This window comes from Microbispora rosea (assembly GCF_044460045.1).
Taxonomy (GTDB): domain Bacteria; phylum Actinomycetota; class Actinomycetes; order Streptosporangiales; family Streptosporangiaceae; genus Microbispora; species Microbispora rosea.
This window is the reverse complement of the sequence record NZ_JBITJO010000001.1, coordinates 1,365,110-1,475,332: the sequence shown is the minus strand read 5'-3', so window position 1 is coordinate 1,475,332 and position 110,223 is coordinate 1,365,110. Positions and strand designations below refer to the sequence as shown.

At 70.3% G+C, this 110,223-nt stretch carries 114 protein-coding genes, 2 tRNA genes and 1 pseudogene (2 of these 117 only partly in view); 60 read left to right on the top strand and 57 right to left on the bottom strand.

Annotation, left to right across the window (positions count from 1 at the left end; genetic code table 11):
• Both ACIBK1_RS07290 and ACIBK1_RS07285 read right to left on the bottom strand, forming a co-directional pair.
• Positions 1 to 103, bottom strand: partial view of a cobalamin B12-binding domain-containing protein gene (locus ACIBK1_RS07290; protein WP_051762294.1) — the 5' end (the start) only. Its footprint begins 917 nt before the window's first position; 103 of the gene's 1,020 nt are visible here — the first part of the coding sequence; its start codon is at positions 101 to 103; the stop codon falls past the left edge of the window.
• Positions 97 to 1,698: a PP2C family protein-serine/threonine phosphatase gene (locus ACIBK1_RS07285; protein ID WP_051762292.1), complete on the bottom strand. Its 1,602-nt coding sequence runs from the start codon at positions 1,696 to 1,698 to the stop codon at positions 97 to 99. Before ACIBK1_RS07285 ends, ACIBK1_RS07290 begins: the two co-directional genes overlap by 7 nt.
• 146 nt (positions 1,699 to 1,844) lie before the next feature.
• On the opposite strand from ACIBK1_RS07285, the gene ACIBK1_RS07280 reads away from it, so the two are divergent.
• Positions 1,845 to 2,804, top strand: coding sequence for a sulfite exporter TauE/SafE family protein (locus tag ACIBK1_RS07280; protein ID WP_239105321.1), 960 nt, complete (start codon positions 1,845 to 1,847; stop codon positions 2,802 to 2,804).
• Here ACIBK1_RS07280 and ACIBK1_RS07275 read toward each other — a convergent pair.
• The gene (locus ACIBK1_RS07275; RefSeq protein ID WP_396733066.1) at positions 2,786 to 3,499 is read right to left on the bottom strand and encodes a dienelactone hydrolase family protein; all 714 of its coding nucleotides are present in this window, start codon (positions 3,497 to 3,499) and stop codon (positions 2,786 to 2,788) included. The two genes, ACIBK1_RS07280 and ACIBK1_RS07275, sit on opposite strands and share 19 nt — an antisense overlap.
• Positions 3,500 to 3,558: 59 nt before the next feature.
• A complete protein-coding gene (locus ACIBK1_RS07270) occupies positions 3,559 to 4,524 on the bottom strand; it encodes an LLM class F420-dependent oxidoreductase (RefSeq protein ID WP_030510822.1) in 966 nt (321 codons plus the stop codon).
• Positions 4,525 to 4,720: 196 nt separating this feature from the next.
• On the opposite strand from ACIBK1_RS07270, the gene ACIBK1_RS07265 reads away from it, so the two are divergent.
• Complete coding sequence (locus ACIBK1_RS07265; RefSeq protein WP_156081127.1) at positions 4,721 to 4,885, top strand: hypothetical protein; 165 nt, start codon at positions 4,721 to 4,723, stop codon at positions 4,883 to 4,885.
• 36 nt (positions 4,886 to 4,921) lie between these two features.
• A complete protein-coding gene (locus tag ACIBK1_RS07260; protein WP_396733063.1) occupies positions 4,922 to 5,980 on the top strand; it encodes a sulfite oxidase in 1,059 nt (352 codons plus the stop codon).
• Here the strand turns inward: ACIBK1_RS07260 and ACIBK1_RS07255 are convergent.
• Positions 5,977 to 6,966 (bottom strand): zinc-binding dehydrogenase, encoded by a 990-nt coding sequence (locus ACIBK1_RS07255; protein WP_396733060.1) that lies wholly within the window; start codon positions 6,964 to 6,966, stop codon positions 5,977 to 5,979. The two genes, ACIBK1_RS07260 and ACIBK1_RS07255, sit on opposite strands and share 4 nt — an antisense overlap.
• Before the next feature lie 103 nt (positions 6,967 to 7,069).
• Here ACIBK1_RS07255 and ACIBK1_RS07250 point away from each other — a divergent pair, with 103 nt between their 5' ends.
• The 8 genes from ACIBK1_RS07250 (at position 7,070) to ACIBK1_RS07215 (ending at position 13,939) form a co-directional block, all read left to right on the top strand.
• Positions 7,070 to 7,675, top strand: a complete 606-nt coding sequence (locus tag ACIBK1_RS07250; protein ID WP_051762289.1) for an RNA polymerase sigma factor — start codon at positions 7,070 to 7,072, stop codon at positions 7,673 to 7,675.
• Positions 7,672 to 8,496: a zf-HC2 domain-containing protein gene (locus ACIBK1_RS07245; protein ID WP_396733057.1), complete on the top strand. Its 825-nt coding sequence runs from the start codon at positions 7,672 to 7,674 to the stop codon at positions 8,494 to 8,496. The genes ACIBK1_RS07250 and ACIBK1_RS07245 overlap by 4 nt, the downstream gene beginning before the upstream one ends.
• Positions 8,493 to 9,347: an ABC transporter ATP-binding protein gene (locus ACIBK1_RS07240; protein ID WP_396733054.1), complete on the top strand. Its 855-nt coding sequence runs from the start codon at positions 8,493 to 8,495 to the stop codon at positions 9,345 to 9,347. Before ACIBK1_RS07245 ends, ACIBK1_RS07240 begins: the two co-directional genes overlap by 4 nt.
• The gene (locus tag ACIBK1_RS07235; protein WP_396733051.1) at positions 9,344 to 10,804 is read left to right on the top strand and encodes a hypothetical protein; all 1,461 of its coding nucleotides are present in this window, start codon (positions 9,344 to 9,346) and stop codon (positions 10,802 to 10,804) included. The genes ACIBK1_RS07240 and ACIBK1_RS07235 overlap by 4 nt, the downstream gene beginning before the upstream one ends.
• A complete protein-coding gene (locus ACIBK1_RS07230) occupies positions 10,801 to 11,520 on the top strand; it encodes a hypothetical protein (RefSeq protein WP_396733048.1) in 720 nt (239 codons plus the stop codon). The genes ACIBK1_RS07235 and ACIBK1_RS07230 overlap by 4 nt, the downstream gene beginning before the upstream one ends.
• A gap of 15 nt (positions 11,521 to 11,535) precedes the next feature.
• Entirely contained in the window at positions 11,536 to 12,354 is an 819-nt protein-coding gene (locus tag ACIBK1_RS07225; RefSeq protein ID WP_363528651.1) for an SAM-dependent methyltransferase, read from the top strand.
• Positions 12,355 to 12,430: 76 nt separating this feature from the next.
• Positions 12,431 to 12,706, top strand: coding sequence for an isoamylase early set domain-containing protein (locus ACIBK1_RS07220; protein WP_030510813.1), 276 nt, complete (start codon positions 12,431 to 12,433; stop codon positions 12,704 to 12,706).
• A gap of 51 nt (positions 12,707 to 12,757) precedes the next feature.
• Complete coding sequence (locus ACIBK1_RS07215; RefSeq protein WP_396733045.1) at positions 12,758 to 13,939, top strand: zinc-dependent alcohol dehydrogenase; 1,182 nt, start codon at positions 12,758 to 12,760, stop codon at positions 13,937 to 13,939.
• Between the two features lie 3 nt (positions 13,940 to 13,942).
• On the opposite strand, the gene ACIBK1_RS07210 is transcribed toward ACIBK1_RS07215, so the two are convergent.
• The 5 genes from ACIBK1_RS07210 to glnII all read right to left on the bottom strand — a co-directional run bounded on the left by ACIBK1_RS07210 (position 13,943) and on the right by glnII (position 18,614).
• Entirely contained in the window at positions 13,943 to 14,770 is an 828-nt protein-coding gene (locus tag ACIBK1_RS07210; RefSeq protein ID WP_030510811.1) for a metal ABC transporter permease, read from the bottom strand.
• On the bottom strand, positions 14,767 to 15,648 hold the full coding sequence (locus ACIBK1_RS07205) for a metal ABC transporter permease (protein ID WP_030510810.1): 882 nt from the start codon (positions 15,646 to 15,648) through the stop codon (positions 14,767 to 14,769). Before ACIBK1_RS07205 ends, ACIBK1_RS07210 begins: the two co-directional genes overlap by 4 nt.
• Positions 15,645 to 16,406: a metal ABC transporter ATP-binding protein gene (locus ACIBK1_RS07200; RefSeq protein ID WP_030510809.1), complete on the bottom strand. Its 762-nt coding sequence runs from the start codon at positions 16,404 to 16,406 to the stop codon at positions 15,645 to 15,647. The genes ACIBK1_RS07205 and ACIBK1_RS07200 overlap by 4 nt, the downstream gene beginning before the upstream one ends.
• Positions 16,403 to 17,326, bottom strand: coding sequence for a metal ABC transporter substrate-binding protein (locus ACIBK1_RS07195; protein WP_036408241.1), 924 nt, complete (start codon positions 17,324 to 17,326; stop codon positions 16,403 to 16,405). The genes ACIBK1_RS07200 and ACIBK1_RS07195 overlap by 4 nt, the downstream gene beginning before the upstream one ends.
• 232 nt (positions 17,327 to 17,558) lie before the next feature.
• Positions 17,559 to 18,614, bottom strand: coding sequence for a glutamine synthetase (gene glnII / locus ACIBK1_RS07190; RefSeq protein ID WP_387077490.1), 1,056 nt, complete (start codon positions 18,612 to 18,614; stop codon positions 17,559 to 17,561).
• A gap of 168 nt (positions 18,615 to 18,782) precedes the next feature.
• On the opposite strand from glnII, the gene ACIBK1_RS07185 reads away from it, so the two are divergent.
• On the top strand, positions 18,783 to 19,301 hold the full coding sequence (locus tag ACIBK1_RS07185) for a hypothetical protein (RefSeq protein ID WP_156081125.1): 519 nt from the start codon (positions 18,783 to 18,785) through the stop codon (positions 19,299 to 19,301).
• Positions 19,302 to 19,335: 34 nt separating this feature from the next.
• On the opposite strand, the gene ACIBK1_RS07180 is transcribed toward ACIBK1_RS07185, so the two are convergent.
• Positions 19,336 to 20,118: a DUF72 domain-containing protein gene (locus tag ACIBK1_RS07180; RefSeq protein ID WP_076442807.1), complete on the bottom strand. Its 783-nt coding sequence runs from the start codon at positions 20,116 to 20,118 to the stop codon at positions 19,336 to 19,338.
• An 83-nt stretch (positions 20,119 to 20,201) separates the two neighbouring features.
• On the opposite strand from ACIBK1_RS07180, the gene ACIBK1_RS07175 reads away from it, so the two are divergent.
• Positions 20,202 to 20,747: a type 1 glutamine amidotransferase domain-containing protein gene (locus ACIBK1_RS07175; RefSeq protein WP_396733039.1), complete on the top strand. Its 546-nt coding sequence runs from the start codon at positions 20,202 to 20,204 to the stop codon at positions 20,745 to 20,747.
• Positions 20,748 to 20,814: 67 nt separating this feature from the next.
• Positions 20,815 to 21,693 carry a sugar kinase gene (locus ACIBK1_RS07170; protein ID WP_396733036.1) on the top strand — a complete coding sequence of 293 codons (879 nt, stop codon included), beginning with the start codon at positions 20,815 to 20,817 and terminating at the stop codon, positions 21,691 to 21,693.
• A gap of 19 nt (positions 21,694 to 21,712) precedes the next feature.
• Here the strand turns inward: ACIBK1_RS07170 and ACIBK1_RS07165 are convergent, their stop codons facing one another.
• Positions 21,713 to 24,151, bottom strand: a complete 2,439-nt coding sequence (locus tag ACIBK1_RS07165) for an FAD-dependent oxidoreductase (protein WP_396733033.1) — start codon at positions 24,149 to 24,151, stop codon at positions 21,713 to 21,715.
• A gap of 72 nt (positions 24,152 to 24,223) precedes the next feature.
• On the opposite strand from ACIBK1_RS07165, the gene ACIBK1_RS07160 reads away from it, so the two are divergent.
• Both ACIBK1_RS07160 and ACIBK1_RS07155 read left to right on the top strand, forming a co-directional pair.
• Positions 24,224 to 25,144 (top strand): phosphotransferase, encoded by a 921-nt coding sequence (locus tag ACIBK1_RS07160; protein ID WP_396733030.1) that lies wholly within the window; start codon positions 24,224 to 24,226, stop codon positions 25,142 to 25,144.
• A gap of 11 nt (positions 25,145 to 25,155) precedes the next feature.
• Entirely contained in the window at positions 25,156 to 26,703 is a 1,548-nt protein-coding gene (locus tag ACIBK1_RS07155; RefSeq protein ID WP_030510800.1) for an amino acid permease, read from the top strand.
• Between the two features lie 4 nt (positions 26,704 to 26,707).
• Here the strand turns inward: ACIBK1_RS07155 and lipB are convergent, their stop codons facing one another.
• From lipB to ACIBK1_RS07125, 6 genes are all read right to left on the bottom strand, one after another.
• Positions 26,708 to 27,343 carry a lipoyl(octanoyl) transferase LipB gene (gene lipB, locus ACIBK1_RS07150; RefSeq protein WP_197042829.1) on the bottom strand — a complete coding sequence of 212 codons (636 nt, stop codon included), beginning with the start codon at positions 27,341 to 27,343 and terminating at the stop codon, positions 26,708 to 26,710.
• Between the two features lie 54 nt (positions 27,344 to 27,397).
• Positions 27,398 to 27,613, bottom strand: a complete 216-nt coding sequence (locus ACIBK1_RS07145) for a PspC domain-containing protein (RefSeq protein ID WP_030510798.1) — start codon at positions 27,611 to 27,613, stop codon at positions 27,398 to 27,400.
• A gap of 117 nt (positions 27,614 to 27,730) precedes the next feature.
• Complete coding sequence (locus ACIBK1_RS07140; protein ID WP_030510797.1) at positions 27,731 to 28,543, bottom strand: ABC transporter ATP-binding protein; 813 nt, start codon at positions 28,541 to 28,543, stop codon at positions 27,731 to 27,733.
• Complete coding sequence (locus ACIBK1_RS07135) at positions 28,540 to 29,586, bottom strand: FecCD family ABC transporter permease (RefSeq protein ID WP_396733026.1); 1,047 nt, start codon at positions 29,584 to 29,586, stop codon at positions 28,540 to 28,542. The genes ACIBK1_RS07140 and ACIBK1_RS07135 overlap by 4 nt, the downstream gene beginning before the upstream one ends.
• Positions 29,583 to 30,605 carry a FecCD family ABC transporter permease gene (locus ACIBK1_RS07130; protein ID WP_030510795.1) on the bottom strand — a complete coding sequence of 341 codons (1,023 nt, stop codon included), beginning with the start codon at positions 30,603 to 30,605 and terminating at the stop codon, positions 29,583 to 29,585. Before ACIBK1_RS07130 ends, ACIBK1_RS07135 begins: the two co-directional genes overlap by 4 nt.
• A 33-nt stretch (positions 30,606 to 30,638) precedes the next feature.
• Positions 30,639 to 31,694, bottom strand: a complete 1,056-nt coding sequence (locus ACIBK1_RS07125; protein ID WP_396733022.1) for an ABC transporter substrate-binding protein — start codon at positions 31,692 to 31,694, stop codon at positions 30,639 to 30,641.
• 201 nt (positions 31,695 to 31,895) lie between these two features.
• Between ACIBK1_RS07125 and ACIBK1_RS07120 the strand changes: the two genes are divergently transcribed.
• Together ACIBK1_RS07120 and rho are read left to right on the top strand one after the other, a co-directional pair.
• The gene (locus ACIBK1_RS07120; protein ID WP_030510793.1) at positions 31,896 to 32,474 is read left to right on the top strand and encodes an LURP-one-related/scramblase family protein; all 579 of its coding nucleotides are present in this window, start codon (positions 31,896 to 31,898) and stop codon (positions 32,472 to 32,474) included.
• Between the two features lie 209 nt (positions 32,475 to 32,683).
• Positions 32,684 to 33,826 (top strand): transcription termination factor Rho, encoded by a 1,143-nt coding sequence (gene rho, locus ACIBK1_RS07115; protein WP_396733019.1) that lies wholly within the window; start codon positions 32,684 to 32,686, stop codon positions 33,824 to 33,826.
• Here rho and ACIBK1_RS07110 read toward each other — a convergent pair.
• The 3 genes from ACIBK1_RS07110 to deoC all read right to left on the bottom strand — a co-directional run bounded on the left by ACIBK1_RS07110 (position 33,823) and on the right by deoC (position 37,343).
• Positions 33,823 to 34,695: an aldehyde dehydrogenase family protein gene (locus ACIBK1_RS07110; protein ID WP_030510791.1), complete on the bottom strand. Its 873-nt coding sequence runs from the start codon at positions 34,693 to 34,695 to the stop codon at positions 33,823 to 33,825. The genes rho and ACIBK1_RS07110 overlap by 4 nt on opposite strands.
• Before the next feature lie 212 nt (positions 34,696 to 34,907).
• Positions 34,908 to 36,335 carry an aldehyde dehydrogenase family protein gene (locus tag ACIBK1_RS07105; protein ID WP_030510790.1) on the bottom strand — a complete coding sequence of 476 codons (1,428 nt, stop codon included), beginning with the start codon at positions 36,333 to 36,335 and terminating at the stop codon, positions 34,908 to 34,910.
• Positions 36,336 to 36,350: 15 nt separating this feature from the next.
• Positions 36,351 to 37,343 (bottom strand): 2-deoxyribose-5-phosphate aldolase, encoded by a 993-nt coding sequence (gene deoC / locus ACIBK1_RS07100; protein ID WP_030510789.1) that lies wholly within the window; start codon positions 37,341 to 37,343, stop codon positions 36,351 to 36,353.
• A gap of 207 nt (positions 37,344 to 37,550) precedes the next feature.
• Here deoC and ACIBK1_RS07095 point away from each other — a divergent pair, with 207 nt between their 5' ends.
• Positions 37,551 to 37,718: a hypothetical protein gene (locus ACIBK1_RS07095; protein ID WP_156081123.1), complete on the top strand. Its 168-nt coding sequence runs from the start codon at positions 37,551 to 37,553 to the stop codon at positions 37,716 to 37,718.
• Positions 37,719 to 37,834: 116 nt separating this feature from the next.
• The gene (locus ACIBK1_RS07090; RefSeq protein ID WP_396733016.1) at positions 37,835 to 40,699 is read left to right on the top strand and encodes an ATP-binding protein; all 2,865 of its coding nucleotides are present in this window, start codon (positions 37,835 to 37,837) and stop codon (positions 40,697 to 40,699) included.
• On the opposite strand, the gene ACIBK1_RS07085 is transcribed toward ACIBK1_RS07090, so the two are convergent.
• The 10 genes from ACIBK1_RS07085 to ACIBK1_RS07040 form a co-directional block, all read right to left on the bottom strand.
• Positions 40,696 to 41,265, bottom strand: a complete 570-nt coding sequence (locus tag ACIBK1_RS07085) for a TMEM165/GDT1 family protein (protein WP_363417178.1) — start codon at positions 41,263 to 41,265, stop codon at positions 40,696 to 40,698. The genes ACIBK1_RS07090 and ACIBK1_RS07085 overlap by 4 nt on opposite strands.
• A 213-nt stretch (positions 41,266 to 41,478) precedes the next feature.
• Positions 41,479 to 42,528: a UDP-N-acetylmuramate dehydrogenase gene (locus tag ACIBK1_RS07080; protein ID WP_030510786.1), complete on the bottom strand. Its 1,050-nt coding sequence runs from the start codon at positions 42,526 to 42,528 to the stop codon at positions 41,479 to 41,481.
• Positions 42,529 to 42,568: 40 nt separating this feature from the next.
• Positions 42,569 to 42,922 (bottom strand): hypothetical protein, encoded by a 354-nt coding sequence (locus ACIBK1_RS07075; protein ID WP_143734336.1) that lies wholly within the window; start codon positions 42,920 to 42,922, stop codon positions 42,569 to 42,571.
• Between the two features lie 57 nt (positions 42,923 to 42,979).
• A complete protein-coding gene (locus ACIBK1_RS07070) occupies positions 42,980 to 43,408 on the bottom strand; it encodes a MaoC family dehydratase (protein ID WP_030510784.1) in 429 nt (142 codons plus the stop codon).
• Positions 43,409 to 43,410: 2 nt separating this feature from the next.
• Complete coding sequence (locus tag ACIBK1_RS07065) at positions 43,411 to 43,860, bottom strand: MaoC family dehydratase N-terminal domain-containing protein (protein ID WP_030510783.1); 450 nt, start codon at positions 43,858 to 43,860, stop codon at positions 43,411 to 43,413.
• Between the two features lie 148 nt (positions 43,861 to 44,008).
• Positions 44,009 to 44,173, bottom strand: coding sequence for a 50S ribosomal protein L33 (gene rpmG, locus ACIBK1_RS07060; RefSeq protein ID WP_030510782.1), 165 nt, complete (start codon positions 44,171 to 44,173; stop codon positions 44,009 to 44,011).
• A 79-nt stretch (positions 44,174 to 44,252) separates the two neighbouring features.
• A tRNA-Met gene (locus ACIBK1_RS07055) sits at positions 44,253 to 44,326 on the bottom strand.
• A 178-nt stretch (positions 44,327 to 44,504) separates the two neighbouring features.
• Positions 44,505 to 44,577, bottom strand: a tRNA-Thr gene (locus ACIBK1_RS07050).
• Positions 44,578 to 44,669: 92 nt separating this feature from the next.
• On the bottom strand, positions 44,670 to 45,089 hold the full coding sequence (locus tag ACIBK1_RS07045; protein WP_396733013.1) for a hypothetical protein: 420 nt from the start codon (positions 45,087 to 45,089) through the stop codon (positions 44,670 to 44,672).
• A gap of 59 nt (positions 45,090 to 45,148) precedes the next feature.
• Entirely contained in the window at positions 45,149 to 45,358 is a 210-nt protein-coding gene (locus ACIBK1_RS07040) for a transposase (protein ID WP_363524805.1), read from the bottom strand.
• A gap of 105 nt (positions 45,359 to 45,463) precedes the next feature.
• Here ACIBK1_RS07040 and ACIBK1_RS07035 point away from each other — a divergent pair, with 105 nt between their 5' ends.
• Complete coding sequence (locus ACIBK1_RS07035) at positions 45,464 to 46,084, top strand: hemerythrin domain-containing protein (protein WP_030510779.1); 621 nt, start codon at positions 45,464 to 45,466, stop codon at positions 46,082 to 46,084.
• Here the strand turns inward: ACIBK1_RS07035 and ACIBK1_RS07030 are convergent.
• Positions 46,065 to 49,400 (bottom strand): BTAD domain-containing putative transcriptional regulator, encoded by a 3,336-nt coding sequence (locus tag ACIBK1_RS07030; RefSeq protein ID WP_396733010.1) that lies wholly within the window; start codon positions 49,398 to 49,400, stop codon positions 46,065 to 46,067. The two genes, ACIBK1_RS07035 and ACIBK1_RS07030, sit on opposite strands and share 20 nt — an antisense overlap.
• 19 nt (positions 49,401 to 49,419) lie before the next feature.
• A complete protein-coding gene (locus ACIBK1_RS07025) occupies positions 49,420 to 49,947 on the bottom strand; it encodes a C40 family peptidase (protein WP_363524814.1) in 528 nt (175 codons plus the stop codon).
• 226 nt (positions 49,948 to 50,173) lie between these two features.
• Between ACIBK1_RS07025 and ACIBK1_RS07020 the strand changes: the two genes are divergently transcribed.
• Positions 50,174 to 50,509, top strand: coding sequence for an STAS domain-containing protein (locus ACIBK1_RS07020; RefSeq protein WP_396733008.1), 336 nt, complete (start codon positions 50,174 to 50,176; stop codon positions 50,507 to 50,509).
• Here the strand turns inward: ACIBK1_RS07020 and ACIBK1_RS07015 are convergent.
• The 7 genes and pseudogenes from ACIBK1_RS07015 to ACIBK1_RS06985 form a co-directional block, all read right to left on the bottom strand.
• Complete coding sequence (locus tag ACIBK1_RS07015) at positions 50,506 to 52,656, bottom strand: transglycosylase domain-containing protein (RefSeq protein ID WP_396733005.1); 2,151 nt, start codon at positions 52,654 to 52,656, stop codon at positions 50,506 to 50,508. The two genes, ACIBK1_RS07020 and ACIBK1_RS07015, sit on opposite strands and share 4 nt — an antisense overlap.
• Positions 52,657 to 52,728: 72 nt before the next feature.
• Positions 52,729 to 53,685, bottom strand: coding sequence for a class A beta-lactamase (bla, locus tag ACIBK1_RS07010; protein ID WP_396733002.1), 957 nt, complete (start codon positions 53,683 to 53,685; stop codon positions 52,729 to 52,731).
• 134 nt (positions 53,686 to 53,819) lie between these two features.
• A complete protein-coding gene (locus tag ACIBK1_RS07005; RefSeq protein ID WP_051762279.1) occupies positions 53,820 to 54,218 on the bottom strand; it encodes a ribosomal maturation YjgA family protein in 399 nt (132 codons plus the stop codon).
• 37 nt (positions 54,219 to 54,255) lie between these two features.
• Positions 54,256 to 54,396: a hypothetical protein gene (locus ACIBK1_RS07000; protein WP_396733179.1), complete on the bottom strand. Its 141-nt coding sequence runs from the start codon at positions 54,394 to 54,396 to the stop codon at positions 54,256 to 54,258.
• 122 nt (positions 54,397 to 54,518) lie between these two features.
• Positions 54,519 to 54,665 (bottom strand): annotated as a pseudogene (locus tag ACIBK1_RS06995) (DUF1707 and DUF2154 domain-containing protein); the annotation flags it as partial.
• 212 nt (positions 54,666 to 54,877) lie between these two features.
• The gene (locus ACIBK1_RS06990; RefSeq protein ID WP_396732999.1) at positions 54,878 to 56,155 is read right to left on the bottom strand and encodes a prenyltransferase/squalene oxidase repeat-containing protein; all 1,278 of its coding nucleotides are present in this window, start codon (positions 56,153 to 56,155) and stop codon (positions 54,878 to 54,880) included.
• A gap of 15 nt (positions 56,156 to 56,170) precedes the next feature.
• Positions 56,171 to 56,851 (bottom strand): class I SAM-dependent methyltransferase, encoded by a 681-nt coding sequence (locus ACIBK1_RS06985; protein WP_396733170.1) that lies wholly within the window; start codon positions 56,849 to 56,851, stop codon positions 56,171 to 56,173.
• 296 nt (positions 56,852 to 57,147) lie between these two features.
• Between ACIBK1_RS06985 and ACIBK1_RS06980 the strand changes: the two genes are divergently transcribed.
• The 5 genes from ACIBK1_RS06980 (at position 57,148) to ACIBK1_RS06960 (ending at position 64,708) form a co-directional block, all read left to right on the top strand.
• Positions 57,148 to 58,362, top strand: coding sequence for an HIT family protein (locus ACIBK1_RS06980; protein ID WP_396732996.1), 1,215 nt, complete (start codon positions 57,148 to 57,150; stop codon positions 58,360 to 58,362).
• A gap of 7 nt (positions 58,363 to 58,369) precedes the next feature.
• Positions 58,370 to 59,476, top strand: coding sequence for a thiamine-phosphate kinase (gene thiL, locus ACIBK1_RS06975; protein WP_396732993.1), 1,107 nt, complete (start codon positions 58,370 to 58,372; stop codon positions 59,474 to 59,476).
• Entirely contained in the window at positions 59,473 to 60,489 is a 1,017-nt protein-coding gene (locus ACIBK1_RS06970) for a pyruvate kinase (RefSeq protein ID WP_396732990.1), read from the top strand. The genes thiL and ACIBK1_RS06970 overlap by 4 nt, the downstream gene beginning before the upstream one ends.
• 42 nt (positions 60,490 to 60,531) lie before the next feature.
• On the top strand, positions 60,532 to 61,074 hold the full coding sequence (locus tag ACIBK1_RS06965) for a hypothetical protein (RefSeq protein WP_396732987.1): 543 nt from the start codon (positions 60,532 to 60,534) through the stop codon (positions 61,072 to 61,074).
• A gap of 304 nt (positions 61,075 to 61,378) precedes the next feature.
• Entirely contained in the window at positions 61,379 to 64,708 is a 3,330-nt protein-coding gene (locus ACIBK1_RS06960) for a S8 family serine peptidase (protein ID WP_396732984.1), read from the top strand.
• A 93-nt stretch (positions 64,709 to 64,801) separates the two neighbouring features.
• Here the strand turns inward: ACIBK1_RS06960 and ACIBK1_RS06955 are convergent, their stop codons facing one another.
• Both ACIBK1_RS06955 and ACIBK1_RS06950 read right to left on the bottom strand, forming a co-directional pair.
• On the bottom strand, positions 64,802 to 66,157 hold the full coding sequence (locus ACIBK1_RS06955) for a protein kinase domain-containing protein (RefSeq protein WP_396732981.1): 1,356 nt from the start codon (positions 66,155 to 66,157) through the stop codon (positions 64,802 to 64,804).
• Positions 66,147 to 67,550 carry a DUF4407 domain-containing protein gene (locus ACIBK1_RS06950; RefSeq protein WP_396732978.1) on the bottom strand — a complete coding sequence of 468 codons (1,404 nt, stop codon included), beginning with the start codon at positions 67,548 to 67,550 and terminating at the stop codon, positions 66,147 to 66,149. Before ACIBK1_RS06950 ends, ACIBK1_RS06955 begins: the two co-directional genes overlap by 11 nt.
• Before the next feature lie 218 nt (positions 67,551 to 67,768).
• On the opposite strand from ACIBK1_RS06950, the gene ACIBK1_RS06945 reads away from it, so the two are divergent.
• Genes ACIBK1_RS06945 through ACIBK1_RS06930 form a run of 4 tightly spaced genes read left to right on the top strand, consistent with a single transcriptional unit; the run spans position 67,769 to position 73,719 of the window.
• Positions 67,769 to 69,193: a hypothetical protein gene (locus ACIBK1_RS06945; RefSeq protein WP_396732975.1), complete on the top strand. Its 1,425-nt coding sequence runs from the start codon at positions 67,769 to 67,771 to the stop codon at positions 69,191 to 69,193.
• Positions 69,194 to 69,201: 8 nt separating this feature from the next.
• Complete coding sequence (locus ACIBK1_RS06940; protein WP_030510766.1) at positions 69,202 to 70,188, top strand: DEAD/DEAH box helicase family protein; 987 nt, start codon at positions 69,202 to 69,204, stop codon at positions 70,186 to 70,188.
• Positions 70,185 to 72,482, top strand: coding sequence for a hypothetical protein (locus ACIBK1_RS06935; RefSeq protein WP_396732972.1), 2,298 nt, complete (start codon positions 70,185 to 70,187; stop codon positions 72,480 to 72,482). Before ACIBK1_RS06940 ends, ACIBK1_RS06935 begins: the two co-directional genes overlap by 4 nt.
• Positions 72,483 to 72,495: 13 nt before the next feature.
• Positions 72,496 to 73,719 (top strand): erythromycin esterase family protein, encoded by a 1,224-nt coding sequence (locus ACIBK1_RS06930; RefSeq protein ID WP_396732969.1) that lies wholly within the window; start codon positions 72,496 to 72,498, stop codon positions 73,717 to 73,719.
• A 23-nt stretch (positions 73,720 to 73,742) separates the two neighbouring features.
• On the opposite strand, the gene ACIBK1_RS06925 is transcribed toward ACIBK1_RS06930, so the two are convergent.
• Positions 73,743 to 75,164, bottom strand: coding sequence for a serine hydrolase domain-containing protein (locus ACIBK1_RS06925; RefSeq protein WP_396732966.1), 1,422 nt, complete (start codon positions 75,162 to 75,164; stop codon positions 73,743 to 73,745).
• A gap of 352 nt (positions 75,165 to 75,516) precedes the next feature.
• Positions 75,517 to 76,386, bottom strand: coding sequence for a hypothetical protein (locus ACIBK1_RS06920; RefSeq protein ID WP_030510761.1), 870 nt, complete (start codon positions 76,384 to 76,386; stop codon positions 75,517 to 75,519).
• A gap of 188 nt (positions 76,387 to 76,574) precedes the next feature.
• Here ACIBK1_RS06920 and ACIBK1_RS06915 point away from each other — a divergent pair, with 188 nt between their 5' ends.
• The 4 genes from ACIBK1_RS06915 (at position 76,575) to ACIBK1_RS06900 (ending at position 78,112) form a co-directional block, all read left to right on the top strand.
• Positions 76,575 to 77,420 carry a class I SAM-dependent methyltransferase gene (locus ACIBK1_RS06915; RefSeq protein ID WP_396732963.1) on the top strand — a complete coding sequence of 282 codons (846 nt, stop codon included), beginning with the start codon at positions 76,575 to 76,577 and terminating at the stop codon, positions 77,418 to 77,420.
• A 75-nt stretch (positions 77,421 to 77,495) separates the two neighbouring features.
• Complete coding sequence (locus ACIBK1_RS06910; protein ID WP_197042827.1) at positions 77,496 to 77,678, top strand: hypothetical protein; 183 nt, start codon at positions 77,496 to 77,498, stop codon at positions 77,676 to 77,678.
• A complete protein-coding gene (locus ACIBK1_RS06905; protein WP_396732960.1) occupies positions 77,635 to 77,865 on the top strand; it encodes a hypothetical protein in 231 nt (76 codons plus the stop codon). Before ACIBK1_RS06910 ends, ACIBK1_RS06905 begins: the two co-directional genes overlap by 44 nt.
• A gap of 7 nt (positions 77,866 to 77,872) precedes the next feature.
• Positions 77,873 to 78,112 carry a hypothetical protein gene (locus ACIBK1_RS06900; RefSeq protein ID WP_231514083.1) on the top strand — a complete coding sequence of 80 codons (240 nt, stop codon included), beginning with the start codon at positions 77,873 to 77,875 and terminating at the stop codon, positions 78,110 to 78,112.
• Here ACIBK1_RS06900 and ACIBK1_RS06895 read toward each other — a convergent pair.
• Positions 78,109 to 78,858 (bottom strand): isocitrate lyase/PEP mutase family protein, encoded by a 750-nt coding sequence (locus tag ACIBK1_RS06895; RefSeq protein ID WP_051762309.1) that lies wholly within the window; start codon positions 78,856 to 78,858, stop codon positions 78,109 to 78,111. The two genes, ACIBK1_RS06900 and ACIBK1_RS06895, sit on opposite strands and share 4 nt — an antisense overlap.
• Before the next feature lie 77 nt (positions 78,859 to 78,935).
• Here ACIBK1_RS06895 and pdxR point away from each other — a divergent pair, with 77 nt between their 5' ends.
• Positions 78,936 to 80,375 (top strand): MocR-like pyridoxine biosynthesis transcription factor PdxR, encoded by a 1,440-nt coding sequence (gene pdxR, locus ACIBK1_RS06890; RefSeq protein ID WP_030510758.1) that lies wholly within the window; start codon positions 78,936 to 78,938, stop codon positions 80,373 to 80,375.
• A 51-nt stretch (positions 80,376 to 80,426) separates the two neighbouring features.
• Here pdxR and ACIBK1_RS06885 read toward each other — a convergent pair whose 3' ends face one another.
• Positions 80,427 to 80,867, bottom strand: a complete 441-nt coding sequence (locus tag ACIBK1_RS06885; RefSeq protein ID WP_396732956.1) for a winged helix-turn-helix transcriptional regulator — start codon at positions 80,865 to 80,867, stop codon at positions 80,427 to 80,429.
• Between the two features lie 125 nt (positions 80,868 to 80,992).
• Between ACIBK1_RS06885 and ACIBK1_RS06880 the strand changes: the two genes are divergently transcribed.
• From ACIBK1_RS06880 to ACIBK1_RS06860, 5 genes are all read left to right on the top strand, one after another.
• Positions 80,993 to 81,718 (top strand): DsbA family protein, encoded by a 726-nt coding sequence (locus ACIBK1_RS06880; RefSeq protein WP_396732953.1) that lies wholly within the window; start codon positions 80,993 to 80,995, stop codon positions 81,716 to 81,718.
• A 40-nt stretch (positions 81,719 to 81,758) separates the two neighbouring features.
• Entirely contained in the window at positions 81,759 to 82,841 is a 1,083-nt protein-coding gene (locus tag ACIBK1_RS06875) for an alkene reductase (RefSeq protein WP_396732950.1), read from the top strand.
• A 149-nt stretch (positions 82,842 to 82,990) separates the two neighbouring features.
• Positions 82,991 to 83,581 (top strand): NAD-dependent epimerase/dehydratase family protein, encoded by a 591-nt coding sequence (locus tag ACIBK1_RS06870; protein WP_030510754.1) that lies wholly within the window; start codon positions 82,991 to 82,993, stop codon positions 83,579 to 83,581.
• 15 nt (positions 83,582 to 83,596) lie between these two features.
• Positions 83,597 to 84,094, top strand: a complete 498-nt coding sequence (locus ACIBK1_RS06865; RefSeq protein ID WP_030510753.1) for a winged helix-turn-helix transcriptional regulator — start codon at positions 83,597 to 83,599, stop codon at positions 84,092 to 84,094.
• Positions 84,095 to 84,207: 113 nt separating this feature from the next.
• The gene (locus ACIBK1_RS06860; RefSeq protein WP_396732947.1) at positions 84,208 to 84,918 is read left to right on the top strand and encodes an HAD family hydrolase; all 711 of its coding nucleotides are present in this window, start codon (positions 84,208 to 84,210) and stop codon (positions 84,916 to 84,918) included.
• 54 nt (positions 84,919 to 84,972) lie between these two features.
• On the opposite strand, the gene ACIBK1_RS06855 is transcribed toward ACIBK1_RS06860, so the two are convergent.
• On the bottom strand, positions 84,973 to 85,125 hold the full coding sequence (locus ACIBK1_RS06855) for a ferritin family protein (RefSeq protein WP_197042826.1): 153 nt from the start codon (positions 85,123 to 85,125) through the stop codon (positions 84,973 to 84,975).
• A gap of 109 nt (positions 85,126 to 85,234) precedes the next feature.
• Here ACIBK1_RS06855 and ACIBK1_RS06850 point away from each other — a divergent pair, with 109 nt between their 5' ends.
• Entirely contained in the window at positions 85,235 to 85,480 is a 246-nt protein-coding gene (locus tag ACIBK1_RS06850) for a GNAT family N-acetyltransferase (RefSeq protein WP_396732942.1), read from the top strand.
• Positions 85,481 to 85,578: 98 nt separating this feature from the next.
• On the opposite strand, the gene ACIBK1_RS06845 is transcribed toward ACIBK1_RS06850, so the two are convergent.
• The gene (locus ACIBK1_RS06845) at positions 85,579 to 87,915 is read right to left on the bottom strand and encodes a hypothetical protein (protein ID WP_396732939.1); all 2,337 of its coding nucleotides are present in this window, start codon (positions 87,913 to 87,915) and stop codon (positions 85,579 to 85,581) included.
• Positions 87,916 to 88,273: 358 nt separating this feature from the next.
• On the opposite strand from ACIBK1_RS06845, the gene ACIBK1_RS06840 reads away from it, so the two are divergent.
• On the top strand, positions 88,274 to 88,633 hold the full coding sequence (locus tag ACIBK1_RS06840) for a hypothetical protein (RefSeq protein ID WP_396723756.1): 360 nt from the start codon (positions 88,274 to 88,276) through the stop codon (positions 88,631 to 88,633).
• 57 nt (positions 88,634 to 88,690) lie between these two features.
• Here ACIBK1_RS06840 and ACIBK1_RS06835 read toward each other — a convergent pair whose 3' ends face one another.
• A complete protein-coding gene (locus ACIBK1_RS06835; RefSeq protein ID WP_396732936.1) occupies positions 88,691 to 89,299 on the bottom strand; it encodes a hypothetical protein in 609 nt (202 codons plus the stop codon).
• Between the two features lie 103 nt (positions 89,300 to 89,402).
• Here ACIBK1_RS06835 and ACIBK1_RS06830 point away from each other — a divergent pair, with 103 nt between their 5' ends.
• Both ACIBK1_RS06830 and ACIBK1_RS06825 read left to right on the top strand, forming a co-directional pair.
• Positions 89,403 to 90,122, top strand: coding sequence for a response regulator transcription factor (locus ACIBK1_RS06830; RefSeq protein WP_357328495.1), 720 nt, complete (start codon positions 89,403 to 89,405; stop codon positions 90,120 to 90,122).
• Positions 90,112 to 92,037: a HAMP domain-containing sensor histidine kinase gene (locus tag ACIBK1_RS06825; protein ID WP_396732933.1), complete on the top strand. Its 1,926-nt coding sequence runs from the start codon at positions 90,112 to 90,114 to the stop codon at positions 92,035 to 92,037. The genes ACIBK1_RS06830 and ACIBK1_RS06825 overlap by 11 nt, the downstream gene beginning before the upstream one ends.
• Here ACIBK1_RS06825 and ACIBK1_RS06820 read toward each other — a convergent pair.
• From ACIBK1_RS06820 to ACIBK1_RS06810, 3 genes are all read right to left on the bottom strand, one after another.
• Positions 92,015 to 93,610 (bottom strand): CocE/NonD family hydrolase, encoded by a 1,596-nt coding sequence (locus ACIBK1_RS06820; RefSeq protein WP_396732930.1) that lies wholly within the window; start codon positions 93,608 to 93,610, stop codon positions 92,015 to 92,017. The two genes, ACIBK1_RS06825 and ACIBK1_RS06820, sit on opposite strands and share 23 nt — an antisense overlap.
• A 155-nt stretch (positions 93,611 to 93,765) precedes the next feature.
• Positions 93,766 to 94,695 carry an NADP-dependent oxidoreductase gene (locus tag ACIBK1_RS06815; RefSeq protein ID WP_030510061.1) on the bottom strand — a complete coding sequence of 310 codons (930 nt, stop codon included), beginning with the start codon at positions 94,693 to 94,695 and terminating at the stop codon, positions 93,766 to 93,768.
• Between the two features lie 45 nt (positions 94,696 to 94,740).
• Positions 94,741 to 95,661: an NADP-dependent oxidoreductase gene (locus tag ACIBK1_RS06810; protein ID WP_396732926.1), complete on the bottom strand. Its 921-nt coding sequence runs from the start codon at positions 95,659 to 95,661 to the stop codon at positions 94,741 to 94,743.
• 86 nt (positions 95,662 to 95,747) lie between these two features.
• Here ACIBK1_RS06810 and ACIBK1_RS06805 point away from each other — a divergent pair, with 86 nt between their 5' ends.
• The gene (locus ACIBK1_RS06805) at positions 95,748 to 96,317 is read left to right on the top strand and encodes a TetR/AcrR family transcriptional regulator (RefSeq protein ID WP_357315600.1); all 570 of its coding nucleotides are present in this window, start codon (positions 95,748 to 95,750) and stop codon (positions 96,315 to 96,317) included.
• A gap of 110 nt (positions 96,318 to 96,427) precedes the next feature.
• On the opposite strand, the gene ACIBK1_RS06800 is transcribed toward ACIBK1_RS06805, so the two are convergent.
• A complete protein-coding gene (locus ACIBK1_RS06800) occupies positions 96,428 to 97,651 on the bottom strand; it encodes an FAD-dependent monooxygenase (protein ID WP_396732922.1) in 1,224 nt (407 codons plus the stop codon).
• A 303-nt stretch (positions 97,652 to 97,954) separates the two neighbouring features.
• Between ACIBK1_RS06800 and ACIBK1_RS06795 the strand changes: the two genes are divergently transcribed.
• Entirely contained in the window at positions 97,955 to 98,350 is a 396-nt protein-coding gene (locus ACIBK1_RS06795; RefSeq protein ID WP_396732919.1) for an SCO4402 family protein, read from the top strand.
• Between the two features lie 537 nt (positions 98,351 to 98,887).
• Here the strand turns inward: ACIBK1_RS06795 and ACIBK1_RS06790 are convergent.
• From ACIBK1_RS06790 to ACIBK1_RS06775, 4 genes are all read right to left on the bottom strand, one after another.
• On the bottom strand, positions 98,888 to 99,226 hold the full coding sequence (locus tag ACIBK1_RS06790) for a hypothetical protein (RefSeq protein WP_396732916.1): 339 nt from the start codon (positions 99,224 to 99,226) through the stop codon (positions 98,888 to 98,890).
• 264 nt (positions 99,227 to 99,490) lie between these two features.
• On the bottom strand, positions 99,491 to 100,066 hold the full coding sequence (locus ACIBK1_RS06785) for an isochorismatase family cysteine hydrolase (protein ID WP_396732913.1): 576 nt from the start codon (positions 100,064 to 100,066) through the stop codon (positions 99,491 to 99,493).
• Between the two features lie 5 nt (positions 100,067 to 100,071).
• Positions 100,072 to 101,241 carry a hypothetical protein gene (locus tag ACIBK1_RS06780; protein WP_396732911.1) on the bottom strand — a complete coding sequence of 390 codons (1,170 nt, stop codon included), beginning with the start codon at positions 101,239 to 101,241 and terminating at the stop codon, positions 100,072 to 100,074.
• Between the two features lie 92 nt (positions 101,242 to 101,333).
• Positions 101,334 to 101,675, bottom strand: a complete 342-nt coding sequence (locus tag ACIBK1_RS06775; RefSeq protein ID WP_396732908.1) for a helix-turn-helix domain-containing protein — start codon at positions 101,673 to 101,675, stop codon at positions 101,334 to 101,336.
• 150 nt (positions 101,676 to 101,825) lie between these two features.
• Between ACIBK1_RS06775 and ACIBK1_RS06770 the strand changes: the two genes are divergently transcribed.
• The 13 genes from ACIBK1_RS06770 to ACIBK1_RS06710 form a co-directional block, all read left to right on the top strand.
• Positions 101,826 to 101,993, top strand: coding sequence for a hypothetical protein (locus ACIBK1_RS06770; RefSeq protein WP_396732905.1), 168 nt, complete (start codon positions 101,826 to 101,828; stop codon positions 101,991 to 101,993).
• An 80-nt stretch (positions 101,994 to 102,073) separates the two neighbouring features.
• A complete protein-coding gene (locus tag ACIBK1_RS06765) occupies positions 102,074 to 102,205 on the top strand; it encodes a hypothetical protein (RefSeq protein WP_396732902.1) in 132 nt (43 codons plus the stop codon).
• Positions 102,202 to 102,528: a WhiB family transcriptional regulator gene (locus ACIBK1_RS06760; RefSeq protein ID WP_396732899.1), complete on the top strand. Its 327-nt coding sequence runs from the start codon at positions 102,202 to 102,204 to the stop codon at positions 102,526 to 102,528. Before ACIBK1_RS06765 ends, ACIBK1_RS06760 begins: the two co-directional genes overlap by 4 nt.
• 187 nt (positions 102,529 to 102,715) lie before the next feature.
• Positions 102,716 to 103,111, top strand: a complete 396-nt coding sequence (locus tag ACIBK1_RS06755) for an RRQRL motif-containing zinc-binding protein (protein WP_396732897.1) — start codon at positions 102,716 to 102,718, stop codon at positions 103,109 to 103,111.
• Positions 103,111 to 104,115: a hypothetical protein gene (locus ACIBK1_RS06750; RefSeq protein ID WP_396732895.1), complete on the top strand. Its 1,005-nt coding sequence runs from the start codon at positions 103,111 to 103,113 to the stop codon at positions 104,113 to 104,115. The genes ACIBK1_RS06755 and ACIBK1_RS06750 overlap by 1 nt, the downstream gene beginning before the upstream one ends.
• Before the next feature lie 18 nt (positions 104,116 to 104,133).
• Positions 104,134 to 104,319, top strand: a complete 186-nt coding sequence (locus tag ACIBK1_RS06745) for a hypothetical protein (protein ID WP_396732893.1) — start codon at positions 104,134 to 104,136, stop codon at positions 104,317 to 104,319.
• A gap of 77 nt (positions 104,320 to 104,396) precedes the next feature.
• A complete protein-coding gene (locus ACIBK1_RS06740; protein ID WP_396732890.1) occupies positions 104,397 to 104,600 on the top strand; it encodes a hypothetical protein in 204 nt (67 codons plus the stop codon).
• Positions 104,591 to 104,914: a hypothetical protein gene (locus ACIBK1_RS06735; RefSeq protein ID WP_396732887.1), complete on the top strand. Its 324-nt coding sequence runs from the start codon at positions 104,591 to 104,593 to the stop codon at positions 104,912 to 104,914. The genes ACIBK1_RS06740 and ACIBK1_RS06735 overlap by 10 nt, the downstream gene beginning before the upstream one ends.
• A 17-nt stretch (positions 104,915 to 104,931) precedes the next feature.
• Positions 104,932 to 105,312: a hypothetical protein gene (locus tag ACIBK1_RS06730; RefSeq protein ID WP_396732884.1), complete on the top strand. Its 381-nt coding sequence runs from the start codon at positions 104,932 to 104,934 to the stop codon at positions 105,310 to 105,312.
• A complete protein-coding gene (locus tag ACIBK1_RS06725; protein WP_396732881.1) occupies positions 105,312 to 107,606 on the top strand; it encodes a DNA translocase FtsK in 2,295 nt (764 codons plus the stop codon). The genes ACIBK1_RS06730 and ACIBK1_RS06725 overlap by 1 nt, the downstream gene beginning before the upstream one ends.
• 319 nt (positions 107,607 to 107,925) lie before the next feature.
• Positions 107,926 to 108,165 (top strand): hypothetical protein, encoded by a 240-nt coding sequence (locus tag ACIBK1_RS06720; RefSeq protein WP_396732878.1) that lies wholly within the window; start codon positions 107,926 to 107,928, stop codon positions 108,163 to 108,165.
• A complete protein-coding gene (locus ACIBK1_RS06715; protein ID WP_396732875.1) occupies positions 108,162 to 109,061 on the top strand; it encodes a bifunctional DNA primase/polymerase in 900 nt (299 codons plus the stop codon). Before ACIBK1_RS06720 ends, ACIBK1_RS06715 begins: the two co-directional genes overlap by 4 nt.
• A gap of 35 nt (positions 109,062 to 109,096) precedes the next feature.
• On the top strand, positions 109,097 to 110,223 hold the 5' portion of the coding sequence (locus tag ACIBK1_RS06710) for a DUF3631 domain-containing protein (RefSeq protein ID WP_396732872.1). It continues 52 nt past the right edge of the window; the window shows 1,127 of its 1,179 coding nt (coding positions 1–1,127); its start codon is at positions 109,097 to 109,099; its stop codon lies beyond the right edge, outside the window.

The following is a 110,223-nucleotide window of genomic DNA, read 5'->3' as shown; positions in this document are numbered from 1 at the left end:
CCTCGTCGATCAGGCCCAGGACCAGGTCGACCGCGCCGTGCTCGTCGGCCCGGCCGATCAGGTCCAGGTAGCGCCCGGCGGCGGCCTCCATAGTCATCACCATGACGTCTCCGTCCGTGCCGTCCCCGCGCGTACGGCGAGCAGGGCGCGGTCGTCCCGCCCGCCGCCCGGATCGGCGCCCGGACCGGCGCCCAGCCAATCGGTGCTGAGCTGCTCCAGCCGCTCCACCAGGGCCTCGACGGGCATTCCCACGCAGGTGGCGAGCGCCTCCTTCAGCCGTTCCTCGCCGAACATCTCCCGCCCGGTCGGGCCGCCGAACGCCTCGGTGATGCCGTCGCTGTACAGCAGGCACACCTCGCCGGGCGCCAGGTCGAGCGTGACGGGCCGCAGGGTGATCTTCTTCAACGCGCCGAGGAGGGAACCCCGGGCGGCGACCTCCTCCACCGTGCCGTCCCCGCGCAGGACCAGCGGCGGCGGGTGCCCGGCCACGGCCAGGTCCACCAGCACGTGATCGCCGGGTGCGGTCCGCAGCGCGGCCAGGATCATCGTCACGTAGGAGTTCGGCGACGGAGAGGCGAGCAGCGACCGGTTCAGCAGTTCGAGCAGCCGGTCGGTGCGGCTTTCCAGCAGCAGCAGCGTGCGCAGGCTGTGACGGACCTGACCGGCCAGGACCGCCGCGCGGGCGCCCTTGCCGCAGACGTCGCCGAGAATGATCAGCGGCGGCCGCTCCACGATCCCGGCGTCGGGAGCCTTGTCGGGCAGGTAGACGTCGTAGAAGTCGCCGCCGATGGCGCCCGCCTGCTGCGAGGCCCGCAGCCGGCCGGCCAGCCGCATGCCCTCGATCTCCGGCATGTCGGGCGGCAGCAGGTCGCCGGTCAGGATGGCGTTGATCGCGCTCTGCTCCCGGAACAGGGAGGCCGCGGAGATCGCGGCGCCGGCCCGGACAGCGAGGTCGCGCGCCATCCTCTGGTCGTCGTCGCCGAACGGCGACCGCCCGGCGCGGCGGGCGAGCACGATCGCCCCGGCGGGCACGCCGTTGCCGGGCAGCGGGAGCACCAGCAGGTGGCCCGCCGGGCCGAACCCCTCCGGCAGCAGCCAATCCGGCGCGCCGCCCGGGTCCTGCTGTCCGGCGGCGCCGTGCCGCAGGCCCGCGAGCGCGTCGATCAGGCCGGGCACCTCCGCCGCCGTGACGGCCGGCAGGGTGCCCTCCTCCGGGCCGTACCGGCCGGAGACGGCGCGCACCCACTCGATCCTGCGGCGGACGGTGGCCGGCAGCAGCACGATCGCCGCGTCGCACAGGAAGTCGGCGGCCAGCTCCGTCGCGGCCCTGGCACACCGGCGCGGGTTGAGCGAGGCGGACAGGCGGCGGCCGGCCTCCAGGAGGAACTCGGTCCGCGGCGCCGCGTTCAGGTCCGTGAGATACCAGGCGAGCCGGCAATCGCCGACCGCCTCGGTGCGAATCCGGATCGCCCGGCCGCCGTGGGTCATGATCCGGCCTTCGGGGGCGGGCGGGACGGAGTCGAGCGGCGCGGGCGCGGGCAGGCCCGGCTCGACCCCCGGCACCAGGCGGACCGCCGCCGCGTTGGCCAGCGTCACGACGCCGTCCGCGTCGCACACCACTATGCCCTCGCCGCTGCCTTCGAGCAGCGCCGCCAGGAGGTCGGGAGCCGGCCGTACCGCCCTGTGCGTTCCCGTCATGGCCGCATCCCCCGGTCCCTGTTCGTTACCCCACAGTACCTTCACCCCGATATCGGCAGGACGAGGGCGGGTGGCGCCGGAACAGCCCGGGGGTTCACCACGAGAGGGGGTATCCATAATTCCGATGGGTTAGGTAGGGTTAGTGGGTGCATTTCGACTACACCATGGCGATCGGCTCGTTCCTGGTCGCCGTCGTCGTCGGCCTGACCGGGATGGGCGGCGGCGCCCTGATGACGCCCATGCTCGTGACGTTCTTCGGCGTGCCGCCCCTCGCCGCCGTCTCCAGCGACCTCGTCGCCGCCGCCGTCATGAAACCGGTGGGCAGCCTCGTGCACCTACGCCGGGGGACGGTCAACCTGCGGCTCGTCGCCTGGCTGTGCGCGGGCTCGGTGCCCGCGGCGTTCTGCGGAGTGCTCATCGCCCGCGCGCTGGGCCGGGGCGAGGCCGTGCAGGAGGTGATCCAGAAGGGTCTCGGCATCGCCCTGCTCATCGCGGCGGGGGGCCTGGCCGTACGGGGTTACCTCGCGATGCGCGACCGCGCCGAGGGCCGCACCCCGGAGACCGGCCGCCGCACCGCCGCCCCCGGCGAACCGGCCTCGACCGAGATGCCCTCCGTCACCGTACGGCCGCTGCCGACCGCGCTGGTGGGGGCCGTCGGCGGGCTGGTGGTCGGCATCACCTCGGTCGGCTCCGGATCCCTGATCATCGTGGCCCTGCTCGCGCTCTACCCCGCGTTGAAGGCCAACCAGCTCGTCGGGACCGACCTGGTCCAGGCCGTGCCGCTCGTCATGTCGGCCGCGCTCGGGCACCTGCTGTTCGGCGAGTTCACGCTGTCGGTCACGGTCGCGCTGCTGGTGGGCTCCGTCCCCGGCGTCTACCTCGGCTCTCGGATCTCCTCGCGCGCCCCCGGCGGGCTGATCCGCCGCGTCCTGGCGTTCGTGCTGCTCGCCTCGGCGCTGAAGATGTTCGGCTTCGGCAACGCCCCGACCGTCTGGGTGCTGGTCGCCGTGCTGCTCCTCGCGCCGGCCTTCTGGATGGTCCTGCGCGTGCGGTGCGGCCTGCCCGCGCTCCCCTGGCGGCGGGAGGCTCAGACCGCCGGGAGGTGACGGCGCAGGAAGTCCATGGCCAGCCCCCACGCCGTACGGCCCGCCTCCGGGTTGTGGAACATCGGCGCGAAGAAGTTGTGGAAGGCGTGGCCGGCGTCCTCCTGCACGTGGACCTCCACGTTCGGCCGTCCGGCCGCCGCCTCCTCCACGACCGCCACCCTGTCGCGGGGGATGTAGGGGTCCCGGCCGCCGAAGTGGAACTGGATCGGGCCGCGGATGCCGTCCAGGAGCTGGGGCGCGTCCGGCACGTCCGCGCCGTAGAAGGACACCACGGCCGACAGGCCGCTCCCACCGGCGCCGGCGGCGACCGCGTAGGCCAGCGAGCCGCCGAGGCAGAAGCCGAGCGCGCCGGTTCCGCCCGTCACCTCGGGCCGCGCCGCGAGGGCGGCCAGCGCGGCGGCGCAGTCGTCCGCGGCCTTCTCGGCGTCCAGGTTCGCCGACAGCTCCAGCGAGGCGCGCAGCCCCTCCTCGTCGTGGGCGGCGGCCCAGCCGGGCCGCAGGCGCCAGAACAGGTCCGGCACGCCGACGACGTAACCGAGCCCGGCGAGGTCGGCGGCGACCGCCCTGATGTAGTCGCTCACGCCCCAGATCTCCGGGATCAGCAGAAGCCCCGGGCCGCTCCCCCGCTCCGGGATCCACAGGCGCAGGTCGAAGCCACCGTCCGTGACCGTCACCGTCTGCGTGCGCTCGGGCATCGTTCCTCCCATGGCGAGCTGACGGCGATCATCTCACGCCTATGGATCGCGCGACACGCCTATAGATCGCGCAGCGCGGGGAGGAGCTCCTTCTCGGACCACTCGAAGAACTCCCGCTGGCGTTCCCGTCCGACCTGCACGAGCGCGAGATGGGTGAAGCCCGCCTCGGTGTACTGCCGCACGGCCTCGACCACGGCGCCGGCGTCCGCGCCGCAGGGCACCTTCTCGGCCACGTCCTCCGGCCGTACGGTCTCGGTCGCGGCGGCGAAGTTGACCGGCGCGGGCAGCTCCGACATGACCTTCCAACCGGCCACCGACCAGCGCCACATGCGGTGCGCCCGCTCGACCGCGGCGTCCTTGTCGGGGTCGTAGCAGACGGCCAGCTGGCCGTAGACGGGCTTGCCCTCGCCTCCGGACGCGGCGAACTTCTCCACCAGCGAGCCGTCCGGGTCGGTCGCCACGAGGCCGTCGCCGAGCTCGGCCGCGATGTCCGCCGACTGCTCGCCGGACGCGGCGACCGCGATGGGGACCGGCCGCTCGGGCAGGTCGAACAGCCGGGCCGAGTCGATGTCGAAGTACTCGCCGCGGTAGTTGCGGTAACCGCCCTGGAAGAGCTCCTTGATGACCTCGATGGCCTCGCGGAACATGTCGTGCCGGGTGTTGACCGGCGGCCAGCCGTGCCCCACCACGTGCTCGTTCAGGTTCTCGCCCGCGCCCACGCCGAGGGTGAACCGGCCGTCGCTGAGCACTCCCATCGTGGCCGCCTTCTGCGCCACCACCGCCGGGTGGTAGCGCATGATCGGGCACGTCACGTACGTCATCAGCGGCAGCCGTTCGGTGGCCTGCGCCACCGCGCCCAGCACCGACCAGGCGTACGGGGAGTGGCCCATCTCCTCCAGCCACGGGAAGTAGTGGTCGGAGATGACGGCGTAGTCGAAACCGGTCCGTTCGGCCGCGACCGCGTCCGCCACCAGCTCCTTCGCGGGCGTCTGCTCGCACATAAGGGTGAAACCGATCTCTGCCATACGGCCACCCCTACCCACGTCCGTACCGGTCAGACGGCGCGGTGGCACTCCGGCACCGGGTGGCCCTCGTCGAACGGGATCGGGCGAAATCCGGCCACGTGACCGTCGAAATTCACTTGACCAGTTACGCTCCTTTGTCGTACCTTTGTAACTGCCTAAGAAAATTAAGACAGTTACAAAGGCGAGCTGGACGGTAATGATGTTCTACGACTACTCCCTGGCCACCGAGCGCGTCACCGAGTTGCACCGCGAGGCCGACAACGCCCGCGTCGCCAGCCGTCTGGTCTCGGCCAGGCGCTGGTCACGCCTCGCGTCCTGGGCCCAGCGTCAGGCCCGGAGGGCGAGCCGCGACCTGGGCTGACGGCCGTCACCGCGTCGGCCCGGAAGGGAAGGGCCGATGCACACGACACGCGACATCCGCACGCCGGTGGTGAAGCCGGCCATCGCCGCCCTCATGGAGGACGCGGGCACCGGCCTCGACTACGGCACCCGGCCCGACCGCCTGCCGGGCCTGCTCACCCCGCTCGACCGCTTCTTCGTCCGCAACCACGCACCGACCCCCCGCCTCGACGCGAGAACCTGGACGCTGCGCGTCGAGGGCGCCGGCGTACGCCGGACCGTCCGCTACACCTACGACGACCTCTGGCGCCGGTTCCCGCTCGTGTCCCTCATCCGCACCATGGAGTGCGCGGGCAACCGTCGCGCCCTGTTCGGCATCGAGCACGGCCGCCGCTTCGGCGGGGTGCAATGGGGCCGGGGCGCGATCGCGACCGCCGAGTGGACCGGGATCCCGCTGCGCGACCTGCTCGAACCCGCCGGCCTAACCGACGCCGCCGTCGAGGTGATGCCGGAGGGGCTCGACGAGGCGCGCGGGCGCCGCCCGATGCCCCTGGCCAAGGCCCTGGCCCCCGACACCCTGCTCGCGCTCGCCATGAACGGCGAGATCCTGCCGCCCGACCACGGCTTCCCCGCCCGCGTGCTCGTCTCCGGCTGGCTCGGCGCGGCGAGCATCAAGTGGGTGGGCCGGATCGAGGTGTCCGACCGGCCGCTGAGCGTGCCGTGGAACACCGAGGACTACGTGATCGTCAGCCCCGGACGTCCGGCCGTGCCGATCACCTCCACGCCGGTCGCGAGCCTGGTCGAGCTGCCCTGGCCCGCGCGGCTGCACTCCGGGCCGCAGACGATCCGCGGCCGGGCGTACGCCGGGGAGGACCGCGTGACCGCGGTGGACTACCGGATCGACGACGGCCCGTGGCTACCCGCCGACCTCGACGGGCCCGGCCTCGCGGGCGTCTGGACCCGCTGGCGGTTCCCCTGGGACCCCGCCCCCGGCGCCTACGTCGTGCGGGTGCGGGCCACCGACGAGCACGGCCGCTCCCAGCCCGACACCACGCCCTGGAACGACCTCGGCTACTGCCACACCTCGGTGCTCCCCCATCCCGTTGTGGTCACCTAGGGAACGAGCACCACCTTGCCCGTGGTCGCGCGGGTCTCCAGCGCGGCGTGCGCGGCGGCGGCGTCCTTGAGCGGGAAGCTCTGCACCAGCGGGACCAGCGCGCCCGACCCCGCGGCCGCCAGCGCACGCTCCTCGAGGCCCCGCAGGCCGCCCGGCCGCTTCAGCACCCGCGCGCCGACCGCCGCCGCCGCGGTGATGCCGCGCGCGAACAGGTCCTGCGTGGTCAGCGCGGTCGGGCCGCCCTGCGCGTCCGCCCAGCCGAACAGCACGATCCTGCCGCCGACGCCGAGCAGTTCCAGGGTGGCGCGCCCGAGGGCCCCGCCGACGCCGTCGAGCGCCAGCGTGACCTCCCGGTCGCCGAGGATCGCCCTCACCTGGTCGGGCCAGCCGGGCACGGCGTAGTCCACGGCGTGGTGCGCGCCCAGCTCCAGCACCCGGCCCACCTTGGCCGCTCCGCCGGCGAGCCCGACGACCGTGGCGCCTGCCCGCACCGCCGCCTGCACGAGCAGGTTGCCGATGCCTCCGGCCGCCGCCGTCACCAGGACGACGTCGTCCGCCCGGATCTCCGCGATGTCGAGGATGCCCATGGTCGTCCGGCCGCTGCCGATCATCGCCACCGCCTCGCCGTACCCGAGGCCGTCCGGGATCTCGTGGATCGCCGAGGCGTCCCGCACGGCCAGTTCGGCGTATCCGCCGGGAACCATCCCCAGATGGGTCACCACCCGCCTGCCGACCAGGCCAGGATCGGCCCCGGGACCGACGGCGTCGACGATCCCGGCGACCTCCCGGCCGGGGATCGTGGGCAGGTCGGGGACGGGGATCGGGCCGCCGGCGTACTTCCCGGCCCGCAACGTGGTGTCGACCAGGTGCACCCCCGCCGCCCGTACGGCCACGCGGACCTGGCCCGGCCCGGGCTCGGGATCCTCGACCTCCTCGTAGAGGAGATTCTCAGCGGGACCGAATGCATGCAATCTGATGGCGTACATGTGCCCGTTATAGATCTCCGAGCCGCTCCCCCACATCGGGCGATGGTCCTAGGACGTCCGTACCTCGTGAACCGATCGGCGCGCGCGCCGCGATAGACGAGACATGCGCCCCCTCTCCCTGCGGTTCCCCCGCAAGCGCCCGCATCCACCGCCCGTGAGCCCGTCCAGTGACGATCACGACCTGATGGCGGCCGTGGCGGCGGAACGCGTCGAGGCGCTCCGGCTGCTGCATGACCGGCACGCGCCCTGGCTGCGCGCCCGCCTGCTGCGCAGGTGCGCCGACCCCGACCTCGTGGACGACGCGATCCAGGACACGTTCGTCGCGATCTGGCGCGGGGCGCGCCGCTACTCGCCGCAGGGCGACGACGCCGCCGCCTGGATCTGGACGATCGCCGCGCGCCGCCTCGCCTCCGCCCTGAGACGTCCCGGCGGACGCTGGATCGCCGCCGCCGCGCTCGCCGACACCGCACTCGCGGAAACAGGCGCCCGCCTCGCCTCCGCGGAGGACAGCGTGCTGCTCGGGGTCGAGCACGGCGACCTCGGCGGCGCCCTGGCCCGCCTGTCACCGGAACTGCGCGCCGTGATCCAGGCGACCGTCCTCGACGGCCTGACCGTCCGCGAGGCGTCCCGGCTGCTCGGCATTCCCGAAGGCACCGTGAAAACCCGGCTCATGCGGGCCAAGGCCCGGCTGAGAGAGGAGCTGGCATGACGACCGGCGACTGGCACATCCCGCCCGGCCTGCTGGAACGCTACCTGGACGGCTCGCTCGATCCGGTGGGCGTCATGTCCGTCGAGGCCCACCTCGTCCGCTGCGCCCGGTGCCGTACGGCGGTTCCCGCCGACGGCGGGTGGCTGGCCACGTCGTGGGAGCGGATCGCGGCGGAGGTCGCCGCCCCCGCCCCGCCGCTGACGGAGCGGCTGCTGCGCGGCGCCGGAGTACCCGGGCACCTGGCCCGGCTGCTCGCCGCGACGCCCGCGCTGAGCCGCGCGTGGGCGGCGGCCGTCGCGGTCGCGCTCGGCTTCGCCGTGGCGGCCGCGCACCTGGCCGGCCATGGATTCCTCGCGTTCCTGACACTGGCCCCCGTGCTGCCGACGGCGGGCATCGCGCTCGCGTACGGCCGCCGGATCGACCCCGCCCACGAGACGTACGCGGCCACACCCATGGCGGGAGCGCCGCTGCTGCTGGTGCGCTCGACAGCCGTGCTCCTGACGGCGCTCGCGCTGACCGCTCTGGCCGTGCCGTTGCTGCCGGCCGCCACCATGCCGTCCGTCGCCTGGGCCTGGCTGCTCCCCGCGCTGACGATGACCTCGGGTTGCCTGGCACTGGCCACGCGAGTGCCGCTGCCTCTCGCCGCCGTGACCCTGGGCGGCGGCTGGGTCGCAGTCGTGACGGGGGTGGGAGCGGTGACGGGCGACCGCACGCTGCCGTTCCGGCCCGGCGCGCAGGTGCTCTACGGCTGCGCCGTAGCGCTGCTCACCCTCGTCCTGTACGTCCGGCGCCATCTCCTCGACCCCGCGGAGCCCCGATGACCCCCACCGTCACTGTGCGCGGCCTGCGCAAGCGGTACGGCCACACGGTCGTGCTCGACGGCCTCGACATCGCGTTCGGCGCCGGCGTGACGGGCCTGCTCGGTCCGAACGGCGCGGGCAAGACGACGCTGCTGCGCTGCCTGGCCACGACGCTCGCGCCCGACGCCGGGGAGTTGCGCGTCCTGGGCCTCGACCCGGCCACGGCGTCCGGGCGGACCGGCGTGCGCCGGCGACTCGGTTACCTGCCGCAGGACCCTGGCTTCTACCCCCACTTCACGGCCTTCGAGACGCTCGACTACGTCGCGATCCTGAAGGAGATGACGGACCGGCGCGAACGGCACCGGGAGGTCACGCGGGTGCTCGCCGAGGTCGGCCTCGCCGACCGGGCGCGCACGAAGGTGCGCAAGCTGTCGGGCGGCATGCGGCAACGGCTCGCGCTCGCCCAAGCCCTGCTGGACGGGCCCGACCTGCTCGTCCTGGACGAGCCGACGGTCGGCCTCGACCCCGAGCAGCGACTGCGGCTGCGCGCCCTGGTCTCCCGTCTGGGCGAGAGCCGTACGGTCCTGCTGTCCACCCACCAGACGGAGGACGTCGCGGCGCTGTGCGAGCGGGTGGTCGTGATGGACAGCGGGCGGATCCTGTTCGACGGCACCCCTTCCGGGCTCGCGGCCGTCGCCGCCGGCCGGGTGAGCCTCGGCGACCACCGTCCGGGGCCCGGCGCGCTTTTCTGGCGGACGGCCGACGGGCGCTACCGCACGATCGGCGATACCCCGGCGGACGCCGTCCCGGCCGAGCCGACGGTGGAGGACGGCTACCTGCTCCTCGTCGGCCGCACCCAGGAGGCGGCATGAGTCTGGTCAGGTTCGAGGCCGTCCGGCTGCTGCGCGACCCGCTGGTCTGGGGAGCCGCGGTGCTCATGGTCGCGCTGCGCGTCTGGCAGACGTGGACCCGCGCGCCCGCCTGGCCCGAGGTGACGATCGACACGGCGTACGGCTGCCTGCTCGTGGGGGCGGGCGCGCTGCTGGCGGCGAACCTCGCCGTGAACCGGGAGCGGCGTCACGGCATGCCGGAGACCATCCGGGCGCTGCCGGTCCGGGCCCAGGCCAGGACCCGGGCGCTGCTGGTCGCCGCTCCGGCGGTCGCCGCCGCGACGGCCTGCGCGGCCGCGGCGGTCCACCTGCTGAGCCTGCTGCCGGCGCACCCGGCAGGCCGGTTCGATCCGTGGGAGGCACTGACCGGGCCTGCCGGGGCTGCGCTCTGCGGCGTCCTCGGCGTCGCCGTGGGCCGGTGGCTCCCCGGACCGGCCACCGGGCCCGTCGTGCTCTTCGCGGTCGCGGCGCCCGCGGAGCTGTCCAGGTCGGGCGGTTCGTGGGCGGCGCTGCTTCCGGTGATCCTGCATCACGACCTGCCTGTGGAGATCAACCCTCGGCCGTCGGGCACCCACCTCGTCTACGTCCTGGCCCTGGTCCCGCTGGCGGCCGCCCTCGGCATGGCCCGGTACGGCCTGTGGCCCCGGCGCTCGCTCGCCGCGCTGGCCGGGCTGGCGGTCGCGGTGCCCACGGGGGCCGTCGCGATCGCCGGCCTGCGCGATGCTGTGCCTCAGGAGAGGCTGGCGCGATGGTCGGCGCCCGAGGCGCAGCGCTGCCGGGAGGCCGAGGGGGTGCGTTACTGCGCCTATCCGGGCTACGAGGCGTGGATCCCGCTCTGGGCGCGCGCGGTGCGGCCCGTGGTCGCCGCGGTTCCGCCCGCCCAGCGCGCCCGGGTGCCCGAGATCAGGCAGCGGATCGGCGACGTCTCCTTCGGCCAGGGGCGGGAGACGGTGACGAGGCCGGGGTGGCCGCACCCCACAGGACCGTTCTTCCTGTGGGGCAGGCACGGGACCGCGGAGCTCTCGGAAGCCTGGCTCGGCGGCCAGGCGGCGGCCCGGGTGGCCGGCGTGCCGGACCCCGAGTGGTGGCGCACGTCGATCACCGATCCGCTGTACGGCGCCTCCGGCATCTTCGTTCGTGTGGGCACGCCCGGATGCGCCGAGTGGGGACGGGCGCGCACGCTCGTCGCCCTGTGGCTGGGCGGCCAGGCCGGGCCGGTACGTGTCGCCGCCTCGTCCTGGGCACAGACGAAGGACTCCGAGCGGCCCGCCGCCGAGCGCCTCTACCGGTATGCCGAGCGCCTGGTCGCGCGCCCGGACGCCCGCGCACGTGTGTGGGCCCACTGGACGACCCTCCTGGACCCGGCGACCACGGTCGAGCAGGCGCTTCCGCTGCTCGGCCTCACCCCGGACCCCGACGATAGGAAGGACTGCTCGTGATCCGTACGGCACTGATCCTCGTCCGCCCGCTCCTGCGGGCCGTCGACTGGGCGCCGCTCGCCTGGACGTGGCTGGCGTCCGCGGCCGTGATCGTCGCCGCCGCCCTCACCCGCGGTGCTGTGGTGAGCTGCGATGCCGTGGTCCTGTCACGGCTGTCGGCCGGGGCGATGGGCGCCACGGCGGGGTTCGCTCTCGTCGATCCCCTGGCATACGGCACGCTCGCCACGCCTGTGCCGAGGTGGCTGCGCATGTGGCTGCGCACCGCTCTCGCCGCCGGGGCCGCCCTCGCGGCCTGGGGGACGACCCTCGCGCTGATCGTCGTCTTCCTGCCCCAGGGCTCTCCGTTGCTCGCCGGCGACCTGGCGCTGGAGGCCGCCGCGTGCGTACTCACCGGACTGTCCGGCGCCGCCGTCGCCGTACGGCTGCGCCCCCGGCACGGCCGGTCCGCGGCCCTCGCGGGCGCGGCGGCCCAGTTCGGGCTGCTCGCCGTCACGCTCTTCCTGACCGCCGAGCTCTGGCTATGGCCCCTGCAGGACGATCCGCAGTGGCCGGTCGCCCACCGGCTGTGGCTCTTCCTTCTGCCGCTGCCCGTGGCCTGCCTCTTATCGGCGAACGCAAATCCGGTGGGAAGGTGGAGTCACAGAGTTATGGCGTTCTTCGTTGGGTTTTTCCTCGGCGGCCCTTATGCTCGCATGAAGTCCTCTTTACTACCGTGAGTGAGGAGACCTTGCGTGGCCGATGACGCGCCGCCACCCGGCATCGATGCGCGCGTCCCCAATCCTGCGCGCATGTACAACTATTTCCTCGGCGGAAAGGACAACTTCGCGGCCGATCGGGAAGCCGCGGAGCGGGTCATGAGTGTCGCGCCCGAGGCCCCCTCGCTGGCCCGCCGCAACCGTGCCTTCCTGCGCCGGGCCGTACGCCATCTGGTGACCGAGGCCGGGATCCGGCAGTTCGTGGACATCGGCACCGGGCTGCCGACCGAGGGCAGCGTCCACGAGGTGGCGCACGAGCTGGACCCCGGTGTCCGGGTGGCGTACGTGGACAACGACCCGGTCGTGCTCGCACACGCCCGGGCGCTGCTGTCGGGCGCCACCGCCACCACCGTCACCGTGCACGGGGACCTGCGGCGCCCCGAGGAGATCCTGGCCGATCCGGAGCTGAGGTCGCTGATCGACCTGTCGGAGCCGGTCGCCGTCCTGCTCGTGGCCGTGCTGCACTTCCTCTCCGACGACGACAAGCCGGCCGAGCTCGTCACCCGCCTCGGGGAGTCCGTCGCCCCCGGAAGCCACCTCGTGCTGTCCCACGTCACCGACGAGGAACGGGCCGGCGACGCCCGCGAGGGGGCGGCCGTCTACCGGCAGGCCAGCAACGGCGTCACGCTGCGGAGCCGCGAGCAGATCCACGAGTTGTTCGGCGGCTTCCGGCTCATCGAGCCGGGCCTGGTCCCGCTCGACGACTGGCGGCCCGACGACGAGAACCTGCTCGCCCGGCAGGCCGGCCGCCACCTGCCCACGTGGTTCCTCTGCGGCGTCGGGCACACGCCCTGAAAAGGCCGTGAATATTGTGTTACGTCCTGCGTGTACTTGTTTCTTCCTTTAGGGGCAATACGCCAGGCTATGCGACATGCTCAAACGCACCAGGTTGTTCGGGCAGAAGACCCGCGTCACCTTCGCCCTGCCCGTTGACGAGCCCTCGGGAACGGTCAGCGTGGTGGGCGACTTCAACGACTGGCTGCCCGGCCGCCACGAACTGCTGCGGCGCAGGAACGGCACCCGCACCGTGTCGGTGATCCTCCCGCCCGGCGCGCACCGGTTCCGCTACCTCGCCACGGGAGGCGTGTGGTTCGACGACGACCACGCCGACCAGGTGGACGGGCAGGGCAGCGTGCTGCACCTCTGATCCGGATATAGAGCCCGTTTCCCCCGCCGTAAGCGGGGCAGGCGGGGAACCATGAAGGCAGTTACCTGGCACGGCAAGCGCGACGTCCGGGTGGAGGAGGTCCCCGACCCCGCCATCAAGGAACCCACCGACGCGATCATCCGGGTCACCACCACCGCGATCTGCGGCTCCGACCTGCACCTCTACGAGGTGCTCGGCCCGTTCATCGGCGAGGGCGACATCCTCGGCCACGAGCCGATGGGCATCGTGGAGGAGGTCGGCGCGGAGGTCACCCACATCTCGCCCGGCGACCGCGTGGTGATCCCGTTCAACATCTCGTGCGGCCACTGCTTCATGTGCGACCGCGCGCTGTACGCCCAGTGTGAGACCACCCAGGTCCGCGAGTACGACACCGGAGCCGCGCTCTTCGGCTACACGAAGCTGTACGGCGAGGTGCCCGGCGGCCAGGCGGAATACCTGCGCGTCCCGCAGGCGCACTTCGGGCCGATCAAGGTGCCGCACGGGCCGCCGGACGAGCGGTTCGTCTACCTCTCCGACGTGCTGCCCACCTCCTGGCAGGCCGTCGAGTGGGCCGAGGTGCCGGACGGCGGCAGCGTCACGGTCTTCGGCCTCGGCCCGATCGGGCAGATGTCCGCCCGCATCGCCCGCCACCGCGGCTACCGGGTGATCGGCGTGGACATCGTCCCCGAACGCCTGGAGATGGCCCGCCGGCACGGCATCGAGGTGATCGACGGGAACGAGACCGACGACGTGCCCGAGGCGATCCGGTCGATGACCGGGGGCCGGGGCACCGACTCGGTCATCGACGCCGTCGGCATGGAGGCGCACGGCTACACCGTGGGCAAGCTCGCCCAGACGGTCACCGGCATGCTGCCCGACAAGGCCGCCGCCGCCATGATGACCCGCGCCGGCCTCGACCGGCTCGCCGCCCTGCAGGACGCCATCGAGACCGTGCGCCGCGGCGGCACGATCTCGATCAGCGGCGTGTACGGCGGGATGACCGACCCCATGCCCATGCTGCAGCTGTTCGACAAGGGCGTCACGCTCAGGATGGGCCAGGCCCACGTCAAGCGGTGGGTGGACGATCTCATGCCGCTGCTGACCGGCGACGGCGATCCCCTGGGGGTCGAGGACCTGGCGACGCACCGCCTGCCGCTCGGCCAGGCCCCGCACGGCTACGAGATCTTCCAGAAGAAGGAGGACGGCGCGATCAAGGTGCTGCTCACGCCCTGATGATCAGACCCTGACGGCCGCGGCCCGTCCGGCCCGGCCGCGTACGGCGGTGCCGAGGAAGACCGCCCCGAACACCAGGCCCACGAACAGGGCGATGGAGGCCCCGGTCGCGACGTTCCATCGGGTGGAGACCCACACGCCCGCGAGGGCGCACGCGACCCCGATCCCGGCGGCGAGCGGGAACAGCGGCGCGAACCTGTCGGTGAGCAGGCGGGCCGTCGCGGCCGGGCCCACGATCAGCGCCACGGCGAGGATCGTGCCCAGCGCGGGCACGGTGGCGACGACGGTCACCTCGACGACCGCGAGCAGTGCGAAGTCCAGCAGCACGGTGGGCAGCCCGAGCGCCGCCGCCCCCACCGGGTCGAACGCCGCGAGCAGCAGTTCCTTGCCCACCAGGGCGAGCACGAGCAGCACGCCCGCGGCGACGGCGACGGTCGCCACCAGGTCGCCCGTGCCGACGGCGAGGACGTCGCCCACCGTGTAGGCCGCCAGGTCCTTGGTGAAGCCGTCCTGGGACGACACCAGCACCACACCGAGCGCGAAGCCGCCCGACAGCGCGATGCCGGTGGCCGTGGTGAAGTCCTGCCCGCGGCCCCGGCCGAACGCGAGGACGGCGGCGACCACCAGCAGCCCGAACAGCCCGCCGCCGAGGTAGATGTTCACCCCCAGCAGGGCGGCGACGACGATGCCGGGGAACGTCGCGTGCGTGAGGGCCATCGTGAAGAACGGCAGCCGCCGCGCGACCACGAAGACCCCGACCACCCCTCCCAGCGCGCCGACCAGGACGGCCTCGACGAGGGCCCGGTGGACGGTGGAGTCGAGCCAGTTCACGCCGCCTCCAGGACCGAGCGGCGGCGGGCCCGGCTCAGGCCCGCCTTCCTGCGGACGTACGCGGCGGCGTGGGCCAGGCCGTACATCGCCACCAGCGCGAGCACCACGGTCGCGCCGGAGGCGAGCCTGATGCCATGCCCGACCGACGCCTCGTAGCTCACGACCAGCCCCAGCCACCCGGCGGCCGCACCGACGAGACAGGCCAGCGGCACGATGACCGCGAGCCGGTCCGACAGGCTGCGCGCCGCCGCGGCCGGCACGATGAGCAACGCGATCACGAGGACCGTGCCGACCGCCTTCACGGCGGCCACGACCACCAGCGCGACCGCGACGTTCACCACGAGGTCGAGCAGGCCGACGCGCACGCCGGCCGCCTGGGCGCCCTCGGGGTCGAAGGCCCGCAACAGCAGCGGCCGCCGCAGCACCGCCAGCAGCGCCACGACCACGACCGTCACGACGGCGGTCTGCGCGAGCTGCGCCTCGGTGACCGTCAGCACCCGCCCGAACAGGAACGCCGTGAGGTCGGCGGTGAAGCCGGTCTGCCGCGACACGATGACGACGCCGACGGCGAACAGCGTGGTCAGCAGCATGGCGAGCGCGGCGTCCTCGCTCACCCTGCGGCGCTGGGTGAGCAGCGTGAGCAGGACGGCGGTGACGACCCCGGCGGCCAGCGCGCCCCAGAAGATGCCGCCGTTCCCGGCCATGAGGTGGCCGATGACCACGCCGGGAAAGACGGTGTGCGTCAGGGTGTCGCTGACGAAGGCGAGCCGGCGCAGCAGCACCAGCACGCCGACGGTGCCCGCGAGCGCGCCGAGGAGAACCAGTTCGACCAGCGCCCGCGCCATGAAGGGCATCTGGAAGGGCTCGAAGAAGATCATGTCTGGGTCACGATCACCCGGTCGCCGCGCAGTTCGAGCGCGTGCCCGCCGTACGTCGCGCGCAGCCGCTCGGGCGTCAGCACGTCGCCGGTCGGGCCGAACCCGAACTGGCTCCGGTTGAGCAGGCACACCTCGTCGCAGGCGAGGTGGGCGATGGCGAGGTCGTGGGTGCTGACGACGACGGAGGCGCCCTGCGCCTTGAGCGAGCCGATCGCCTCCAGCAACGCGTGCTGGCTGACCGCGTCCACGCCGTTGAACGGCTCGTCGAGCAGCAGCATCCGCGGCTTGGCGGCGATGGCCCTGGCCAGCAGCACCCGCTGGCGCTGCCCGCCCGACAGCGTGCCGAACCGGTCACGGGCCCGCCCGGCCAGCCCGACCCGCTCCAGGGCGTCGGCCACCTCGGCCCGGTCGCCGGCGGAGGGGCGGCGCAGCCAGCCGATCCGCCGGTAGCGGCCCATCATCACGACCTGCTCGACCGACACCGGGAAGTCCGGGTCGAGCGTGTCGGCCTGCGGCACGTAGGCGACGTCGCGGCGGGCCTGCGCCGGGGGCCTGCCCAGCACCTCGATCCGGCCGCGTACGACCGGCACCAGGCCGAGCAGCGCCTTGATGAACGTGGACTTTCCGGCGCCGTTCGGGCCGATCAGCGCCACGGCCTCGCCCTCGTGGACGACGCCGTTCAGTTCTTCCAGCACCGGGACGTCGCCGTAGGCCACGCTCGCCCGGTCGAGCACCAGGGTCGGCGCGCGCTCACTCATGCGACGGTCCCCCTCAACGCGTTGACGATGGTGTCGGTATTGTGCTCCTCCATCTGCAGGTAGGTCGCACCGGCCGACCCTTCGGGGCCCAGCGAGTCGCCGTACAGCGCGTCCTCTCCGGCCACGACCCGCACCCCGGCCTCGCGCCCGATCGCCTCGGCCGTCTTCGGCGGCAGCGACGCCTCCGAGAAGATCGCCGCCGCTCCGGTCGCCTTGATCTTGGCGACGAGGTCGGAGACCTGCTTGGCGGACAGCTCCGCCGAGGTGTCGAAGCTCGGGATGATCGAGCCGACGAACGTCAGCCCGTAACGGTCGAGGTAGTAGCCGAAGGCGTCGTGGTTGGTCACGAGCTTGCGCCGGTCCGCGGGGATGGACTCGACCTTCTTGGCGATCTCGCCGTCGAGCGCGTCCAGCTTCGCGTCGTACGCCACCCGGTTGGCCTGGTAGGCCGCGGCGTCGCGCGGGTCAGCGGCGGCGAACGCCTTCTCTATGGTGTCGACCATCGTCTTGGCGTTGAGGGGGTTGTGCCAGATGTGCGGATTGCCGTCGCGGATCTGCACGCCCTGGGAGGCGTCCACCACGGGCCCGTCGAAACCGGCGGCCGAGATCGTCTCGTCCAGCCATCTCTCCAGGTCCACGCCGTTCTTGACGAGCACGTCGGCCTCGGCGATGGCCTGCATGTCCGCCGGGGACGGCTCGTAGTCGTGGGGATCGACGTTCGGCCGGAGCAACTGGTGGACGCTGACCCGGTCACCGCCGACGTTGCGGGCGAAGTCGGCCACCTGTGTGGTGGTCGCCACCACCTTCAGCGGCTGGGCCGGGTCGGAAGGCGAAGAGGACGCGTTCCCTTCGCCGCACCCGGCGGCGAACAGCACGAGCAGGGCGGCGGACGACAGCGTACGGGCGAGAGGCGAGAGCACGACGAGTCCTCAAGTCGGCATATCAAAGCAGTGCGTCAAAGCAGTGCACCAAGCGATGCATCAGGGGAAACATCCCTTTCAAATGTCTCGCAAATGAAAATCATTGTCAACTCGGGACACTTCGACCGCCCGCCGGCCGCCGCACAGCCGCCGTAAAACGCGTACGGCTCCCGCGCCGGAACGCGGGAGCCGTAGGGAGATGAGGGAACCGTTCAGTTCCTCGTGAAGCCGATCAGATCTGGCCGGCCTTCTCCAGAGCGGTGCAGCAGGTGTCGACCATCAGGCGGGTGACGACGTAGGGGTCGACGTTGGCGTTGGGGCGCCGGTCCTCGATGTAGCCCTTCTTGTCCAGCTCGACCTGCCAGGGGATGCGGACGGACGCGCCGCGGTCGGAGACGCCGTAGCTGAACTTGTCCCACCGGGCGGTCTCGTGGTGGCCGGTGAGGCGGTCCTCGACGCCGTGGCCGTAGTTCTTGACGTGCTCCAGGGCGTTCTCAGCCAGGGCCTCGCAGGCCGTGATGATCGGCTCGTAGCCCTCGCGCATGGCCTTGGTCGAGAAGTTGGTGTGCGCACCCGCGCCGTTCCAGTCGCCCTTCACCGGCTTCGGGTCGAGCGTGGCGGCGACGTCGAACTCCTCGGCGGTGCGGTAGAGCAGCCAGCGGGCGACCCACATGTGGTCGCCGACCTCCAGCGGACCCGCCGGGCCCACCTGGAACTCCCACTGGCCGGGCATGACCTCGGCGTTGATGCCGGAGATCTTCAGGCCGGCGGCCAGGCAGCGGTCGAGGTGCAACTCGACGATGTCACGGCCGAACACCTCGTCGGCGCCGACACCGCAGTAGTAGCCGCCCTGCGGGGCGGGGAAGCCGCCCAGCGGGAAGCCGAGCGGGCGGCCCTCCTTGAAGAAGGTGTACTCCTGCTCGATGCCGAACCACGAGTCCTGCTCGGCGAACTTCTCGGCCACCTCGGCGAGCGGGGCGCGGGTGTTCGTCGCGTGCGGGGTCATGTCGGTGTGCAGGACCTCGCACATGACGAGCACGTTGTCACCGCCGCGGATCGGGTCGGGGCAGGTGAACACCGGCTTGAGCACCAGGTCGGAGGAGTGACCGGTGGCCTGGTTGGTGCTGGACCCGTCGAAGCCCCACAGCGGCGGCTCGGCGCCGTCGGCAAGGACCTTGGTCTTGGAGCGGAGCTTCGCGGTCGGCTCCGTGCCGTCGATCCAGATGTACTCGGCCTTGTAGGTCACGTCGATCCCTTCGAACGAGGCGGCCTGGCGTTCGTCCGCCACGCTCGACATTGCCGTTCTGGCATTTCGTATCTTTTGCCCGTTTGTAACCGCAGTGTTAACGCGCATTCTTTGCCTTGACGGTGTTGTGACCCGCGGCACATGAACGCCGCTCTCCTGGGCAGTCGGATAAGCGTCAACCAATCGCAACCGCACTGGGAGTGAGCGCAGATGGTCTTATTGGGCCTGCTTCTGGTTCTGATCGCGGCGGCGGCTGTGATCGAGGTGTCGGTGAACGACACCGCGAACACCATGCCGATCACGGTCCTGGACCGCACGTTCAACCTCAGCCCGTTCGAGCTGTTCATCGCCGGTGTCGTGACCGCCGCCGTATTCGTCGCCGGTCTGCTGCTCATCACCGGCGGCATGCGCCGCGCGGCCGTGAAGCGCCGCCGGCTGCGTGAGGCGCGCCTGGCGGAGCGGGACCGCGTGTCCCGCCTGGAGGCCGAGAAGCGCGACCTGGAGCGCCGTCTGGAGACGACCCCGACGGCCTCGACGACCCCGACGTCCACCCCGAAGGTCGACCGGGACGGCGACGGAGTCGACGACCGGACCGAGCGGGCCGAGCGCGCCGAGCAGGCGGAGCGTCCCACCGCGCCGCACAACCGCCTCTCCATACCCGCCCAGCAGTCGCCCTCGGACCAGCTGGTGGCGGGCGGGCGTCACGCGGCCGACGACCGCCGCGCCTGATCCGTCATGCCGGGGGTGACACTCGCCCGTCCGGTCACGACCGGACGGGCTCGGGGGTCCGCTTGGAGGTCGGCTCGGGGAGCCGCGCCCTGCTGACGTCCCGCCCCTGCGCGCACGCCAGCTCGGCGAAGGTGATCGCGTTGCGTACGGCGGCGCCACCGGGGTCGTTGTTGAAGTAGACGTAGGCGTCCGGCGCGTCCCCCAGACGGTCCACCCAGCTGCGCAGCGCACGCCGCCCATAGTTGGGCCAGGGCTCCGCCCCTCCCTCGTGGAAGCGCAGGTAGACCCAGTCGGCCGTACGCCACAGGGGTCCGGCCGGCCGGCCGAGCCGGTCCGCCCAGCACAGCGCGGCCCCGAACTCGGTCAGCAGAGCGCGGATCTCGTCGGTCCACCACGAGGCGTGCCGGGGCTCGACCGCGACCCGTACGGCGCGCGGGAACCGGGCCAGGCAGGCCCGCAGCCGCCCGGCGTCCACCTGGAGGGTCGGCGGCAGTTGCAGCAGGATGGGGCCCAGCTTCGGGCCGAGGCCCTCGGCCACGCCCATCAGCCGCTCGACCGGCTCCTCCGGGTCCTTCAGCCGCTTGATGTGCGTCAGGAAGCGGCTGGCCTTGACCGCCATGACGAAGCCGGGCGGCGTACGCTCCCGCCAGGACTCGAACGTCTCCCGCTTCGGCAGCCGATAGAAGGCGTTGTTGTTCTCGACCGTGGCGAAGATCTCGCCGTAGCGCTCCAGCCACAGCCTCTGCGGCACGCCCCCATAGACGAGGTCGCGCCAGTCGGCGTACTGCCATCCAGAGGTCCCCACCAGCACGGGCATGCCGATCCCCTACCCCGCAGACGGCATAGATCGCGGCCGGCGGGGCACGCGACGTCAAGAACGAGCAAAAGAGGGGAGCAACGATGATCCAGGGCAAGACGATCGCATTCCTCGTCGCACCCGAGGGGGTCGAGCAGGTCGAGCTCACCGAGCCGTGGAAGACCGTCCAGCAGGCGGGCGGCACTCCGAAGCTGGTCTCGGTGGAACGCGGCGAGATCCAGGCGTTCCACCACCTCGACAAGGCCGACACCTTCCCGGTGGACGCCGTGGCCGGAGAGGTCTCCGCCGCCGACTTCGACGCGCTGGTCCTCCCCGGCGGGGTCGCCAACCCCGACTTCCTGCGCACGCGGCCGGAGGCCGTACGGTTCGTCAAGGAGTTCTTCGAGGCGGGCAAGCCGGTCGCGGCGATCTGCCACGCGCCGTGGACCCTCGTGGAGGCCGACGTGGTGCGCGGGCGCACGCTGACCTCGTGGCCCAGCCTCCAGACCGACCTGCGGAACGCGGGGGCGACCTGGGTGGACCAGGAGGTCATGGTCTGCACGGGCGGTCCTAACACGCTGGTGACCAGCCGGAAGCCGGACGACCTGAAGGCCTTCTGCCAGGCCGCCGTGGACGCGTTCGGCGCCTGAGTCGGGGCTTTCCCGGGCGGATCAGGCTCTGTCATGCTTTCCGGGTGCGATCCCGCGGACTTACGGCATGACCGAGGTTTTCACGCTCGGAGAGGCATTGGGCGTCGTCTCCGGCGATCGGCTCCGGCACGACATGACGATTCGCCTCGACGTGGAGGGGCCCGAGCTGACGACGGCGGTCGGCCTGGCCCGGCTCGGCCACACGGTGAGCTGGCTGGGCCGGGTCAGCGCCGACGAACTGGGCATGCGCACGCTGACCGTGCTGCGCGGCGAGGGCGTGGAGGTCTCCCACGTACGGGTGGACGAGACGACGGCGACCGGGCTGATCCTCCGGCAGCGGCGCATCGGCCGTTCGTCGCACGCCGTCCACTACCGGGAGGGCTCGGCCGGGTCGCACCTGTCGACCGGCGACGTGCCCGGTGAGGCGGTCCAGTCGGCGCGGATCCTGCACGTCACCGGCGTCACCCTCGGGCTGAGCGGCCTCGCATGGAGCGCCGTCCACCACGCCGTCAAAATCGCCAGGGACGCCGGCGTGCTCGTCTCCGTGGACGTCAACCACCGCGCGAACCTGTGGGAGAGCTCGGAGGAGGCCCGGCAGGGACTCACCGAACTCGCCGCCTCGGCCGACGTGCTCTTCGCTACCCAGGACGAGCTCATGCTCGTGGAGCCCGTGCTCGCGTCCACGCCCGAACTGGTCGTGACCCGGGGCGCCAAGGGAGCCAGCGCCACCGTCGAGGGCCTGCGCTACGACACCCAGGCCGCCCCTGTGACCGCGGTCGACCCCTCCGAGGTCGGCGGCGCGTTCGTCGCGGGCTACCTCAGCGCGATCCTGGACGGCCTGCACCCGTCCGACCGCCTCAAGCGCGGCATCTCGGTGGCCGCCTTCGCGGTCGCCAGCCACAGCTCCTGGCAGGGCCTGCCCACCCGGGGCGAGCTGCCCCCATGACCAGCGACTCGACGCCCACCTACCGCCAGGGCTCGGCCTTGATCCAGAGGCCGTCCGGGTCGTAGAGCGGCTCCCGGACGACGGTGGCGCCCACGCGGCCGCCGTTGACGCCGATGTCCACACGCCCGCCGGGCTGCACGTCCAGCGGCAGGTACACGTACGCGATCGAGCGGCCGACCCGGTGGCCGAATCCGCCGCTGGTGACGCGGGAGACCGGACGGCCGTCCAGCCGGACGGGCTCGCCGCCCAGGCAGACGTCACGCCCGCCGTCACGCCCGCCGTCACGCCCGTCGTCACGCCCGTCGTCGAGCACCAGGCAGCGCAGCGCCGTACGGGGACGCGGCAGGGCGGCCCGGCGCTCCGGGCGGACGGCGAAGCCGAGCCCGGCCTCCAGCGGGGTGGTCTCGGGTGTGACGTCGAGCCCCCACACGCGGTAGCCCTTCTCCAGCCGCAGCGAGTCGAGCGCGCGGTAGCCCGCCGGCCGCATGCCGTGCGGCAGGCCCGCCGCCATGAGGGAGTCCCACAGCGTCAGCCCGTACTCGGACGGGCAGTAGAGCTCCCAGCCGAACTCGCCCACGAACGTGACCCGCTGGGCGAGCACCGGGACGTGCCCCACGCTGATCTCGGCGGCCCGCAGGTAGCCGAAGGTCAGATCGTCGTCCGTCAGCGACGCCAGGATCTCGTACGCGCGAGGTCCCCACAGGCAGTAGCAGGCGTAGGCGGAGGTGACGTCGGCGACCGCGAGCCCGTGACGGCGCAGCAGCGCGGCGTCGTGGTCCCCGAACGCGGTGCCGGTGACGAGACGGAACCGGTCCTCCGCCAGCCGGGTCACGGTGACGTCCGCCTCGATGCCCCCGCGTCGGTCGAGCAACTGGGTGTAGACGACCGAGCCGACGGGCCGGTCAAGGGCGTTGCCCGCGAGCCGCTCCAGGTCAGCGACAGATCCGGAGATTTCCAGCTTGGCGAAGGACGTCTGATCGAACAGCCCGGCGGCGTCCCGCGTCGCCAGGCACTCCTCGCGGATCGCCGGAGACCAGACCCTGCCCGCCCATCCCCTCGGCCGTGCCACGTCCTCATCCGAGGTGGGCGGATACCAGTTGACCCGCTCCCACCCGGCCTTCTCGCCGAAGGACGCGCCCAGCGCCTCGTGCCGCACCCAGGCGGGCGAACGGCGCAGCGGGCGGGCGGCGGTGCGCTCCTCGCCGGGATAGACGATGTCGTAGTACGTGCTGTAGGAGTCCAGGGCCCTGGCGCGGGCCCAGCGGGCCGACCGGGCATAAGAGCCGAAACGGCGCACGTCCATGCGGAAGACGTCGTACTCGGGGGCGCCCTCGACGATCCACTCGGCCATGACCTTGCCCACGCCGCCGGCGGCGGCCAGGCCGTGCACGCAGAAACCGGCCGCCACCCACAGTCCGGCGACCTCGGTCTCCCCCAGCAGGAACTCCGAGTCGGGCGTGAACGCCTCCGGCCCGTGCACGACCTTGCGGAACGCGGCCGGGTCGTCGCCGTCCCCCACCGACCTCAGCGACGGCACCCGCCGGACGGCCGAGTCCCACGACTCGCGGAACTTCGGCATGTCGGGCGCGAAAAGGGTGCGGGGCACGGACAAGGGCCGGCCGGTGTCCCAGATCTGCGGGCTCCTGATGTAGCCCCCGACGAGGATGCCGCCGTCCTCCTCACGGAAGTACACGATGTTGTCCGGGTCCCGGACGGTCGGCGTGTCCGCCGGGACGCCGGACGCCGGGGTGACCACGTACTGGTGCTTGATCGGCACGATCGGGATGTCGGCACCGGCCATCCGCCCGACCACCCCGGCCGCCGCCCCCGCCGCGTTCACGACGGTCTCCGTGCGCACGACGTGTTCGGCATCAGCCACGGCCAGCCGTACGGCCGACACCCGGCCGTCGTGGACGTCGACGCCGGTGACCTCGACACCGGTGAAGATCCGTACGCCGAGCCTGCGGGCGCCCTCGGCCAGGGCGTGACCGAGCCGGGCCGGGTCGAGCCAGCCGTCCCCGGGCAGCCACAACGACCCGAGGACGTCGCCCACTTCCAGCAGCGGCAGCCGGTCGAGCGTGCCCCCGGGGCCGAGCAGCTCCAGGTCGAGCCCGTACGTCTCGGCGGCCCCGGCCTGGCGCAGCAGTTCCTCCATGCGCTCGGGGGTGGTGGCCAGGCGCAGGCCGCCCACGCCGTGCCAGCCCGGATCGAGCCCGGTCAGTTCGCGCAGTTCGGGGTAGAGACCGGCCGAATACATGATCATTCTGGTCTGCGTGACGGTGGACCTGAGCTGGCCGACGAAGCCGGCGGAGTGCCAGGTCGTGCCCTCGGTGAGGTCGTGCCGTTCGACCAGGATCACGTCGGTCCAGCCGAGCCGGGCGAGGTGATAGGCGACGCTGCATCCGGCCACTCCACCGCCGATGACGACGGCGCGGGCGTCTGCGGGAAGTTGCGACATCGGTACCGTCCTGTAACACCCGGCCCAGACAATCGGATCAATGGTCTGAAGGTAGACCAAAAGGAGCCGGGCATGCCAGATCCCGTCGCAGACGCAATGGATCTCGTCACGGCCTGGGCCGGGCGGCCTCTGACCTTCACGACGATCAAGGGCGGGCTCAGCCACCACATCGCCAGGGTCGACAGCGAGGACGGCGACCGCTGGCTCCTGCGGGTGCTCGACCCGCGCATCGCCGAGACCGGCCTCGGCATCCCGCTCGACCAGGAGATCGCCAACACGGTCGCCGCCGCGGCGTCCGGGATCGGCCCCCGCGTCGTCCACGTGCTGCCGGGCGTCCTCCTCCTGGAGTACGTCGAGGGGGTCACCCTCGACGTCCCGGCCGTGGCCGCGCGGATCGAGGAGGTGGCGGACGCCTGCCGCCGCCTGCACGCCGGTCCTCGCTTCGGCAACGACTTCTCTATCTTCGGCAAGCTCCGGGAGTTCGTGGCGCGGTGCCGCGCCCACGGCCTGGCCCTCCCCGACGGCTATGAGGACGTGCTGCCGGCCGTGGCCGACATCGAGGCGGCGCTGGCCCGGCGCCCGTTCCCCACGGTGCCCTGCCACAACGACCTGCTGGCCGAGAACCTGATCGCCACCGGCGATGGCGTCCGGATCGTCGACTACCAGCTCTCCGGCAACAACGACCCCTGTTTCGAGCTGGGGGACATCGCCGCCGAATCCGACTTCGATCCCGACCAGGTCGTACGGCTCACGCGGGGCTACTTCGGCGACGACGAGCAAGTCCCCCGGGTGCGGCTGAACCTGATCATGTCCAACCTCACCTGGACGCTCTGGTTCGTCATCCACGAGGGGCTGGTCCGCGACGGGGCCCTGCCCGGGTTCGACTACTCCGCCGAGGCCGCAGACAAGTTCGCCCAAGCCGTACGCGACCTCGGAAATCCCAGCTTCGGACGCCTGCTCGACGGCGTCCGGAAACTCCGCACCAGTAGTTAGAGGAGGCCTCAGTGGCGCAAGCCCTCGACGACGACGCCAAACGACTAGCGGAACTCGGCTACAAGCAGGAACTGGCCCGCACCTGGAGCGGGTTCTCCAACTTCGCGATCTCCTTCTCCATCATCTCGATCCTGGCCGGGTGTTTCACCACCTTCAGCCAGGCGTGGAACAACGGCGGACCCCTTGCGATCTCCATCGGCTGGCCGCTGATCTCGGCGTTCATCCTGATCATCGGGTTCTGCATGGCGGAGCTGGTCTCCGCGTACCCCACGGCGGGCGGCATCTACTGGTGGGCCGCCAAGCTGGGCGGGCCCGTCCACGGCTGGTTCACCGGCTGGCTCAACCTGATCGGCCTGATCGCGGTGACCGCGTCGGTAGACTACGGCTGCGCGACGTTCCTGAACATCACGATCGGGCGGTTCAGCGACTCCTGGGCGAACGGCAACGCGCTGCACCAGACCTTCCTGCTGTTCGCGATCGTCCTGGTGCTGCACGCGTTGATCAACATCTTCAGCCACCGCCTGATCTCACTGCTGCAGAACGTCTCGGTGTGGTGGCACGTGTTCGGCGCGGCGGCCGTCGTGCTGATCCTGATCTTCGGCCCGTCGAAGCACCAGGATGTGGGCTTCCTGTTCGAGACGTTCAACAACTCCGGCTTCGGCGACGGCGACTCGGGCCCGACGTTCTGGCTGTACGTGCTGCCGCTGGGCTTCCTGCTCACGCAGTACACGATCACCGGCTTCGACGCCTGCGCCCACGTGTCGGAGGAGACCCACGGCGCGGCCCGCACCGCCGCCAAGGGCCTGTGGCAGTCGATCTTCTACTCCGCGATCGGCGGCTGGGTCCTGCTGCTGTCGTTCCTGTTCGCGGCCACGAACGTGGACGCCGTCAACGCCGAGGGCGGCTTCGTGGGGGCCATCTTCACCTCGTCGCTGTCGTCCACCCTCGCCACCGTCATCTTCGGCATCTCCACGATCGGGCAGTTCTTCTGCGGCATGAGCTGCGTGACCTCGATGTCGCGGATGACGTACGCGTTCTCCCGGGACGGCGCGGTGCCGGGCTGGCGGCTGTGGTCGAAGGTCGACCGCAACCGCACGCCGGTCAACGCGATCATCGCCGGTTGCGGGGTCGCGCTGCTGATCACGCTGCCGGCGCTCTACGCGCCCGAGGGCACGACGACCCCCGTGGCGTTCCTCGCCGTGGTGTCCATCGCGGTGATCGGGCTCTACCTCGCGTTCCTCATCCCGATCTGGCTGCGCCTGCGCGCCGGGGACTCCTTCCAGCCCGGGCCCTGGACACTCGGACGCAAGTACAAGGTGCTGTCCTGGATCGCCGTGGTCGAGATCGCGATCATCTCGATCTACTTCATCCTGCCCATCGCCCCCGCGGGCGTCCCGGGCAACAAGGACTTCGCCTGGACGTCGGTGAACTACGCCCCCATCGCCGTGGGCGCCGTGCTCATCGGCATCGCCCTGTGGTGGCACCTGTCGGCCAAGCACTGGTTCGCCGGCCCTCGCCGTACGGTCGACGACGCGGGTGACCGCGAACCGGTCGCGTAACCCCTCAGGAGGCCTCGAACGCCTCCGCGACGACTCGGCGGGTCTCCTCCATGGAGGCCCGTCCGAGCTCGCGGGCGATCGAGGTCATCTGCACGTCGGGCATTCCGCACGGGACCGCGAGGTCCCACGGCGTGAGGTCGCCGTCCACGTTGAGCGCGAAGCCGTGGCTGGTGACCGACCGGCTCGACCGCATGCCGATCGAGACGATCTTCCGCCCGGTGTCCCGGGTCCACACGCCCGTGAGCAGCTCCGACCCGGGCGGGGTGTCGCGCCGCTCGGCCGGGACGCCCAGCGTGCCCAGCGCCTCGACCAGCCGCAGCTCGACCTCGCGGATGTAGTCGACCACGCCCTCGCCGGTCCGCAGCTTCACGACGAGATAGCCGACGAGCTGCCCGGGCCCGTGATAGGTGAGCTGGCCGCCGCGGCCGGTCGGCACCACGGGGATGCCGGCCGACGGGTCGGGCAGGTGGGTCTCCAGCGTCCGCTTGCCGATCGTGAAGACCGGCGGGTGGCTGAGCAGCCACAACGTGTCGGGCCGCGCGTCGTCCTGTCGTTCCTCGACCAGCGCGTCCATGCGCTCCATGGCCTTCTCGTAGTCGACCAGCTCGTCCTGGACCAGCGTCAGGGGCCGTTGCCGCATCATCGCTCACCTCTCCTGATGTGAGCATAAACGGGCCCGCGCGGTGGCTGCCGCCTACCTCCGCCCGTACGAGTAGTCGTAGCCCGGGGCGGAGGCGGCCGGGGCCTTGGGGAACAGCACCCACATGATGAGGTAGGCCACGAACTGCGGACCGGGCAGAATGCAGGACAGCAGGAACAGCACCCGCACGACCGTCGGCGACATGCCGTACCGGTCCGCGATCCCCCCGCAGACGCCAGCGATGATCTTGTGCTGTCTCGATCGGTACATCGATCGGCTCCTTTCGTCATCCGGTTCAACGGACGGCCGTGGAAGTCACGTTCCACGAGGAACCCTGAGAAAACCCCGATCCGCCGACCCTGAGGCAACCCCAGAGGTGACGGGGGCCTATCCGTGCTGCCAGGGCGCGCCCGGCACGACCAGCGGGCCGCCCGTGACCGGGTCCGGTACGACGACGGAGGCGAGTCCGAAGACGTCGTGGACCAGATCGGCGGTGATGACCTCGTCCGGTGTTCCCTGGGCGACGATGCGTCCCGCCTTCATGGCGATGAGGTGGTCGGCGTAGCGGGCGGCCTGGTTGAGGTCGTGCAGGACGACGACGACGGTCCGGCCGCGCTCACGGTTGAGCTGCCGCACCAGGTCGAGCACCTCCACCTGGTGCGCGATGTCGAGGTAGGTCGTCGGCTCGTCGAGCAGCAGGAGGTCGGTGTCCTGGGCGAGGGCCATCGCGATCCAGGCCCGCTGCCGCTGGCCGCCGGACAGCTCGTCGACCAGCCGCTCCGCGAGGTCGCCGGTCGCGGTGCGGTCCATCGCCTCGCCGACGGCCCGCTCGTCCGCCTCCGTCCATTGCTGCCACCACTTGTGGTGTGGCTGCCGCCCGCGGGTGACCAGTTCGGAGACCGTGATGCCCTCCGGCGGCACGGGGGTCTGCGGCAGCAGCCCGATCTCCTGGGCGACGCGTTTGGTGGGGATGCGTGCCAGCTCGGCGCCGTCCAGCAGGACCGAGCCGCGCCGCGGCTTGAGCAGCCGGCCCAGCGCGCGCAGGAGGGTGGACTTGCCGCACGCGTTGGGCCCGATGATGACGGTGACCCGCCCGTCCGGGATCTCCAGGTCGAGGCCGTCGACGACCGTACGGTCCTCGTACGTGAGCACGAGCCCTTCGGCCCTCAGGCGGTTCCCGGTCGTGCTGTCGCCGGTCATCTGGCACCTCCGGAACGGCTGCGAGTGCGGACGATCAGCCACATCAGATACGGAGCGCCCACCGCCGCGGTGAACACGCCGACCGGCAGCTCGATCGGGGAGAACAGCTTGCGGGCCAGCAGATCCGCGATGGTCACGATCAGGGCGCCGGTCAGCGCGGAGCCGAGCAGGGGGATCTGTGCGGTGCGGGTGAGGCGGCGGGCGATCTGCGGGGCGAGCAGCGCGACGAAGTCGACCGGGCCCGCCGCGGCCGTCGCCACCGACGCCAGCACGACGCCGAGGACGGTCAGGCACAGGCGGACCCGGCCGAGCCGTACGCCGAGAGCGGTCGCCGTGTCGTCGTCGAACGACACGGTGCGCTGGGCCCGGGCCGCCCAGAGCAGCGCCGGCGTCAGCACGAGCAGGATCGAGGCGAGCGGTGCGGCGTGGTCGTAGCCGCGGCCGTTCAGCGATCCGGTGAGCCAGACCTTGGCCTGCTGGGCCACCAGGTAGTCGCCCTTGGTGAGGAACAGCTGCGTCAGGGAGCCGAGGGCCACCGAGATGCCGATGCCGATGAGCACGAAGCGCGAGGCGTGCAGGCCCTTGCGCCACGCGAACACGTAGACCAGCGAAGCGGCCGCCAGGCCGCCGAGGATCGAGACGTACGGCAGGGTGTCGTACGCCGCGACGTTGAAGGTCATCGCGGCGACGGTCGCCGCGCCCGCGCCCTGTGTCACCCCGATCACGTCCGGGCTGGCGAGCGGATTGCGCGCCACGGTCTGGATGAAGGACCCGGCGACGCCGAAGGCGGCGCCGGCGAGCAGACCGACCACGAGGCGGGGCATCCGCAGGGTGCCGACCACGAACGCGTCGGGGCTCGGCTGCCCCGCGAGTATGCGTACGACCTGCGCGGGGCTGACGAAGGACTCGCCGACGCACAGATAGGCGACGGCGGTCACCGCGAGCGCCACGCCGAGCAGGGCGGCGACGAGGGCCGCCCTGCGGTGCAGCAGGAAGCTGCCCCGCCCCGCGCGCAGGACGGCGAAGCCCGCAGGACGTGTCATGCCGCCACCACCGCTTTCCGCCGCACCAGGGCGATCAGGAACGGCACGCCGAGCAGTGCGGTCATGACGGCCACCGGCACCTCCGAGGGCGGGAAGACGATGCGGCCGAGGACGTCGGCGACCAGGAGCATCACGGGACCGAGCAGCGCCGCCGCGGGTAGGACCCAGCGGTGGTCGGTGCCCACGAGCGCCCGCGCGATGTGCGGGACGGCCAGGCCGGTGAAGGCGATCGGACCGGCGGCGGCGACCGCCACGCCGGTCAGGACGGTCGCGCCGAGCCCTCCGAGGATCCGCAGCAGGGGGACGTTGTGGCCGAGCCCCTTGGCCACGTCCTCGCCGAGCGCGAGCGCGTCGAGCCCCCGGGCCATCGCGGCGACCAGCAGCAGCCCCACGAGGAGGAACGGCCAGGTCTGACCGGCGATCTCGGCGCTCCGGCCGCTGAGCGAGCCGACGTGCCAGAACCGGAACTCGTCCAGGGCGCCGGCGTCGGTGGTCGTTATGCCGGAGACCACGGAGGCCAGCAGGGCGTTCATCGCGGTGCCGGCCAGGGCGAGCGTGACCGGGGTGGCGCCGCCGCGCCCGCCGCTGGCGACGACGTAGACGGCGACGGTCGCGATCCCCGCACCTGCGAAGGCGAACCACACATAACCGCTCGGCGAGTGCACTCCGAAGAACGCGATCGCGCACACGACGCCCACGGAAGCGCCCTGGCTGACGCCCAGGATGCCGGGCTCGGCGATGGGATTACGGGTGATGCCCTGCATGACCGTGCCGGCCACGGCGAGGGCGACGCCGGCCATCACCCCGATGAGGGTGCGAGGCACCCGTAACGACCGCACGACGTGGGCGTCGCCACTGCCGCCGCCGTGCGTCAGGGCGTCCACCACGACGCTCGGCGCGATCTGGCGGCTGCCCACCGCGAGGCTGAGCAGCACGGCGAGGACCAGCAGTCCGGCGAGGACCAGCAGGAGCGCGCCCCCGGCCGTCGGGCCGATGCGGCGTCGGGTAGCGCGGGACATTCGTTCGCTCTCTCGGAGTACGGGACCGCGCGCCTATCCGGCCAGGTACCTCTCCAGATCCCCGACGACCTCCATCGCGGCGGTGACTCCGAGGCCGAGATACCAGGTCTCGTCCGGGACCTCGTAGGCGTGCCCCGCCTTGACCGCCTTGAGGTTCGCCCACAGCGGATTGCCCTGGACCGCCGACTTGTCGGTGGCCTTCGGATCGCCGTAGACACCGGTGAAGATGACGTCGGCGTCCGCCTGGTCGATGTTCTCCGCGCTCACCTCCGCGGCGAGGTCGGGGATGTCCTGGTTGGCCGGGCGCGGGATGCCGGCGTCCTTGAGGATGGTGCCGATGAAGGAGGCGTTGGCGTAGAGCCGGATCACGCCGTTGGGCATAAAGCGCACCATCGAGACGACGGGCTTGTGGTCGCCCAGCTTCGCGCCGAGGTCCTTCACCTTGCGGTCGTACTCGGCGAGTTTCGCCTTGGCCTCTTCAGTCTTGTCGAGGGCGGCCGCGTTGAGGAGGTAGTTCTCCTTCCAGGTGAACCCGGGACGGATGGAGAACACGGTGGGGGCGATCTTCGACAGCTCGTCGTACTGCTCGGCGGCGCGCAACTGGCTGCCGAGGATCAGGTCCGGGTGCAGCCCGGCGATCGCCTCCAGGTTGAGGTTGTTGATCGTGCCGATGTTCTGCGGGGTGCCGGCGTCCTGCTTCAGGTAGGACGGCAGCTCGGGAGAGCCCTCGCTGGGCGCGAAGCCGACCGGCTTGACGCCCAGGGACACAACGTTGTCGAGCTCTCCGACGTCCAGGACGACGACCCGCGTGGGCTGCGCCTTGATCTCGGTCGTGCCCATGGCGTGGGTGACGGTGCGCGGCCACTCGCCCGGTTTGGCGGTGGTGCCCATAGCGGCGGTCTTCTCCGCGGCGGTGCCGAAGTCCGCGCCGCCCTTGGCGACGGCCTTCTGGGCGGCCTCGGCGGCGGGCTTGCCCGAGCCGGTGCCGGTGCCGGTGCCGGTGCCGGAGGATGCGCCGCAGCCGACCAGTGAGAGTGCGACTGCGACGGCGCCGATACCGAGACCGATACCGCGGTGCCGGAGAGACATACGGAGACTCCCTGCCAAGGCTCTATTTAGGTAAGGCTTACCTTATAGGGATGTTCCCTTGGAGCTACAAGCCCGAAAAGTGTGGTTATGGTCACTGACGGCCGTCCGGCGCACCGGCCGTCGATTCGACGGCATCTCACTGGTGATCTTCTTCGGGAAGAGGGCATATAGGGAGACAAACGACCGTCCTTGGAGTCTCGCATGGAATTAGCGGCCCTGCAGGCACAGACCCGCCTGTACCTGCGCCAGAAGATCACCATGATGGTGAACAGGTACGTCGTCCATGTGGCTGACCCCGACGGTTCGGAAGGCGAGGCCGTGGCCTTCGCCGAGCAGAAGCGGATGGCCCTCAAGGAGCAGGTGACGCTCTACACGGACGAGTCACGCCAGGCGGCGCTGGCCGGGTTCAAGGCGCGCAAGGTCCTCGACCTCGCGGGTGAGTACGACGTGGTGGACGACACCGGGAACTCCATCGGGACGTTCCGCAAGGACTTCGGCCGGTCGCTGCTCCGCTCGACCTGGCACCTCCAGCAGCCGGGACTGCCGACGCTGACCGGGCAGGAGCGGCGCCTGACGGTCGCCCTGTTACGCCGGTTCTCCGACTCCCTGGAGTGGCTGCCGTACCACTTCGACTTCAGCATCGGCGCCTCGATCGCGTTCTCGGTCGACCGCAGGTGGGGACTGCGCGACCGGTACGCCATCGAGATCCGCGATCCGCGCCTCGACCGCCGCCTGGTCATCGCCATGGCCGTGGCGCTCGACGCCTTGCAGTCCCGGTAGCGCGATCATGAGGAATCACCGCGGCCGGTGAGCCTGTTATAGTCAGCGGCAAGTCGTATGGTTCTGGCTCTGTCTGTGAGCCCATACGCGCCCCACACTCCGGTCGGCCTTCCTGCTTCGGCCTCTCCGTGAAACCCGCGCGAATCCCGCTCCGGCAGGCGATCGCGCCCACCCACGCTTTCCCAGACATCTCCAGCCCGAGGAGTTCCATGACCACCACCACTCTCAGCGTTCCCAAGCCGCGCGGCGTTACCCGCACCAGGCCGGCCCGTACGAAGGACACCCCGGCCACCGAGGTCACCGGCCTGCTCGACAGGTCGGGCAGGAACACGGTGATCCGTACGAACGGCTACCTGCCCGGCCCGAAGGACGTGACGGTCCCGGCCGCGCTCGCGGACGCGCTCGACCTGCGCCGCGGCGACCAGGTCCGCGGCGTCGCCCAGAACGGCAGGCTCACCGCCGTCACGATCGTGAACGGCGAGCCCGTGGACACCGCGAGACCGCACTTCGCCGACCTCGTGCCGATCCACCCCGACGAGCCGCTGCGCCTGGAGACGACGCGGAACGTCCTGACCACACGGGTCATCGACCTGTTCGCGCCGATCGGCAAGGGCCAGCGCGGCCTGATCGTCGCCCCGCCGAAGGCCGGCAAGACGATGTTCCTCAAGTCCGTCGCGAACGCGATCACCACCAACCACCCCGAATGCCACCTCATGGTCGTCCTGGTGGACGAGCGGCCCGAGGAGGTCACCGACATGCGCGCGTCGGTCCAGGCCGAGGTGATCGCCTCGACCTTCGACCGCGCGCCCCAGGACCACATCACCGCGGCCGAGCTCGCCGTCGAGCGGGCCAAGCGGCTCGTGGAGGCGGGCCGTGACGTGGTCGTGCTCATCGACTCGATCACCCGCCTCGGCCGGGCGTACAACATGGCCGCGCCGAGCGGCGGACGCGTGCTCACGGGCGGCATGGACGCCCGGGCCCTGCACCAGCCCAAGAAGGTGCTCGGCGCCGCCCGCAACATCTCCGGCGGCGGCTCGCTCACGATCCTCGCCACCGCGCTGGTCGAGACCGGCTCGAAGATGGACGACAACCTCTTCGAGGAGTTCAAGAGCACCGGCAACATGGAGCTGAAGCTGAGCCGGAGCCTGGCCGACCGCCGCGTCTTCCCCGCCGTCGACGTCGTCGCCTCCGGCACGCGCCGTGAGGAACTGCTGCTCCACCCGGCGGAGCAGCCGCTGATCTGGCGGCTGCGCCGGGCGTTGCAGGACCAGGAGGCGTTCGAGCGCTTCCTCACCACGCTGAAGAACACGGGGACGAACGCCGAGCTCCTCCTGGCCCTCGCGAAAGGCTAGACCCCGATCGGATGCCAGACGGTCTTGGTCTCCAGGAACGCCGTCATCCGCTCGATGCCGGGGTCGGCGAGCCAGTCCACGCGATCCACCGGCGGCCGGAGCACCCGCTTGAGGTTCTCCGCGGCCAGTTCCTCACACGTGACGGCCAGCTCGGCGTCCGCGCCCGTCAGGTCGATGCCGTTGACGTCCATGTGGCCCGCGAGCCAGGGGGCGATCTCGGCGGCCGAGCCGGTGAGGATGTTCACCACCCCGCCCGGCAGATCGGAGGTCGCCAGCACCTCGGCCAGCGTGATCGCCGGCAGCGGCGCCCGCTCGCAGGCCACCACCACGCAGGTGTTGCCCGTCACGATCACCGGGGCGATCACGCTGACCAGCCCGAGCAGCGGTCCCTGCGGGGCGACCACGGCCACCACGCCGGTCGGCTCCGGGCTCGACAGGTTGAAGTACGGCCCGGCGACCGGGTTGGCCGACCCGAGGACCGCCCCGATCTTGTCGGACCAGCCCGCGTACCAGACCAGCCGGTCGACCGCCGCGTCCACCATCTCGCCGGCCTGCTTGGCCCCCACACCGCCCACGGCGGTGATCTCCGCGACGAACTGCGCGCGGCGGCCCTCCAGCATCTCGGCGATCCGGTACAGGATCTGGCCCCTGTTGTACGCCGTGGCGCCCGACCAGCCGGGGAACGCCTTCCGCGCGGCCGAGACCGCGTCCCTGGCGTCCTTACGCGAGGCCCTGGCCGCGTTGGCGATGAAGTCGCCCTTGGAGGAGGTCACGACATACGACCTTCCGCTCTCCGAACGCGGGAACGCGCCGCCGATGAACAGCTTGTACGTCTTGCGCACACTCAGGCGTTCGGTGCGCTCACTCATCGAAGGTTCCAATCTCCAGAGGACGGGCCGGCTGGTAGGTCTGGCCGCAGCGGCACACGCCGCCACGGTGCGCGAACCAGCCGTGCCGTACGGCGAAGCGGCGGGAGCGGCGGCCCCGGGAGAAGCCCTCCCCGGCACCGGCGCGCGCCCGGCGCGTCAGGCGGCGGCGCTGCCCGTCGGCGCACCTGCAGGACGGGCGGCCGGAGGAATGATCACAGCGCAAGATAGCCCTCCAGACCGTGCCGCCCGCCCTCGCGACCGTAGCCCGACTCCTTGAAGCCGCCGAACGGCGAGGCCGGGTCGAACCGGTTGAACGTGTTGGACCAGACGACGCCGGCCCGCAGCCGGGACGCCATCCACAGCATGAGCGAGGCCTTCTCGGTCCACACGCCCGCCGACAGCCCGTACGGCGTGTTGTTGGCCTTCTCCACCGCCTCGGCGGGGGTGCGGAAGGTCAGCACCGACAGCACCGGCCCGAAGATCTCCTCCCGGGCGATGCGGTGCGACTGGGCCACGCCGGTGAAGAGGGTGGGCGGGAACCAGTAGCCGCGGTCGGGGATCGGGCAGGCGGGCGACCAGCGCTCGGCGCCCTCGGCCTCCCCCGCCTCCGACAGCTCGCGGATCTTGGCGAGCTGCTCGGCCGAGTTGATCGCGCCGATGTCGGTGTTCTTGTCCAGCGGGTCGCCGAGCCGGAGCGTGCCGAGGCGCCGCTTGAGCGCCTCGAGCAGGTCGGCGGCGATCGACTCCTGCACCAGCAGCCGCGATCCGGCGCAGCAGACGTGGCCCTGGTTGAAGAAGATGCCGTTGACGATGCCCTCGACGGCCTGGTCCAGCGGCGCGTCGTCGAACACGATGTTGGCGGCCTTGCCGCCGAGCTCCAGCGTGAGCTTCTTGCGCGTCCCGGCGAGGCTCCTCGCGATGAGGCGGCCGACCTCGGTCGAGCCGGTGAAGGCGACCTTGTCCACGCCGGGGTGGTTGACGAGCGCGGCGCCCGTCCCGCCCGCGCCGGTGACGATGTTCACGACCCCCGGCGGCAGGTCGGCCTGACGGCAGATGTCGGCGAACGCCAGCGCGGTCAGCGGCGTGGTCTCGGCCGGCTTGAGTACGACCGTGTTGCCGCAGGCCAGCGCGGGCGCGATCTTCCAGGCCAGCATGAGCAGCGGGAAGTTCCACGGGATGACCTGCCCGGCCACGCCCAGCGGCCGGGGATCAGGGCCGAACCCCGCATAGGCCAGCTTGTCGGCCCAGCCGGCGTAGTAGAAGAAGTGGGCGGCCACCAGCGGGAGGTCCACGTCGCGGGACTCCCTGATCGGCTTGCCGTTGTCGAGCGTCTCCAGGACCGCCAGCTCACGCGCCCGTTCCTGGATGATCCGGGCGATCCGGAACAGGTACTTGGCCCGCTCCGCGCCCGGCATGGCCGACCACACGGGGAACGCCTTGGCCGCCGCCTGGACCGCGCGGTCGACGTCGGCCTCCCCCGCCCACGCGACCTCCGCGAGCACCTCCTCGGTGGCCGGGTTGACGGTCTTGTGGCGCTCCTCGCCCTGCGGCTCGACCCACTCGCCGTTGATGAAAAGGCCGTACGACGGCCGGATGTCGACGATGTCCCGCGACTCTGGTGCGGGTGCGTATTCGAACATGCCTCAGTCCAGCCCTCAGTCCAGCGTGAAGTAGTCGGGACCGGCGTACCGGCCGGTGGCCATCTTCTGCCGCTGCATGAGCAGGTCGTTCAGCAGCGAGGAGGCGCCGAGGCGGAACCAGTCGGGGTCGAGCCAGTCCGGCCCGGCGGTCTCGTTGACCAGCACCAGATACTTGATCGCGTCCTTGGTGGTGCGGATGCCGCCGGCGGGCTTCACGCCCACCTTGCGGCCGGTCGCGGCCAGGAAGTCGCGCACGGCCTCCAGCATGACGAGCGTCACCGGGAGCGTCGCGGCCGGCGACACCTTGCCGGTCGAGGTCTTGATGAAGTCCGCCCCGGCGATCATCGCGAGCCAGGAGGCCCGCCGCACGTTGTCGTACGTCGCGAGCTCGCCGGTCTCCAGGATCACCTTCAGATGCGCACCCTGCCCTCCCTGCGCACCTCCGGCACGACGCCCTCCCTGCGCGCCTCCGGCACGACCACAGGCCTCCTTGGTGGCGACGATCTCCTCGTACACCTTGAGGTAGTCGCCGGCGAGGAACGCGCCGCGGTCGATGACCATGTCGATCTCGGCCGCTCCCGCGGCCACGGCGAGGGACGTCTCGGCGACCTTCACCTCAAGGGAGGACCGGCCGCTGGGGAACGACGTGGCGACGGACGCCACCTTCACGCCGGATCCGGCGAGGGCCTCGACGGCGGTCGCGACCAGGTCGGGGTACACGCAGACGGCGGCGACCGGCGGCACGGAGGAGTCGCCGGGGTCGGGCCGCACCGCCTTCGCGCACATCGCCCTGACCTTGCCGGGGGTGTCCGCGCCTTCCAGGGTGGTGAGGTCGACCATCCGGATGGCCATGTCGATGGCCTGCTTCTTGGCGGTCGTCTTGATGGATCGCGTGCCCAGCATCGCGGCCCGGGCGTCCGCCCCGACCCTGTCGACCCCGGGAAGGCCGTGCAGGAACGCACGCAGCGTCGAGGGTGAGGAGGCGACCTCCGCGAGCGGAGTAGTCATAGTTGGCACGAGACCAGCATCCCCGACCACGCGGAATGATTCCAAACCCGGGGACCCAGGCGTTCCTAAGGCATCTCCTTACCCGCCTTAGAAGTCCTACGCCGTCGGGCCGTGCCAGAGATAGGGCATCCGCCCGATGTGCCGCACCACGCCTTAGACCGAACCTTGAGGAGTACGAGAAGAGACCCGAAACAAGGAGACGCTCTGATGGGTCCCGAACTGCACTACCAGGTAATGATCAACCGGGCGGCCGAGCTTCAGGAGGAGGCCGCCGCCCACCGCCGCGCCCGCCAGGCGCAGGCGGGCAGGAAGGCTCAGGAGCGCTCCGGCCAGCGCCGGCTGCGTGCGGCCTTCGGCAAGCTCCGCACCTCATGAGACGCGTACGAAGGCCCGGCCGGACCCTCCCTCCCGGCCGGGCCTTTCAGCCGCCGTGACAAGGGCTCCGAAAATTCAAGCGAACCCACGCAAAGGGTCATGACATGCTTGAGGACATGACACGCCGGGCGGTGAGCCCCGTTTTCGTCGGGCGGGGCGCGGAGCTGGAAACCCTGGGCGAGGCCTATGACCAGGCGCGCAAGCAGGCCACCGCGGCAGTGCTCATCGGGGGCGAGGCGGGCGTGGGGAAGACCCGCCTCGCCGGCCGGTTCGCTGAGCAGGCCGCGCAGGACGGCGCCCACGTGCTCGTCGGGGGCTGCGTGGAGCTGTCCGCGGAGGGCCTGGCCTACGCGCCGTTCACCGCCACGCTGCGGCAGCTCGTCCGGGAGTGCGGCGCGGCCGAGGTCGCCGCCCTGCTGCCCGACGGCGCCGCCCGCGACCTGGCCAGGCTGCTGCCCGAGTTCGGCGAGCCGAGCGGCGACGGCGAGACCGAGTCGGCCCGCGCCCGGCTGTTCGAGCTGATCCTCGCCCTGCTCGAGCGCCTCGCCGAGCGGCGGCCGGTGGTGCTCGTCATCGAGGACATCCACTGGGCCGACCGCTCCAGCCGGGACCTCATCGCCTTCCTCAGCCGCAACCTCAGGTCGGCTCCCGTCCTGATGGTCATGACATACCGCTCGGACGAGTTGCACCGCACCCATCCCCTGCGGCCGGTGCTGGCCGAGCTGGGGCGGGTCGACGGCGTGGTCCGGGTGGACCTGCCCCGCTTCACCCAGGACGAGGTCGCCGCGCAGATGGCCGGGATCCTCGGGGTGACCCCCGAGTTCGCCAACGTGGACCGGGTCTTCGACCGCAGCGGCGGCATCCCGCTGTTCGTGGAGGCGCTGCTCGACTGCGGCGACGAGTGCTCGTTCCCCGACTCGCTGCACGACCTGATCATCGGATCGGTGGAGCGGCTGCCCGAGGAGAGCCAGCGGGTGCTCAGGATCGCCGCCGCCGGGGGCGTGCGCGTCGGTCACGACCTGCTCGCGGCGGTCAGCGGCCTGTCCGACGTGGACCTGGAGAACGCGCTGCGGCCGGCCATCGCGGCCAACGTGCTGCAGGTGGCCGACGGCGGGGCGTACGCGTTCCGGCACGCCCTGATCCGCGAGGCGGTCCACGACGAGCTGCTGCCCGGCGAGCACGCGCGGATGCACGCGCGGTACGCCGAGGAGATCGACCGCGACCGCGCTCTGGTGCCCCCGGGCCGGGCGGCCATCGAGATCGCCCATCACTGGTACTCCGCGCGCGACGACCTGTGGGCGCTGATCTCGGCGTGGGAGGCGGCCGAGAAGGCGGCCAAGTCGTTCGCCTACACCGAGCAGATCCAGCTGCTCGAACGCGTGCTGACGCTGTGGGACAAGGTCCCCGACGCCGCCGAGCGCATCGGCCACGACCACTGCACGGTGCTGGAGCGAGCCTCTGAGGCGGCCTTCCTCAGCGGCGAAATGGAGCAGAGCCAGAAGTACGTGCGCGGCGCGCTGGCCGAGCTGGACGAGCAGACCTCCCCCGAGCGGGTGGCCGAACTGCTGGTCCGCATGGCCAACGTCAAGGCGCACAAGGGCAAGCCGGGAAGCCTGGAGTATCTGTGGCACGCCGAGCGGCTGGTCCCGGAGCCCGGCGACGTGCGCGCACTCGTGCTGACCCGGCTGGGCCAGACCCTGATGTGCGCCGACGGGGTCGCCGAGGGCACCGCGCTCACCGAGGAGGCGCAGCGCATCGCCCGCGAGATGGGTGACGAGGTGCAGGAGGCCGACCTCCTGATCAACCTGGCGCTCGGCCACTCCATCAACGGCGACCTGGAGACCACGTTCGCGCTCAACGAGCAGGCGCTGGCGATGGGCACCCGCCTGAACTCGCCCCGCATCATCCTGCGCGCCCTGGCCAACAACGTCGACGCCCTCGACAACCTCGGCCGTTCGGAAGAGGCCGTGGCGCTCGCGCTGGAGGGTGAGAAGCTCGCCCGGCGGTTCGGCAGGTTCCGCCACCAGGGCACGTTCATCGCCAACAACCGGGCGGAGGCGCTGGAGTCGCTCGGCCGGTGGGACGAGGCCGTCGAGATCATCGAGCGGTCCCTGACGATGGGACCGACCCTGCGCAACCGGTGGCACATGCTGCGGGTCCGCGCGGACATCGCGATCGCGCGCGGCGAAGAAACCCTCGCACAGGACATCCTCACCGAGGTCGGCGCCTTCTCCCCGCACCGGGACGAACAGACCCAGGAGTGGACGAACAACGTCCGCCTGCGTCTCGCGTGGCACCTGCTGCGCGGCGAGCCCCTGAAGGCCCTCGACGTGCTGGAGGGGGCGCTCGACGACCCGCCGCTGGCCCGCAAGGCCATGCTCGCCGGACGGCTGCTCGCCTCGGTCCGATACGTCTGCGACGCGGCGGCTCCGGTCGCCTCCGACCGGGTGGCCCACGTGCGGGGGCTGGGCGACCGGCTGGCCGTCAACCTGGGCGACGGTCCGGTGAACGAGGCGTTCGGGCTGGTCTACCGGGGCGAGTTCGACGCCGCGGCCGAGGCGTGGCGCCGGCTGGGCCGTCCGTACGTCCAGGCGAAGGCGCTCCTGCACGGCGCCACGGCCGCCGCCGCGAGCGGCGACCGCGAGGGGGCCTCGGCGCGGCTGCGCGAGGCCTGCCCGCTCGCGGTCGCGTTGCGCGCGGCCCCTCTGGTCGCCCAGATCGAGACGCTGGCCCGCCGCCTGGGCGCTCCTCTCTCCGGGCCCACGCCGTCCGAGCCCGTACGGCAGGCCGACCTGACCCCGCGCGAGCTGGAGGTGCTGCGCCTGGTGGCGGCCGGGCGCAGCAACCGGGACATCGCGGCGGAGCTGTTCATCTCGGCCAAGACCGTGAGCGTGCACGTGTCGAACATCCTGCCCAAGCTCGGCGTGTCGACCCGGGGCGAGGCCGCCGCCGCGGCCCACCGCCTGTCTCTACTCGATTAGGCGAACAGGGGTTCGACCAGCAGCAGCACGCCGAAGACGGCGAACGCGGCGGCCGCGCCATACTTGATCCACTTTTCGGGCAGGCGCGTGCCGAGGAACCGGCCCACCAGGATGGCCAGCGCGTCGGCGACGACCATGCCCACGGTCGAGCCGACCCACGTGCCGAACCAGCCGTGCTGGGTGGCCAGCGTGATGGTGGCGAGCATGGTCTTGTCGCCCAGCTCGCTGAGGAAGAACGCCACGGCGACGGCGATGAACGCGTTGCGGGTGGTCTTGGCCGCCTTGCCCTTCTCCTCCTCGGTGAGCTCGTCGCCGCGCAGCGTCCACGCCGCGAAGGCGAGGAACGCCAGGCCCGCGATGATCGAGATGGCGGTGGTGGGGAGGGCGTCGCCGACGACCCTGCCGAGGCCGACGCTGACGAGATGGACGAGCGCGGTCGCCACGGTGATTCCGGCGAGCACCGGCCCCGTCTTGAACCGGGTCGCGAAGGTCAGGGCCATGAGCTGGCTCTTGTCGCCGAGCTCCGCCACGAAGATGACGACGAGGGAGATCCAGAGGGCTTGCACGGGGTCGCCTTCCTACAGGGGAGATGCGACCGGGCCGCCGTGCGTCACCCGGGGAGTTCGGGCACGACTTCGGCCCGGCAGCATGTGATCATGACTGTCGGGCCGAAGGTCTCGTCCGCCACGAGGGCTCCACGACCGGGCGGACGAACCGCCAGTGTGTCGATCAGTGGATTTCGGACTACTCCCCTTCGGTGTTGTCCCAGTTTAACCGAGCTAAAGACTTGCTCCCACCAGCACGGGCTCGTTGACCAGCCACACCCCGAACTTCTCGTGCACGCCCTCGCGCACCTCGCGGGCCAGCGCCAGCAGCTCGGCCGCGCCCGCCTCGCCCGTGGGATTGGTGAGGGCCAGCGTGTGCTTGGTCGAGATGCGGACCCGGCCCCTCTCGTAGCCCTTGGGGAACCCGGCGTTCTCGATCAGCCATGCCGCCGGCACCTTGACCATGCCGTCGGGCGTGTCCCAGCGCGGATGGCCGGGGGCCCGCAGCGCCAGGGCCGCCGCCTCCTCCGGGCCGAGCACGGGATTGGTGAAGAACGACCCGGCGCTGCGCGTGTCCGGGTCGCCGGGGTCGAGCACCATGCCCTTGCCCCGTCGCAGCTCCAGCACCGCCTCCCGCGCGTCGGCCAGCGGCACCCGCGCGCCGATCTCCGCACCGAGCCGCGCGGCCAGCTCCTTGTAGGCCACGGGCCCCGACAGCGGGGAGCGCTCCAGGGCATAGGTGACGGCCAGCACGACGTGCCGGTCGGGGTCGTGCTTGAACGCGCTGTGCCGGTAGGCGAAGCCGCACTCGGCCGCCGTGAGGTCCCTCACCTCGCCGGCCCTCCGGTCGTACACGCGGACGACGGCGACGGTCTGCGAGACGTCCTGCCCGTACGCGCCGACGTTCTGGATCGGGGTGGAGCCCACCAGCCCGGGAACGCCCGACAGGCATTCGACCCCCGACCAGCCCTCGGCGACGCAGCGGGCGACCAGGGCGTCCCAGTCCTCCCCCGCCTGCACGGTGACCCGCGCGCGGCCGTTCTCGGATGTTGCTTCCACGCCCCGGGTGGCGACGCGCACCACGAGCCCGTCGAACCCGTCGTCGGACACCACGAGGTTGCTGCCACCGCCGAGCACCAGCACGGGCTCGCCCTCACGGTCGGCCTCGGCCACGATCGCGACCAGCTCGTCCTGCGTCCGCGCCTGCGTGAACGCCCGGGCCGGTCCGCCCGTCCGCAACGTCGTGTACGGGGCGAGCGGCACCCCTGCCAACCGGTCAGCCATCGGTCTCCTCGCACCCGGAACATCCCGACGAACAGGATAACTACCCGTGGTCCTCGCGCTCGGCCTCGGCGATCGACTCGTCGACCCTGGACGTGGCCGAACTGCCGTCCCACAGGAGCTGGGAGGCGACCACCGACGGCTCGCCCGAGGGGGTCAGCGCGGTCTCGATCGTCCCGCCGGGGGCGACGTCCCGTTTGACCTCGGTGATCTCCTCCGGGCCCACGGCTCCCGCGGCCTCCCTGGCGTTCCGCGCCCGCGGGCGCGGCATCGCGCCGCCCTGGGCGTCGCCCGCCTTGCCCGGGTCCTGGGTCTCGGCGGCGACACCGGCGACGTCGCCGTGCTCCCGCTGCGTCGTGACCGGCTCGTTCTTCGCTTCGCTGTCTCGCTCGCTCACGATCCGACCGCTACCCAGCACCGCCACGGCCAATCGGGCCCGGCCGGGAGAGGGAGCTCAGGAGAGCTGGACCACCGCGCGGGCCTTGGACAGCACGCGGGCGTCGCCGGACCTCGCGGTCAGCGCCACGACGACGCGCTTGTCCTCGCGCTTGTCCTCGACGACCCCGCTGATGGTGATCGTCGCGCCGTTGTCGTCGTCCGGCACCACGACCATGGAGGAGAACCGGACGCCGTACTCCACGACCGCGCCGGGGTCGCCCGCCCAGTCCGTCACGAACCGGCCGCCCTGCGCCATCGTGTACATGCCGTGCGCGATGACGTCGGGCAGGCCGACCGCCTTCGCGTACCGCTCGTTCCAGTGGATGGGGTTGAAGTCGCCCGAGGCGCCGGCGTACCTCACCAGGTCCACGCGGCGGACCTGGTATTCGACGGCCGGGATCTCCTGGCCGGTCTCCACCTCGTCGTACTTGACCGTCGCCGCCATGATCAGGCCGCCCCTCCGCGCTCCACGATGATGTTGTACGTCCGGCAGACCAGCTCACCCGAGGTGGTCGAGACGTCGCTGCGCAGGGTCAGGAACTCGTTGCGGCCGACGCTGCGGATCTCCGCGACGGTCGAGGCGCACACCAGCTCGTCGCCCGCGTGGATGGGCCGCTCGTATTCGAACCTCTGCTCGCCGTGCACGACCATCGCGAAGTTGAGCCCGAGGTCGGGGTCGGCGAGCGCCTCACCGGTCCCGAAGAGGCTGAACACGATGGGGAACGTGGGCGGCGCGACGACGTCGGGGTGCCCGGCCGCCATGGCGGCCCGCCGGTCGTGGTAGATCGGGTTGGAGTCGCCGATCGCGGTGGCGAACTCGCTGATCTTCACGCGGCTGACCTCGTAGGGCGCGGACGACTCGTACGTCCGCCCGACGAAATCGCGGTTCAAAGGCATCGGGCCGGGCTCCTTAGAGACGAGCTGGGTAGGCCGTACCGTAACAGACCCACACCTGCGGACACCGGCCCGCGCCGCTCCGGACACGACAAACCGGCGCCCCGCAGGGAACGCCGGTGTCGGAAGTGCGTGCGGTCCGCGCCGTAACCTAGCGGGTCTCGCGGTGCGCCCGGTGCGTCTTGCAGTTGGGGCAGTACTTCTTCAGCTCAAGCCGATCCGGGTCGTTGCGCCGGTTCTTCCGCGTGATGTAGTTGCGGTGCTTGCACTCCTGGCAGGCCAGCGTGATCTTCGGCCTAACGTCTGCGGCAGCCACGTGGGAGTGCCTTTCTGCGTTCGGGACTACTGGACAACCCACACCGGGGTCTCCTTATGCAGGTGACCCGGCAGGGTAGTAGCGGAGGCCGGACTTGAACCGGCGACACAGCGATTATGAGCCGCTTGCTCTGCCTGACTGAGCTACTCCGCCTCGGCCGGAACTGCATCCGGCCACGCAAGGATACCCGACCTGTACGGCTATTCACGCATCGGGATCAGCCATGATCGAGATCGGTGCTTCGGCGAGGATGAGGCATCCCCACCAAGCCGAAAGCCCCACCCGGCAGCGCTCAGTCAGAAACACTGCTTGGATAGGACTTTCTGGCTAGAGCCCCCAAACGGAATCGAACCGTTGACCTTCTCCTTACCATGGAGACGCTCTGCCGACTGAGCTATAGGGGCGGGTCCGCTGCCGCTCTCGCGCTGCGGACAGGTGTAACCATACACGGCCACGGCGGCGTATGCGAAATCGAATCTCCCCTCCCGCACAGGGCTCAGGGCGTCGGCAGCACCCCGGCCAGATCGGCCTCGGGACGGTGCTTGACGGGCACGTCGGCCGTGACGGCGTAGCGGCTGAAGTACCCCTTGCCCTTGACCGGGATCACGCTGCTCAGCGTCACCGTGGCGGCGTACGGCGCGTCCGCGCACTCGGGCAGGCACCACGTGCCGCTGATCCGGCCGGCGCCGGTCGCCCTGGTCGGCCCCCAGGTCCGCCAGGTGACTTCGCTCATCGTGCTGAACTCCGAGAGCACGAGGTTCGCCGGCCGCTGCTCCGCCCTGCCCCGCTCGGAGTTCTGGAGGTTGAGCACGTACACCGGCGTCTCGGGCGCGGAGTCCGTGGGCGCCGCCCCGCAGCCGCCGACGGCGACGCAGAGCATGATGGCGGTGCCGGACAAGCGGGCAGACAAGCGCATGGATTCCCCCTCGGCACCTTGAGTGCCCAGGGGCCACCGCTGTTACGCCTGTGACCTCGCTACTTGACGGCCGTACGAGCGCCGCCGGCCCTGACGGGCAGCGGGATCACCTCGCAGAGGTCGGCGAGATCGACATATCGGGCGACCTCCTCGACCGAGAGACAGTCGGCGACCACCTGACCGTTGCGCCGCACCCGCAGCACCTGGCGGTCGCGGCGGTACGCGGGGACGACCTCGTATCCGTCCGGTCCCACCCATCGGCTGTCCATAGGGGAACAAGCTATCGGTTTTCCCCAGGGCTATCTCCCGTCCCAGGGGAATCGTCTTAAGTAAGGTCTCAATCGACCCCAAGTGGGCAGCCGCAGGATGAGCCCATGTCCGATACCCCCAACCTGCTGGGCTTCCGCATCGCGCACCGGGCGATGCGCACCGACTCCCGGCGCCTCGCCGACGTCACCGCCGAGATCGCCGCGGGCCGGCAGCCGTGCGGCCAGGATCGCGCCGCCGCCATCCGCGAGTACGCGACCAAGCTGTGCCGCGGCATCCACCACCACCACAAGGCCGAGGACGACCACCTGTGGCCGCTGCTCGTCCGCTCCGCGGGCGCCGAGATCGACCTGAGCGAGCTGAGCGAGGACCACTCCGAGCTCGACCCGCTGCTGGAGGAGATCCAGGCGGTCGCGGGCGACCCGGCCGAGCTGGCCAAGCCGCTGCGCCGGCTGGCCGACCTGCTCGACGAGCACATCCAGGAGGAGGAGCGCACGATCTTCCCGATCATCATGCGGCACGTCTCCGGCAAGGACTGGGAGGAGATGGAGCAGCACGTCCGCAAGGGCGGCGACGTGCGCTTCGAGCTGCCCAGGATCGAGCAGCACGCGCTGCCGGAGGAGCTGGCGGAGCTGCGCAGACTGGCCGGCCCCGTCCTGGTCGTCATGCTGGCGCTGATGCGCCGCGCCCACCGTCGCCGCGAGCGGCTCATCTTCGGCGCCGCGTGAGCGCTGCGTTGTCGGCTTCGCGGCGGGCGGCCTCCTCCCAGTGCGGGGAGCCCACCTGCCGGGCCACCTCGGCGGCCCGCAGGTAGTGGGCCTCGGCGTCGCCGGACCGGCCGAGGAACGCCGCCAGGTCGCCGAGCGTGTGCGCGACGGGCCCGAGCGTGACCGAGCCCGAGTGCAGCCCGGCGAGCTCGCCGTCGGACGGCAGCAGCAGGCGGTAGCACTCCTCGGCCGCCGCACGGTGACCGAGCGCGATCGCGTTGTCGGCACGCAGGGACATGAACACGAGCCAGTAGTAGTCCCGGCGGGGGACGCGTGCGGAGGCCCACACCACGCGTGCCTCGTCCAGCCGGCCGGCCCCGGCGAGTGCCCGCGCGTACAGCTCTCCGACGTCCTGCGGCAGGCGTTCCCACAGGGCGGCGAGCTCCTCCACCGACTCGTGGACCCGCCCCGCCGCCAGTTTGACCACGAAGCGGCCCACCGTCCCCACCATCGCGCCGTTGGCGTCGCCGGTGCCGGCCAGCCGCTCTCCGAGCTGCGTGTAGACGCTCTCGGCCCGCTCGAACTCGCCCCTGACCAGCAGGTGCACGGCGTCGAGGAACGCGAGGATGCCGAGGGCCAGGCCGAGCTGGCCGCTCGTCGACAGCTCCATGGCCTTGTCGGCGTGCCGGCGCGCCGTGGTCCAGTCGTTGCGGCCCAGCGCGGCCATGAGAAGCGCGAAGTGACCGAGCGTCTGGTAGCCGAGAAGCCCGGCGGCGGCCGAGGCGGCCAGCAGGTCGCGCCCGAGTTCCTCCAGGTCGTCCCGTCTTTCCGGGGTCAGGCAGACCCAGTAGCGCCCGTTGAGCGCCATGCACCTCAGGCGGGGGTCGCCGAGGGCGTCGGCGATGGCCAGCGCCTCCGCACTGGCGGCCTCGATGCGCTCCGCGTCGTGTCCTTCGAGCGCGTGGCAGAGGGCGACGAGCATCCGGCAGCGCAGCTCCCCGGCCTCCGCGGGCAGCGCCTCCTCGATCGCCCCGACGAGATCGGCGTCGAGCACGCGGTCGGGCTGGATGGTCCAGATGACCGGCGCGTCGAGCGAGGACACCGCCCGCGCCACCGCGCCGCGATCCCCCGTCTGGCGGGCCACCGCGAGCGCCTTCGTCCGGTTGCGCACCGCCGTGATCACGTCGCCCGCGTGCGACTGCGCGGACACCAGGCGGCACAGGAGGCCGAGGCGGAGGTCCCTGGGCGCGTCTCCGGCCCCTTCACCCACCAGGTCGAGCGCGCCCAGCGCGCCCTCCAGCAGGGCCGCCGCCTCTCGATGCGCGTACAGCGCGGTCGCCTGCCCGGCGGCCCGCGCCGCGTACTCGGCCGCGGTGAGCGCGGTCGCGGTCGTCGCGGCGGCGAGCGCGTGGTGCCCGAGCGCCCCCACGTCGCCGGGGCGCACCCGCTCGAGCGCCGCCAGGACCTTGCCGTGCATCCGCGTACGGCGCAGCCGCGGGATGTCCTCGTACAGCGTCTCGCGGACGAGCACATGGGCGAACCGGACGCGGCCGGGGCGAGGCTCCTCCAGCAGGCCGGACAGCACGCCCGCCTCCAGGCCGTCGAGCACGGTCTCCTCGTCGGCCCCCGGCATGGCGATCAGCACGTCCGCGTCGGCCTCGCGGCCGAGGACGGCGGCGTTGCGCAGCGTCGTCCGGGCCGTCGCGGGCAACCGGGCGAGACGCCGCCGGATGAGGTCGCGCACGCCGGGCGGCAGCGCGTGGGCCGCGGACGGGCCGTCCACCGCGAGCAGCCGGGCCGTCTCCGTGACGAACAGCGGGTTGCCTCCGGTGCGTTCGGTGACCGTGCGCACCGTTGCCTCGTCGACCCCCGTGCCGGAACGCTCCGCGAGCAGCCGGGCCACCTCGCGTTCGCCGAGGCCGCCCAGGGTGATGTTCTCCGCGGCCTGCACGGCGAGCGCCGCCCCGGTGGCCGTGAGGTCGTCGCCCGCCTCGGCCGGCCGGTGCGTCAGCAGGACGAGGACCGGCGTCCGCGCCAGGCGGCCGGCCAGGTGGCGCAGGAGCTGGAGGGTCTCCTCGTCGGCCCGGTGCACGTCCTCCAGCACGATGAGCAGCGGTCCCGGCACGCCCTCCAGATAGTCGCCCGCCGCCCGCGCCAGCCAGAACTGCCCCACGGGCGCGGCGTCGTCGGTCAGCAGAGGCGCCAGCCTGGCCGCGGTCCCCGGCTCGGGCGGGCAGGTCGCGGACAGCTCGCGCAGCACCTCGCTCCACGCCCACGCGGGCGGCACGCCGCCGGTCGTCTCGGGGCAGCGGCCGACCACGGTCTGCCAGCCGTCCGCCGACAGGCGCCGCACGAGCGCGTCGGCCAGCGTGCTCTTGCCCGAGCCCGCCTCGCCGCCGAGCCAGGCGATGCGGAACCCTGCCCTGGCCCGTTCCGCCGCGGCGGCCAGCCGGGACAGCTCGGCCGTACGCCCGACCATGCGGACGGGCTCGGGATCCGCGGCGGGCGCCGGGTGCCGCGCCGACGGCGGGACGGGCGCCGCGCGTACGGGAGTCGCGCGTACGGGGGTCGCGTCGAGCGACGCGGCCTGCGCGAGGATGTCCGCCTCCAGCGCGCGCAGGGCGGGCCCGGGATCGACGCCGAGCTGGTCGGCGAGCAGGTCGCGAGTCCTGCGCAGGACCGCCAGCGCCTCCCCCTGCCGCCCGGCCCGGTAGTAGGCGAGCGCGAGCAGCCGCACGGCGTTCTCGCGCAGGGGGTGGGCGGTGAGGTGACGCTCCAGCTCGGGAACGACCTCGGCGTGGCGGCCGAGCGCGAGCCCGGCCTCGGCGCGGTAGTCCACCGCGACCGCCCGCAGCTCGTCCAGGTGGACCACCTCGGGGACGGCCCACTCCTCCTCGCCGAACTCCGCGTACGCCTGACCGGTCCACAGCGCCAGCGCCTCGTCCACGACTTCGAGCGCCTGCGCGTGCCGCCCCTCGGTGAGCAGGCCGGCGGCGGACTCCACCAGCCGGGGGAAGCGCCACGCGTCCACGTCGCCGGGCTCCAGCGCCAGCCGGTAACCGGGGGGAGCGGTGACCAGCACGCGGGCGGCGGCGCGGGGGGCGCGGCCCGGCTCGAGTGCCCGCCGGAGGTTGGAGACGTAGACCTGGAGCGCGCCCAGTGCGCGCGGCGGCGGCTGGCCCCTCCACAGGTCGTCCACGAACCGGTCGGTCGACACCACGTGTCCCCGGGCGCAGACCAGCCGGGCCAGCACGGCGCGCTGGAGCGACGTCCCGAGGTCCGCCGGGCGCCCGTCGACCTCCGCCGTGATTCGCCCCAGAACCCGCAGTCTCACCATTACGGGGCAAGCATAGGGATCAGGGCCGGTAGTGGTAATACCCGAGCAGGTCATCCAGCACGGACACGTCGTCCATGCGGATGCGCGTCCCGGTTGCGAAGGCGTTGATCATCTTTCCCGCGCCGACGTACACCCCGACATGGTGGGTTCTGCCCGGCCTGCCGTAGAAGACCAGGTCGCCCGGTTGCGGCACGCCGACCCTGCGCAGCCTGCCGATGTGGTCGTCGGTGTTGCCGGGGCCGAGCACGTCGTCGCCGAACGCCAGGTCGTACACCCAGCGGGTGAACCCCGAGCAGTCGAAGCCGCGCGTACGGTTCGCCGGACAGGGCGTGATCGCGCCGCTGTATCCCCGGCAGGTTCCCTTCGACGGCCCCGGCCGCGTCGCGTGTCCCCCGCCCCACGAGTACGGCAGCGTGCCCTGGGCGGCGTACGCGACGGCGACGGCCCTGGACAGTTCCTCGTCGAGCGGCGCGGACCCTGCGGCGGCCAGGGCGACGATTCCCCCGATCAGGACCAGCCGGCGCCTCAACGCACGCTCAACCCCCATGGATCGTGACAATAGCCACTCAATTCGGTGGTGACCACGGAAGCTTTACTTCACCCGATCGACGCACCGGAGGCGGATTGTTACCCTGAGTACGGCTCAGCTCGCACCGTCAACAGCTCGCACCGTCATCGGCGTGTCGGTCGAAGCGCTTCGTCGGTCGCCGCGGACCTCCCCGTCCCGCTCCTCCCGGTGGTCCCCGGCGTCAAGGAGAGCGAAGGGAACCACCGTGGAGACGTGGACGGCACTACCCCCTTCCCCCACCCGCTGGTGGGTGCTCGGGCTGCGCGGAGAGCTGGATCTCCACGCGGTGCGCCACCTGCGCGAGCCGCTGCTCACCGAGATCGAGGCCCACGGCCCGTGGCTGGCCATCGACCTCAGCGAGGTGCGGTTCATCGACACCACGGGCGTGGGGCTGCTCGTGCGCCTGGTGCACAACCTGCGCGACAGGGACGGCGACCTCGCCCTGATCGCGCCGGCCGGCCAGGTGCTGCGGATCCTCCGATGGACGAACCTGATCAGGGTGTTCCGCGTTCTCGACACGGCCGACGCGCTTGAGGGCTAGTTGGGCAGGATCGTCACCGGCGTGTTGTCCCCCGGCATCGGACCGCCGTCGTCCCCCGTCGGAGGCGTCACGGACACCAGGCTCCGGCAACTGTCGCCGCAGCCGCCGAACCGCTCGCCGTCGACGGGCGTGAAGTCCGTCGGCGGCACCCCGCGCAGCGCGGTCAGCATGGTGTCCTTCCAGATCGGGCCGGGGACGCTGGCACCGAACACCGAGCCGTAGTAACGGCCGCCGATCGTGACGCCGTTCAGCTTGTACTTGGACGTGCCACGGGGGTCGCCGAGGCTGACCGCGCCGGCGAGGTCGGGGGTGAACCCGGCGAACCAGGCGGAAGAGGAGTCGTCGTTGGTTCCGGTCTTGCCCGCCGCGTCACGCCCGATGCCGCCGACCGCCGCCATCGTGCCCTTGGTCAGGACGCCCGACAGGATGTGCGCCGCCGCGTCCGCCACCTCGGGGTCGACGGCCTGACGGCACTTGGGCCTGTAGCCGGTGGTCTTGCCGGTGCTGTCGGTGATCTGGGTGATCGCCATCGGCGCGCAGTACTTGCCGCGCGCGCCGATCGCGGCGTACGCGTTGGCGACGGTCACCGGGTCCATCTCGTTGATGCCGAGCGTGAACGTCTCGAACTCCTTGAGCGGATTGCCGTCGGCCCGGTGGATGCCCAGCGACTTGGCCGTCTTGACCACGTCGCAGAGCCCGACCCGCTGCTCCAGCATCATGAAGAACGTGTTGACCGAGTGCCAGGTACCGGTCTGCAGGGTCAGCCACCCGGGCGAGCCCTCGTCGTTGGTGACGGTGTGGCCCGGGTCGCCGATGGACTGGCCCGCGCAGTTCTTGAACGTCGCGTAGGCCGGCGCGGTGTAGCCGGCGCCCGCGCTGAACCCGTCGTTGATCTTCATGCCCTGCTTGAGCGCGGTGAGCAGGGTGAAGGTCTTGAAGGTCGAGCCCGCCTGGAAGCCGATGCCGCCGCCGTGCGCGACGTCGGCCACGAGGTTGTAGGACACCTCGTTCTTGGTCTTGTGCGTCCCGTACGGACGGCTCGCGGCCATCGCCTTGATCGCCCCGGTGCCGGGCTGGACCAGCGCCTCGGCGGCCACGGGGTTGTCGGTCGGGTGGACCCACTTCCTGATCGCCTTGTCGGCGGCGGCCTGCATCGTGGGATCGATCGTGGTCTTGATGGTCAGACCGCCGCGGTTGAGGAACGCCAGGCGCTGCTTGGCCGTCTTGCCGAAGTCGGGGTTGCTGAGGATCTCGTTGCGCACATAGACGCAGAAGTACGGATACTTGCTCGACTCGCAGCCGCCGGGCAGCGGGGTCCCCTTGTAGCCCAGCCTGGCCTTCTTCGCCTCGGCCGCCTGATCCTTGGTGATCTTGTCCAGCTCCGCCATCCGGTCGAGCACGACGTTGCGCCGCTTCAGCAGCCGGTCGCGGCTGGTCTTGCCCAGGTTGGGGTCGGTGGCGTTGGGGTCCTGCACCGCTCCCGCCAGCGTCGCCGCCTGCGACAGCGTCAGCTCGCTCGCGCTGACTCCGAAGAACCGCTTGGCCGCCGCTTCGACGCCGTACGCGCCCGCGCCGAAGTAGGCGATGTTGAGGTATTTCTCCAGGATCTGATCCTTGGAGTACTTCTCCTCCACGCCCATCGCGTAGCGCAGCTCGTTGAGCTTGCGGGCGTAGCTCGGCGCCAGGGCCTTGTTCTTCTCCTCCTCGGTCTGGGCGGAGTTGAGCAGCACCTGCTTGACGTACTGCTGGGTGATGGAGGAGCCGCCCTGGGCCACCCCGCCCGACTGCAGGTTCTTCGCCAGAGCGCGGACGGTGCCCTCGATGTCGATCGGACCGTGCTCGTAGAACCGGTAGTCCTCGATCGAGATGATGGCCGTCTTCATGATGTCGGCGATCTGGTCGAGCGGGACCACCTCGCGGTACTGCTCGTAGAACCGCGCGATCTCATGGCCCTTAACGTCCTGCACAACCGAGACCTGCGCGAGCGGAGGCTCGGGGAGGTCCCGGGGCTCCAGGCCCACGTCCTCGACGGCCGACACCAGCCCGACGCCCGCGCCTCCCACCGCCGGCAGCGCGATTCCCGCGACCAGCACGCCCGCCGCCGCTCCCATGGCGACCAGGCGCAGCACCTTCCCCGTGGCGTTCACACGAACCTCCCCCAAATGGCTATAGACAAGGTTATGGGGCTGTAAAACGCGGTCGGCCCCATAACGCGGTATTTACGAGAGCCGGCCGAGACCGCGCGCGAGCACGGTCGCCGTCTGGGCGACGACCTTGTCCGCGGTCGCGCCGTCGGCCGCCCGGCGGTTGGTGTAGATCGCCATGATGATCGGGGCGGCGCCCTTGGCCGGCCAGACGACGGCGATGTCGTTCGCGGTGCCGTACGTGCCGCCGGTGCCGGTCTTGTCCCCGACGATCCACCTCTTCGGCAGCCCGGCGCGGATGCGCGCGTCTCCGGTCGTGTTGTCGCGCAGCCACCCGATCAGGCGGGACCGGTCCTTCGCGCCCAGCGCGTCGCCGGTCGTGAGGGCCCTCAGGTCGCGGGCGACGGACGCGGGCGTGGTGGTGTCGCGCTTCTGCTTGGGCGACCACTCGTTGAGCTCGGTCTCCCAGCGGTCCAGCCGGGATACCCGGTCCTTGAGCGTGCGGAAGTAGCGGGTGAGGCCCCGCGGCCCGCCGATCCGCTTCAGCAGCATGTTGCCCGCGGTGTTGTCGCTGTAGATGATCGCCGCCCGGCACAGCTCGGCGAGGGTCATGCCGTCCTTCACGTGCTTGCCGGTCTCCGGCGAGTTCGACTTCACCTCGCCGGCCGTCCAGTGGACGACCTTCCGCGTCAGCTCCCGGTCGGTCGTCCGGGCCAGAACCGCGCCCGCGGCCACCGCCTTGAAGGTGGACAGCAGCGCGAACCGCTCGCCCGCCCGGTAGCCGATCGTCTTCCCGGTCGCCGTGTCGATCGCGTACGCGCCGATGCGGCCCTGGAACGACGCCTCCAGCGCGCGCAGCGCGGCGGCCACGTCCGTCCGGGGCGCGGCGGCGGCAGGGAGCGCAGCAGCGGCAGGGAGCGCAGCGGCGGCAGGGGGCGCAGCGGCGGCAGGGGCCGCCGCCGGAACGGCGCCGACCAGGAGGGAGACCGTGAGCGTGGCGGCCTTCAGCGCGACCGGCGGTGTCCGTGTCATGGCATGTCCTTGCTCTCGTCCGTCACAGGAGTGTCAGACGCAGGAGCAAAGCAAAGTGTTCGGAACATGTCCAATATTCATATGAACAACCGACCGATATGCGTTTCCGTATAGATCCAGCTCACGACGGCGGGTCACCCGGCGTCGCGACTGTCCGGCGGGCCCAGATATTTCACGCGGATCGAATGGACGGCGTATCCGACGGCCGCCCCCACCGCGTACCAGAACAGGTCGGGGGCGTTGAACGTCGTGCCGAGGACCAGCCGCGCCGGCGTGCTGTGCGCCGACAGCTCGGCCGGCACCCCGGTGAGCTGGGCGAACTCGACCAGCCAACTCACCCCGAGCGCCACGGCCGCCACCACGAACGGCCGGGCGCGCGGCGCGGCCACGACGACCAGCGCGTACACGAGGACGGTGTAGAGGAGGTCGCCCGCATACTTGGCGACCGCGCCGGGCAGCAGCGCCCGGACCGCCAGACCGGCGGCCACGACCACTACGGCGGCGGCCAGGGCGGCAAGTCGGTGGCGCGGCATCCGGGCACCCTATCGGGAATCCGGCATTTCTCGATCGTCAGGGGACTCGGTGGTAGCGCACCCAGATGTCGCCACCGATGTACTCGGACAACCGCAGCACGACGCCGTCCAGGTCGGGGCACAGGAGAGGCGGAAGTCCACCGCGGCCGTCCGCCATGCGCAGTCGAGCGTGAACCACGGCGGCACCCTCCAGCGTCCGGTCTTCTTGACGGCGCGCATGCCCCGGGTGAACAGCGCCAGGTCGTCCGCAAACTCCTGTCGCCTCTCCCCCGCCGGGGCCGGGGGCGAGGGCAGGTCTGCGACGAGGGAAGCCAACTCGCCGTACGTGCGCGCGGCGTACACGCGATCGAACCCCTCGACCGGCTCCTCAAGGGTGATGCCCTCCTCGCCGACGGCGGCACTATCCCGGTCCCGGTCTCCGGCGCGTAATCCCGCCTGGTCGCTCACGATCGAGCAGTTTGATAATCGGGTTTCGGCCCTCGCCAGGTACTTATATCCCTAATCGAAGTGAGTGTCGGTCCGAAAACGTGCCAGGCAATCGGCAGAGGTTCGGCTTTCTCGTCAGGCGCAGGACTACGGTACGGCGCGATGAGCTCACTTGAATGCTATGGCTACCCGTCCTGCAAGGAGAAGGTGATAGCGCCCATGAGCTGCATATGTCAGGTCTTACGTCGTTGTCTCGCCTCCTGGATGACGAGGAGGCCGATCGGAAGGATCATGCCGAGCACATAGTCTTTCCAGTCAAAACGGCCGATGCCGACCAGCACGAGTCCCGTCAGAGTGGACAGAATCAGCAAGATCGTCGCCCAGGACCGACCGAAGAACCGGCCGATGGCAAGCCATCGTTGAGCGCGGAGAAGAGCCGAGAGCGGACGCCCACGCACCTCCTGCCGCTGGACCACCACCAATTGCTGCGTCCACGTGATCTGGTCGGCTGTCCGCACCGGGGAGACGTCACGTATATCAGTCAGTGCTTGAACGAAAGGCCAGAGAGCCCAGATTGAAACGCTGTCCCCACCTTGGATGTTGGGCCAGTACCCGCCCTCCAGTTGAGTGCGGCTGATTGTATCGAACCCCGCACAGATCAGATTTGCTGGAGGTGAGCCCGGATGACGAAGCAATGCGGAGAGCGCGATCGGCATGCCGTAGTGCAGGAGAACGGTATGCCATACCACCTGCATACCGTTCGTCACGTGGGTGACGTTGTAGCTCTCCACCCGGGCGTGCCGGTCATCGATCGCCGTCGGGTCCAGATGCGTCTCCAGCCACTTGTAGGCGCCGAGGATGTTCTCCCCCGCACGATCCACCCCTGTCTCCGCCAGAGTCATTAGCGCAAGTGCGGTGTGAGTAACGGTCGCCGATCGGGTTTCGGTCTCACCCCACCCGCACGAAGTGCGGTTCTGCCGAGCGAGGAGCCATTCGATACCACGCTTGACTGCCCCGCTCCTGGGGTGGAGCTGTGCCATGGCCCGTAGCGCGAGACACGTGAGCCATACCCGAGAGGGGCAACCACGCAGCGAGCCCCAACCGCCATCCTCGTTCTGATTGTTGACGAGCCACTGGTACGCCCGCGACACGCTTGGCCCCTCGTCAAGGAGCCCGCACCGGGCAAGTCCGAGATAACGGGCCACCCAACCGGTCGCCTCGACGACGGGGAGGCCGAGGCTGGTGTTCATCGCCCATCCGCCGTCCAGGAGTGGATCGCTGGAGTTGATCTGACGAGCTTTCAGAAATGCGAGCGCATCAGTCAGGTGCTCCGGCGTTTCACCACACTGATGAAAGGCAGTGAGCGCGACACCGGTGGCGGTGGGGCCTGGGGGAAACGTGTCGAGTTGGTGGTACCAGCCGCCACCTACATCAGTGTCCGAATAGGTCCGCCGGAGGAGGCTCAACGACGCCTTGAGCTGCTGGTCGACTGCGGACATGTCGATGATCAAGCTGACCTCCCTCCGTCAACGCGCCCCGATCACGCCCTCGCTTGCCGGCTTTCTCGCAATGACCTGAAGGAGCACGCTACGTGTGGCGGCGTCAAGGTACCGGCCGTGCCTCTCCTCGATGTGAACCAGTTCCCAGCCATCCAGCAGGCCGATCGCGTACCGAGGATCGAAAAAGTGCCGAACATGGCCGTTCAAGGAGTACATGTCGGGCCCCAACAAGGTGCCCTGGCCGAAGAGTGGGTCGTGAACGGATTTCACGCAGAACGCCAGCACCCCACCAGAACGGGCAACCCGATAGATCTCACGGAAAACCGACCGAGTAGTGCTGTCATCGAAGTAGTGCAGCGACAGGTAGGAGAAGATCCCGTCGAAGGCACCATCGCCGAAGGGAAGCGCTTCCGCGATGTCGTGTTGCCGAAAGTCCACATCACTACCTGGATGTGCACGCAGATTGCGGGTCGCCTGCTCGATCGCCACCGATGAGAAATCGAGCGCATGGACGAAGTACCCATGGCTGGCCACGTAGAGAGCATCATGACCCTGGCCGCACCCCAGCTCCAGCAATGGGCCCGCATCATGCGGAAGCTCAGCGAGGAAGGCGTCGACGAACTCCCGGTGTACCGGCTCGGCATCGGGGCCGTGTACCTGCTCATGCCACGCATCCCAAAGCGGCCGCTGGTTCGGCGCCGACATCATGGCTGCCACCACGGACGATGGCATCGACTGAACAGGTCGCCTCGGGTGTCGTACATCAGCGTCAGCATAATGTGGAGAATCCGCTACGGCAGCAGCCGTCCGAACTACGTGATCGGGTTGAAACCAAACCCGCGGACGCGGGCCCTATTACCGCGCTTGCGAGGGTTGCCCCCAGGCATCAAGATGAGTATTCACCACTTCTAGGGCTATATCTAACCGAAGTGGACATTGGTCACTGGAGTAACATCCAGAAAGGGGGTTACGTGCATCCGATGCCTCCCCGAAGCGATGCAGGTATGACCGGCACTACAGCCTCGGCCTTTGCGCGCCTCGTGGGCGGCAACCGCGAAGCACTGGCCCTGACCACGCGATCGGCGGACCTTGACGAACTGATCCAGCGCCGGATATCCGTGGTCGACATCGCCTCCGCGACTTCCTCTGCAGTGCCGGGAGGGCCGGACCGACGACCAGCGGTAGAACGAAAACTACCCACAGAACAACCCATTCCGTACCCCGATGGCCTGTTTGATGGCCTCTGGATGCGGCTGGGCAATGCTGATCACGAATGGAACGACCTCCATCGATATGCCCGGATCCTGACACCGGGAGGCGTTATGAGCCTCACCACCGACATTGGGCAAGATCTCCCCGGAGAGACTCTTCGGCGTGTTCGAGAACTTGACTTTCGCGTCGTCACTGCCTCAAGGACAGGCAGCGCGACGGGCACGGGCACCTCGAACACGATCCTCGCTATCAAGCAGTCGGGCGGCTCACCCGGCAGCGACGACTGTGCGTTCTGTCCAGAGCTGCGCTTCCTGCTCAACAGGCTTGAGAACCTTCCCGGTGCCACAGGCGTGCTCTGGGGAGATGAGGACTTCTTCGTCATTCCCGACCTCGCCCCACTAGACGAAGGCCATTTACTGGTTGTGAGCGTTCGTCACGAGCTCGCGATGGGCGCCTTTCCGGGGGATGTCCTCGCACGGCTGGAGGATCACCTCAAGCACGTCAGTCATCTATTCCGATCGGTCTACGGCAGGGAGGCCCTGTTCTTCGAACACGGGCCGGCGACCCCGGGAGAGGCTGGCTCCTGCATCGATCACGCGCACATGCACTGCCTACCAGCCAACACGCGAATATTCGGGGAACTTCGACAGGAAGGGGTCATGTTTGGGCCGGCCTCCCTGGCCGATCTGAGGCTGTTACACAGGTCCGGCAAGTCGTATCTGTTCCTCCAGGAGGCGGGCGAGCGACTGTGCTGCTCCGCGGGAGTGGAGAAACAACCGAACCAGGTGATGCGGCGAGCGTATAGTTGGGCATCGCAGAGCAATGCCTGGAGATGGCAGACCCTCTACATGAGGGCGGCCAGCCGGCACCGCTATATGGCAACTCTCAATCGTTTGCTACCTGCCGCAGACGAGATACTTACGGATCTCGCGATGACGCCTCACCGTGGCGCTACCAAAAATACCCCATATCGCTCATTCGACGTGAGCGAGAGGAGCGAAGGGTGATTACGGCGTGATTACCAATGTCGATACAGCCCAATTGGGCCAGTTAGGCGAACGCAACATCCTGGAAGAGCTGATCATTCCACGTTTCAGCACATTTCGTTCGGATTCGACGGGCATAGGTGACGACTGTGCCGAGATCGGCGCTCCGCCCGACGGGCACACATTGGTCATGACCACCGATCCCTGCCCGACGCCCCTGGTATTCGACATCGCGGATCGTGACTACTGGCACTTCGGCTGGATGACGATGCTCATCAACCTGAGCGACCTCGCCGCCATGGGTGCCCGTCCGTCCGGCATCGTCGTTTCCACCGTCATGCCCAACGAAATGCTCGTAACGGATTACCAGCGTTTCTTGGATGGCCTGTCGGCCGCGGCCGACGAATGGGGTTGTCCGATCGTCGGCGGGAACATCAAAGACGGTGACTCGTTCACGGCGACCGGCACTGCTATCGGCGTGGTACGGAAAGATCAGATTCTCAGGCGAGTGGGAGCCCGCCCCGGTGATCAAATATTCGTCGTCGGCGAGATGGGTCTCTTCTGGGCCGGGCTGCTTCGGCTCATGTATCCCCAGCGCGTCGTGATCGGCGATGCGGCGGCAGAGCGCCTCGGCCGCTCTCTTTACCGTCCTGTACCTCGGATCAGAGAGGGCATCGTTCTCGGGGGTGCCGGTGTGGTAAGCGCCTGCATGGACGCCTCTGACGGGGTGAGCGGGTGCCTCCGAGAACTGGCTATTCGTAACGACGCTGACTTCATCATCGACGCCGACCTGCTACGTCCCTGTGAAGCGGTAGCTGCGGTCGCTCGTTCTCTCTCCATCGAGCCAGCCAAGCTGTTGCTCTCATGGGGCAACTGGGAGTTGGTTCTGACCGTGCCGGAGAAGCGACTGACCGCCTTCTACGATGTCGCGACTGCGCAATGCATTCCCTACATGCGGATCGGTCAGGTGGTGCCCGGTCCGGGTCGCGTGTTACTGGACACCGATGGCGGTACGGCACTCCTGTCCAACTTCGCGTCCGAACGCTTCACACCGACGTCATACTTCACCCATGGGATTGAATCCTATGCGCATTGGCTTCTCGAACATCCATTAACCGAAACGGATCAAACGTGACGCACCTGTGGATCACTCTCGGCCCTTCGTCTCTAAAAAAGGAGGCCGAACTTCTCACGAGGGGAGCCACCGGGGTGCGGCTCACTTTTTCGTACGGAACTCCGGAACTGCAGCTGGAGCGAGCACACCAGTTACGCAAGGAGGCCGCTCAAGCACAGCGACCCTGCTTCATCATCGCGGACCTGGCTGGGGAGAAGTTCCGCCTCGGCGAGTTTGCCGGGCGGCCGTCCGTACAGTTTGCGCCGGGGACCGTTCTGCGACTTGTGAACGCGACGAAGTCGGACCCCGCGCGTGAGCAGGCGCTACCGATACCGGACCGCTCTTTTTTCGAGCATCTGACGCCCGGGGACGTCATCACGGTCGGCGACGGTGCGGCCGAGTTGCGGGTGCTGGACGACTCGGGGCAGACGGTCGAGGTCGTGACGAAGGGCGTCATCGACCAAACGCGGGGCATGACCGTTCGCTCAACGGCGTTCCGGCCGAGGGCTCTCACTGCTAAAGACGAGTCTGACCTGCGGTTCGTCGCACGCCATGAAGAGTTTGACGCGGTCGCTCTCTCCTTTGTCTCGACCGCCGAGGACATCGTCAAGGCGCGCGAACTTTTAGGCGGCCGGGACATCACCGTCATTGCCAAAATCGAGACCGCCCTCGGGATAACCAACATCCGTGAGATCTGCCGAGCAGCGGACATGGTGATGGCCGCACGAGGCGACCTTGCCTTGAGCATCCCCTGGGTGGAACTTCCTGGGGCGGTGAAGCAGATCGCGGCGGCAGCCGAGGATGCCGGTACCCCCTGGATTCTGGCCACTCAGGTGGTGGAAGGACTGGAACGGTTCTCTCTTCCTACCCGAGCGGAGATCTGCGATCTGGCCCACTGGCTCGACAAGGGATGCGCGGGTGTGCTCCTCTCCTACGAGACCGTGTTCGGAGGGAACGCGAGCGGCGCTGTCACGGCCGTCAACGCGCTCGTTCGCCGGTGGGGCGCGTCCAGCCCCCTCCAGATCGGAGGCTGATGAGCGCCGGGAAGGCCGACCACCAGGAGATTGCGAGCCCGAATGGCCGACAAGACCAGGAACGAGTTGCTGGAACTCGATTACAAGACGACCTTCGATGCCTGGCGCCAGCTTGTTGACATCAGGTTCAAGTTGCTGGCCCTCTTGCCTGTGGCCAGTGTCGTCGGGGTGAGTCAGAATCTGCCAGCGGGTGCATGTGCGGCGGCGTTCATCTTCGTCATCGGTCTCGCAGTGTACGAGATCCGGAACACGCAAATACACGACGTCCTCGGCAAGCGTCTCATCGATCTGGAACCTCTGTTGGGAGAGGGCGACGCCGACGGGGACCGGCGCGGCTTCGGCCCCTTCTCAACCCGACCGCAGGCCTCACTTCACGCTTTCGGGGTGCTGAGAATCTGGCACAACAGGTCGATCGGTATCGTCTACGGCACGAGTGCGGCCGCGTGGTTCTGGCGATTCCTGACCTCATGGCAACTGGGCTGGCCATTCATTCTCAAGGGGCAGTTCTGGCCTACGCTCGCCTCCCTTGTCGTCGGCGTCGCCGTCTACCGGGAAGTCGTGCGGCTCTCCGAGGTTCGACCTTGAGATGCCGATCACCCCTGACGGCCCCGGCTCCGTACCACCGGGGTCGTCGTACATCGTCGGCTTCGGTGACGAGGTCGACCGCTTCCTCTCCTGATCGAATGCCGCATAGGCGAAAAATCACGCCATGGAACGATCTAGCCGGAAAAACGATGGCTAGTTAAACTCCGAGTCAGCTTCGGCCACCCGTCTGGGGTGGCCGTTCGCTCGTCGCCCAACGGGGAGGGCCGTGCCCTCCCATGCCCGTGGGCGACACGGCTCCTCCACGCCCGGACGGCGAGACATCACCGGTCTTCATGGAGGTGTCGTGTCGAAGAAGCCCCCACCTGCCTACGTACGGACCACGGCGATCGTCGCCGGTCTCGGCCTCGTGACGGCGATGATCCCGGCGGCCACCGCCGCCGCGGACCCCACCCCCACCCCCTCGCGGTCGTGGAGCGCCACGGCCGTGACAGGCGCCGAGCGCGTCCAGGGCGCCAAGTCGGCCAGCGGCCGGCTCGCCAAGAGCGACGCGGCGCTGCTCGCCTCGAAGTCGCCGCAGCGGACGAGCGTCGTCGTGAAGCTCGACTACGACGCGGTCGCGGCCTACAAGGGCGGCCTGCCGGGGCTCCCCGGCACCAGCCCGTCGGTCACCGGGAAGTCGCTCAACCTGAAGAGCGGCGACGCGGCGAAGTACCAGAAGCACATCGAGGGCATCGAGAACACCTTCCTCGGCGAGCTGGGCAAGAAGATCCCCGGCGTCACGGTGGGGCGGAAGCTGCGCACGGTCTACGGCGGCATCGCCCTGACGCTGCCCGCCGACAAGGCCGCCGACCTGCTGAGGCTGCCCGGTGTGGCGGCCGTGCAGGAGGACAGGCGGGAGCAGCCCCTCACCGACTCCAGCCCGGAGTTCATCGGCGCGACCACCGTCTACAAGCAGCTCGGCGGCGCGAAGTCGTCGGGCAAGGGCGTCATCGTCGGCATCCTGGACACCGGCGCGTGGCCGGAACACCCGTCGTTCGCCGACCCGGGAACGCTCCCCGCTCCCCCGCCGAAGGCGGACGGAACCCCGCGGACGTGCGACTTCGGCGACAATCCGCTGACGCCGGCGGCCGACCCCTTCCAGTGCAACAACAAGCTGATCTCCGGTCAGCCGTTCCTGGAGACCTACAACGCGGTGGTGGGCGGGGAGGTGTACGCCGACAGCGCCCGTGACTCCAACGGCCACGGCACGCACACCGCCACGACGTCGGCGGGCGGGCCGGTCGACCACGCCAACCCGCTCGGTATCGACCGCGGGGCGATCCACGGCATCGCGCCCGCCGCCCACGTCGCGGTCTACAAGGTCTGCGGCGCGGAGGGCTGCTACCAGTCCGACTCGGCGGCCGCGGTCGCGCAGGCCATCGCCGACGGCGTGCGAGTGATCAACTTCTCGGTGGGCGGCGGCGCCGACCCCTACAGCGACCCGGTCGAGCTCGCGTTCCTCGACGCGTACGCGGCGGGCGTGTTCGTGTCGGCCTCGGCGGGCAACTCGGGACCGGACGCCGGGACGACCGACCATCGCGGGCCGTGGGTGACCACGGTGGCGGCCTCGACGCAGAGCCGCACCTACCAGTCGACGATCACGCTGACCGGCGGGCCGTCGATCAAGGGCGCGTCGATCACCCAGGGCGTCGCGTCGCCGTTGCCCGTGGTGCTGGCGTCGGCCCCGCCGTACAGCGACCCGCTGTGCGTCAACCCGGCGCCCCCGGGGCTGTTCGCCGGGAAGATCGTCGCCTGTGAGCGGGGCCCCAACCGGGTGCTCAAGGGATTCGCGGTCAAGCAGGGCGGCGCCGCGGGGATGATCCTCTACAACTCGACGCCGCTCGACGTCATGACCGACAACCACTGGCTGCCGACGGTCCACATCGACAAGCCGGAGACCGACGCGCTGCTCGCCTGGCTGAGCGCGCACCCGGGCGCCACGGCGAGCTTCACCCAGGGCGAGAAGACCACCTGGCAGGGCGACGCGATGACGACGTTCTCCTCGCGCGGACCGGGCGGCGACTTCCTCAAGCCGGACGTCACCGCGCCCGGCCTGCACATCCTGGCGGGCAACACCCCGACCCCCGAGTCGCCGCTGGAAGGTCCTCCGGGCAATCTCTACCAGGTGATCGCCGGCACCTCGATGTCGTCGCCGCACGTGGCGGGCGCGGGCGCGCTCGTATTCGCGCTGCACCCCGACTGGACGCCGGGCCAGGTCAAGTCGGCCCTGGAGACCACCGCCACGACCAAGGTCACCAAGCAGGACCGGACCACCCCGGCCGATCCGTTCGACTACGGCGGCGGCCGCATCGACCTGACCAAGGCGGGCGACCCGGGCCTGACCCTCGACGAGACCGCAGCGAAATACGCCGCCTCGGCCGCCGACCCGATGAACCGGATCGACCTCAACCTCCCGTCGGTCAACGCGCCCGTCATGCCGGGCGTGATCAGCGCCAAGCGCACGCTCGTCAACACGACCGGCAAGACGCTGGTCTACACCGCGACGGGCACGACCGTCAGCGGGGCGAACATCACCGTGCTGCCTCCGCTGTTCACGGTCAAGCCGGGCAAGAGCCAGAAGATCAGCATCGTGATCACCGCGCCGGACCTGCCCGACGGGCAGTACTTCGGCCAGGTGAACCTCAAGCAGGTCGGCGGCAACCGGGAGCAGCACCTGCCGGTGGCCTTCTACCGGCAGGAGGGCGCCGTGCCGATCGACCAGACCTGCGCGCCCAGCACCATCCCCAGGAACACGGGCACGTCCACCTGCACGGTGACCGTCCAGAACAACACCCTGGAGGACGCCGAGGTCACCGCCCTCAGCACGCTCGACCTCAGGCTGCGGCTCACCGGCGTCACCGGCGCGACCAAGATCGGCAGCCAGATCGTGACGGCCAAGCGCACGCTGCCGGGCAAGCAGCCGGACAAGCCGTCCATCGCCCCCGGCGCGACCCCGGCGGGCTACCTGCCGCTCGCGGCCTTCGGCATCGCCGCCACCCCGATCGGCGACGAGGAGGCGCTGAACTTCACCGTCCCGGCGTTCACCTACGCCGGCCGCACGTACACCAGGATCGGCGTCGTCTCGGACGGCTACACGGTCGCGGGCGGCACGAACGGCTCGGCGGACATCCAGTTCGTGCCGCAGACGCTCCCCGACACCGCGCCGCCCAACGGCGTGCTCGCGTCGTACTGGACCGACCTGAACGGCGAGGGCGCCCCCGGCGTCTACGTCGCCAACCTGACCGACGGGGTGAACAGGTGGCTCGTGGTCGAGTGGCAGGTCTACCTGTACGGAACGAACAGCCTGAAGGTCTTCCAGCAGTGGATCGGGCTCAACGGCTCCGAAGACGTCTCGTACGCCTACGACCCGGGCAATCTGCCCGGTGACCCGGGGGCGGCCTACGGCCTGACCGTCGGCGCCGAGAACGCCGACGGCACCGCGGGCGGCCAGATCAGCGGCCCGCCGACGCAGGACTACCGGATCACCAGCACGCCGGGCGCCCCCGGCGGCACGCTCACCTACTCCTTCACGGTCAAGGGCGTGTCCTCGGGCACCGGCACCGTCACGACCGGCACCTCCACTCCCCAGGTGAAGGGCATCACGGTCGAGGTCGACAAGATCACCGTTCAGTAGGATTCCGGGGCTTTCCGAGAGGCCCGGCGGACCCGCGTGTCCGCCGGGCTCTCGTCCCCGGGGGTTCGGTCGGCGCGGTTCAGTAGGCGCGGCTCAGTCGGCGACGGCGATCTGGGCGCGTACGGCGGGGCTGAGCCCGGCCAGGAGACGAGCCGCGCGGCCGTCCGTGGTCGCCCGGAGCAGGGCCGCGGTGACCGGCGGCGGCACGTACTCCAGCACCTGCCTGGCCCGCCGGGTCGTCATCGCCTCGACCAGCCGGACCGCGGCGGGGGTGACGCCGAGCGCGTTGAAGATGTCGGCGGCGACCCGATCGGGGACGTCCGCGAGGATGCTCGCGCCCCGGCTCGCGGGCAGCTGCCGCAGCAGCGCGGCCGCTCCCTCCGCGGTCATGTGACCGACCATCCGGCCGGCCTGACCGGACGGCAGCAGGGCCAGCACGCCGGCCGCCCGGGACGGATCCTCGGTCATGGCGTCCAGCGCCTGCCCGGCGGCGGCCGGCGCCATCGCGGCGAGCGCCGCGGCGGCACTGCGCAGAGAGGAGGCGTCGCGGACAGCGGAGGCCTGCCTCACCGGCGGCTGGGGTGGTCGTGCTCGCGGCCTCTCGGCCGGCGGCTCACGCCGCGGCGGGGCGGTGATCGCCGCCAGCCTGCGGTCGACTTCGGCCGCTCCCATGCGGAGAGCGGGGTCCTTCCTGAGCAACGCGGCGATCACGTCGTACAGCGGCCCGCCGCGGCGGGGCGGCGGAAGGTCGTCGGTGCAGACGGCGTGCACGGTCGCGTAGGCGTTGTCCCGCCGGAAGGGCGAGTAGCCCTCCAGCGCGCAGAAGAACGTGACGCCGAGCGACCACAGGTCGGCGGCGGGCCCCACCGCCCGCCCGTCGATCCGCTCCGGCGCCATGAACTCGGTGGTGCCGAGCATGATGCTGCGCGAGGTGAGCCCGCTCTCGCCGACGATCTGCGCGATGCCGAAGTCGACGAGCACCACCTTTCCGTCGTTGCCCACCACGATGTTGGCCGGCTTGACGTCACGGTGCACCACGTGCGCGGCGTGTGCGGCCGTCAGCCCGGCCAGCACCTCGCGTCCCAGGACGGCGATCTCGCGCTCGGACAGCGTCCGCCGCCGGATCAGGTCGTCCAGGGAGCCGCCCTCGACGTGGACCATGACGATCCACGGCGAGCCGCTCTCCTCGAAGACGTCGTAGATCTCGGCGATCGCGGGGTGTCTGATCCGGGCCAGCGACCGGGCCTCGCGCAGGGCCCTGGCGCGCTGGATCTCGATCCCCTCGCCGTACGGCGTCAGCACGACTTCCTTGAGCGCGACGAGCCGGCCGAGCATCCGGTCCATCGCGAGCCAGACCGTGCCCATGCCGCCGCGGCCGAGCTGGGTCCTCAGCTCGTAGCGGTTTTTGATCAGTCGTCCCGGGCCTCCCGCCGGAGCGTCAGTCGTCATCGGGCAGCAGCTCGACACCGCCGGGGCGGTCGGCCCCGGCCCGCGGCACCCGCGTGGTCCTGGCGTCCGGCATCCGCCGCAGTTCCTGGTCCTCCATCGAGTCGTACGCGTCGGTCTCGCCGACGGTCTCCGCGCGAGTGCCGGTGGGGCCGCGGTACGCCGCGCCGTCCTCGGGGAGGGTGACGACCGGTTGCGGGCCGGTCTCGCCCGTACGGGACCAGATGCGCCAGACGTCCTGCGAACGGCCCGCAGGCGACGCGGGCGTCCCGGGGCCGCCCACGCCCGGCGAGGTGAAGGCGCCCTGCGCGGCGAAGGAGCCGCGCGCGTCCCGGAACTCGTGCTTCTCGGCCAGCGCGAGGACCTTCTCGTAGTTGCCCGGCCGCTGCATCAGCTTGATCGTAACCGGCAGGCACTCGATGAGGAGGAACAACAGGAACAGCAGCAGGCGGGTGACGCCGAGGCTGCTGTCCTTGCCGGTCACCTCGTTCAGCGCCTGGATTCGGATGAGCAGGCCGTTGGTCGCCATGTTCTCCGCGTCGAAGGTCGTCTGGAGGTCCGTCTGCCGCTTGATCCCGGCGTCGAGCTGCGCCTTCGCCTTGGGCAGGGCGTCCCGCGCGCTCGCGAGGCGGGCCTGCTTGGCCTCCTCGCTGCCGGCGTTCAGCTCCCGCTTCCGGTCCTCGATCTGCCGGTTGACCAGATCGATGCGCCGCTTGTCCTTCTCGTACGCGCGCCGGCTGTCCTGGGCGAGAGGGCCGTCTCCCTTCTTCGGGCACGACGGTCCTCCGTACAGCTGGCACTGCCACTCGCCGTAGTGCTTGTCGGCCAGCTTCTGCTGCCTGGCGCGCTCGGCGGTCAGCGCCTTGATGTTCGGGTCCTGCTCGGTGTCGATGGGCACGTCACCTCCGGAGGAGATGACTTTTTCCAGGTCCGCCACCTCCTTGCGGAGCTGGCCGACGTCCTTTCCGACGTTGCCCTGTTGCTGCCGTGCGGCGAATGCGTCCGCACGCTGCTGCTTGATCTGGACAATCTGGGCATCGATTTCGGACCGGAAGATCTGGAGCACCAATGGCGTGGAGATGACGAACCCGAGCAGAAGCGCCATGAGAAAGCGCGGAACGGCCAGCGGCCAGCGGCGCGGGGCGTCCGCCTTCATCGTGCTGACCAGCCAGCGGTCGAGGCTCAGGATCATCAGGCCCCATACCAGCGCGGCGAGAACGGCCAGGACGACGTTCACGCCCAGAGCGCTGTTGAGGGCGAACGTCATCGAGACGACCGCGAGGACGGCCGTCGTGAGCACGGCGCCGCCGATTCCCTCGAACTTCCCGTACTCGCTCGGGCACCGTTCGAGCACTTCAGGCCGCGCTCCGGACAGCGCAATCAGAAACCGTCTCATGTTTCTCCTCGCCTACGCGCACATATTGGAACGTGGCATAACGATCGAGACTCGGGCTATCGTAGATCACCGCCATAAGATTGCGGGAAACCGAGAATGATCCGACGCAACGACACGACAAGAACCCTACCGTTATGACAAGTCGTCTTTTCGTTGTTACCCACTAGTTCGGATATAGGGGGACAGGGGCGACGAATAGGACAATAAACGGAGGATCTGTGTCAGAGCCCGACAAGGCTCTGCTTCGCAAGGCCGTCGCCCGAGCCGTTGCGGGGCTCACCGCCACCGGCCGCCTCACGATCGTGGAGGTCGCCGCCGACGGCATGACCGTCTTCCGAATCCACCGGGACGACAACGGCAGGCCTCGCTGCCATTACTGGTCGTCGTCATGGGAGGACCTGACCTCCGAACAGGGGTGGGAGCACGAGTCCTCCCGGCAGGCCGTGCTCCGGGCCGCCGACTCGCTCCTCGCCGACGAGGTCGTCCTCGTCTGCTCGTTTCCCGAGGGCGCCGAGGCCAACCGGGCGCTCGCCTGGCTGAGCGAGGCGCGGCCCGTCCCCGTCCTCCCCTGCGACGGGACGGTCGTCGCGATCGTCGAGGACGTCCTGGCCTCCGACCCGCTCTCCCGGTCGTACGACCTGGTCGTGCTGCGCGCCGACCACGCGAGCGGGCGGCTGCGGCTGGGGAGCAAGCAGCTGTTCCCCATCGGCACCCTGCCCGGGACCAGGGCCGAGGTGGTCGTCCGCTGCGAGCCCGGCGACGAGTACGGCACGGCGTTCGCCGTGGTCACCTGGCAGGGCCGGGAGCCCCGGCTGCTGTCGGTGCACAGCGCCAGGCTCACCCCCGGCCGTTATCTGCTGACGGCCGAGCTGGTGCGGCCGGGGAAGGTGCGCTTCACCGGCGTGCCCGAGCTGACGCGAGATCCGCGCGGCTGGAACGACCTCGTGGCGGCGGCGCCGTCGCAACTGCCGCCCAGGGCCGGGCCGGCACACCTGATCTGCGCGGTGGAGGTGAGCGGGCCGGACGCGAAGGTGGAGGAGCGCCTGAGCCGGGTGCGCCAGATGGTCAGTCATCTGTCCGCCGAGCTCGCGGACCTCCTGCGGGTCTCCCTCGTGGCGTACGGCGCGCACTCCTACGACGCCCGGGCGGCCAGAGAGCATCCGGTGGAGGTCGCCGCGTGGCAGGTCACGCCCGAGCGCGCGCTGGCCGCCCTGGAGTGGCTGGAGGAGCGCGGCGCGATCACCGAGGGCTACCCCTACTATCCGCACGCCGCCCAGGTGGAGGACATGCTGGAGGCGGTGGCCCGGCGGCTCACGACGGCGGAGCGGGTGCGCACGGTCCTGCTCACGGTCGGCGACCGCCCGCCGCACCCGGCGCGGACGAACCGGTCGCTGATCCTGCCCTGCCCGCACCCACACGACTGGCGGTTACTCGTGGGCCGCGTCCAGAGCCGGCCGGACACCGCGCTCGCCGCGATCTGCGACCGCGAGGACACCTTCGCGCACCCGGCCTGGCGCCGGCTCGGCGCGAACGCGCTCGCGCATCTCGACGCCCTCGACGTCCGGGGGCTGGCCGCCGACCTGGGGCTGGCCGCGCCCGCCGCCCTCCCCATCCCGTTCCCCCTCCTCGACGAGACGGAGTGAGACCAGACATGCAGTCCGACCCGGCGCAGGGACCACCGGCCCACGACATCGCCATGTGGGGCGCCCCCGGCAGCGGCAAGACCACGCTTCTGGCCGCCCTGAACATCGCGCTGATGCGGCGGAAGGACGAATGGAAGATCGTCGGCTCCGACGCCGCCTCGTCCGACTACCTCATCGAGAGAACGAACGCGCTGTCGAGCGGGAAGATCTTCCCGGAGGCGAGCCAGAGCCTGGAGCACTACCGCTGGACGCTGCTCGGGCCGGCCGAGCGGCAGGAGCGCCGGTGGCTCCGCAAGGCCCGGCCCACCCCACCGCTGAAGATCGGCATCAGCATGGTCGACGCGCCGGGCGGTCTGTTCAGCGCGGGCCCCCTCCACCTGGGGAACGGCTCCGGCGTCGCCGACGACCTGCGCCGGCGCCTGATGGACAACCTGGTGAAGAGCCGGGGCCTGGTCTTCCTCTTCGACCCCATCCGGGAGTTCGAGCTCGGCGACGCCTTCGACCACCTGCACCCGCCGCTCACCCGCCTGGCCGAGAAGATGCTCGAGAGCGGGGAACTGCGGGACGGCATGCTCCCCCATCACGTCGCGGTCTGCATCACCAAGTTCGACGACCCCAGGGTGCTGGAGACCGCGGAGAAGCTGCACCTGCTCGACTCCGCGCCCGACGACGAGTACGGATTCCCCCGGGTGACCAGCGAGGACGCCCGTGACCTGTTCCGGGCGCTGTGCGAGGTGTCCGCGAGCGGCAACGCGGACATGGTCGTCAACGCCCTGGACCAGTTCTTCCACCGCACCCGCGTCGAGTTCTTCGTCACCTCGTCGATCGGCTTCTACCTGCGGCCGCACACCAAGACGTTCGACTGGAACGACTACCAGAACCTGCTGCCCGAGGCGGGCAGGGACCTGCGGATCCGGGGACAGGTCCATCCCATCAACGTCGTCGAGCCCATGCTGTGGCTCGGCCGGCGCCTCGCCGCCGGCGGTCCGCGGTGATCGGTTTCGAGTGGGCGCTGGAAGGCAAGCGGCCCGGCAGCTACGACGAATACGGCCTGCTGGAGTGGAGCGACGGGCGGCTCGGCCGCGAGGTGTTCGACAAGCTCAGGCACCGCTACACGGCGAGCACCGCCGGCGACCTGCCCCAGGTGACGATCGGGACCGCGAGGGTCGGCGAGAACGGCCAGATCTCCCACTACCTGGTCTTGGCGATCCGGCAGTGGTCGGGCCACCGCGACTTCGCCGACCGCAAGATCGCCTACACCCGGTGGTTCTACGTGCCGTACGAGCAGCTCGTCGACCGGCCGGTGTCGTACACGGCGCTCTACACCGCCTTCGCCGCGCTGCCGCTGGAGCCGCGGCCTCCGCTGACCGTGACCGTGCCGCCGTACGACCCGGAGGCCATGGCTCCCGGACCGGACACGTTCTCCGCCGCGGCGCTGCTGCTGAACGGCCGGCCCGTGTGCGTGGTCGGCGCCGACACCGTCCCCATGATCGATCGGCTGCGCTTCGCGGACACCGTCGCGGCGCTGCTGCCGTACGGAACGCGGACCAGGTTCACCGCCGCCACCTGGACCAGCAGCACGAGCGAGCACAGCATCAAGCTGTCGTTCGCGCGGTATGCGCCAGAAGGGGCGCAGACGGTGGTCTGGGGACGCGCGGCCGACAGCGTCCTCAGACAGACACCGTCCAAGCTCTGCCACCAGTTCTACACGCGGTCCGACGTCCCGGCGGCGGAGATGATCGCCAGGCTCGCCCGGCAGACCGAGCCGCTGTCGATCGAGAAGGACCGGCCCAAGGTGCTCCAGCTGGTCGAGCTCTCCGGCTCCGCGGCGCCGGAGCCCGAACCCGAGCCGGACCGCTCCCCGCCCGGCCCTCCTCCCGCCCTGCCCGTGGGCTCCGCGGAGCCCACGGTGGCGTACCGGAACGGCGCGGGAAGCCCCTTCATCGAGGCGCTGGCCGACGCGCTCCCGTACGCCGCGGACGTCGGCGCCGCGGTCGAGGACCTGGCTCGCTCGGGCACTACCCCCACCGCCCGGCAGCACCTCCAGAGGGTGCTGCTCAAGCGCAACTGCTTCCGGAGTGTGATCGGTCCCCGGAGCGACGCGACCCGCCTCTACGCGCGGCTCGTGGACGCGGCCTTCCCGGCCGAGGAGATGCGGAGCCAGTCCAGCCAGTACAGGCAGTCCAGCCAGAACGTCGCCGACGCCCTCATCTGCTCGCCGGACACGCCGGACGCCGTCCGGCACAGGCTCGCCTCTCTCCTGGGCACGCCCCCGGCCGAGCACCGGCGGACCTGGTGGCCTCCTGGCCGGCGCGTCCGCCTGGCGTTGATCCTGACCGGCACGACCGCGCTCGCCGCGGTGGCGGTCGTGGCCGTCTTCCTGACCCTGGGCGACGCCGGGGAGACCCCACAGGAGAGCCTCTCCCCTCCACCGCTGGCGGTGGCCGTCCAGGCGCCCGCGGACCAGCGGTACGCCGCCGAGGCCTTCGCCGAGAGGCTCCGCCGCGACGGCTACGCCCCGGCCGTAGAGACGATCGACCCCGCCACCGTCACGCCGCCGGTGGGCAAGCCGGCCGTGACCATCGCGTACGACCTCGACGTCCTGGAGTCGGTCAGCGGCGGCCGGCACTCCGGCAAGGACGTACGGGAGGATCTGCGGCAACGGGGCCTCAGTGAGCTGGCGGACCTTCCGGTGACGAGCAGCGACGTCCTGCTCGTCAGGGAGGGCGTCAAGCCGCAGCGGTTTCTCGACCAGCCCGGCGAGGGCGACGACGTCCTCATTCGCGACACGATCGGCGAGGAGCAGCTGCGCGCGCTGACCGATCACGGCCTCCAGCTGGCCACCGCGCCGGCCCAGAACATCGCACGCCGGCTGGCCGAGCGATCCGCCGACGCCGCGATCGTGCCCGAGAACGTGAGCGCGGTCGAGGGCTACCAGCGCGTCGCCCCGCGGGACCTGCCGCTCCCCCAGCGCAGGCTGGTCGTGCTCGTCAACCGCGAGGCGGACGAACCGATGCGGCAGGACCTGCTCCAGGTCATCGGAGCGCCGGACTTCGGACTCGCGCCGCAGGGCGACCCGGTCCTGGCCGCCCAGGCCCTCGTCGACCGGATCGCCCCGCTGGTGGAAAAGACAGTGGTGGAACCGACGTCCACGGCAGAGCCGGAAGGGAAGGCCTCCGTGCTGTGGATCCTCTTCATCGTGGTGGTCGCCCTCGCCTTCGTGGCGGTGGTGCTGTTGATGTGGCGTCCTTCCCGGCTCGACGACAGGATCAGCCGGCACCGCCGATGACGTGAGGAGCGCCGTGTCCGGCACGACGACCGAGGACCAGGTGACGCAGTGGCTCAAGGCGCGCGCCATACCGCTGAACGGCCTGACACCGGGAGCCGGAACCGCCGACCTGGCACCGCTTCGCGCCGCGCTGGACGGCGTGCGGGTGGTGGGGCTCGGCGAGGCCACGCATGGCAGCCGCGAGTTCTTCCTGATCAGGCACCGGTTGCTGGAGTTCCTGGTGGAGGATCTGGGCTTCACGACGCTCGCGGTGGAGGCCAGCGCCTCGGCGTCCCGCGCCGTGGACGACTACGTGCAGGGCGGCTCCGGTGATCCCGTCGAGGCGCTCGCCGGGCTGGGCTTCTGGACGCTGCACACGGCGGAGATGCTTGCGACCGTCGAGTGGCTGCGCGACCACAACCGCACCGCCGCCCGGAAGGTGCGGTTCGCGGGGATCGACCCGCAGTATCCGGCGGCGTCGCTGGACGCCCTGCGCACCCACCTCGGCGACGCCGCGCCGGACCTGCTCGGCCCCCTCGCTCCCCTCGCCGGAAAGCGCCTGGGCGTCGGTCCGCCGCTCGACCGGCGGATCGAGGCCGACGCCCGCCGTGTGGAGGAGTTCCTGACGGGCCTCTCCGCCTCGGACGAGGCGTCGGCACATGCGCGGATCGTGCGCCAGAGCGCCGACCTCGCGAGCCGGCCGCTTCGGCACCCTGACCCCGCACAGACCGTGAGCATCGCGCGCGACCGCCACCTCGCCGACAACGTGGACCTGCTCCTGGCCGGCCCGGACACCAAGGTCGCCCTCTGGGCCCACAACGGCCACGTCATGAAGGGCGGTCACAGCGGCGGCTCGGTGCCCGCCATGGGTCTGCACCTCAGACAGCGGCATGGCGAGGCGTACTACGCACTCGGCGTGCTCTTCGGGTCGGGCCGGTTCCGGGCGCGCCGGCGACGATTCGGCAGGGTGGACCCGGCCAGGCCTCCGGTCACCTTCCGCGTCCCGCTCGTCCGCAGACCGACGATCGTGGAGGCTCGCCTGGCCACCGCTCACCCCGGTGATCACGTGATCGACCTGCGGAACGGCCCACGGCCGGAGGCCGTGACGCGGTGGCTCGGCGAGCCCCTTCACATGCGCAGTTACGGGGCGGTGGCGAGGCGGTTCACCTACAAGCTCAGCCACATGCCCACGGTGCTCGCCGAGCACTTCGACGGCATCGCCTTCGTGCCCGAGACCACCGCCTCCACCCCTCTGTGAATCCTCAGAGGCTCTGTGAATCCTCAGAGGTCGAGAGCGAGCGTGGCGAGGTGGCGGGCGATCCCGGCGGTGTCGGTGTCCTGCACGTTGCTGAGCACGACGACCTGGATGTCGTCGTCGGGCAGGTACATGTTGCTCGCCGTGTAACCCATGAAGAGACCCGGGTGATACCGGAGCCGGTGCCCCTGGAGCCGGTCGACGAGCCAGCCGAAGGCGTACGCGCTCGACGGCAGGTTGAGGCAGCCGCCGGGGGGACACTTCGCCTGCGGCGTGAACGCCAGCTTGACGGTCGCGGGCGGCGCGACCGTGTACGAGCCGAACGCCCGGTCCCACCGGGCGAGGTCGTCGACGGTGGAGTAGAGGCCGGTCGCGGAGAACAGCTCGGAGCCGTTCAGGAGCGGGGCCGGCGACCCGAGCGTGAAGTAGCCCTTCGCGAACCCGGCGGGCGGATACAGCTTGCTGTATCCGGTGTGCTCGAGGTGCAGCGGGCCGGTGATCTCGTCGCGCAGCACGGTGCCGTACGGCTTGTGCGTCACCGCCTGGATGATCGCGCCGGCCAGCACGTAGCCGGAGTTGGTGTACTTCCAACTGGTGCCGGGCTTGAAGTCCAGTGGCAGGTTCACGAACTGCTGGATGAGTTTCCGGGGCGTGGTCGGTCGCGTCACGTTGGCGAGATAGCTGGGCAGTGTCTCGATGTTGGGGATGCCGGAGGTGTGGGTGAGCGTCTCGCGGATCGTGATGGGACGCCACGCCGCCGGGCAGGCCTTGATGTATGCCGGGACGAGGTACGGGCAGATCCGGTCGTCCAGCTTGAGCAGCCCGCGGTCCTGCAGCTTCAGCACGATCATCGAGGTGACCTGCTTGGTGATCGACATGACCCGGTAGATCGTGTCCGGCCGGTTGGGGATGTGCCTGCTCTCGTCCGCCTCGCCCGCGGCGAAACGAGCCAGCACCTGTCCACGCCGTACGACCAGCGCCGAGCCGGTGAACTGCTTCTTCGCCGCCAGATCCCGCAGGTACGCCAGCATCTCCGCACTGGCGGCGTCGTCCTGCGGCGCCGGTGACGTGACCGGCTGGTCTGATTTCTGCGTGGAATCGCTCGTGTCGCCGGTGGCCGTCGAGTCCGATTTCTGATTGGGCCGGTTCGTGATGTCCGACACGTTGTTCTGATCGCTGAAGGAGTTCGCGGTCGCGTCCGTTTTCTGCCAGTTGTACGGCAGAGCCCGCGAATCCGTCTGGCCCTTCTGCATGGGCGTGAGGGCAAGCGTGACGTCGTGGGCGAGGTTCTGCTGTTGGCGCCCCGACTGCCGCTGCTTGTCGTGCTGCCCGGCGCGATGGCGCCCATGCGCTCGGGCGTGATCGCGCGCGGACGGGTGATCGACGTCGGGGCCGGTCACGACGGCTCCGCCGGCGGACGCGGCCACGGCGGGAGCGCCCAAAGGCATGGCCCCACCGGCCAGCACGGTGCCGAGCATTAGAAACCCGACAGCATTAGGACACTTGGGCATTCTCTCCCCCATGAAACGTACCACTGTCCCGAATTCAGACATTTCCCGAATTGATTGAGTTCGAGGTTGCCTGGCGGACCATTCTTCCGGGGAGCTGTTTTCCGTTCACCGGCCTCGGAAACGCCGATCGACGCGGTTTTCCTTTTGCGTGAGAACCTCAATGCGCCGGTTCGGAATAACGCCGTGCCCGCCAGCCGTGGACCAGCAGGTCGAACACCGTCTCGACGGCCGCCCGCGGATCATGCCTGCCCTGCACCAGTCGGGACTTCCAGGACGAACCGCGCCGTGGTCAGTTCGACCAGGTCTTCTCCGAGCAGAACACCCGGGCGGCCTCGTGGGGCTCCGCGTCGCGGACGTGATAACGCCCGTCTTCCATCCCCAGCAACGTCACGACGCCCGAGGCGAGAACACGTCGGCCGTGGGGGTCACGGACGTGCACGATCCTGCCCGTCAGAAGATTGCCGTCCTCCGGATCGCCGTCAGCGGTCTCCCTCTCCCAGCGCCACATCCGGTAGGTGCCACCCGTCTCCTTGACCCGGAGGTCATGCTCCTCGTACGGGTGCGACGGGATCAGGAAGGTGGACACGTGATCGGGGTTCAACGCGTTGGAGACCGGATCTCCGCCGGGGAACCCCGGTGGCGTGACCACCCACCGCACGCTCCTTTCCGAGGGCCGATGCTTGTCCGGCCGCAAGGCCGCCCACTGCCCCGCCGTCGTGACAGGGACAGGCACCCGACGGGGCTCCGGCGGTGACGTGGATCCGATCGGTTCCGGCGGCTTCATATGGACGAGCGGGTCGAAGACATCGCGGATCGGCCAGAACCGGAACAACCAAGCGATGTCCGAGTCGCCGATATGCGCGGTCAAACCGCACTCGAAGAGGGGAGGTCCGATCAGGAAGTCAGGGCCGCTGTCGTCCATCACGCCTATCTGGATCACCCCGGTCTCGGCCGTGAAGTGCAGCCGCTCGATCGGCCTCCAGGAGGATCCCGGGTCCGGCGGTTCGACGTCCCACGCCTCCAGGTGGACGGTGGCGGTGTAGTGGAGAGTCTCCAGCTCGTCGTCGCGGAACTCCGGGCAGTCGGTGCCGCCGTAGACACAGAGCCCGCCGTACTGCACGTAGAGCTCGTCGTCGCGGTAGCGGAGCAGGCGGGCCACTGGAGTCCTTCCCGTAGGCGGGGCGTGCGAAGGCAGCATGCCCGACGGCACCGACAGAACGGCGACCACGCAGGCAGGCTCACCCCGGCGTTCATCGGGCTGCTTCTCGGACGGCTCACCCTGGCTGCGGCTTCCGCGGTCGGCGCACTACCATCCCTCCACGTCACCGACGCGTGGAGGGAATCGACATGCCTGACGGATGGGAGTGGGACCCCACCCTGTTCCAGGGATGCGCGGCCTACTACGAGCGCGGCCGGCTGCCGTACGCTCCGGGATTCGCCGAAACGCTGGCCGCGACACTCGGTCTCGACGGCCGGGGCCGGCTTCTCGACGTCGGCTGCGGGCCTGGCACCGTGATTCTCCCTCTTGCGCGGTTCTTCACCGAGGCGGTCGGCATCGACCCGGACGAGGACATGCTGGCCGAGGCCGAGCGACAGGCCGGGCGTCGCGGGGTGACCAACGCGCGGTGGGTGGCAGCGCGCGCCGAGGACCTGCCGGCCGGTCTGGGCACCTTCCGGGTCGTGGTGTTCGCCCAGTCCTTCCACTGGACCGATCGAGATCGCGTCGCCGCGACAGTGCTGGACATGCTGGAGCCGGGAGGCGCGTTCGTCCACATGAGCGACCTCGAGAATCCCCCCGCCGAGCCGGCGCCACTGCCGCTGCCCGCTCCCCCGTACGCGCGGATCGGCGATCTGGTGCGTCGATATCTGGGGCCGGTACGCCGCGCGGGACAGGGAACGCTCGTCAACGGCACGCCGGATCGTGAGGACCTCGTCCTGGCACGCGCCGGGTTCGAGAACTTCGAACGCCATGCCGTCGCGTCCGGAGCGGTGGCCGATCGCACCGCCGACGACATCGTGGCGTGGGTGTTCTCCCGATCCGACTCCGCCCCTCACCTGTTCGGAGACAGGCTGGAGGACTTCGAACGGGACCTGCGCGCGGTGCTGCGACAGACGTCACCCGACAACCGCTTCGCGGAGCGCCTTCCGGCGACCGAGATCATGATCTGGCACAAGACCCATGGTGAGCGGTGACGACAACGCCGTGACGGGATTCGCCCGAGCGGTACGGGCTGTGGAAGACGCCCACCGGCCGGTAGTGTCGTCCACGTGGATCTTGACGACATCGCCGCCCGGCTCGGGGTGCCCGTCGAGGACGTCGACCGGGTGCACCGGCTCGCCGGCGACCGGCCGTCGGCTCCGCTGCCCGCCAAGGCCGACGCACCCTCGATCCTCGACCCGGCTCCGGGTGGCGGGCTGGCCCGATCCCGGCTCTCCGCTGTGGACTCCTGAGCTGCATTGGCTGCTCGACCGCTCGATCGCCCTGGTCCGCGCCGACCTCGGAGGCCATGACTGGCTGTCGCCGGGTCCCGAGCTGCCGCGCGAGCGGGGCCCGGCCTGGCGGCATCTCTACGTGTACGCGTACCTCGCCTTGATCGACGTCGTCACGGGCGTTCTCCTGCGGCTCGTGGCTGCTTGACCCGCAGTTGCGGGATTACCTGCCCGAGGACTCCAACATCGTCAGGTTCCAGCGAAGGTTCGAGCTGGAGCCCTACGAGGAGCCGGAAGGCCTGGACGCCGACGTCGAGGTGCGACGATTCGTGTTCCCCACCCTGACCACGCCGCTCGACCGGCTGCCGCGCCGCACCGTGCTCCAGCGCGCGGTCGTCGACCACCTGAAGGCCGGCCGCCACTGGTACTGGCGCCGCGGCCGCTTCCCCATCTAGAGGCACACCACCCCAGGTTCCGTCTCCCGGGCGGGCGCGCGTAGCCGTGTCGCGAGTTCGCCGGTGGCGCGGGTCGCGTGCTGCTGCATGCCGGGGCCGAAGGTGATGCGTGTCGCGCCCAGCCGGGCCAGGTCGATGATGGAATCGATCCCCGGCTGGGCTGCCATGTTGATGGGGCCCTCGATGCCCTCCCGCAGTACGGGCAGTACCTCGGGCGGCGCCAGAAGGGGATAGATGCAGTCGGCGCCGGCCGCCAGATACAGGCGGGCTCGTGTCAGGGCGTCGGCCGGGTCGCCGGAACCGAACAGGAAAGTGTCGACGCGCGCGTTGATGAAAAGCGCGTCACCTGCGTGGGCGCGGACATCGGCCAGCCAGTCCGCGTGACGGCGTGGGTCTTTGAGCGTGGCGTTCTCGGAGTCCTCCAGGTTGCAGCCGACGGCGCCGGCCTCCAGGAGGCGCCCGACCAGTTCTCCGGGGGCGAGTCCGTAGCCGTCCTCGACGTCGGCGGATACGGGGACGGGGACCGCCCGGGCTATCCGCGCTATCGCGGCGAACATTTCCTCCGGCGGGGTCGAGCCGTCCGCGTAACCGAGCGAGGCGGCGATCCCTGCGCTTGGTATGGCGAGCGCGAGAAAGCCGGCGTTGGCGAAGACGCGGGCACTGGCCACGTCCCAGGGTCCGGGCAGGACGAGCGGGTCGCCGGGGGCGCGCCCGTGGTGCAGGGCGCGGAAGGTGTGAGCGGTCATCTTCATTGATGTCCGGGATGGCACATGCATGCCCGCAACACTAGGCATCAAATGGCCCTGGGGTATGGTCCATTGCTATGACAGATTGCCGGGCCAATTCGGCGGCTGCCGCACCTTCCACCTTCGGCGCCGACCTGCATCTGGAACTGTCCGGGCCTGGGCTGCGGGCCGGGCTCACAGACGCTCTGCGCGAGGCCGTCCGCACGGGACGCCTGGCGCCCGGCACTCGGCTGCCGTCGTCCCGTTCGCTTGCCGCCGATCTCGGCATCGCCCGTAACACGGTGGCCGACTCCTATGCCGAACTGGTCGCCGAGGGCTGGCTCACCGCCCAGCAGGGCTCCGGGACCCGGGTGGCCGAACGGTCCGAGCCGCGCAGGGCGGCACCCTCCGCCCCCCGGACGCGACGGGCCCAGCCCCGTCCCACCTTCGGCCTGCTGCCGGGCGCGCCGGACCTCGCGCAGTTTCCTCGCACGCAGTGGCTCGCCGCTGCCCGCCGCGCTCTGACCGCGGCTCCACACGACGCCTTCGGCTACGGCGACGCACGTGGCCGGGTGGAACTGCGCGCCGCCCTGGCGGACTATCTGGCGCGGGCCCGCGGGGTGTACGCCGCGCCGGAGCGGATCGTCGTCTGCTCCGGTTTCCACCACGGTCTGACGCTGATGGCGCAGGTGCTCCGGGCCCGGCGGGTACGGGCCATAGCCGTCGAATCGTACGGACTTCACATCTATCGCGACCTGCTGAGCGACGCCGGCCTGCGCATCCCGCCCCTCTACGTCGACGAACGCGGCGCCCGCACCGACGATCTGGCGCGGTTGAACGGAGCCGGCGCAGCACTGCTGACACCGGCGCATCAGTACCCGACAGGGGTCGCGCTGACCCCGGCCCGGCGCACGGCGGCCGTCGACTGGGCGCGTGCCACCGGCGGGCTGATCCTGGAGGACGACTACGACGGAGAGTTCAGGTACGACCGTCAGCCGGTGGGTGCTCTGCAGGGCCTCGATCCAGAACGGGTGGTGTACTTCGGCACGGCGAGCAAGTCACTGGCGCCGGGACTGCGGCTCGCCTGGATGGTGCTGCCCGAGGAACTGGTCCCGGAGATCGTGGCGGCCAAGGGGCACATCGACTACATGTCCAGCGCGTTTGAACAGCTGACGCTCGCGGAGTTCATCACGTCGGGCGCGTACGACCGCCATGTGCGCTCGATGCGGCTGCGCTACCGGCGACGCCGCGACCAACTGGTCGCGGCCCTGTCGCAGCGCGCCCCCGGCGTCCGCGTGACCGGCTTGGCCGCCGGGTTGCAGGTGGTCCTGGAACTCCCGCATGGAACCGAGCGCTCGGTCGTCCAGGCGGCGGCCCGGCAGGGCCTGGCGGTCAGCGGGATGGCGCCGTTCCGCCACGAGGTGGCGGGCTCCGGCCGGCGGTTGCCCGAGCGGGACGCGCTGGTGGTCAACTACGCGGCCCCCTCGGACAGCGCGTGGGCGGGCGCGCTGGACGCACTGTGCCAGGTGCTGCCGTAGCCGACCACGGCCGGCAGGCCCGCCCGCTGCCGGGCCGATGATCCACCCTGGTCAGCTCCCCGCGGGCTGCGTATCGGCGTCGAAGGTCTGTTGGTGGCGTCGGATTTCGGCCTGGTTGTCGGCCGACCACGCGGCCAGCGCCAGCACGGTCGAAAGCAACGACGCGCCCAGGCCGGTCAGCTCGTACTCGACCCGGGGCGGGACCTCGGGGTAGGCGGTTCGGCTGACGATCCCATTGCGTCGCAGTTGCTTCAACGTCAGTGTCAGCATGCGCTGCGAGATGCCGGGGATCGCGGCGGCCAGGTCGGAGTAGCGTGTCGCGCCGTCGGCGAGGGTGCCGATGACGAGCACGCTCCACTTGTCGCCGACGAGGTCGAGAACCTCGCGGATGAAGTCCGCGTCCTGGTCGTCCCAATGGGCGCAGGGTCCCGGCGCGGCGCGCACGTCGGCCCGCACTCCGGTCCTGACCTTCCGGGTCTTCTCCGCCGCCATGCGCGCCGCCCCTCTGGCGTAACCGCTTCCACACACATGAATGTGCCTTTTGTACGGGTTCTGATTCTAATGCACGATGTGGCTACGAACAGAAGGTATGTAGCCAGGAAGCGAGGGTGATTCCCGTGAAGATCGAGTTCTGGTCGGACATCGTGTGCCCGTACTGCGGGCTGATGGACCACAGGCTGCGCCAGGCACTGGACCGCTTCGAGCACGCCTCGGACGTCCACGTGGTCCATCGCTCGTTCCAGCTGCATCCCGACCTCCCTCGCGAGGGAGTGACCCAGCGGGAGCTGTTCCGCATGGCCGGGATGCCCGAGGCGACCGGCGAGCAGGTCCTGCGCCGGATCGAGGCGGCCGCCGAGGCCGAGGGACTCACGCCGTACAACGCGCTCGAACGCCGGCTGGGGCCGACCGACTTCGCCCACGAGCTTCTCGCGTACGCCGCCGGCCAGGGCCGTTCGGGCGAAATCTGGTCGGCGATGTTCCGCGCCCACTTCGGGCAGGGCCGCGACCTGTGGACCGTTGAGCAGGTGCTCGACTTCGCCTCGGAGGTGGGACTGAACCGCGACGGCGCGGCTGCCGCACTGCACGACGGCAGATACCGGGCGCGGGTGGCCGACGACCAGCACACGGCCCAGCGCCTCGGCGCCCGCGGCACGCCGTTCATCGTCCTGGACGGAAAGTACGCCATGTCCGGCGCGATCGGCCCCGACGAACTGCTCTCGGCCATTGGTTCCGTCTGGGAGGAGGGCCATCCGGCCGCCGTCTCCCCTCTGCCTCCGATAACCGGCGGCGACGGGGTGTGCACCCCGGACGGCTGCATGGCCCCCGCCCCCAGCGGCGAATGATCCGTCCCGTCTCGCCGAATCCGATCAAAGGGAGAGTCTCATGTCCACAGCGTTCGAACCGATCACCATCGGCCGGTACACCGCCCGCAACCGGGTGGTCATGGCCCCGATGACGCGGAACCGCGCGTACGGGCCGGGAGCGAGCCCGACCCGGCTGATGGCGACCTACTACGCCCAGCGCGCCGACGCCGGTCTGATCATCACCGAAAGCACCCAGCCATCGCCGATCGGGCAGGGCTTCCCGAACACGCCGGGGCTGCACAGCGCCGAACAGGTCGAGGCCTGGCGGAGGGTGACCGCCGGGGTGCACGAACGGAACGGCTTGATCTTCGCTCAGCTGATGCACGCGGGGCGGGTCGGCCATCCCAGCCTGCACGGGGGAACGCTGACACCGGTCGGGCCGTCGCCGGTGAAGGCCGCCGGAACGGTGTTCACCATGGACGGCCCGCAGGAGTTCGTCACCCCGCGGGCGCTGGACCGGGTCGGCATCAAGGAGACCATCGAGGACTTCGCGTCGGCGGCGCGCAACGCGATCGAGGCCGGCTTCGACGGGGTGGAGCTTCACGCGGGCAGCGGCTTTCTGCTGCACCAGTTCCTGTCGACGAACGCCAACCAGCGTGACGACGAGTGGGGCGGTAGCGCCCGGCGACGCGGCCGGTTCACCGTCGAGGTGGCCAGGGCCGTGGCGGACGCCGTCGGCGCCGACCGCGTCGGACTGCGGATCTGGCCGTCCCACGTCTACAACGACATCGTCGAAGACGGCCACCACGACACCTACCTCGCGCTGCTCGACGCGCTCAACCCGCTCGGCCTGGCCTACCTGCACATCGCCGAAGGACCCGACACGGAGCTCACCCACCGGCTGCGGGAACGGTGGACCGGCACGCTGATTCTCAACCCGTACACCCCCGGCGCATTCACCGGGCCTGAGTCGCTGAAACTCATCGACGGCGGCGCCGCCGACCTGATCTCCTACGCCTCGCTCTTTATGGCCAACCCGGATCTGCCTCGCCGGTTGAGGGCCGGCGGGCCCTTCAACGTCCCCGACTTCAGCCGGGCCTACGGCGGAGACCACAAGGGCTACACCGACTACCCGCCCCTTCTCCGCGACAGCGCCGCCTGACGGCCGCCGTGACGCGCGGCAGTCCGGCGGGCTGTTCTTCGTGCCCATGAGCGGCTCCCCTGTGGGAGCCGGACCCCCCGGCCCTGACTTGCCTCCAGGAAAGTGGGCCGTCTAAGCTGACTAATAAATTGTGAAGCTAGGTGAGGCGCATGAGGATCTTTCTGGCCGGCGCGTCCGGCGTGATCGGGCAGCGGCTGATTCCCCGCCTGGTCAAGGAAGGGCACGTGGTCGGCGGCATGACCCGCTCACCCGGCAAGACCGAGCTACTGGCCCGGCTCGGCGCCGAGCCGATCCTGTGCGACGTCTTCGACCGCGACGCCCTCGTCAAGGCGGTCCGCGACTTCGCCCCGGACGTCATCCTGAACGAACTGACCGATCTGCCCGACGAAGTGGAGAAGATCGATGAGCACGTGGAGCTGAACGCGCGCATCCGGACCGAGGGCAACCAGAACCTGATCGAAGCGGCACGGCAGAGCGGATCGCCGAAGATCCTCGCCCAGACCGTCGCTTGGCGGCTACAGGCCGGCCCCGATGCCGACGCCGTCGCCGAGCTCGAACGCTCCGTACTCGCCGAGGGCGGGGTCGTGCTCAGCTACGGACAGTTCTACGGACCCGGCACCTACAACGAACAGCAGATCCCCGCCGAGCCACGCGTCCAGATCGACCACGCCGCCGACCGTACGGTGGAACTGCTCGACGCGCCGTCAGGCGTCGTCGTCATCACCGACCAGCCCGCGTAGAAATCAGGGGACATCATGCCGCTCTCATTCGAGGGTGTTCTGGCCGATCGGACCACGTGGCGGCTGGATAACTGCTCGATCGGCAGGTCGATGGAGACCATCGGCACGCGGTCGTCGATGCTGATCCTGCGCGAGGCCTTCTACGGCACGACCCGGTTCGACGACTTCGTACGGCGGACGAAGATCGGCGACGCGATCGTCGCGGCACGGCTCAAGGACCTGACCGACATCGGGGTGTTCACCAAGCAGCCCTATCGGGAGCCGGGCAGGCGCACCCGCTACGAATATCTCCTGACCGAGAAGGGCCAGGACCTGTTCCCTGCCGTCTTCGCGCTCATGCAGTGGGGCAACAAGTACTTACAGGGTGAGGACGGCGGCCCGCTGCGCCTCGTCGAACGGGGCACCGGCGAGCCGGTCGTGATCGGCTCGCGCACCGCCTCCGGCAGGGATGTCGGCCCCGAGGACCTCGCCATCGTGGCCCACGGCGACTGGGCCGACCCGCAGAGAGGCTGATCGTGCGTCAGGCGCTGCTCGACACTCCAGGCGGAACGGCGGCGGAGTGGCCCGGAAATCCCCTGCGGAAATGGCCCATGCCCGGCATCCGCCGGACGCGTTAGCGTCTCCGCATGCCGATCCGTGCCGTGCTCTGGGACATCGACGACACTCTGTTCGACTACGCCGGCGCCGACCGCGCCGGCCTCCGCGACCATCTGGCCGCCGAAGGGCTCGCCGCGCTGTTCCCCTCCGTCGACGACGCCCTTCGTCACTGGAAGGCCCAGACAGAGCTGCACTGGGCGAGATTCATCGCGCAGGAGACCGACTTCCGGGGACAGCGCCGCGCGCGTGTTCAGGGCTTTCTCGGCGTGGACATGGACGACTCCGAAGCGGACGCCTGGTTCGATCGCTACGTGGCCCACTTCGAAGCCTGCTGGGCGCTCTTCCCTGACAGCCTCGCGACCTTGCACGAGCTCGCCACCGACTTCCGGCAAGCCGTGCTGTCGAACTCCAGGCTGGACTACCAGGAACGCAAGTTGCGCATCCTCGGCGTGCGGGACCATTTCGAGACCGTCCTGTGCGCAGCCGAACTCGGCGTGTCCAAACCCCAGGCCGCCGCCTTTCACGCGGCGTGCGACGCGCTGGAGCTACCCCCGGGCGAGGTGCTGTACGTCGGCAACGAGCCCGACATCGACGCGGGCGGTGCGATGGCCGCCGGGCTCGCCGCGGTCTGGCTCGACCGGGACGACGTCGGCGGGCGCTCCGAGCTGGTGCGGATCACCGATCTCGGCCAGCTTTCCCGGTTGCTGACGCCGGGACGATCCTCATGGAGCGCCGGGTAGCGCCGGCCTGTTCGGCATCAGCTCAGCAGTCGAGTTCGTGGTCAGCTCTAGTGGTCAGCTCGACGTGGGACACCGCTTGCCGAGAGCGGACAGCTCACTGGAGAAGGCCTTCGCGTGCTTCAGTTCGTCGTTCGCGGTGTCGTTGAGCAATTTCGCCGCCTCCGTGTCGCCGTCCGACGAGGCTTGGCGGGCGTAAGCGGGATACACCTGCGCGCCCTCGCGCGTCTCCCTTCGGCTCGGCCTGCACATCAGTCGGGACGTTCGCCCAGGGCGAGCTCCCGGTGATGGCCTGCTCCGCCTGGAGGTACTTCGCACAGTGATCGGCCTCGTCCTGAGCGACTTTCGTGGCAGAGGCATCGGTGCCGCGCTGATGCGCCGGGTGCGGCAGGTGGCCCGCGAAGAGATGGGCCTCGAACAGCTTCGCCTCGCCGCTCGGGGCGGTGTGGGGCTCGAAGATTTTTACGGGCGGCTCGGCTGGAAGGAGATCGGCCGGTGGCCCGGTGCACTGCGGCTCGCTCCCGGCGGTGATCGCGACGAGATCCTCATGATGCTTGAGCTCTGACCAGACCTACGACGGAGAGTCGCCGGCAGCGAAGGCCGGCGGTGACGAGCACCGCCGGCCTCAGTGAGCGGTGAACGCTCAATGCGTGCCTGCCACGATCACTCGAACGAGAACTCGGCCCGATGGAGGCTGCCGTCGGCCAACGTCACCGTGAAGGTGTGCCGGCTCCCTGCCCACGACCGGGGCGTACCGACGTTGAGGTGGTAGGAGCCGAGTTCGCCGATCCAGTGGTAGTCGGCACCCGGTTCGTCGAAAGTAGCCGACACGACCGCCGGCTCACCGTCCTGCTCGCCGTCGATCGTCCACTTGATCGGTATGGTCCGGCCGGCGTGAACGGCGGTGACGCCGTCCGGCTTGACCGGAGGCTTGAACCCGCCGAACGTCCCGGGCGGCGGGACGGCGACGGTGGCGGTGGCGGACCGGGAGGCGTCGGCGGTCGAGGTGGCGGCGACCGTCAGAGCGCGTGCCGTCTCATCGGGCGCGACCGTCAACAGCCCCTCGCCGTCGACGGTCGTGCCGGTGCTCGCGTTGCCGCTCACGCTCCACGTCACGCTCTGCGCCGGGTGGCCGTCGCCGGTCACCGTGGCGGTGAAGGACTGCGTAGCGCCCCGGGAGACGGTGACCGCCGAGGGAGTGACCGACACTCCGGTCACGACCGGCGCCGGAGGCGTCGCCGTGAACGAGAAGTTGGTGTCGTCCCAGAAGTAGCCCGCTCCGGTGTTGGCGTTCACGCCCCCGAAGTAGCGGTTGTCCGGGTCGTAGAAGACCGCTTCGAAGTACTGGGACTGCGCGGGGTTGCGGTAGACCTCGTAGTCCATGTGGCCGTCGTCCTGCAGGTCGATGACCGCGATCGACATGGGTCCATGGCCCAGGCCGATCACAAGGCGGCCACGCACCCATGCCGCGCTCTGGACGACGTCGTACGCGGTGTTGATGTGATACGTCGCCAGGAGGTCCCACGTGCCGTTGTACCCAGTGCCGGCGGCCGGCGCGTAGACGCCGTACTGCCCGTGCTCGGTGCCGGTGACCAGCTTGATCTTGCGTACCGTGGTGCCGTCGTCGGTCAGCATGACCGCGGTGTCGGGCTGATCGGTCCAGATCACGTTGCACTTGGCGCCGAAGTCGGCGGGGACGTCGAAGGCGGTGGCGTGCAGACCGGCGAGCGTGTTCGTGCCGTCGAGGTCGATGTTCGACTCCTTGACGACGTAGAACTCCGGCGCCTGGGTGTAGCTGCTGGATCCGTTGCCGAAGATCAGATTGCCGCTCGCCTCGTCGTAGGAGAACGAGTTGAGGTGGCCGAAGTCGTGCTTGAACGTGTGGGCGAGGGTGGCCGTCTTCGTGGCGTAGTCGATGTCGTAGACGTACACGTGGCCGTTCGCGACGGTGTGGCCGTCGTCGCTGGCGGCGCCGATCCACAGCTTGCCGTCGACGAAGTTGCCGCCCTGCTCGTCGTGCATCCCGGGGATGGTGAACTGCGGCGTGACGGTGGAGGCGTTCACCTTGTAGTTGTCCCGCGGGTCCAGCGTGACCGTGCTGAGCGTGACCCAGGGGCTTCGCTCGTTCACGTTGATCGGCTGCACCGAGTCGGCGGCGTCGTGGCTGAGGACGTACGAGATCTTCGCGGTGCCGGTGGGGATCACGTAGACGTACGGCGAGGCCAGGCTCTTCCAGCCGGTCGACGGCGACAGGAAGGTGCCGTTGGCGTCGTAGGCGAAGATCGTCACTGAGACGTCGGATCCTTTGGGGCCGCCGTCGAACTTCAGCGCCTGCCAGGACCGATCCACGGCGACCGGCGCCTTGAGGCGGATCCGAGTCGCGACGTCGCTCGCGCCGTCCCGCTTCGCTCCGGTCGCCGAGGCGATCGTCCCCTGCTCGAAGTCGTTGAACCCGGGGTCGCTCGTGGAAGGCGGCGCCGTGGTGCCGTCGTCGACGCCGGCGACGCCGATGGTGAGCCAGGTGGCGTGGTCGGCCGCGGTGATCGCCCCGCCCGCGTGGTACTTCACGACGTAGCGGATCGTCGCGGTGCCGGCGGGGATCGTGTAGGTGTACGGGCTCACCAGGCTCTGCCAGCCGGTGGACGGCGACAGGTAGGTGCCGTCGGCGGCGTAGGCGAAGACCGTCAGGTCGATGTCCGGGTTGCCGGCGGCCTCGGTGAACGCCAGCGTCCGCCACGAGCCGTCGACGGCGGCGCCGGTCTTGACCCGAAGGCGCGTCGAGTCACCGCCGTTGAGTCCGGTGGCGGAGGCGATGGTGCCCGACTCCAGGGCGTAGAACGCCGGATCCGTGATCGTCGTGGCGGTCGTCGTCGCCGAGGCCGGAGCGGCGAGCCCCGGGAGAACGAGGATCACGGTCAGTGCGGCGAGGATCGCGCCGAGTGCCCTGAGGGCGCCCCCGCGTTTCGGCCCTGTCGGCTCGGCTGGGAACGCCAGCTCCACTGTCTTCCTCCATCACGTCGTCGTCTGTCGGCCTCGACAGCAGATTGAATTCGACCTCCGTGAACGGAATCCGGCACGACGCCGAAGATCGGCTGACCGAAGATGAATCTTCGCGAACGGGACGTCGCACACAATTCGGTCTGCCGCCCGGCTGGTTGCGGAGAAAGGGTGTGCGCGTCGCGCCGGCCGGGCCGGAACCTTTGAGGAGTCGGCGGTGTAGAGGTAGCGACCACGTACGCCCCCGTGACGGGAGTCGCCCATGCTTCGCGCCGCACTGCCCCTGACACTGACCCTGGCTTGTTCCCTTTCCCTGCTTGCGGGGTGTGCCGAGCAGCCGTCCGGCGGGTGTCCTGACCGGTTGTCACCGGCGCCGCTGCCCACCTGGGCCCGTACCGGGTTCCAGCCGCCCGACCAGGCGGTGCCGTACGTCCTGGGGGACCGGGGTGACATCGCGGCCGTGGTGTTCGGTGATCCGCTGCTGTCGCCGCCGGGCAAGGATCGCGGCAACAAGATCCTCTGGGTTTCGCGGGTGTCCCAGAACGGGGATCCCCTGCTGATCGAGGCGCGCCTGGACGGCTCGGGCTCGCCTGTCACGCGCGAGGTGCCCGGCGGGCCCGGTCCGTCGGGCGTCGACCTGCCGGAGGCGGGCTGCTGGCACGTGACGTTGCGCTGGTCCGGGCACGTCGACACCCTCAGGCTGCGGTACGTCCAGCCGTGACGGCGGGGCGGCGGGCGCTACCCGAAGCGGTGCCGCCCGCCGCCCCGCGCCGGGTTGTTACTGCGGGCCGGGCCGGAGCGCGCGGCCGCCGCCGTACGCCTTCACACGGCAGTCATCCTGGATCTTGGAGATGTCGACGCCGGGTCCGGGAACGCTCCCGTACCGCCAGCCGAGCTTGGCGGGGCCGTCCACCTTGACGAGGTGGACGTCGAAGCCGTGGTCCTGCAGACACTTGGCCTCTATCCGGACGCTCTTGGCGTAGTTCGGGTTCTTGGCCGGGTCGAGCTCCGGCGGCAGCAGCGGCCGCAGGTGCTCGCAGGCGGCCCGCGCGGACTTCTCCGCCGCCTTGGGCCAGGTCCCCTTGCTCGGCATGCCGTGCTCGCGCAGGCAGCCGGCGTACGCCTCGCGGAGCTTGCGCACCTCGGCCTCGGAGCTGTCCAGGCGCAGCTGCGGGCGGGACTTCGTGGCATGGGCGGGCTTGGACTCGGTCTGCGCCGCGGCCGGCCGGGGGGCCGACACGTGGCCGGCCGAGACGGGAGCGGGGGCGCCGGGGGCGTCCGCCGCCTGGGCGGTGCCGCAGGCGGTGAGGAAGCCGCAGGCCAGGGCGGCGAAGGACAGTGCGGTGGCGTGCCGTGCGGACACGCGCCGGTCGGTTCGGTTGCTCATGCCGGAGAGGATGGCCGAGCAATGTCAGGAAGTTGTCAGGAACCTTTGGCCGGCAGATGAGCAGGGGCGAGATGGTCCTCAGGCCGACCTAGTATCGCCACCTGTGGGTGCATATGTCCTGGTCGCAGAGGACGACGTGAAGCAGGCCGAGCTCATCCGCCGCTACCTGGAGCGGGAGGGCCACGAGGTCGTCGCCGTCCACGACGGCCGCGCGGCCCTGGAGTCGGTACGCCGGCGAGCCCCCGACCTGCTGGTGCTCGACGTGATGATGCCCAGGGTCGACGGACTGGACGTCTGCCGCGTCCTGCGCGCCGAGTCGGACCTCCCGGTGCTGATGCTGACCGCCCGTTCCACCGAGGACGACCTGCTGCTCGGCCTCGACCTCGGCGCGGACGACTACATGACCAAGCCGTACAGCCCGCGCGAGCTGATGGCACGCGTCCGCACGCTGCTCAGGCGCGCCCGCACCGTCGCCGCGCCGGCCCTGTCGCCCGCGCCGGCGCTGAGGGCCGGCGCCCTGGTCGTGGACCCGGACCGCCACGAGGTCAGCGTGGACGGCGTGCCCGTCGAGTGCACCCCCGGCGAGTTCGCGGTGCTGGAGCTGCTCGTCACCCAGCCGGGGCGGGTGTTCACCCGCGAGCAGATCCTCGCCCGGCTGCACGGGTTCGACCGCTACATCACCTCGCGCACCGTGGACGTCCACGTGATGAACCTCCGCCGGAAGATCGAGCCCACGCCGCGCCGTCCCGTACGGCTCCTCACCGTCTACGGGGTGGGCTACAAGCTCGCCGACGACCGGCGGGACCCACGCGATGCGGGGTGACGTGCCGCTGCACCGCAGCCTGCTGCTGCGGCTGCTCGCGGTGTCCGTGCTGGTGTCGGTCTGCTCGATCGCGGCGACGGCCTGGCTGACCGCGCGGAGCACCACGGTGGCGATCAGGCAGGAACAGGGACAGGCACTCGCCGACGACGCCCGCACGTACGACACCCTGCTCGGCTACGCGGCCACCCACCCCGGCTGGGACGGCGCGGGGGAGGTCGTGCGGCGGCTGGCGCGCGACACCGGTCGCCGCGTCACGATCACCACGGAGCAGCGCGTGCCACTCGTGGACTCCGACGCCGGGCCGCCCGCGAAGCTGCCCGCCCGGCCGACCGCGTCGATCGACCCGCTGCACGTCGACACGGTCCTGGCGGCCGCGTCCGGTTCGTCCCTGACGGCCGTGTCCGGTGCGCCGCTGCCGCAGGGCGAGCTTCTGGCGGCCGGGACCGACCACATCGACCCGCGCGCCGTGGGCCCCTTCCTGCTGCCGCGCAAGGAACGTGACACCCTGCGCGTCGCCGCCGAACGGCGTGCCGCCTGCCTGCGCAGCGGCTTCGGCTCCGTCGCCACGATCGCCGACAGCCCGAGCGGACGGCCCGTGCTCGACACCCGGGGCGCGCGCCCGTACTCCGAGACCCGGTGCCCGAGCACCGTCCTCGACCGGCCGACCGCCACCGAGGCCAAGGCCCTCGCGGCGCTGCAGAAGCTCGTCGACAGCTGCCTGGAGCGGCGGCACGAGTCGCACGTGCGGCTCAACCTCGACTTCACCTGGACGCGGTTGCCCGCGGCCGTTCCCGCCCAGACGGCGGCGGACGACGGCCCCCGCGGCAACGTCGTCCCGGAATGCGTCACCAGCAGCCGCCGCGAGCAGCTCGCGCCGTACGTCGCCCCGCCCGCGCTGCTCTTCCTCAGCAGCCGCGGTGGCGGCGACATGTCGAAGACCGCCTTCGACCTGTCGCCGGAGAACCAGGCCCGCATCGCCGGCGTCGCCGCCCTCGTGCTGCTGATCACCGTGACCGCCAGCGTCATGGCCGGAACCCGGTTGAGCCGCCCCCTGCGGGCGCTCACCGACGCCGTACGGAACATGGAGGAAGGTCCCGCGGCCCGCGTCGAGGTCAGGGGGAAGGACGAGATCGGCAGGCTCGCCGCGGCCTTCAACGCCATGGCCGAGCGGCGCGAGCGGCTGGAAGAGCTGCGCAAGGCGATGGTCGGCGACGTCGCCCACGAGCTGCGGACGCCGCTGAGCAACATCCGCGGCTGGCTGGAGGCCGCCCAGGACGGGCTCGCCGACCCCGATCCTGAGCTCGTGTCGTCGCTGCTGGAGGAGGCATTGCTGCTCCAGCGCGTCATCGACGACCTCCAGGACTTGGCGGTGGCCGACGCGGGCGAGCTGAGAGTGCACGCCGAGCCGGTCGACGTGGCCGACCTGCTGGCCCAGGTCGCGACCGCCCACCGGGGCGGCGCGGCGGCGGCCGGCGTCACGCTGGTGACGCGGGCCGACGGCCGCCTCCCGTTGATCGCCGACCCCGTACGGCTGCGCCAGGCGGTGGGCAACCTCGTCTCGAACGCCGTACGGCACACTCCGCCCGGCGGCACCGTGAGCGTGCTCGCCCGTCGCGCCGACGGCGACGTGGTGATCGACGTCTCCGACACCGGCAGCGGGATCGCGCCCGGCGACCTCCCGCTGGTCTTCGAACGGTTCTGGCGGGTGGAGAAGTCGCGCAGCAGGCGGAGCGGGGGCAGCGGGCTCGGCCTGCCCATCGCCCGCAAGCTCGCCGAGGCCCACGGCGGGTCGCTGGGCGCCACCAGCGTCGTCGGCGAAGGTTCGACCTTCACGCTCCGGCTGCCCGCGCACGGTCTCGCCGGAGCCCACTCGTCCGGCCCTGATCGCAAGGTCATCGGGCCAGGGGAAAGGTGATGCGCAGGCCGTCTTCGCCGCCGACGGCGACTGCCTGATGAGCGATGCGGATCCGGGTGGCCGTCGCGGTCGGCTCTCCGTTGCCGAGGTTGCGGTTGTAGTAGGGGTGGGCACCGCTGGCCACCACGAGGCGAAGGCGGTGGCCGGCCGCGAAGCGGTGACCGATGGGGCCGAGGTCGACCTCGACGGGTACGCCTTCGCCGAGGCCGGGATCTGTGACGCGGAGGATGCCGTCGGCGACGTTCTGCACCTGCCCGTTCTCGTAGACGTCCAGAACCCGCAGGAACAGGTCGGCGCTGGGCGCGTCCGAATAGAAAGTCGTCGCGGCGAAGGCGCGGCCGGCCAGGTCCAGCGGCTCCCGCAGCGGAGCACTGGTGAAGACGCGCACATCCGCCCGCCGTTCGAGGGCGCCGCTGTCCCAGAGGCCGCTGACATCGCCGGCGCCGATGGTGAGGAACCCGACGGACGGGGTGGGGTCGGCCGGGTCGTACGTCCATTCCACCCGCTTGGCCAGGTCACCGGGGGCGGCCAGCAATCGCTCGTCGGAACTCGCGTAGAAGACGGTGGTCTCGGGTTCCTGCCACTTGTCGAGCTCGTGCCAGCCGGCGTCGACGCCGGTGCGGTAGTAACGCAGGGCGCCGGAACGGTCCTCACCTTCGCCACGCACGTAGGTGTCGAACCAGGCGAGCCTCTCGGCCATGGAGATGCGCGGGTCGAGGACGGCGTGCGGCCATGGCCCGATGACGAAGCGGTACGGCACGTCGCCGGTGTTCCGGTTCAGGCGCTCGAAGTCGTGCCAGAAGTAGCTGCGGTGGTAGTCGTACCAGCCGTCGATGTGCAGGATCGGCGCCGGAGGGTCGTCCAGCAGTTCGGCGAAGTTCAGGGCCTGCCAGTGCGGGTCCTCGCCGTCGTGGGCCAGGCGCTCTTGGTAGAAGTCGAGGGTGGTTCCGGTGGCGGCGACGTCCGCCTGGTCGAGCGGCAGATGGTCGTACGGGTGCTCGCCGACCTCGGAGCCGTTCGCCTGCTGCACGGCGGTCCAGCTGAGGGCCAGTTCGAGAGCGAAGCCGCCGCCGGGATACCAGGAGCTGACCCGGTCCGTGCTGTACATCGCGGTGGCGATCGCCTTCAGACTGGCGGGCCGTGTGGAAGCGGTAGCCCAGGAGCTGAACGCATGGTAGCTGGCGCCGGTGAGGCCGAGGCGTCCGTCGAACCACGGCTGCTCCTCCATCCAGCGAACGGTGGCGGAGCCGTCGGCGGCTTCGTCGAAGTACGACGTGGTGGTGCGCGTGGTCTGCACGAGGCAGGCATATCCATGGGACGCCCAAGCGATCACTTCGCCCATGTAGAAGGCGGCCACTTCGGGCCTGAAGGAGGCGGGGTTGTAAGGCGAGCGGATGAGCACGGCAGGCACCTTGTCGCTCCTTGCCGGGAGCGCCAGGACGCCCTTGAGCTCGACGCCGTCATCGGCCTTGACGATCACTCCGTCGATGAGTTCGACGGAGTGCGGGCCGAGCCGACCGTACTGCTGCTCGATCGTCCGCCGCTGCTGCTCGTCAACGGTGGTAGGGCTCATCAGGTTCTCCTTGCGACTGAGCGGATGGTGGGCGCGGGTCTTCGGTGTCGGCGTGCTGCCAGGTCCCGCCGCGCACCGGAGCCCGCGCCTCAGGAAATGCCTGCCGCGGCAGAAGGGCCCGGTATGGGGCGCGGGCCGGTAGCCGGTGGCGGGGCTCACGGCGTGATGATCAGCTTGCCTCGCTTGGCCGTGCCGTTCTGTTCGAGTTCGGTGAGCGCCGGGATGGCTTGCGAGAGCGGGACGGTGCGGGCGATCGGCAGCCGCAGGATTCCCTGGCCGGCGGCCCGGGCCACATTTTCGAGGTCTTCGGTGATCGGTTGGGCCACCAGGACGTGGAACGGCCCGGGCAGGACACTTCTCGCGAGGTTCGACGGGGTGGGGAGGATGCTGATGATGCGGCCGCCGGGCTTGAGCATCGTCCGCGCGGCCTTGACCGGAAGCGTGCCGGCAGCGATGAGGACGAGATCGAATCGTCTTGCGAGCGAGGCAGGGTCGAAGCCGAAGTCGACGACCGGGCCGATACCGAGGTCGCGTGCTTCGGATTCGGCGTTGTCGCGGCAGCTGCCCGCGACCGTGGCCTGGTGCGCGAGGGCGATCTGCACGGCGGAGCGGCCGACTCCGCCGAGGCAGCTGTGCACGAACACGGCCTGGCCCGGCTGCAGCCTTCCCTTCGTGATCAGGGCCTGCAGGGCGGTGATCCCGACCGTCGGGATCGCGGCGGCGTCCTCGAACGAGAGGTTCTCGGGTTTGCTGACGACGCCCTTCTCCTGAGCGACGACCACATCGGCGAACGCGCCCGCGGACTTGATCGGCGTCCCGCCGAGCACTTCGTCACCGACGTGCAGCCGGGTGACGCGGTCGCCGACTGCTTCGACGACGCCCGAGAAGTCATAACCCATCGCGCGCGGAAAGCGCCTACCGGTCACGTGCTTCATGCGGCCGGCGCGGATCCCGAAGTCCATCGGATTGGCCGCGGCCGCGTGCACCCGGACAAGGACCTCGTCGGCGCCGAGCGGTGCCGGCTCGAAGTCTTCGAGCCGCATGACTTCCGGCCCGCCGTACTGGTGGTACTGGATCCGCTTCATGTCGTCATCCCTTCATCGCTTCCACATGAGGTCTTTCAGGTGCGGTCACAGCGTGACCACGACCTTGCCGTGGACATGGCGTCCGGCCTGCAGCGTCACGGCGTCGCGGATCTTCTCGACCGGGAATGCCGCGGCGATGGGAACGGTGAGCTCGCCGGCGAGGATCGCATCCGTGATCTGCTTCAGGGCGTCCGCCGGTGCGTCGATGGCGCCGGTGGCACGTACGCCGCCGGGAGAGTTGGGGCCCGCGGCGACCGTGGAGATCCGCTCGGGCGCCACGCCGAGCGCCAGCGCGGCCTCGGCCGTCTCCGTGCCGAACAGGTCGGTCGCGGCGGTCACCCCAGCGGGCGCCAGTGCCCGGACCCGGTCCGCCAGCCCTGCGCCGTAGGCCACCGGTTCGGCGCCCAGCTGCCGCAGGAACTCGAACGTGCCCGGCGACGCGGTCCCGATCACGGTGGCGCCGGCGAGCCCGGCGAGCTGCACGGCGAACACACCCACGCCGCCGGCGGCTCCCCCGATCAGGACGGTGTCGCCGGGGCCCAGGCCGATCGCCGCCAGGGCGGCGGCGGCAGTCAGGCCGGCCACCGGAAGCGTGCTCGCCACGTGATCGCTGATGCCCTCCGGCGTATGCCACAGCGGATCGGCAGGGGGCCTGACGACCGCGAAGTCGGCGATTGCCCTGCCCAGGGCGCCGCCGTAAACGCGGTCGCCCACGGCGAAGCCCGTGGCGCCGTCGCCCACCTCGTCGATCACGCCGGCGAGGTCGGACCCGAAGCCGGACGGCACGGTGATGCCGAACCGCGCCGCCGCCTCCGGCCGCGAGGCGATGCCCCAGTCCATCGGGTTCAGCCCGGCGGCGGTCACGCGTACCCGGACCTCACCCGGGCCGGCGTGCGGCTCGGGAACCTCCCGCAGCTCCAGCACTTCAGGGCCTCCGAACGTCTCGTAGACCACAGCTCGGCTCATTGCGGACTCCTCTTAAGGCAAGTGATGGGACTTGGTCTCATCACCGTAGCATGAGTTCACGGGACCAAGTCCCGTACACTGTGCTCATGGCTCGCTGGGAACCGAACGCAGCAGAACGGCTGGCTCACGCCGCTCTGGACCTGTTCGCCGAGCGCGGCTACGAGAACACCACCGTGATCGACATCGCGCAGCGCGCGGGGCTGGGGAAGAGCACCTTCTTCCGGCACTTCCAGGACAAGAGGGAAGTGCTCTTCGGCGGCAGCGCGATGGACGGGCTCCTCACCGAGGCGATAGCCGCGGCGCCGGCAACCGCCACCCCACTCGAGGCGGTCGCTCACGCGCTGGACGCGGCCGGCAGAGAAGTCTTCACGCCCGCACGCCGCGAATTCATCGCCCGCAGACAGGCGGTGATCGCCGCCAACCCCGAGCTGCAAGAACGCGAAGCGCTGAAGAACCTCGCCCTCATCGCATCGATGACCGACGCGCTCAAACGGCGCGGCGTTCCCGACCTGACCGCTCGCGTGGCCGCAGAACTCGGCGCGCTCGCCTCCACCATCGCCTTCGAACGCTGGAGCCGGACGACCACCGGCGCCGACTTCAGCGAGATCGCACGACAAGCGCTCGACGACGTGCAGGCATCCACAGCCCTCTGCTGACACGCCGACCGCCCTGAACAGGCCGGAGATTGCTGCCGTGGCTCGCAGTCCCGGCCCGTGGGTGCCGAATCTCGTGTCGCCTCATGACGGCTGCTGGACGCTCTGCCGGCTCACCTAGGACGGCTCGCGTCGCCGCGTTCGGGGGCGACGACGGGAGCCGACTTCGTCGCGGACGCCGGCCGGCTCAAGGAGGTGTAGCCGGGCAGCTCGAAGTGGCCGCCGGCCATCTTCTCCCCCATCTTGGCCATCGACCTGAGCAGGAAGCTCCGCTTGAACAGCTGGTTGCGCAGCCACAGACCCTTGCGACTGCGCGGTGCCAGGAAGGGGCCGGCGTTGTTGCTGTCGGCGGCCTTGATGAACGGGCGGATGGTCTCCTCGTAGCGCTCGAAGGCCGTGCCGTAGTCGGCCTGGCTCAGCTCGCCCGCCAGCACATAGGCGGCGACCATGGCCAGGCCGGTTCCGACACCGCCGAGGGTGTTGGCCGCGGCGGCGTCCCCGAGCAGCACGATCCGGCCCTTCGAGAAGCGCTCGATCGCGACCTGGGCGATGGTGTCGACGTAGACGTCCTTCGCCCGGGCCAGCTTGGCCAGGATCTCGGGTGTCCGCCAGCCCATACCGCGGTAGGCGTCGATCAGGATCTGCTTCTGCTCCGCCACCGAGTAGCGGTCGTAGGTCAGCTCGGGCGAGGCGAAGCAGAAGAAGACGGGTGCCTTGGGGCCGCCGATGGAGACGAGCCTGCCCGGCTCGTTGTACATCACCGGCTCGTCCACGACACGCTCCACGTCCACCAGCGCGTAGTAGTGGCCCATGTTCTTGACGTAGTTCGACTCCGGGCCGAAGGCCAGGCGGCGCACGTTGGAGTGGATGCCGTCCGCGCCGACGACCACGTCGAAGGTCCGGGGCGCACCCCTTTCGAACGTCACGTGGACGCCCGAGGCGGTCTCGGTCAGCGAGGTGATCGAGTCGCCGAAGATGTACTGGCACGTGTCACGAGTGCGCTCGTAGAGGACCTCCGCCAGGTCGCCGCGGAGAATCTCCAGGTCGCCACCGGTGAACCAGCCCGGCATGACCGTGATCCGCTTGCCGTACGAGTCGATGACCGTCTGGTCGGTGCCCCCGGTCTGGCGGCGCTGGATCTCCTCCAGGATGCCCATGCGGCGCAGGAGCTCCATGTGGGTCTCGCCCTTGAAGTCGATGGCCTGGCCGCCGGTGCGGAGGACTGGGGCCTTCTCCACAACGGTGACCGTGGCACCCGAGCGGGCCAGCCAGTAAGCGAGGGCGGGTCCTGCGATGCTGGCGCCGGAGATGAGGACGGAAGTGTGCTTGTTCGTCATGGCCCTACCTTCGGAAACCCCGCTGACAGGCCACCGACGATCCGCTGACGACTGCCTCGATCGTTGTCAGCGCGTCCTCGCGGCTCATCGCCGCACCCGCGCCGAACTGCGCGGCGAACGCCTCGGCGCCGATCGCCGCGGTCGCTTCGGCGACGACCCTGGCCGCATCGGGGTCTCGTCCACGACCACAACGGACACCGGAACCAGGAAGCACCGGCCGGCACGGAGTAGACCCAAGGGGGTGTCTTGTCACATATCGCCAGGCTTCCCCTGCCAAGTACCGTCCCTCAGTAGCGTGGCGTCGTGAACGAACACGCCTCCGCGTCACGGCGGGTTCAGTGGCCAGAGCAACGTGAAGACGTTCTGAACGCGTTACAAGCCCTCAGCGACCGCGACTATCAAGAGCGACACTGGCGATCAGGACACGAGTGGCCAGACCTCACCGCCGCCGTTCACTGGCTGATCGACGACACTTTCATCGACCAAGCCGGCGCACGAGCACTGATCCCGCAACTCTTCCGGGACGAGCAAGAAGCCGACCGCGTGCAACTCGTGGTTGACGCCCTCCTTCGCGTTCTCAATGACCTTGGACCCACCGCCCCAGACCACGCCTACCTCGACCATCCCGCATGGTTCAGCGTCTTGCACGCGGCCAATGCCGCACTCCAAGTTCTGTCGTCGGACAAGGAGAACTCGTAACGGCCTCCTCGAACACACGCAAGGCAACGATGAGGTATCTCCCACCAGACCTCTTGCACATAGGAGCGTCGCGAAGACGGGCTTGCGCCTCCATCCCCGGCCCGCTGCCGCTCCGCGGTGGGTCGAGGCAGACGGGATGATCAGAGGGGCGAGACGTGCACGTCGGCGCCGGGTTCCAGGCTTGATCGCGTGCCACACCCGTGCCATATCTTGCGGGGTGCAGGGGGAATCAGGGGTACTCATGGATCAGGAAACGAAGAAGCCCCCGACCGGCATCTCTGCTGATCAGGGGCAACTTTTCCTGCTGGTGGCAGGTCCAGGGTTCGAACCTGGGTAGGCTGAGCCGACGGTTTTACAGACCCGCCGCGAAAACACTTTGAACTGCATAAACGATGGTCTTGGCGGGAATCTCGGCAGAGGTTCGGCACGATCAAGTTTCAGAGCCCCTGTGGAGCCGTCGAAACCCCGTCACCCCTGCCGGCGCGACAACGGCCATCCGGGAACCTCAGATCTTACGAGCGGTCGTCATCGTCGCTGTCAGGCGACCGGGGCGTCGGGCCGCTGATCGGCCTGGCCTGTCAGCTTCTTCAGGTTCCTCTCGAGCCTGCGGAGGTCTGTCCACACGTCTTTGTTCCGGGGGGCGACCAACATGACCTCAGTGAGCGCGAATTCGGCCTCGGAGATGTGGCCGTGTTTGATCAGCCATGCGATGAAGCTGTCGCTGCCGAACCAATGTCCCGTGCGCCAGTAGGCCGTCAGCGCGTCGCCGAGCTCTGTCGCCATCCGCGGCTCGTCGGCCGGGACGGCTGGCGGTGGTTCTGCGTGCTGCCCGTTGACGCTGCCCTTGTCCCCCTTGAGCCATGCCCGAAGCCCCATGAATGCCCCTCGCCATCGGGTACTGAGACTTACGCCATCGAAGCGGACGATACGTAGCGTTAATCAGGATGGCCAGGCAGGTCAGGGTGACGGCGGAGGGATGTTGTCCTGACCCGCCGGCTGCGTCAGTCGCCCATTCAGGGCAGACCAGTTAGCTTGATCATCCAAGTTTTACCAGCTCACCCGGCATCCGGGGACAGGGGGACACGGGGGACACTTCCAGCGGGATCCAGGGACGATGTAGGTGACACCGTGGACGGCCAGTCAACGACCAGCCCTCAACTGTGACGCGGGAGCGGGCAGGACAGAAGTCGGAATCTCCCCTACCTTGATGACCTGGTTGGGGCCGATGAAGCGGGCCGTCACGAGCACGCCGGCATCATGAGCGACCTGCCCGGCGTGACTGGCTGACGCGTCTTCAATGAGCCAGGGGGTCAGGTCAAGCTCGAAAGCGTCTGCTGCCGTCTTCAGCACACAGCTTTCCGTGGCGATCCCGCAGACATAGATTTCGGTCCATCCGTACTCGCGGACAAGGGCAGTCCCCTCTTTGTTGAAGAGGGTGTATGTGGTCTTGTCTAGGATGGCCGTCGCTTTTTCTGCATACGGCGCAAGCTCGGGGACGATGTCGATTTCCGGTGATGTCATGAGCTTGGACCATTTGAAAAGCTTCTCGAAGTTGCTACCCGCATAGTTCAGGTATCGGGTGAATACGACGTCCCCACCGGACTCCTGCCAGCGTCGCACTAGATCGGCAATAATGGGAACTACGTGTGCAGACTCTTCGCGGACGAAACCGTTCTGCACGTCAACGACAACGAGCACCGCTGAATTGCTGGTCACTGGGCTTACCCCTCGCTGGTCTCGCGGAGAATGTCTATGGCTTGAGTGAGGTGGCCGATAAGGCCGCTCGTATCCAGTATGGCGGTGCGCATGGAGCGGTGCTGTCCGGTCTCCTGCGGGCGAGCATTGGTCAACCTGGACCGCACTCCCCGCAGGAACCGCCACCCGTACGGATCGGGAACATCAGGGTCTCTACCCTGTTCGATCTGCCCGTTGATGTGCTGACAGTAGGCCCACATGGCTTGAGTGGCCAACTCGGTGGTCACTAGCTCATCTTCGGCGAGAGCCCGGCGTGGGGCCAGCGGGCAATAGACGACTCCGGACCATGAGGCGTACCCGGCGGAGATTCCTTTGAGCCCGAATGGGATGATCTCCGAGTGGTCGAATCCTTCGGCGAATAACGAACGTTCGACTAGTTCGGCATGCCCCAGGGAGGATTCACTCTCTTCGGAATCGCGCTCTAAAAGGACGCGAGGGGTGGACATGATGCGTGCCGCTGTTTCGAGGTCAGGCCCGGACCACATAGGCGAATGGAGCCAATAGAGACTCAGAACGTAGGACGCTTCCACCGGATTCCCGTTGAGTCCCGAGAGATACCCGGAAGCCCAGTCTAGATTCTGTATGTACGACCTTCGACGCCAGGTCGCCAGATTCGCGATGCCGGGAAATCTCATCTCTTCACAGAGATGCAGAATCGCCACGCCGAATGGCCATGTATACAGGCGACATTCACCATCTACCGGAACCCCGGAGTTCGCATAGGAATCGAGCCCGCAGAGAGGTTCGGTCTGCTCGACCATTCCGCGCTTCACGAGATCCGCCGCTTGATCGGCCCCGATATAGGCGCACACGAACTTGTGTGAGCGAAGCCCGAAGGTGTCAGCGGCCGGCGTCGTTGGCTCGACGTCACCGAACAATTCGTGAGGGGTCGCGTCATAGACCAGGCAGTACAGCTCGATGTAGAGCTGGTCACGGCAGGCGGTACGCCCCGTCTCGTGCCGGTAGACCGCCTTCTCGATCGCGTCGGCATCAGGGACCCTAAGACCGCGTTGCAGGCCAGCGCGCTCAAGCTCACGGGCTGCTCGAAGACGACTCCACCCCTTGGCCTTGCGCTTTGCGATGAGCACGTTGTTCGGCACGAGGCGTTTCGCCGTCTGGTTGCCCTCTACGGACATGACGCGTGTCCCTCCGTGTCCTTCCCGTCGTCTGGAATCCACGTGATGTGATCGCGAACCTAGGTGTTGTGAGGACGGTCACAGAGTCTCGGTCAGTCCGAGCGAATCAGCTCCAAGCGGCTCTCGATCGCTGCGACCCGCTCGCGAAGGTCTGCGAGCTGATCGCGGAGTTCCGCAACGGCGGCCGGCTCGTCGGACATGACGGCAGGCGCCCGGCCCTTATCCGCTACCTCCTGAAGGTAGTTGTCAGGGAGGCCGAGCGCACGGGAGATGGCCGTCAGCACAGCCGGTTGACGGTTCTTGTCCTGTCCTTGCTGGATCTGCCGAAGCGTGGCAGTCGAGACGCGGGAGACCTCCGCAAGCCTCTTCTGTGTCAGGCCAAGCGTCGTCATGCGTTCGTTGATCACCTTCGCCACGGCGGGCCAGTCGCCCACGTGTCCCTCCGAGTCCGTACGTAGAAGCCACCTGATCGAAGCGTAACCAACCCCCTGCGCTATTGACAGCGCTACTTCTAGCGCTCATAGTTGCGCTAGAAGTAGCGCAGGACCAAGGCGGCGCCACCTGACACCGAAAGGAGTCCCGGGATGTTTCCCACCAAGAGCCACCGCTTCCTGTCGCTCTTGCTCATGGGCTGCGCGATCTTCTTCATCGTTCGCGAGCCGGAGAAGGCGGCTGAGGCAGCCGTCAAGACCATGCACGGCGTGGGTGTCCTCGCCGACGCGTTCGTGACGTTCGTGAGCCGTCTCGGCTGATCCACCCAAGAGAGAAGCGGCCTCCATCCGCCAAGACACAGGCCGCTTCTCGACTCCCTCACAGAAGGAGCACCACCATCATGACCTACCAGTCCATCCCGACCAACGTGCACCGAGACCCCTGTCACTGCTGCGGCGGTGGCGGCTGGATGACGTCCACGCAGCAGTGCGGCGTGTGCGAGGGCACGGGCCAGTGCGGGGTGCACCGATGAGTACACCAACTCTCCGTCTCACGACGCTTCACCCCGCGCTGCGTCTGCTCGACTCGCTCACCGGCGGCATGCCGGCGGAGCTGGCCGAGAACGCGCTGTGCGATGCCGACCCTGAGCTGCACACCGGCCCGGACATCTTCACGGAGGAGTCTGCCGATGAGCGGGCCGCGCGCGAGGACGTGGCCAAGGAGCTGTGCGCGGACTGTCCGGTCCGTGCGCTGTGCCTGGCCCGTGCGCTGCGGCTGCGCCCTGAGGTCGGCGTGTGGGCCGGTCTGACCGCCCAGGAGATCGGCGACCTTGACTCGCGGGCGGAGGTGGCCTGATGCGCCGCTTCCGTTGCTCCGACTGCGGCCAGCGCTCCACGAGCGTCATCGGCTGCCGCCGCTGCGGGACCTCCACGGGCCGCCGTCTCCAGCTCTGCCCCGTCCACGGGGCGACCTGCCGCCCCGGCTGCCGGGCGTGCCGTACCCGCTTCCGCGCTTCGGCCGACTGCTGAAAGGGGGAAGACGAGTGAGCCGCATCCGCGCGCGCTTCTGGGACCCCTCCGGTTCCCGGTACGGCATCCCTACCTACCCCTGGCGGATGGCGCCCGCCCACCTGCTGACCCTTCGCCAGCTCACCGCCGCCGGGCTGCGCCCCGGCGGGCAGGGCGTGCAGGCACAGACCCTTTGGGCATCGCGCCGGCACGGCGCCCCCGGCGTCCGCGCCGCCTACCTCTACGACGTCCGCTTCGCCCTGCCCAAGCGGACCGCGACCCCCGCCCAGCTTGAGGCGCTGGCCAAGGCCAACGCCGCCCGCCGTACCTGCCCCGAGTGCCGCCGGGACGCCGGTTACGTCCTGCCCCGCCACCTGGGCACCTGCCTGGACTGCGCGGAGACCCCTGCCGACCTGAAAGAGGTGGCCTGATGAGCCCCACCACCCCCAACCCCAACCCCGAACCGAGCCCGGAGGACATCTCCCGTGGGCTGGCCGAGATCGAGCGGCACCTTGCCCAGACGGCCCAACCCACCCCGACCGCTCCCGCCGATCCCCGTCCGGTCGCGGGCGGTCAGCACGCGGACAGTCTGGCGGGGGAAACCCGGCGCGTGCAGCGCCTGCGCGCGGAGGTGGCCGAGGCGCACATGCTGGCCGGTCTGCAGGACGACGACGCCCCGCTCCTGCTGGACACGGACAAGGTTCGCAAGCGGCGGAAGAAGGCGCACGAGGCCGCCCGGCTGCACGAGCTGGCCCACGAGCCCGCAATGCGCGCCTGGCAGGCGAGCCGGATGCGCCGCGTCCTGGTGGCCGCCGCCCTGGTCTCGCTCACTCTCGCGCTCGGTTGGTCAACCGCGGGCGTGCAGTCCTTCGCCGCCGATGGCGCCCAGTCGTGGTCGCCCGGCTGGCTGTTCGCCTGGCTGGTCGAGCCATTCATGTCGCTGGCCCTGCTGGTCGTCGTCGGCGCCCGCGCCTACCTCGGCACGCGCGGCCAGCCGCTCAGCGATCCCAAGCTGATCCGGATCGAATGGCTGTTCCTGGGGCTGACGCTCGGTATGAACGCCTGGCCGCACCTGCCGTGGGCGCTGCCCGAGGGGGAGTCCTTCTCGGTGTCCCGGTTGGTGCTGCACGTCCTGGGGCCGATTGTGGCGGTCGCGGTCGTGACCGCCCTGCCGATCATCTTGGCCGCGTTCACCGACCTGGACCACAGCGGGACCGGACGGCTTACCGGTCTTACGTACAGCGCAAACGCCCATGATCCGGTAATGGTGCCGAGTCCGGAGGTGGTCCGGCTGATCAACCGGGCGCGGGCGCTCATCGCCACCGGAGACCTTCCCGACGCGCCCAGCGCTTACCGGCTGCAGCGGGTCCTTCGGTGCGGCATGGACGACGCCCGCGCGGTCCGCGATGCCCTCAGCCACCCCACCGCCGACTAGGCCAAGGAGCCCGCCGCCATGCTCACCTTCCTTCTCTTCTTCACCGCCTTCGTCTGCCTGGCCTTCCTGATCGCCATCTTCGCCCGGATGGTCATCACCCGCCGGCGCGTCGTCGCGGAGATCCACGCCCACATGTCCGAGCACCGCTGGACCTGCTGCCGCAACGACATCCGCTCCCGTGCGCGGCTGCGGGAGATGCAGTGAGAACCCTCTGCGTCCCCGGGGCCGCCCACGAGCGGCCCCGGCCCGGCACCTGGTCCCGCGTTCGCACCCTTCTACGCGTGCTGCTGTGCGTGCTGGTCCTGCTGGTCACCGCAGCCGACGCGTGGCTGACCGCGCTGGTTGGCCTGCCCCCGCTGATCCCCCGAGTTCGCCGCCTGGCCGCGCTGATCGCTACTGAGTGCCGGACCTGCGCATCCAGCGTGACCGAACCCGGCGTGATCAACGCCGAGGTCATCGACACCGATCAGGAGGTATGGCGCTGATGAAAGGCAACATCACCGAACTGTCCACGATCGAATTCACCGGCTCCCTGGGCGAGGCGTTCCACGCCTACGGCAAGCAGTTGACCGCTCTTGGGGAACGGTGGGGCGTCGAACTGGAGATCGCCGCCGTGGACGCCGAAGCCGCCATGTCGACCATGAAGGGCCGTGCACTGCTGTTCGGCCTGGACTCCAAGGTCCGCGCCCGCCGGGTGGCCAAGCGGCTCAAGCGCGCCCGGGACCTGGCCGCCGCGCTGGCCGAACGGGGCGAGGACTTCCCCCGCTCCTACCGCAAGCACTTCTTGCCCAACCACTGACCGAAGGGAGGCCCCTGGTGGGGACCGGACAGCAACGGCTGGACGAGATCGCCAGCATCGAGTTCCACGGCAAGGTACCGGCGAAAATCGCCGCCTACACCCTGGCCACCCAGCGATTCGCGCACGACCTGGCCCGCGAGCTCGACCACGCCGAAGCCGCCGCCGAAGCCGCGATGGGCCAGCTCAAGGGACACCCGCTGCTGATGGGCATCGACATCCGTGCCCGCGCCTGGCGCGTGGCCCGCAACTTGCGAGAAGCCCGCGAGATCGCCCAGGGGATCTCGGCGGAGGCGGTCAAGTTCAACCTGCAGTTTCGGCAGGAGTTCCTGGAAGCCCTGGAAGCGATGGAAAAGCGCGACACCAAGCGCAGCGAGTACAAGGGGAAGGTTGATCTGTGATGGCACGCAACGCCCCGTCCCTGCAGCTCGTGCAGGACGCGACCATGGACCGCCTGGCCGCTTCCGCCGTGTCCAAGGTCGGTGTGCTGGTCCCGCCGTGGGCCATCCTCGGGGTCGAAGCCGCCGCCGGGGCCATCTCCCACGCCATGTGGGGCCAGGCGCCGGCAGTGACGTGGGCGGCAGTCGGCTGCACCCTCGGATCGACGGTACTTACGGCGCTGACGTGGGCCATCACCCACCAGCGGCGGTTGATCGGCCGCATCCACGCCACCGCCACCACCGCCGCCGCGTCCGCGTGGTTCACCACCGCCACCATCACCGGTCTGCACTCCCCGGTCGTGAACGGGGCGCTGTTCTTCGGCGGCGCCACGCTGGCCCTGTCGTGGAACATCCGCACCGTCATCCGCAACACCAGCGGCGACGGCGAGAGCGACGGCGGGGACGCCCTCGGGACGCTGTTCGCCCGCGCCCGGGAACAGGCCGGTCTCAAGGGCGCCCGCGTGCGGGCAACCGAGGTCACCGACCACAAGGTCAAGGGCCAGATGCAGCTCCCGCCCGGAGAGAAGACCGCAGACGACGCCATCAAGGCCACCGACCGCATCGAGTCGGGCATGCAACTGCCGCCCGGCAGCGTGATCGTCGCCCGCGACGACGACCGCGCCGACCGCGCCCACATCACCGTCTCCGACCCCCGCGCCATCCGCCAGCCGATCCCCTGGCCCGGCCCGTCCCACCCCGGCGCGTCCATCGACAAGCCGCTGCGCATCGGGCTCTACCAGGACGGGGACGACGTGCTGTATCGGTTCGTCGGGCACCACCTGCAGGTCATGGGCCGCACCGGGTCCGGCAAGTCGATCGGCGGGGCGTGGAACATCATCGGGGAGATCATCACCCGTCACGACGCGGCGGTGTTCTCCATCGACATCTCCAAGGACGACCAGACCATGGGGCCGCTGCGGGAAGGGCTGCACCGGTTCGAGACCGGCAAGGCCGGCGCGGTGGAGCTGATCCGCGCCATGCACGAGGCGATCCCCCAGCGCACGAAGTGGCTGGCCGACCACGGGTACAGCGATTGGGAGCCGGGGTGCGGGCTGACCTACTGGTACCTGCACATCGAGGAGATCGCCAAGCTCGTCAACGAGCTGAGTGCTGAGGATGAGGAGCGGCTGGGGGAGATCCTCAAGGAGATGCGTTCGGCCGGCGGGAGCGTGATCCTGTCGCTGCAGCGGGCCGACTACACCCAGATCCCCACCCTGTTCCGGTCCCAGATGGCCAAGATGTGCTTCGGCCTGTCCGACCCCGACGACGTCAAGTACGGCGTGTCCGCGCGGCAGCGGAAGGCCGACGTGGTGCCGCACGAGTGGGAAGACCACTACCCCGGCATGGCCTACCTGGACGCCCGCAGCATCCGCGCCACCCACTACGCCATGCCGCTGCGGACCTACACCTGGGGCCGCAACAGCGGTGAGGCCCGCGCCGCGATGGCCGCCCACGCCGCCACCTACCCCGCGAGGAGCAAGCAGGTGGACGACTTCACCGCCGCCCTGGCCCGCCCCACAGGACCGGCCCCCGCCGTCAGCGCGGCGGCCACTGCCGCGATCCCGGCACCGGCCGACGGCGGGTATGACCCGCAGGACGAGCACGAGGAGTTCGCCGCGAACTTCGCCGAACTGCTGGGCGACGCCGCAGAGCTGGTCATCGCCACCCAGCACGCCTCACCCGGCATGCTGCAGCGCAGACTGCGGATCGCTTGGCAGGACTGTCTGCGCCTGCTGGAAGCCCTGGAGCGCAAAGACATCGTCGGCCCGCCCGCCCCCGGCAGCGACACCCGGCCCGTCCTGGTGGCCGCTGACGACCGCAACGCGCCCCGGCTGGTGGAGCAGTTGCGCGCTACCGGGGACGTCGTCACCGCGGCCCTGGCCGCCAGCGACGACCCCGACCCGTCCCTGTCCGCTGGCCCAGACGACGCCGTCCACGAGCCCACTGCCGAAGAGGCCGATGCCCTGGTGGCCGATGGCCCCCTGGTGAAGCTGGACCCGGCCCAAGCGCGTGACCTGGTCTACGGCTGGCTGCGTCAGCGCCACCAGAGCGGCAAGCGCACCTTCACCGCCACCGATGAGGAGCTGACCGCCGTACGGCACAAGACCGGCAACGGGCGCGGCTGGATCTACAAGGTCCTGTCCGACCTGACCGACCGTGGGGTCTTGACTGTGACCAAGTCCGGCAGCGCCCGCGCCTACATCATCACCGACCTGTCCCCGCTCGACCGCGACGGATACGACCGCGCGGCCTGACCCGCCCGGGGCGGCCCTTCCCGTGACGGCGGGCCGCCCCGCCCCCTCGTGCGGCTGCGCGTGGGACGCGCCGCGCCCGCGCGAATGATCTTGTCACGCGCGCCTGTCACACCCGTTCACGCCACGTGTCACGGGACTGTCACGGGGCCGCTGTCACGCAGTCACACCCCCGCTGACCTGTAACTCCCATCCCCAGCCCCTTTCCGTGACACCCGCACCTGTCACGCATCCACACCACGACCCGAGAGGGCTCTACTTCGCCATGCCTGCGACCACCAATCGGCCACTGCTTCCGCCCGGACACGAAATCACCCAGACCGTGAAGGCGACCACCGAGCTTGCCCCCGGCGACTCGGTACGCATCGCCGGACTCGGCACCTTCGCTGTGGCCGCCGCCCCCGCCATCCTCAACCGCGCACACGTCGTCGTCCCGCTCGGGTGGGAGCGCCTGGCCATCCTCGCCCACCCGGACGCCACTTGGGACGCCGCCAGCGTCACCCCGCCGATCTGGCGGCACCGCTCCTGCCGCGCCTGCGGCGGATCGGGGCGTGCAGCGTGAGCGCCTTGACTCGCTACGCGCTGGCTGCTGCTGCCCGCGGCTGGCACGTCTTCCCGCTCACCCCGGGCGGAAAGGTCCCGCTCAAGGGCCTCACCGCGTGGGAGCGCCACGCGACGACCGACCCGGACGCCATCCGCCGATTCTGGGCGCGGCAGCCGTACAACATCGGCATTGCCTGCGGCCCCTCCCGCCTGGTGGTGATCGACCTCGACACCCCCAAGAAGGAGGGGCTTCGCCCCCCGTCCCCCTGGGACCTGCCGGGGGTCAACGACGGCGCCGATGTCCTCGCCGTCGTGTGCGAGCAAGCGGGACAACCCCTGCCGTTCGACACCTTCACCGTGACCACCCGGCGCGGCGGCCTGCACCTGTACTTCACCGCGCCCGAGGGGGCCGCCCTGGGCAACACGTCCGGGGACAAGGGCAACGGGCTGGGCTGGCTGATCGACACCCGCGCGCACGGCGGGTACGTCGTCGGCCCCGGCAGCTTCGTGGACCTGCCGGACGGCGCCGGCACCTACGAGGTCGTCAACCCTTCCGCCCCGGCCCCGCTGCCTTCCTGGCTGTTTCAGCGCCTTTCGCCCCCGCCACTGGCCCCGCGGCAGCCTGTCCACGTTGCCCTGCCTGAGGGGCGCAAAGGCGCCTACCTGCGGGCCGCGCTGGACCGCCAGCTGGCCTACGTCACCACCGCGCCCGAGGGCCAGCGCAATCACACGCTCTACCTGGCAGCCGTCGCGTTGGGCCAACTCGTCGCGGGGGGCGCACTCCCCGAACCGGAGGTCACAACCCTGCTGAAACAGGCAGGGATGGCCGCCGGGCTCAGCGAGCGTGAAACCGCCCTGACCACCGCATCCGGGCTGCGTGCGGGCGCCAAACGGCCCCGCAGCATCGCCGCATGACCCGCCACCCACCCCTGGGAACAGGAGTCGATCCCATGCCTCAGCTCGCCCGCCGTGGCGCCGCCCTGCTTGACGCGCTGCTGGACGCGCTTACCCGCTACGTGATCCTGCCGACCCCCGAGGCCGCCGATGCGGTGGTCTTGTGGATCGCCGCCACCCACGCCCAACCGGCCTGGCCGCACGCTCCCCGCCTGGTTATCCGCGCTCCCGAGAAGCGCTGCGGCAAGTCCCGGCTGCTCGACGTCGTCGAGGCCACCTGCCACGACCCGTTCATCACCGTCAACTCCTCACCGGCCGCCGTCTACCGCTCCATCACCGACGACCCGCCAACGCTGCTCGTGGATGAGGCCGACACCATCTTCGGCCCCAAGGCAGACGGCAACGAGGACCTGCGCGGGCTGCTGAATGCGGGACACCAGCGCAACCGGCCCGCCAAGCGTTACGACGCCAACAGCAACCGGGTCGAGTCCATCCCGACCTTCGCTATGGCCGCTCTCGCGGGGATCGGCGCGATGCCCGACACCATCGAAGACCGCGCCGTCGTCATCCGCATGCGCCGACGCGGCCCGGGCGAAACCGTCGCGCCCTACCGCCACCGCCGCGACCGGCCCGCCCTTCGCCAGCTCGCACAGGAGCTGTCCGCCTGGCTGCGCGCCGATCTCGACACCTTGGAAAGCGCCGAACCGCCCATGCCTGTCGAAGACCGCGCCGCCGACACCTGGGAACCCCTCGTGGTCGTCGCCGACCATGCCGGCGGCCACTGGCCCGAGCGCGCCCGCGCCGCCGTACTGACCCTGACCGCCGAAGCCGACGACAACGGCCAGCCCTCCACCCGCGTCCGGCTACTGGCCGACTGCCGCACAGCGTTCGGCACCGACACAGCCCTACCAACCGCCGTCCTACTGGAACGGCTCAAGGCCGACCCCGAAGCACCCTGGGCCGACTACGGACCCAACGGACTCACCGCTATGAAACTCGGCGTCATCCTGCGCGAATACGACATCCGATCAGGCAACATCCGCTTCCCCGACGGCACCCAGGCCAAGGGCTACCACCGCGTCGATTTCGCCGACGCCTGGACACGCTACTGCCCCACCCTCGAACCCCTCCCAGAGGGCGACGTGGTCCCATTCGAGCGGGGTAGCCGTCCCGGCCGTCCCAG

What these genes read in the sequence shown, in the direction of transcription:
- ACIBK1_RS07285 (WP_051762292.1), bottom strand. Translation starts at nt 1,698, where the DNA reads ATGACGGGAACGCACAGGGCGGTACGGCCGGCTCCCGACCTCCTGGCG.
- ACIBK1_RS07275 (WP_396733066.1), bottom strand. Translation starts at nt 3,499, where the DNA reads ATGCCCGAGCGCACGCAGACGGTGACGGTCACGGACGGTGGCTTCGAC.
- ACIBK1_RS07270 (WP_030510822.1), bottom strand. Translation starts at nt 4,524, where the DNA reads ATGGCAGAGATCGGTTTCACCCTTATGTGCGAGCAGACGCCCGCGAAG.
- ACIBK1_RS07265 (WP_156081127.1), top strand. Translation starts at nt 4,721, where the DNA reads ATGATGTTCTACGACTACTCCCTGGCCACCGAGCGCGTCACCGAGTTG.
- ACIBK1_RS07260 (WP_396733063.1), top strand. Translation starts at nt 4,922, where the DNA reads ATGCACACGACACGCGACATCCGCACGCCGGTGGTGAAGCCGGCCATC.
- ACIBK1_RS07255 (WP_396733060.1), bottom strand. Translation starts at nt 6,966, where the DNA reads ATGTACGCCATCAGATTGCATGCATTCGGTCCCGCTGAGAATCTCCTC.
- ACIBK1_RS07250 (WP_051762289.1), top strand. Translation starts at nt 7,070, where the DNA reads ATGCGCCCCCTCTCCCTGCGGTTCCCCCGCAAGCGCCCGCATCCACCG.
- ACIBK1_RS07245 (WP_396733057.1), top strand. Translation starts at nt 7,672, where the DNA reads ATGACGACCGGCGACTGGCACATCCCGCCCGGCCTGCTGGAACGCTAC.
- ACIBK1_RS07240 (WP_396733054.1), top strand. Translation starts at nt 8,493, where the DNA reads ATGACCCCCACCGTCACTGTGCGCGGCCTGCGCAAGCGGTACGGCCAC.
- ACIBK1_RS07235 (WP_396733051.1), top strand. Translation starts at nt 9,344, where the DNA reads ATGAGTCTGGTCAGGTTCGAGGCCGTCCGGCTGCTGCGCGACCCGCTG.
- ACIBK1_RS07220 (WP_030510813.1), top strand. Translation starts at nt 12,431, where the DNA reads ATGCTCAAACGCACCAGGTTGTTCGGGCAGAAGACCCGCGTCACCTTC.
- ACIBK1_RS07215 (WP_396733045.1), top strand. Translation starts at nt 12,758, where the DNA reads ATGAAGGCAGTTACCTGGCACGGCAAGCGCGACGTCCGGGTGGAGGAG.
- ACIBK1_RS07205 (WP_030510810.1), bottom strand. Translation starts at nt 15,648, where the DNA reads ATGATCTTCTTCGAGCCCTTCCAGATGCCCTTCATGGCGCGGGCGCTG.
- ACIBK1_RS07200 (WP_030510809.1), bottom strand. Translation starts at nt 16,406, where the DNA reads ATGAGTGAGCGCGCGCCGACCCTGGTGCTCGACCGGGCGAGCGTGGCC.
- ACIBK1_RS07185 (WP_156081125.1), top strand. Translation starts at nt 18,783, where the DNA reads ATGGTCTTATTGGGCCTGCTTCTGGTTCTGATCGCGGCGGCGGCTGTG.
- ACIBK1_RS07180 (WP_076442807.1), bottom strand. Translation starts at nt 20,118, where the DNA reads ATGCCCGTGCTGGTGGGGACCTCTGGATGGCAGTACGCCGACTGGCGC.
- ACIBK1_RS07175 (WP_396733039.1), top strand. Translation starts at nt 20,202, where the DNA reads ATGATCCAGGGCAAGACGATCGCATTCCTCGTCGCACCCGAGGGGGTC.
- ACIBK1_RS07170 (WP_396733036.1), top strand. Translation starts at nt 20,815, where the DNA reads ATGACCGAGGTTTTCACGCTCGGAGAGGCATTGGGCGTCGTCTCCGGC.
- ACIBK1_RS07165 (WP_396733033.1), bottom strand. Translation starts at nt 24,151, where the DNA reads ATGTCGCAACTTCCCGCAGACGCCCGCGCCGTCGTCATCGGCGGTGGA.
- ACIBK1_RS07160 (WP_396733030.1), top strand. Translation starts at nt 24,224, where the DNA reads ATGCCAGATCCCGTCGCAGACGCAATGGATCTCGTCACGGCCTGGGCC.
- lipB (WP_197042829.1), bottom strand. Translation starts at nt 27,343, where the DNA reads ATGCGGCAACGGCCCCTGACGCTGGTCCAGGACGAGCTGGTCGACTAC.
- ACIBK1_RS07145 (WP_030510798.1), bottom strand. Translation starts at nt 27,613, where the DNA reads ATGTACCGATCGAGACAGCACAAGATCATCGCTGGCGTCTGCGGGGGG.
- ACIBK1_RS07140 (WP_030510797.1), bottom strand. Translation starts at nt 28,543, where the DNA reads ATGACCGGCGACAGCACGACCGGGAACCGCCTGAGGGCCGAAGGGCTC.
- ACIBK1_RS07135 (WP_396733026.1), bottom strand. Translation starts at nt 29,586, where the DNA reads ATGACACGTCCTGCGGGCTTCGCCGTCCTGCGCGCGGGGCGGGGCAGC.
- ACIBK1_RS07130 (WP_030510795.1), bottom strand. Translation starts at nt 30,605, where the DNA reads ATGTCCCGCGCTACCCGACGCCGCATCGGCCCGACGGCCGGGGGCGCG.
- ACIBK1_RS07125 (WP_396733022.1), bottom strand. Translation starts at nt 31,694, where the DNA reads ATGTCTCTCCGGCACCGCGGTATCGGTCTCGGTATCGGCGCCGTCGCA.
- ACIBK1_RS07120 (WP_030510793.1), top strand. Translation starts at nt 31,896, where the DNA reads ATGGAATTAGCGGCCCTGCAGGCACAGACCCGCCTGTACCTGCGCCAG.
- rho (WP_396733019.1), top strand. Translation starts at nt 32,684, where the DNA reads ATGACCACCACCACTCTCAGCGTTCCCAAGCCGCGCGGCGTTACCCGC.
- ACIBK1_RS07110 (WP_030510791.1), bottom strand. Translation starts at nt 34,695, where the DNA reads ATGAGTGAGCGCACCGAACGCCTGAGTGTGCGCAAGACGTACAAGCTG.
- ACIBK1_RS07105 (WP_030510790.1), bottom strand. Translation starts at nt 36,335, where the DNA reads ATGTTCGAATACGCACCCGCACCAGAGTCGCGGGACATCGTCGACATC.
- deoC (WP_030510789.1), bottom strand. Translation starts at nt 37,343, where the DNA reads ATGACTACTCCGCTCGCGGAGGTCGCCTCCTCACCCTCGACGCTGCGT.
- ACIBK1_RS07095 (WP_156081123.1), top strand. Translation starts at nt 37,551, where the DNA reads ATGGGTCCCGAACTGCACTACCAGGTAATGATCAACCGGGCGGCCGAG.
- ACIBK1_RS07090 (WP_396733016.1), top strand. Translation starts at nt 37,835, where the DNA reads ATGACACGCCGGGCGGTGAGCCCCGTTTTCGTCGGGCGGGGCGCGGAG.
- ACIBK1_RS07080 (WP_030510786.1), bottom strand. Translation starts at nt 42,528, where the DNA reads ATGGCTGACCGGTTGGCAGGGGTGCCGCTCGCCCCGTACACGACGTTG.
- ACIBK1_RS07070 (WP_030510784.1), bottom strand. Translation starts at nt 43,408, where the DNA reads ATGGCGGCGACGGTCAAGTACGACGAGGTGGAGACCGGCCAGGAGATC.
- ACIBK1_RS07065 (WP_030510783.1), bottom strand. Translation starts at nt 43,860, where the DNA reads ATGCCTTTGAACCGCGATTTCGTCGGGCGGACGTACGAGTCGTCCGCG.
- ACIBK1_RS07045 (WP_396733013.1), bottom strand. Translation starts at nt 45,089, where the DNA reads ATGCGCTTGTCTGCCCGCTTGTCCGGCACCGCCATCATGCTCTGCGTC.
- ACIBK1_RS07040 (WP_363524805.1), bottom strand. Translation starts at nt 45,358, where the DNA reads ATGGACAGCCGATGGGTGGGACCGGACGGATACGAGGTCGTCCCCGCG.
- ACIBK1_RS07035 (WP_030510779.1), top strand. Translation starts at nt 45,464, where the DNA reads ATGTCCGATACCCCCAACCTGCTGGGCTTCCGCATCGCGCACCGGGCG.
- ACIBK1_RS07030 (WP_396733010.1), bottom strand. Translation starts at nt 49,400, where the DNA reads ATGGTGAGACTGCGGGTTCTGGGGCGAATCACGGCGGAGGTCGACGGG.
- ACIBK1_RS07025 (WP_363524814.1), bottom strand. Translation starts at nt 49,947, where the DNA reads ATGGGGGTTGAGCGTGCGTTGAGGCGCCGGCTGGTCCTGATCGGGGGA.
- bla (WP_396733002.1), bottom strand. Translation starts at nt 53,685, where the DNA reads ATGACACGGACACCGCCGGTCGCGCTGAAGGCCGCCACGCTCACGGTC.
- ACIBK1_RS07005 (WP_051762279.1), bottom strand. Translation starts at nt 54,218, where the DNA reads ATGCCGCGCCACCGACTTGCCGCCCTGGCCGCCGCCGTAGTGGTCGTG.
- ACIBK1_RS06985 (WP_396733170.1), bottom strand. Translation starts at nt 56,851, where the DNA reads ATGATGTCGGCGCCGAACCAGCGGCCGCTTTGGGATGCGTGGCATGAG.
- ACIBK1_RS06980 (WP_396732996.1), top strand. Translation starts at nt 57,148, where the DNA reads ATGACCGGCACTACAGCCTCGGCCTTTGCGCGCCTCGTGGGCGGCAAC.
- ACIBK1_RS06965 (WP_396732987.1), top strand. Translation starts at nt 60,532, where the DNA reads ATGGCCGACAAGACCAGGAACGAGTTGCTGGAACTCGATTACAAGACG.
- ACIBK1_RS06955 (WP_396732981.1), bottom strand. Translation starts at nt 66,157, where the DNA reads ATGACGACTGACGCTCCGGCGGGAGGCCCGGGACGACTGATCAAAAAC.
- ACIBK1_RS06950 (WP_396732978.1), bottom strand. Translation starts at nt 67,550, where the DNA reads ATGAGACGGTTTCTGATTGCGCTGTCCGGAGCGCGGCCTGAAGTGCTC.
- ACIBK1_RS06940 (WP_030510766.1), top strand. Translation starts at nt 69,202, where the DNA reads ATGCAGTCCGACCCGGCGCAGGGACCACCGGCCCACGACATCGCCATG.
- ACIBK1_RS06925 (WP_396732966.1), bottom strand. Translation starts at nt 75,164, where the DNA reads ATGCCTTTGGGCGCTCCCGCCGTGGCCGCGTCCGCCGGCGGAGCCGTC.
- ACIBK1_RS06915 (WP_396732963.1), top strand. Translation starts at nt 76,575, where the DNA reads ATGCCTGACGGATGGGAGTGGGACCCCACCCTGTTCCAGGGATGCGCG.
- ACIBK1_RS06895 (WP_051762309.1), bottom strand. Translation starts at nt 78,858, where the DNA reads ATGACCGCTCACACCTTCCGCGCCCTGCACCACGGGCGCGCCCCCGGC.
- pdxR (WP_030510758.1), top strand. Translation starts at nt 78,936, where the DNA reads ATGACAGATTGCCGGGCCAATTCGGCGGCTGCCGCACCTTCCACCTTC.
- ACIBK1_RS06885 (WP_396732956.1), bottom strand. Translation starts at nt 80,867, where the DNA reads ATGGCGGCGGAGAAGACCCGGAAGGTCAGGACCGGAGTGCGGGCCGAC.
- ACIBK1_RS06875 (WP_396732950.1), top strand. Translation starts at nt 81,759, where the DNA reads ATGTCCACAGCGTTCGAACCGATCACCATCGGCCGGTACACCGCCCGC.
- ACIBK1_RS06870 (WP_030510754.1), top strand. Translation starts at nt 82,991, where the DNA reads ATGAGGATCTTTCTGGCCGGCGCGTCCGGCGTGATCGGGCAGCGGCTG.
- ACIBK1_RS06865 (WP_030510753.1), top strand. Translation starts at nt 83,597, where the DNA reads ATGCCGCTCTCATTCGAGGGTGTTCTGGCCGATCGGACCACGTGGCGG.
- ACIBK1_RS06860 (WP_396732947.1), top strand. Translation starts at nt 84,208, where the DNA reads ATGCCGATCCGTGCCGTGCTCTGGGACATCGACGACACTCTGTTCGAC.
- ACIBK1_RS06835 (WP_396732936.1), bottom strand. Translation starts at nt 89,299, where the DNA reads ATGAGCAACCGAACCGACCGGCGCGTGTCCGCACGGCACGCCACCGCA.
- ACIBK1_RS06825 (WP_396732933.1), top strand. Translation starts at nt 90,112, where the DNA reads ATGCGGGGTGACGTGCCGCTGCACCGCAGCCTGCTGCTGCGGCTGCTC.
- ACIBK1_RS06820 (WP_396732930.1), bottom strand. Translation starts at nt 93,610, where the DNA reads ATGAGCCCTACCACCGTTGACGAGCAGCAGCGGCGGACGATCGAGCAG.
- ACIBK1_RS06815 (WP_030510061.1), bottom strand. Translation starts at nt 94,695, where the DNA reads ATGAAGCGGATCCAGTACCACCAGTACGGCGGGCCGGAAGTCATGCGG.
- ACIBK1_RS06810 (WP_396732926.1), bottom strand. Translation starts at nt 95,661, where the DNA reads ATGAGCCGAGCTGTGGTCTACGAGACGTTCGGAGGCCCTGAAGTGCTG.
- ACIBK1_RS06805 (WP_357315600.1), top strand. Translation starts at nt 95,748, where the DNA reads ATGGCTCGCTGGGAACCGAACGCAGCAGAACGGCTGGCTCACGCCGCT.
- ACIBK1_RS06800 (WP_396732922.1), bottom strand. Translation starts at nt 97,651, where the DNA reads ATGACGAACAAGCACACTTCCGTCCTCATCTCCGGCGCCAGCATCGCA.
- ACIBK1_RS06790 (WP_396732916.1), bottom strand. Translation starts at nt 99,226, where the DNA reads ATGGGGCTTCGGGCATGGCTCAAGGGGGACAAGGGCAGCGTCAACGGG.
- ACIBK1_RS06780 (WP_396732911.1), bottom strand. Translation starts at nt 101,241, where the DNA reads ATGTCCGTAGAGGGCAACCAGACGGCGAAACGCCTCGTGCCGAACAAC.
- ACIBK1_RS06770 (WP_396732905.1), top strand. Translation starts at nt 101,826, where the DNA reads ATGTTTCCCACCAAGAGCCACCGCTTCCTGTCGCTCTTGCTCATGGGC.
- ACIBK1_RS06765 (WP_396732902.1), top strand. Translation starts at nt 102,074, where the DNA reads ATGACCTACCAGTCCATCCCGACCAACGTGCACCGAGACCCCTGTCAC.
- ACIBK1_RS06760 (WP_396732899.1), top strand. Translation starts at nt 102,202, where the DNA reads ATGAGTACACCAACTCTCCGTCTCACGACGCTTCACCCCGCGCTGCGT.
- ACIBK1_RS06750 (WP_396732895.1), top strand. Translation starts at nt 103,111, where the DNA reads ATGAGCCCCACCACCCCCAACCCCAACCCCGAACCGAGCCCGGAGGAC.
- ACIBK1_RS06745 (WP_396732893.1), top strand. Translation starts at nt 104,134, where the DNA reads ATGCTCACCTTCCTTCTCTTCTTCACCGCCTTCGTCTGCCTGGCCTTC.
- ACIBK1_RS06735 (WP_396732887.1), top strand. Translation starts at nt 104,591, where the DNA reads ATGGCGCTGATGAAAGGCAACATCACCGAACTGTCCACGATCGAATTC.
- ACIBK1_RS06725 (WP_396732881.1), top strand. Translation starts at nt 105,312, where the DNA reads ATGGCACGCAACGCCCCGTCCCTGCAGCTCGTGCAGGACGCGACCATG.